The 102,135-nt window shown below is 35.1% G+C and carries 88 protein-coding genes, 1 tRNA gene, 1 pseudogene and 3 other annotated features; of the genes and pseudogenes, 46 read left to right on the forward strand and 44 right to left on the reverse strand.

From position 1 onward, the window contains the following. Positions 1-121: 121 nt before the first annotated feature. From HMPREF1864_RS02870 to HMPREF1864_RS02910, 10 genes are all read right to left on the reverse strand, one after another. A complete protein-coding gene (locus tag HMPREF1864_RS02870) occupies positions 122-1,498 on the reverse strand; it encodes an APC family permease (protein ID WP_062571342.1) in 1,377 nt (458 codons plus the stop codon). Between the two features lie 27 nt (positions 1,499-1,525). After that, the gene (locus tag HMPREF1864_RS02875) at positions 1,526-2,761 is read right to left on the reverse strand and encodes a MalY/PatB family protein (protein WP_231723495.1); all 1,236 of its coding nucleotides are present in this window, start codon (positions 2,759-2,761) and stop codon (positions 1,526-1,528) included. 98 nt (positions 2,762-2,859) lie between these two features. Continuing rightward, entirely contained in the window at positions 2,860-3,972 is a 1,113-nt protein-coding gene (locus HMPREF1864_RS02880) for a 5-methyltetrahydropteroyltriglutamate--homocysteine S-methyltransferase (protein ID WP_062571344.1), read from the reverse strand. A 70-nt stretch (positions 3,973-4,042) separates the two neighbouring features. Continuing rightward, positions 4,043-4,265, reverse strand: a binding site (T-box leader). A gap of 47 nt (positions 4,266-4,312) precedes the next feature. After that, positions 4,313-4,717 carry a hypothetical protein gene (locus tag HMPREF1864_RS02885; protein ID WP_062571345.1) on the reverse strand — a complete coding sequence of 135 codons (405 nt, stop codon included), beginning with the start codon at positions 4,715-4,717 and terminating at the stop codon, positions 4,313-4,315. A 24-nt stretch (positions 4,718-4,741) separates the two neighbouring features. Continuing rightward, positions 4,742-4,939 carry a TrkA C-terminal domain-containing protein gene (locus HMPREF1864_RS08360; protein ID WP_338091528.1) on the reverse strand — a complete coding sequence of 66 codons (198 nt, stop codon included), beginning with the start codon at positions 4,937-4,939 and terminating at the stop codon, positions 4,742-4,744. Positions 4,940-4,982: 43 nt separating this feature from the next. Then, positions 4,983-5,264, reverse strand: a complete 282-nt coding sequence (locus HMPREF1864_RS02890; RefSeq protein ID WP_062571346.1) for a hypothetical protein — start codon at positions 5,262-5,264, stop codon at positions 4,983-4,985. Then, positions 5,257-6,453, reverse strand: a complete 1,197-nt coding sequence (locus HMPREF1864_RS02895; RefSeq protein ID WP_062571347.1) for a pyridoxal phosphate-dependent aminotransferase — start codon at positions 6,451-6,453, stop codon at positions 5,257-5,259. The genes HMPREF1864_RS02890 and HMPREF1864_RS02895 overlap by 8 nt, the downstream gene beginning before the upstream one ends. Before the next feature lie 25 nt (positions 6,454-6,478). After that, the gene (locus tag HMPREF1864_RS02900; protein ID WP_062571348.1) at positions 6,479-7,435 is read right to left on the reverse strand and encodes an ATP-binding protein; all 957 of its coding nucleotides are present in this window, start codon (positions 7,433-7,435) and stop codon (positions 6,479-6,481) included. Continuing rightward, complete coding sequence (locus HMPREF1864_RS02905; protein WP_062571349.1) at positions 7,410-8,423, reverse strand: DnaD domain protein; 1,014 nt, start codon at positions 8,421-8,423, stop codon at positions 7,410-7,412. Before HMPREF1864_RS02905 ends, HMPREF1864_RS02900 begins: the two co-directional genes overlap by 26 nt. 3 nt (positions 8,424-8,426) lie before the next feature. Then, a complete protein-coding gene (locus HMPREF1864_RS02910) occupies positions 8,427-8,999 on the reverse strand; it encodes a GNAT family N-acetyltransferase (RefSeq protein ID WP_062571350.1) in 573 nt (190 codons plus the stop codon). 214 nt (positions 9,000-9,213) lie between these two features. Between HMPREF1864_RS02910 and HMPREF1864_RS02915 the strand changes: the two genes are divergently transcribed. From HMPREF1864_RS02915 to HMPREF1864_RS02950, 8 genes are all read left to right on the forward strand, one after another. Beyond that, a complete protein-coding gene (locus HMPREF1864_RS02915; protein ID WP_062571351.1) occupies positions 9,214-9,699 on the forward strand; it encodes an Lrp/AsnC family transcriptional regulator in 486 nt (161 codons plus the stop codon). Between the two features lie 18 nt (positions 9,700-9,717). Further along, positions 9,718-10,419, forward strand: a complete 702-nt coding sequence (locus HMPREF1864_RS02920; protein ID WP_062571352.1) for a response regulator transcription factor — start codon at positions 9,718-9,720, stop codon at positions 10,417-10,419. Further along, the gene (locus tag HMPREF1864_RS02925; protein WP_062571353.1) at positions 10,419-12,227 is read left to right on the forward strand and encodes a HAMP domain-containing sensor histidine kinase; all 1,809 of its coding nucleotides are present in this window, start codon (positions 10,419-10,421) and stop codon (positions 12,225-12,227) included. The genes HMPREF1864_RS02920 and HMPREF1864_RS02925 overlap by 1 nt, the downstream gene beginning before the upstream one ends. Next, positions 12,208-13,548, forward strand: a complete 1,341-nt coding sequence (locus HMPREF1864_RS02930; protein ID WP_062571354.1) for a hypothetical protein — start codon at positions 12,208-12,210, stop codon at positions 13,546-13,548. The genes HMPREF1864_RS02925 and HMPREF1864_RS02930 overlap by 20 nt, the downstream gene beginning before the upstream one ends. Positions 13,549-13,550: 2 nt before the next feature. Then, positions 13,551-14,399, forward strand: a complete 849-nt coding sequence (locus HMPREF1864_RS02935) for a two-component system regulatory protein YycI (RefSeq protein ID WP_062571355.1) — start codon at positions 13,551-13,553, stop codon at positions 14,397-14,399. A gap of 58 nt (positions 14,400-14,457) precedes the next feature. Beyond that, positions 14,458-15,243, forward strand: coding sequence for an MBL fold metallo-hydrolase (locus HMPREF1864_RS02940; RefSeq protein ID WP_062571356.1), 786 nt, complete (start codon positions 14,458-14,460; stop codon positions 15,241-15,243). A 19-nt stretch (positions 15,244-15,262) separates the two neighbouring features. Beyond that, positions 15,263-16,009 carry a 5'/3'-nucleotidase SurE gene (surE, locus tag HMPREF1864_RS02945; protein WP_062571357.1) on the forward strand — a complete coding sequence of 249 codons (747 nt, stop codon included), beginning with the start codon at positions 15,263-15,265 and terminating at the stop codon, positions 16,007-16,009. A gap of 167 nt (positions 16,010-16,176) precedes the next feature. Further along, positions 16,177-16,656, forward strand: coding sequence for a DUF4825 domain-containing protein (locus HMPREF1864_RS02950; RefSeq protein ID WP_062571358.1), 480 nt, complete (start codon positions 16,177-16,179; stop codon positions 16,654-16,656). A gap of 246 nt (positions 16,657-16,902) precedes the next feature. On the opposite strand, the gene HMPREF1864_RS08365 is transcribed toward HMPREF1864_RS02950, so the two are convergent. The 3 genes from HMPREF1864_RS08365 to HMPREF1864_RS02965 all read right to left on the reverse strand — a co-directional run bounded on the left by HMPREF1864_RS08365 (position 16,903) and on the right by HMPREF1864_RS02965 (position 28,513). Continuing rightward, positions 16,903-26,151: an InlB B-repeat-containing protein gene (locus HMPREF1864_RS08365; protein ID WP_231723496.1), complete on the reverse strand. Its 9,249-nt coding sequence runs from the start codon at positions 26,149-26,151 to the stop codon at positions 16,903-16,905. Between the two features lie 206 nt (positions 26,152-26,357). Beyond that, complete coding sequence (mgtE, locus tag HMPREF1864_RS02960) at positions 26,358-27,680, reverse strand: magnesium transporter (RefSeq protein ID WP_062571359.1); 1,323 nt, start codon at positions 27,678-27,680, stop codon at positions 26,358-26,360. Positions 27,681-27,940: 260 nt separating this feature from the next. Next, a complete protein-coding gene (locus tag HMPREF1864_RS02965) occupies positions 27,941-28,513 on the reverse strand; it encodes a helix-turn-helix domain-containing protein (RefSeq protein ID WP_062571360.1) in 573 nt (190 codons plus the stop codon). Positions 28,514-28,732: 219 nt separating this feature from the next. On the opposite strand from HMPREF1864_RS02965, the gene HMPREF1864_RS02970 reads away from it, so the two are divergent. After that, positions 28,733-29,629, forward strand: a complete 897-nt coding sequence (locus tag HMPREF1864_RS02970) for an alpha/beta hydrolase (protein ID WP_062571361.1) — start codon at positions 28,733-28,735, stop codon at positions 29,627-29,629. A 43-nt stretch (positions 29,630-29,672) separates the two neighbouring features. Here HMPREF1864_RS02970 and HMPREF1864_RS02975 read toward each other — a convergent pair whose 3' ends face one another. Then, entirely contained in the window at positions 29,673-30,872 is a 1,200-nt protein-coding gene (locus HMPREF1864_RS02975) for a helix-turn-helix domain-containing protein (protein WP_062571362.1), read from the reverse strand. A gap of 195 nt (positions 30,873-31,067) precedes the next feature. Here HMPREF1864_RS02975 and HMPREF1864_RS02980 point away from each other — a divergent pair, with 195 nt between their 5' ends. After that, positions 31,068-32,399 carry a YjiH family protein gene (locus HMPREF1864_RS02980; RefSeq protein ID WP_062571363.1) on the forward strand — a complete coding sequence of 444 codons (1,332 nt, stop codon included), beginning with the start codon at positions 31,068-31,070 and terminating at the stop codon, positions 32,397-32,399. 50 nt (positions 32,400-32,449) lie between these two features. Next, the gene (locus HMPREF1864_RS02985) at positions 32,450-33,121 is read left to right on the forward strand and encodes a flavin reductase family protein (protein WP_062571364.1); all 672 of its coding nucleotides are present in this window, start codon (positions 32,450-32,452) and stop codon (positions 33,119-33,121) included. A gap of 369 nt (positions 33,122-33,490) precedes the next feature. On the opposite strand, the gene msrB is transcribed toward HMPREF1864_RS02985, so the two are convergent. Continuing rightward, the gene (gene msrB, locus HMPREF1864_RS02990; RefSeq protein ID WP_062571365.1) at positions 33,491-34,432 is read right to left on the reverse strand and encodes a peptide-methionine (R)-S-oxide reductase MsrB; all 942 of its coding nucleotides are present in this window, start codon (positions 34,430-34,432) and stop codon (positions 33,491-33,493) included. Positions 34,433-34,829: 397 nt separating this feature from the next. Here msrB and HMPREF1864_RS02995 point away from each other — a divergent pair, with 397 nt between their 5' ends. The 5 genes from HMPREF1864_RS02995 to HMPREF1864_RS03015 all read left to right on the forward strand — a co-directional run bounded on the left by HMPREF1864_RS02995 (position 34,830) and on the right by HMPREF1864_RS03015 (position 40,481). Beyond that, entirely contained in the window at positions 34,830-35,465 is a 636-nt protein-coding gene (locus HMPREF1864_RS02995; RefSeq protein ID WP_062571366.1) for a ZinT/AdcA family metal-binding protein, read from the forward strand. Between the two features lie 64 nt (positions 35,466-35,529). Beyond that, positions 35,530-36,825, forward strand: a complete 1,296-nt coding sequence (locus HMPREF1864_RS03000) for a metal ABC transporter substrate-binding protein (protein ID WP_062571367.1) — start codon at positions 35,530-35,532, stop codon at positions 36,823-36,825. 3 nt (positions 36,826-36,828) lie between these two features. Beyond that, positions 36,829-37,503: a metal ABC transporter ATP-binding protein gene (locus tag HMPREF1864_RS03005; protein ID WP_062571368.1), complete on the forward strand. Its 675-nt coding sequence runs from the start codon at positions 36,829-36,831 to the stop codon at positions 37,501-37,503. After that, on the forward strand, positions 37,490-38,287 hold the full coding sequence (locus HMPREF1864_RS03010) for a metal ABC transporter permease (protein WP_062571369.1): 798 nt from the start codon (positions 37,490-37,492) through the stop codon (positions 38,285-38,287). Before HMPREF1864_RS03005 ends, HMPREF1864_RS03010 begins: the two co-directional genes overlap by 14 nt. Positions 38,288-38,477: 190 nt before the next feature. Next, complete coding sequence (locus HMPREF1864_RS03015; protein WP_062571370.1) at positions 38,478-40,481, forward strand: C69 family dipeptidase; 2,004 nt, start codon at positions 38,478-38,480, stop codon at positions 40,479-40,481. Positions 40,482-40,609: 128 nt separating this feature from the next. On the opposite strand, the gene HMPREF1864_RS08475 is transcribed toward HMPREF1864_RS03015, so the two are convergent. From HMPREF1864_RS08475 to folE, 11 genes are all read right to left on the reverse strand, one after another. Further along, entirely contained in the window at positions 40,610-40,747 is a 138-nt protein-coding gene (locus HMPREF1864_RS08475) for a hypothetical protein (protein WP_156435948.1), read from the reverse strand. A 116-nt stretch (positions 40,748-40,863) separates the two neighbouring features. Further along, positions 40,864-42,696 (reverse strand): ATP-dependent zinc metalloprotease FtsH, encoded by a 1,833-nt coding sequence (gene ftsH, locus HMPREF1864_RS03020; RefSeq protein WP_062571371.1) that lies wholly within the window; start codon positions 42,694-42,696, stop codon positions 40,864-40,866. Positions 42,697-42,771: 75 nt separating this feature from the next. Beyond that, a complete protein-coding gene (locus HMPREF1864_RS03025) occupies positions 42,772-43,812 on the reverse strand; it encodes a ribonucleotide-diphosphate reductase subunit beta (protein ID WP_062571372.1) in 1,041 nt (346 codons plus the stop codon). Between the two features lie 131 nt (positions 43,813-43,943). Continuing rightward, positions 43,944-46,472 carry a ribonucleoside-diphosphate reductase subunit alpha gene (locus tag HMPREF1864_RS03030; RefSeq protein ID WP_062571373.1) on the reverse strand — a complete coding sequence of 843 codons (2,529 nt, stop codon included), beginning with the start codon at positions 46,470-46,472 and terminating at the stop codon, positions 43,944-43,946. A gap of 414 nt (positions 46,473-46,886) precedes the next feature. Further along, the gene (locus HMPREF1864_RS03035) at positions 46,887-48,647 is read right to left on the reverse strand and encodes a copper amine oxidase N-terminal domain-containing protein (protein WP_062571374.1); all 1,761 of its coding nucleotides are present in this window, start codon (positions 48,645-48,647) and stop codon (positions 46,887-46,889) included. A gap of 1,005 nt (positions 48,648-49,652) precedes the next feature. After that, the gene (locus tag HMPREF1864_RS03040; protein ID WP_062571375.1) at positions 49,653-50,360 is read right to left on the reverse strand and encodes a hypothetical protein; all 708 of its coding nucleotides are present in this window, start codon (positions 50,358-50,360) and stop codon (positions 49,653-49,655) included. Positions 50,361-50,373: 13 nt separating this feature from the next. Then, positions 50,374-50,871: a hypothetical protein gene (locus HMPREF1864_RS03045; RefSeq protein ID WP_062571376.1), complete on the reverse strand. Its 498-nt coding sequence runs from the start codon at positions 50,869-50,871 to the stop codon at positions 50,374-50,376. A 2-nt stretch (positions 50,872-50,873) separates the two neighbouring features. Continuing rightward, positions 50,874-51,446 (reverse strand): glycoside hydrolase family 73 protein, encoded by a 573-nt coding sequence (locus HMPREF1864_RS03050; protein WP_062571377.1) that lies wholly within the window; start codon positions 51,444-51,446, stop codon positions 50,874-50,876. Further along, positions 51,436-52,254 carry a 2-amino-4-hydroxy-6-hydroxymethyldihydropteridine diphosphokinase gene (folK, locus tag HMPREF1864_RS03055; RefSeq protein ID WP_062571378.1) on the reverse strand — a complete coding sequence of 273 codons (819 nt, stop codon included), beginning with the start codon at positions 52,252-52,254 and terminating at the stop codon, positions 51,436-51,438. Before folK ends, HMPREF1864_RS03050 begins: the two co-directional genes overlap by 11 nt. 10 nt (positions 52,255-52,264) lie before the next feature. Continuing rightward, positions 52,265-52,744, reverse strand: a complete 480-nt coding sequence (locus HMPREF1864_RS03060) for an HD domain-containing protein (protein WP_062571379.1) — start codon at positions 52,742-52,744, stop codon at positions 52,265-52,267. Further along, entirely contained in the window at positions 52,744-53,298 is a 555-nt protein-coding gene (gene folE, locus HMPREF1864_RS03065) for a GTP cyclohydrolase I FolE (RefSeq protein WP_062571380.1), read from the reverse strand. Before folE ends, HMPREF1864_RS03060 begins: the two co-directional genes overlap by 1 nt. 165 nt (positions 53,299-53,463) lie before the next feature. On the opposite strand from folE, the gene HMPREF1864_RS03070 reads away from it, so the two are divergent. Both HMPREF1864_RS03070 and HMPREF1864_RS03075 read left to right on the forward strand, forming a co-directional pair. Further along, positions 53,464-54,834, forward strand: a complete 1,371-nt coding sequence (locus HMPREF1864_RS03070; protein ID WP_062571381.1) for a D-alanyl-D-alanine carboxypeptidase family protein — start codon at positions 53,464-53,466, stop codon at positions 54,832-54,834. A gap of 77 nt (positions 54,835-54,911) precedes the next feature. Continuing rightward, positions 54,912-54,988 (forward strand) — tRNA-Arg (locus HMPREF1864_RS03075). A 168-nt stretch (positions 54,989-55,156) separates the two neighbouring features. Here HMPREF1864_RS03075 and cutA read toward each other — a convergent pair. After that, on the reverse strand, positions 55,157-55,477 hold the full coding sequence (cutA, locus tag HMPREF1864_RS03080; protein WP_062571382.1) for a divalent cation tolerance protein CutA: 321 nt from the start codon (positions 55,475-55,477) through the stop codon (positions 55,157-55,159). Between the two features lie 101 nt (positions 55,478-55,578). On the opposite strand from cutA, the gene HMPREF1864_RS03085 reads away from it, so the two are divergent. After that, entirely contained in the window at positions 55,579-55,911 is a 333-nt protein-coding gene (locus HMPREF1864_RS03085) for a phage holin family protein (RefSeq protein WP_062571383.1), read from the forward strand. Between the two features lie 287 nt (positions 55,912-56,198). On the opposite strand, the gene HMPREF1864_RS03090 is transcribed toward HMPREF1864_RS03085, so the two are convergent. From HMPREF1864_RS03090 to rpmH, 12 genes are all read right to left on the reverse strand, one after another. Continuing rightward, positions 56,199-56,615 (reverse strand): hypothetical protein, encoded by a 417-nt coding sequence (locus HMPREF1864_RS03090; protein WP_062571384.1) that lies wholly within the window; start codon positions 56,613-56,615, stop codon positions 56,199-56,201. After that, positions 56,615-57,505 carry a PhzF family phenazine biosynthesis protein gene (locus HMPREF1864_RS03095; RefSeq protein WP_062571385.1) on the reverse strand — a complete coding sequence of 297 codons (891 nt, stop codon included), beginning with the start codon at positions 57,503-57,505 and terminating at the stop codon, positions 56,615-56,617. Before HMPREF1864_RS03095 ends, HMPREF1864_RS03090 begins: the two co-directional genes overlap by 1 nt. A gap of 1 nt (position 57,506) precedes the next feature. After that, positions 57,507-58,358: a ParB/RepB/Spo0J family partition protein gene (locus tag HMPREF1864_RS03100; protein WP_062571386.1), complete on the reverse strand. Its 852-nt coding sequence runs from the start codon at positions 58,356-58,358 to the stop codon at positions 57,507-57,509. Next, positions 58,351-59,106 (reverse strand): ParA family protein, encoded by a 756-nt coding sequence (locus HMPREF1864_RS03105; RefSeq protein WP_062571387.1) that lies wholly within the window; start codon positions 59,104-59,106, stop codon positions 58,351-58,353. The genes HMPREF1864_RS03100 and HMPREF1864_RS03105 overlap by 8 nt, the downstream gene beginning before the upstream one ends. A gap of 273 nt (positions 59,107-59,379) precedes the next feature. Continuing rightward, positions 59,380-60,072 (reverse strand): 16S rRNA (guanine(527)-N(7))-methyltransferase RsmG, encoded by a 693-nt coding sequence (gene rsmG, locus HMPREF1864_RS03110; protein ID WP_062571388.1) that lies wholly within the window; start codon positions 60,070-60,072, stop codon positions 59,380-59,382. Beyond that, on the reverse strand, positions 60,062-61,966 hold the full coding sequence (mnmG, locus tag HMPREF1864_RS03115) for a tRNA uridine-5-carboxymethylaminomethyl(34) synthesis enzyme MnmG (RefSeq protein WP_062571389.1): 1,905 nt from the start codon (positions 61,964-61,966) through the stop codon (positions 60,062-60,064). The genes rsmG and mnmG overlap by 11 nt, the downstream gene beginning before the upstream one ends. 6 nt (positions 61,967-61,972) lie before the next feature. Further along, on the reverse strand, positions 61,973-63,352 hold the full coding sequence (gene mnmE, locus HMPREF1864_RS03120; RefSeq protein WP_062571390.1) for a tRNA uridine-5-carboxymethylaminomethyl(34) synthesis GTPase MnmE: 1,380 nt from the start codon (positions 63,350-63,352) through the stop codon (positions 61,973-61,975). Positions 63,353-63,428: 76 nt separating this feature from the next. Then, positions 63,429-64,232 (reverse strand): RNA-binding cell elongation regulator Jag/EloR, encoded by an 804-nt coding sequence (gene jag / locus HMPREF1864_RS03125; RefSeq protein WP_062571391.1) that lies wholly within the window; start codon positions 64,230-64,232, stop codon positions 63,429-63,431. Further along, entirely contained in the window at positions 64,232-64,966 is a 735-nt protein-coding gene (locus HMPREF1864_RS03130) for a YidC/Oxa1 family membrane protein insertase (RefSeq protein WP_062571392.1), read from the reverse strand. Before HMPREF1864_RS03130 ends, jag begins: the two co-directional genes overlap by 1 nt. An 18-nt stretch (positions 64,967-64,984) precedes the next feature. Next, complete coding sequence (gene yidD / locus HMPREF1864_RS03135; protein ID WP_062571393.1) at positions 64,985-65,200, reverse strand: membrane protein insertion efficiency factor YidD; 216 nt, start codon at positions 65,198-65,200, stop codon at positions 64,985-64,987. Further along, entirely contained in the window at positions 65,197-65,532 is a 336-nt protein-coding gene (gene rnpA, locus HMPREF1864_RS03140) for a ribonuclease P protein component (RefSeq protein ID WP_197415051.1), read from the reverse strand. Before rnpA ends, yidD begins: the two co-directional genes overlap by 4 nt. 8 nt (positions 65,533-65,540) lie before the next feature. Beyond that, complete coding sequence (gene rpmH, locus HMPREF1864_RS03145; protein WP_197407889.1) at positions 65,541-65,678, reverse strand: 50S ribosomal protein L34; 138 nt, start codon at positions 65,676-65,678, stop codon at positions 65,541-65,543. Between the two features lie 429 nt (positions 65,679-66,107). On the opposite strand from rpmH, the gene dnaA reads away from it, so the two are divergent. The 14 genes from dnaA (at position 66,108) to HMPREF1864_RS03215 (ending at position 82,589) form a co-directional block, all read left to right on the forward strand. Next, positions 66,108-67,457, forward strand: a complete 1,350-nt coding sequence (gene dnaA / locus HMPREF1864_RS03150; RefSeq protein ID WP_062571395.1) for a chromosomal replication initiator protein DnaA — start codon at positions 66,108-66,110, stop codon at positions 67,455-67,457. A 149-nt stretch (positions 67,458-67,606) separates the two neighbouring features. Further along, positions 67,607-68,701, forward strand: a complete 1,095-nt coding sequence (gene dnaN / locus HMPREF1864_RS03155) for a DNA polymerase III subunit beta (protein WP_062571396.1) — start codon at positions 67,607-67,609, stop codon at positions 68,699-68,701. Positions 68,702-68,703: 2 nt separating this feature from the next. Further along, entirely contained in the window at positions 68,704-68,916 is a 213-nt protein-coding gene (gene yaaA / locus HMPREF1864_RS03160; protein ID WP_062571397.1) for a S4 domain-containing protein YaaA, read from the forward strand. Next, a complete protein-coding gene (gene recF / locus HMPREF1864_RS03165; protein ID WP_062571398.1) occupies positions 68,913-69,986 on the forward strand; it encodes a DNA replication/repair protein RecF in 1,074 nt (357 codons plus the stop codon). The genes yaaA and recF overlap by 4 nt, the downstream gene beginning before the upstream one ends. Before the next feature lie 16 nt (positions 69,987-70,002). Continuing rightward, the gene (gene gyrB / locus HMPREF1864_RS03170; RefSeq protein WP_062571399.1) at positions 70,003-71,916 is read left to right on the forward strand and encodes a DNA topoisomerase (ATP-hydrolyzing) subunit B; all 1,914 of its coding nucleotides are present in this window, start codon (positions 70,003-70,005) and stop codon (positions 71,914-71,916) included. A gap of 9 nt (positions 71,917-71,925) precedes the next feature. Next, on the forward strand, positions 71,926-74,355 hold the full coding sequence (gene gyrA / locus HMPREF1864_RS03175) for a DNA gyrase subunit A (protein ID WP_062571400.1): 2,430 nt from the start codon (positions 71,926-71,928) through the stop codon (positions 74,353-74,355). An 8-nt stretch (positions 74,356-74,363) separates the two neighbouring features. Further along, positions 74,364-74,675 (forward strand): STAS domain-containing protein, encoded by a 312-nt coding sequence (locus tag HMPREF1864_RS03180; RefSeq protein WP_062571401.1) that lies wholly within the window; start codon positions 74,364-74,366, stop codon positions 74,673-74,675. 1 nt (position 74,676) lies between these two features. Then, on the forward strand, positions 74,677-75,027 hold the full coding sequence (locus HMPREF1864_RS03185; protein WP_062571402.1) for an ATP-binding protein: 351 nt from the start codon (positions 74,677-74,679) through the stop codon (positions 75,025-75,027). Between the two features lie 9 nt (positions 75,028-75,036). Beyond that, on the forward strand, positions 75,037-75,822 hold the full coding sequence (locus HMPREF1864_RS03190; RefSeq protein WP_062571403.1) for a SigB/SigF/SigG family RNA polymerase sigma factor: 786 nt from the start codon (positions 75,037-75,039) through the stop codon (positions 75,820-75,822). Then, entirely contained in the window at positions 75,822-76,499 is a 678-nt protein-coding gene (locus tag HMPREF1864_RS03195) for a transporter associated domain-containing protein (protein ID WP_062571404.1), read from the forward strand. Before HMPREF1864_RS03190 ends, HMPREF1864_RS03195 begins: the two co-directional genes overlap by 1 nt. A 186-nt stretch (positions 76,500-76,685) precedes the next feature. Beyond that, positions 76,686-78,176, forward strand: a complete 1,491-nt coding sequence (gene glpK / locus HMPREF1864_RS03200; RefSeq protein WP_369817838.1) for a glycerol kinase GlpK — start codon at positions 76,686-76,688, stop codon at positions 78,174-78,176. A gap of 255 nt (positions 78,177-78,431) precedes the next feature. Next, positions 78,432-78,661, forward strand: a binding site (T-box leader). 50 nt (positions 78,662-78,711) lie between these two features. Then, the gene (locus tag HMPREF1864_RS03205; RefSeq protein WP_062571406.1) at positions 78,712-79,875 is read left to right on the forward strand and encodes a YkvI family membrane protein; all 1,164 of its coding nucleotides are present in this window, start codon (positions 78,712-78,714) and stop codon (positions 79,873-79,875) included. A gap of 184 nt (positions 79,876-80,059) precedes the next feature. Further along, positions 80,060-80,284, forward strand: a binding site (T-box leader). Between the two features lie 45 nt (positions 80,285-80,329). Continuing rightward, positions 80,330-81,481, forward strand: coding sequence for a YkvI family membrane protein (locus HMPREF1864_RS03210; protein WP_062571407.1), 1,152 nt, complete (start codon positions 80,330-80,332; stop codon positions 81,479-81,481). 16 nt (positions 81,482-81,497) lie between these two features. Next, the gene (locus HMPREF1864_RS03215) at positions 81,498-82,589 is read left to right on the forward strand and encodes an iron-containing alcohol dehydrogenase family protein (RefSeq protein ID WP_062571408.1); all 1,092 of its coding nucleotides are present in this window, start codon (positions 81,498-81,500) and stop codon (positions 82,587-82,589) included. Positions 82,590-82,665: 76 nt separating this feature from the next. Here HMPREF1864_RS03215 and HMPREF1864_RS03220 read toward each other — a convergent pair whose 3' ends face one another. From HMPREF1864_RS03220 to HMPREF1864_RS03230, 3 genes are read right to left on the reverse strand one after another with little or no spacing between them, the layout of a single operon-like run. After that, positions 82,666-83,658 (reverse strand): DUF4234 domain-containing protein, encoded by a 993-nt coding sequence (locus HMPREF1864_RS03220; protein ID WP_062571409.1) that lies wholly within the window; start codon positions 83,656-83,658, stop codon positions 82,666-82,668. Next, positions 83,655-84,320, reverse strand: coding sequence for a zinc ribbon domain-containing protein (locus HMPREF1864_RS03225; RefSeq protein WP_062571410.1), 666 nt, complete (start codon positions 84,318-84,320; stop codon positions 83,655-83,657). Before HMPREF1864_RS03225 ends, HMPREF1864_RS03220 begins: the two co-directional genes overlap by 4 nt. A gap of 3 nt (positions 84,321-84,323) precedes the next feature. Next, positions 84,324-84,731: a DUF2752 domain-containing protein gene (locus HMPREF1864_RS03230; RefSeq protein WP_062571411.1), complete on the reverse strand. Its 408-nt coding sequence runs from the start codon at positions 84,729-84,731 to the stop codon at positions 84,324-84,326. Positions 84,732-84,901: 170 nt separating this feature from the next. Between HMPREF1864_RS03230 and HMPREF1864_RS03235 the strand changes: the two genes are divergently transcribed. Beyond that, entirely contained in the window at positions 84,902-86,146 is a 1,245-nt protein-coding gene (locus HMPREF1864_RS03235; RefSeq protein WP_062571412.1) for an L-cysteine desulfidase family protein, read from the forward strand. An 83-nt stretch (positions 86,147-86,229) separates the two neighbouring features. Here HMPREF1864_RS03235 and HMPREF1864_RS03240 read toward each other — a convergent pair whose 3' ends face one another. Then, positions 86,230-87,663, reverse strand: coding sequence for a TraB/GumN family protein (locus HMPREF1864_RS03240; RefSeq protein ID WP_062571413.1), 1,434 nt, complete (start codon positions 87,661-87,663; stop codon positions 86,230-86,232). Continuing rightward, positions 87,664-88,743 carry a pyridoxal phosphate-dependent aminotransferase gene (locus tag HMPREF1864_RS03245; protein WP_082718902.1) on the reverse strand — a complete coding sequence of 360 codons (1,080 nt, stop codon included), beginning with the start codon at positions 88,741-88,743 and terminating at the stop codon, positions 87,664-87,666. A gap of 87 nt (positions 88,744-88,830) precedes the next feature. Here HMPREF1864_RS03245 and HMPREF1864_RS03250 point away from each other — a divergent pair, with 87 nt between their 5' ends. The 12 genes and pseudogenes from HMPREF1864_RS03250 to HMPREF1864_RS03300 all read left to right on the forward strand — a co-directional run bounded on the left by HMPREF1864_RS03250 (position 88,831) and on the right by HMPREF1864_RS03300 (position 102,070). Next, the gene (locus tag HMPREF1864_RS03250) at positions 88,831-89,829 is read left to right on the forward strand and encodes a threonine aldolase family protein (protein ID WP_062571415.1); all 999 of its coding nucleotides are present in this window, start codon (positions 88,831-88,833) and stop codon (positions 89,827-89,829) included. Positions 89,830-89,837: 8 nt separating this feature from the next. Then, a complete protein-coding gene (locus tag HMPREF1864_RS03255) occupies positions 89,838-90,473 on the forward strand; it encodes a hemerythrin domain-containing protein (RefSeq protein ID WP_062571416.1) in 636 nt (211 codons plus the stop codon). 489 nt (positions 90,474-90,962) lie between these two features. Beyond that, a pseudogene (locus HMPREF1864_RS08810) lies at positions 90,963-91,148 on the forward strand (hypothetical protein); the annotation flags it as partial. 118 nt (positions 91,149-91,266) lie between these two features. Further along, entirely contained in the window at positions 91,267-91,908 is a 642-nt protein-coding gene (locus HMPREF1864_RS03260; RefSeq protein ID WP_062571417.1) for a TetR/AcrR family transcriptional regulator, read from the forward strand. Between the two features lie 57 nt (positions 91,909-91,965). Beyond that, positions 91,966-93,717, forward strand: a complete 1,752-nt coding sequence (locus tag HMPREF1864_RS03265; protein ID WP_062571418.1) for an ABC transporter ATP-binding protein — start codon at positions 91,966-91,968, stop codon at positions 93,715-93,717. Next, complete coding sequence (locus HMPREF1864_RS03270) at positions 93,718-95,442, forward strand: ABC transporter ATP-binding protein (RefSeq protein WP_062571419.1); 1,725 nt, start codon at positions 93,718-93,720, stop codon at positions 95,440-95,442. 8 nt (positions 95,443-95,450) lie between these two features. Continuing rightward, complete coding sequence (locus HMPREF1864_RS03275) at positions 95,451-96,995, forward strand: ABC transporter ATP-binding protein (RefSeq protein WP_062571420.1); 1,545 nt, start codon at positions 95,451-95,453, stop codon at positions 96,993-96,995. Then, complete coding sequence (locus tag HMPREF1864_RS03280; RefSeq protein WP_062571421.1) at positions 96,965-97,666, forward strand: energy-coupling factor transporter transmembrane component T family protein; 702 nt, start codon at positions 96,965-96,967, stop codon at positions 97,664-97,666. Before HMPREF1864_RS03275 ends, HMPREF1864_RS03280 begins: the two co-directional genes overlap by 31 nt. Positions 97,667-97,682: 16 nt before the next feature. Beyond that, complete coding sequence (locus tag HMPREF1864_RS03285; RefSeq protein ID WP_062571422.1) at positions 97,683-98,264, forward strand: MptD family putative ECF transporter S component; 582 nt, start codon at positions 97,683-97,685, stop codon at positions 98,262-98,264. Between the two features lie 317 nt (positions 98,265-98,581). Next, positions 98,582-101,335 (forward strand): heavy metal translocating P-type ATPase, encoded by a 2,754-nt coding sequence (locus tag HMPREF1864_RS03290; protein ID WP_062571423.1) that lies wholly within the window; start codon positions 98,582-98,584, stop codon positions 101,333-101,335. Next, entirely contained in the window at positions 101,332-101,601 is a 270-nt protein-coding gene (locus HMPREF1864_RS03295) for a metal-sensing transcriptional repressor (RefSeq protein WP_005955077.1), read from the forward strand. The genes HMPREF1864_RS03290 and HMPREF1864_RS03295 overlap by 4 nt, the downstream gene beginning before the upstream one ends. A 7-nt stretch (positions 101,602-101,608) precedes the next feature. Continuing rightward, on the forward strand, positions 101,609-102,070 hold the full coding sequence (locus tag HMPREF1864_RS03300) for a hypothetical protein (RefSeq protein ID WP_062571424.1): 462 nt from the start codon (positions 101,609-101,611) through the stop codon (positions 102,068-102,070). The last annotated feature ends 65 nt before the right edge of the window (positions 102,071-102,135 follow it).

A 102,135-nucleotide genomic window follows, 5' to 3' on the forward strand; every position in this document is an offset into this window, starting at 1 on the left:
TTATTTGTGTCGCATTTAATTTTACAACTTATTTATTATTAAAAAATTAGGGGGCTTTTCCATCAGGAAAATATTTTTATATTTTCCTTGCATATAGATTTTAAAACTTAAATTAATTTTCTCAATTATTAGCTAGGGCTTGCTCAACAATCAATTTTTTTTGATTTTCTAATTTGTTTTCATTTACTGATTTAGTTCTTAATGCAAGATATGAGAAAAACATAGGAATAATTACTACGCAGGCAGCAATTATTGCGTTGTTAAGATTTAAATCTTTGAATAAAGTTATCGCTATTACAGCAGCACATATTCCACCCAATACACTTGATGAAATAAATAGAAGTTTTGGAATTCTAAATCCTCTGTTTTCAAATTGGTCTGGATATTTTTTTGGTATATACATGCATTTTATATTTAAATAAGCATTAATAACCATTGTTGGAATCATAAGCATTGATATTGCATTGTCTACATTCATACCTGTAAGGATTGGTATAAGCGCAAGAACATAGACCAACAAATAACAGTAATAGGGATAGCCATCACTGGACTTGTTTTTAAAAATTTCTGGTAACCATCCATCATCTGCCATTTGCGCCAAGGGGTTTCGTATCATAACAAGGACTGATAAAAAAGAAGATATGATTGCACATATTCCTCCCCCAATCACAAAGAAAGCAAAAAGTCCCGGTGTCAAAATTGCTTTTGCTGTAACACTTAAATTATTACCGGCATATTGATCAAAGTTTAGTACACCTGATGCAACAAAGGACATAAATCCATAAATTATAGATACAAGAATACAAGTCAATAAAATTCCAACAGGTATATTTCTCTTTGGTTTTTTTGTTATTGGAATTACTCCTACTGGTCCCATGGTTGTTCCTTGGCAAGCCCATCCCATTACTGCTATGGCTCCTATAACTCCTGAAAAACCATTTCGGAAAAATCCACCATCGTAGCTCATGTTAAAATAGTTACCAAGATTAACTTTTGGAATTCCTAAAAACACAAAAATAACTAAAGCCAGAATTAATAAGCCTGTAACTATATTTTGAAATATGGTTACAAAGCGATTGCCTTTTATTGTTAATAAAAAGAAAATAGTTAGGATTATGGAGCTTGAAATTTTTAAATTATCTGTAAATATTGGCCATAAATCTCCTAAATATTGACTAAGGGCCAAGGCATATCCTGTAAAGCCAAATGCCCAGATAATGTTAGTCCAACCGCCAAATCCTGTTAATATAGGAGGAAGAAGCATGCCCTTCATGCTGTAATCTCCGCCTTCTATAACAAATACTCCCGAAATCGCCATGTTGTACCAGTAGGCTAAGAGCATATAAAATACACTTATCACTGTTATAGGCAATATAGACCTGCCAGTCCTAGACATAGCTGATCCTAAAGTAACAAAAATTCCTGATCCAATGGCTCCACCTATGCCCAGTCCAATAATATTAATTATACCAAGTTGTTTTTTATTTTTATTTGTCATGCTGAATACTCCTTAATGATGTCTATTTTATTCTCCATAGTATTTTTCCTTGTGCTTATTTTTTACTGCATAAATAATCCTGTCTAATCCTTCTTTTAAATAAGATCTTGGACAAGCTAAATTAAGTCTTACAAAACTTCCTGAGTTTTGCACAAACATATTTCCTGCTTCTAATAAAACACCAGATTTATATGCAAAAAACATTGTTATCTCTTCATCTTCATCAAAATATTCGCCAAAGTCTGCCCAGGCTAAATAAGTTGCTTCAGAAATGTTAATCCTAACCTTTGGTAAGTTTGTTTCTAAGTAATCCTTGGTAAATTTAAAATTTTCATCCAAATACTTGCTCATTTCTTTTAGCCAATCTTCACCTTCTTCATAAGCTGCTTGACTAGCTGCTATGCTAAGAGGATTGTCAAAGTTATAATGATTTTTGTTCCAAACTTTTCTCAAATTTTTGTTTCTAATTATGATACTTGAAAACATTAGACCAGCTATGTTAAAGGATTTACTTGCAGCCATACACGTTACTAGCTTGTCATAATCACCTAAGATCTTACCTAGGGGTATGTGTTTTTGTCCTTCTCTTAAAATATCACAGTGAATTTCATCAGAAATTACCCACAAATCATTTTCTTCTATTATCTTTGCTACTTTTTTTAGCTCTTCTTCTTTCCAAACCCTTCCTGTAGGGTTGTGAGGATTGCAAAAAATAAACAACTTTGTTTTTGGATCCCTTGCCTTTTCTTCTAAATCTTTAAAATCAATTGTATAGTAACCATTTTCAAGTTTTAAATCTGAACAAACTGATTCTTTATTAGAAGAATCTGCTGCATATTTAAAATATGCATAGGAAGGTGTAAGGAAGAGTACTTTTTCATCTTCTTTTAAAATGTAGTCTACCAATTCAAACAAGGCTGGAATAATTCCATTGCTTGTAACAAGTTCTTCTCTTGCAAAACTCCATCCATATCTTCTTTGACACCAAGATAATAAGGCTTCATAAAAGTCATCTGTAAACACTCTTGTATAACCCAATATTTTTTTATCTAATCTTTTTTTAATTCCCTCAATAACTACATCAGGTGTTGCGAATTCCATATCAGCTACCCACATATGAATAAATTCATCATCAGCGTAGGGAAACTTCATACTATCATCAGCATGAAATATATAATCTCTAAATCCATCTATCTTTAGTGCGTTAGTGTTTTTTCTGTCAATTCTTTCATCAAAATTATACATTGAACTATCCTTTCTCAATTTATCTCTTATATAAATTTAATTTAGTAAGTAACTTAATAAAGTGTTACTTCTAAATCATTAATAAATAAAACTTAAAAGCTTTAAGACTTTTATTTTTAAATTAAAACTTCTTCAGCTACTTCTCTCAATAACTTTATCTTCTTCCATTGGTCTTCTTCTGTCACTGCGTTGCCTTCTTCTGTTGATGAAAAACCGCATTGAGGTGAGATACAAATATTTTCAAGAGGAATGTAGTTTGCTGCATCTTTTATTCTCTTGATGAGCTCTTCCTTATCTTCAAGCTCTGGTCTCTTACTTGTCACGATTCCAAGGACAACTTTCTTGCCATCTGGAATTTTGGCAAGGGCCTTGAAGTCACCAGATCTTTCGTCGTCGTATTCAAGATAGAAGGCATTCACCTTTTCTCTTGCAAGGACATAATCTGCTACTGGGTCGTAGGCTCCCTTGAAGTGGAAGGAGGACTTGTAGTTACCCTTGCAGATGTGACTTGTAATATTTAGTCCTTCTGGTGCGTAGGCTATGGCCTTGTTGTTTAATTCTAGGTAAGTTTCCTTTAGGTCATCAATGTTTTTGCCATCTTTTTCATAAAGTCTTGTGGCATCTTCGTCTACTAGGGCACCCCAAGTGCAATCATCTAGTTGAAGATTTCTGCAGCCTAGATCATAAATTTCTTGGAAGAATTCGCCATAGGCTCTTGCAAGGTCGTCCACAAACTTGCCTTCGTCTTCGTAAGGGTTGCCAGCTTTGATTTGATTGTAAACTCCTCTTAGGAGTTGGGCTGGTGCAGGTATTGTTTGTTTTGCCACTGTGTTTTCGTCTTCAAAGTTTTTTACAAATTTGTAGTGGTCTAAGAAGGGATGGTTTTTACCTCCAAGCTTGCCCACAATTTTTACCCCGTCAGGTCTTAGGGTTTCTCCATGGAAGTGGATGAGCTCATCTTGACTTAGGGTGTATTTTTCTATTCCTTCAAGTCCCCAGAAGAAGTCGTAGTGCCACCAGGACCTTCTGAACTCTCCATCAGAAATAATTTTTAAGCCAGCTTCCTTTTGCTTCTTAACGAGTTTTTCTATTTCTCTATCTTCAACTTTTTTAAGTTCTTCTCCTGAAATTTCACCCTTAGAAAACTTTTCTCTTGCGATTTTTAAATCTCTTGGTCTTAAAAAAGATCCAACTACGTCAAACTTACTTGGTGCTAAAATTTTTGTCATTTACTTTCTCCTTTTTCTTAAATCCGTCTTGAGAATGTATAAAAAAAAGTCCTTACTGTTTATAAAAAACAATAAGGACGAATTATTTCCGCGTTACCACCTATTTTGCATATGGAATGCCACTCTCAAGTACCAACATACTCTATCTCTATAACGGGAGCTCCCGGAAAAGTCTAATATCGACTAATCCCATCAGAGGCCATGTTCACCCAAATCTTCCTTTGACCCTCTCAGCTAAACGGGCTTCTCTGTAAAATTCCAAAATGGATTACTCTTCTCTTCGAATGGTTTAAATTTTATTTTATGGTAGCATCATTAATTTTACCTGTCAAGAAAATTTTTAATTTATTTTTCTCAAAAGTTCATCAACCCTGTCTCCAAGGTCTTCTAATTTTTCTCTAATTTCTTTTATTTCCCTGTTTACACGAAGGTCTGTAAAGATGTTGTCGAAGATTACATCTACAAAAAAATCGTAAGTTGAGTCAGGGATTTCTACATCAAGATCAATCCTAATATCATTTAGTTCTCTTTTTGCAAGTTCTAATTTATCCCTAACTATCTCTAAGTTACTATTGATGTCTTTTATCTTTCCTCTCTTTATAAATCCAACTAGGCCAGAGTCTGCGAAGAGATCAAAAAGTCCCCACCTTGATGCACTTTCTGTGAGTTTAATGGTTTTGTCAATTTCATTTTTAAGGTCAACCAATGCTTGACGCGCTTCTTTTAATTCTTTTTCTTGTGACATAAAATTCTCCTTTTTATTTTATCTTTACTTGGCTGGGTCTTCTATTTCCTTTGTTTCCCTAGAGATTATTGCCCTGTCCCCAGACTTTAAAAGTGTGTTGCCCCTTGGGACAATTATTTCTCCATCAGGTCTTTGAACCATTATTATAAGTTCATCTTTTCTTATGTAGAGGTCCTTTACCCTCTTGCCTGCCCAAGGACAGTCCCCATTTAAAGTGATTATAACATTTTTATCTAGTTAAAGCGTCAAATAATCTCAACCTTTTTTAAATTCTGTTTGCTGATTTAAAAACATAAAAGAGCAAGCCAGTTAAAATATAAAAGCCAACTAATACAAAGAAAAGACTCTTGTTCTTATTTAGACCTGCCATAATAAGAGTTAGGACAACTATAGCTATTGATAGGACGATTTGTGCCATCCTAAGGCCGTCATTTATTGCCCCCTCGCTTACCCTTATATAGTTGTTGGCAAGGACAGAAATCATTATTAGGGTGACTAAAAAGATTATTATTTTTTCTAAAATTTTTAAAATTTTGTCCTTATTCATTTTCCCTCGCATAGGCTTCCATGCCTTCTCTTAAAATCCTCATGCTCTTTCTTATATCACTGACATTTAGTACAAATGCAAGTCTTACCATTTGCCTTCCTTCTTCCTTGTTCTTAAAGAAACCTGCAGCAGGTGCAAACATCAAAGTTTCTCCATCAATTTGAAAGTTTTCAATTAACCAAATTGCAAATTTTTCTGTATCGTCAACGGGAAGCTTTGGCATAACATAAAAGGCTCCCTTTGGTTTTTCTACTGTAACTCCAGGAATTTTAATAAGTTCTTCGTAAATTACATCACGTCTCTTTTGGTATTCCTTGTTGACTTCTTCAAGGTAAGACTTATCTATCCCATATAATTTTGCTGCTGCCTCTTGTTCGAGACTTGGTGCAGCAAGTCTGCAGTTGCAAAGTCTATTTATGGCATCCTTGATTTGCGGATTTTTTGTTGCAATGGAACCAATCCTTGCCCCACAAGCTCCAAACCTCTTGGAGATGGAGTCAAGTAAAATTAAGTTATCTTCAATTCCTTCCACTTCTCCAAAGGACTTATAGGAGTTGCCATCGTAGACAAATTCCCTATAAACTTCGTCTGCAACAATATATAAATCGTGTTTTTTTGCAAGCTCAACTATTCTCATAACTTCATCTTCTGAATAAAGAGCTCCCGTTGGATTAGTTGGGTTTGAAAGTAGGATTGCTACAGTCTTGTCATTTATATGTTTTTCAATTTCTCCAATTTCTGGAAGGGCAAAGCCTTCCTTTGGATCAGTCTTAAAGGCCTCAACTTCAATCCCAAGTTGCTCAAAAACTGTCCTGTAGTTTGTGTAGAAGGGGTCAGTTGTGAGAACTTGGTCGCCTTCATCGCAAATTGTTTGGAAGGTAAATAGAAGGCCTTCGCTGGCACCATCAGTGATGTAGATGTCCTTGGCATCAAAATTTATTCCCCTGTTTTTATAATACTTGGCAGTTGCCTCCCTAAGTTCTAGAAGCCCTTGGGCATGAGCATAAGGAAGGGGTCCCTTTTTTAAATTCTTAAAGGTGTCAAAATAAACATCTGGCACATCAATGTCTGGTGCCCCAATGTTTAATTCGTAAATCTTTATCCCCTTTGCCTTTGCTGCATCTGCATAAGGTGTCAACTTCCTAACTGCTGAATATTCTACTTTTTGTATTCTCTTTGATAATTTCATATTTCCTCCCCACAATCCCTCTGACTTATTGCCATCTTAGGTCTGGTCCAAAAAATTTAATTGGGACAAATTTTTGGAAAACTCTTGAAAAGACCCTGTCCGTGTAGGTCTCTGACAATTCCTTTGGCGATAAGTTTGTAGAAATCAATGTCTTCTTGCCACGCAAAAGTCTCGTGTTTATAATGTTAAAAATCTCTGAAGTTGTAAAGGAATTTACAAACTCAATCCCCAAGTCATCAACTATTAAGAGGTCTGCCTCAAAATAGAGATTGTACTTGTCATCTTCTATATTTTTAAACTTCCTATCTTCTATGGTCTTTAAAATTTCATAGGCTGTTTGATAAATTACTATGACATCCCTCTTTATAAGTTCTGCCGCAATGCAGTTTAACAAAAAGGTCTTGCCTTGACCTGTTGGTCCCCAAAGAAGGAGGTTTAAATCATTTTCTTCCTTGAAGTCCCTGATGTAACTTTTGGAAATCGCCAAAATGTTTTTCATATTTTCTCTTGGCGACATTTCATACTTTTCATAAACTTTTTCAGAAAAAACATTTAAGTCAAACTTGTCAAAGTTCTCCTTGTCCAACATATAAGAAATTGAGGACATATCGTATAATTCTGATACAATTAATTTCTTTAGGCAGTGGCACTTCTCATCGTCTTCATTTATGCCTGTGTCGTGACAGTCCTTACAAGTATAAATTTCTTCAAGATAGTCTCTTGGGTAGCCATTTTTTTCAAGATAGTCCATCTTCTGCAACTTTAAATTGTAAATTTTTTCTGATACCTCAAGAGACTTGTCAGCATCTGGATTTTTTATCTGCTCCATAGATGCCCTAAGGGCAAGGTCCCTTATTAGTCCATCAATTTGCATAACTTCAGGGATTTTCTTGTAAATTTCCTCTAGCCTCTTCTCATGAATTTCGGAATTTTTTCTCCTCAAATTTTCATAATAATTACTTATCTTGGTTGTCAGTTCCATAATCAACACCTAGCTTTTTAAAACCCTCTTTTTGTTTTCTCATAGCAATATCAAAGAGGTCATCTTCTGAATAATTATCTGTTATTTGCTTAAAGTTGTGAAAGGCTGTGGGCTTTCTCTTCTTTTTCTTTTGGTCCTTCTCCTCAACATCTTCTGGGGACTTAATATCCAAGTCCTTCCACTTCATGAGGATGGCATCCACATAATTTACATTGGGCTTAGAAATCTTTGAAGTCCTCTTGCAGGCCTCCAAGATCAAATCATTAGAAAAGTTAAACTCATCAAACCAAGAGTTGATAATGTTAAAGTCAACTTGACTAAACTGCTTGTCCACGCCAATGTATCTCATAATTTTCTTGTACCTGTAATATTTTACGTCATGCTCAATGTAGGACTGCTCAACATCTTCCATAGTCCTAATGTTATCTCTTGACCAATTTCTCACAACTTGCTCTACGTAAGAAATATTGTAAATTCCCTTGATCTCTGTTGTGTAGAAAAAGGCCTCCTCAATTAAATCAGCAGGCATATTGTAGGCTATAATCCAATTTATTATGTCCAGTTTCTTCATTGGAGCAATAGGTTCTCTCATGAGAAACTCTGCCCTAGTAAGTAGGTTGGCATAGGTTGGGTTTGCCACAACTTCTGAATAGCCCTTGTCTTTTTTCTTTTCCTCTGCCCTTAAGTTATAAACATTTTTGATGTAGAGTTCCTTTAGGTTTACAAACTTGAGCTTGTCCTCTTCTATTTCAACTATGCCCATCTTCTCCCAATATGCCCAAGCCCTATTGACATCAGACTCAAGAATCCCAAGATAGTCGGCGAGCTTTTCGTTAGTAATATCAGTCCTGTTTTCCTTGGCAAACTTATAAGCCAAGAGATAAACTTTTACAAACTCGCCATTGGCTCCTGGCATAAAATCATTTATAAAAATATTCTCAATGGAAGTTTCTCCAAGGTCATATTTATTATTTTCAAGTAAAAACATATTTCACCAATCTCTTTCCAGATCTAAGTCCATCTTTATAGCGTAATTAAAAGTCTTGTTTAAAATAATCTTAAAGGAAGACTTGTTTTCATAAAAGTCAGGAAGGCTTTCATCATAGTTTCCATTGGGAAACTTCATGAGAAAGCTGTATCTTTTTTTAAAGCCAAGCTCTTCATAACATCTTTGTGCCCTCTTGTTGTAGTGGGCTGCAAATAAAATAATTTTTTTGAAGCCTCTTTCCTTTAAGTAAGTTAGAAAAAGTCCAAGTGCTCTTTTGCCAATCCCCCTGTCTATATAGTTGGGGTCTAATACAATACCAAGCTCTGCCCTCTTAAAAATTTTATTTATATTTCTAAGAGACAAGTAGCCAATAATTTTTCCATCACTTTCGATTACAAAGTATTCTGATAGGGGTCTTCTCGTCTTCCACTTAAACCACTCTATTATATCTTCTTCAGACTCTTCAATAAAATTATATTCCAAAAAAAGTGGCGATTTATGACGTCCCCAATTTCTAAAAGTAAAGACATCTCTTAAGTTCATCTTTCTAAAACTAAGGTCTGGATAATTTTCCATAAAGAGCCTCCTCTGATTATTATATACTATTTTAACAAGTCTATAAAGGAGTATAAGCTTTTTCAGATTTATGAATAATATTGGTTCTCGTTGTGCAAAAAGATAAACTTTTATTTTTACATTGTTTAATTTTCTTTAATTTTTGATGTTTTATGATAAAATAAAGTAAGGTTAATAAATAAATTTATACAATTCGTAACAGGAGAGATTTTTTATGAGAAAAAATGACAATTTAGATGAAATTGATGTTGAGATTCTTGAACTCTTGAGAAAAAACGGACGTATGAGTCACGAAGACATTTCAAAAAAATTGAATCTAACAAGGCCTGCTATCCATAGAAGAATATATAAGATGGAAGACGCTGGTTACATTAAGGGCTACAAGGTCCTAGTTGATTGGCAAAAAATTGGTTATAACGTAGATACCTATGTCCTTTGCAAGGTCAATACAAATGACTTCAAGAATCTTATCTCCAAGATAATGGAGATACAAGACGAGAAGTTTAAAATATTTGAATGTTACAGGGTTACAGGTGAACACTGTATAATGCTTAGGATTAAAACTATAAATACTTCAGACCTAACAAGGTTTTATGATATGATATTAAAAATCGATGGAATACTTGATACTAAAACCCTTCTTATTCTTTACTCTGAAAAGATAAATGACGAAATTTTTACAAGGGTTGATACTGAATAGTTAACAAAGGATGATTTTATGGAAGAAAAAATACTAGTTGTAGACGATGAGTCTGCAATCTCTGATATTATAAAGTTTAATTTTGAGAAGGAAGGCTACCTTGTTGAGACGGGTTGCAATGGAAAAGAAGCTATTGCCCTTGCAAAAGAAAATAATTATGACCTAATCCTTCTCGACATAATGATGCCAAAGCTAAATGGCTTTGAAGCTCTAAGGGAAATAAGAAAAACTTCTGATGTGCCTGTCATCATGTTAACAGCAAGAGAAGAAGAAGTTGATAAGGTCTTGGGTCTTGAGCTTGGGGCAGACGATTACGTTGTAAAACCCTTCTCCATGAGGGAGCTCCTTGCAAGAGTTAAGGCTGTCCTTAGAAGGTTTGATAGCCCTGACAAGAAGGATGATTCATCTATCCTAAAGGTCATGGATCTTGAAATTGATTTAAAGAAGTACCAAGTCCTAAGAGGCAACGAGGTAATTGAACTTACCCTACGTGAGTTTGAACTCTTAAAGTTCTTGGCTTCCTACCCAGGAAGGGTCTTCTCTAGGGAAGAGCTCCTTGAAGAAGTATGGGAGTATGAATATTATGGCGACATAAGAACAGTTGATGTTACTGTTAGAAGACTCCGTGAAAAAATTGAAGACGAGAAAAAGGGCTTTAAATACATCAAGACTAAAAGAGGAGTTGGCTATTTCTTTGCATCAGAAAATGGTGAAGCCTAATGAACCACTCCATTAAGTCTAGATTTATTTTAATTTATGTGGTCCTAGTTCTCATTTCCATGTTTATCGCATCTACTTTTATTATTGATAGGCTGGAAAGCGTGCAAATAGAAACGGCAACTTCCTCTATGGTTAAGACCATGGACACACTTGCCACAACAACATCGGCATTTTTTAAAGATAATAATTATAAGACTCTACCCCAGCTTGATGCAACGCTAAAAGACTGGGGTATTTCCAGTGAAGAAACTGCCTATGTAATTTCACCAGATAAGGCTCCAAAGATTCTTGCAAGTACGCAAAATATTTCTCCCAAGGAGGCTGAGGATGCCTACTCAGTAAAATTTATTGAGCCAAAGCTTGTTATGGATGCAGCAGCAGGCAAGACTCGTGAGAAAATTGTTGAGTACAAAAACCTAGGCGATGTGGAAAAACATATTGCAAGGCCAATCCTATCTGGCGATGGAGACATACTTGCCATTATTTATATGACGAGAAACCTAAATTCTATTTACTCTGTAATAGATGACTCCAAGGTAATTATTACTTACGCAACTTTGATTTCCCTTTTAACAACTTCTATACTTGGATACTTTATTGCCAACTCCATCACCGGCCCCATCCGTACCCTTACTAAGAAGGCAAAAGCCCTCGCAAAGGGTAACTTTAACCAAAGCATTGAGGTCAAGAGCAACGATGAAATTGGTGAACTTGGAATGATGTTTAACTTCTTGACCAAGGAGCTCCGTGAGTCCATAGAGAAGATGGACCTTGAAAGGTCAAAACTCGACACCATCTTTAACTATATGGCAGAAGGGGTTATTGCCATTGACAGGAGCAACAGGCTTATCCATGCCAACTCAATCGCCAAGAAGATTTTAAATATTTCAGAAAAAGACTTTAAGAGGGTTATCAACTTAAAGTCTATTAACCTCAACAATATTGACTACAAAAATGAAGAGAGCCTCAGAGGGGAAGAGCTGACAAAAATTGCCAACTCCTTCTACAAGATTAAGTATGCACCCTACAAGTCCGATGCCTTGATAAACTCAGGTCTAATTATAGTTTTGCAAGACGTGGACAAGGAACACACCCTCGACAGTATGCGTAAAGAATTTGTTGCTAATGTTTCTCACGAGTTAAAGACTCCTATCACAACTATAAAGTCCTACACAGAAACCCTACTTGATAGCGACCTTGATAAGAAATCACAAAGAAACTTCTTAAAGATTATTGATAGGGAAAACTCTAGGATGTCTAGGATTGTTACAGACCTCTTGTGCCTTTCTAACATTGACTACAACAGGGACAACATAAGCTTGTCAGATATTGACACCTATGAGTTTATTGCTGAGGCAATAGAGTCTCAATCAATCCTAATTGTTCAAAAAAATCACAAGATCGAATTAAATATTGATATGGATATTAGAGATATTTACGCCGAGAGAAGTGGGGCAGACCAAATCCTTACAAATATTATTTCCAATGCCTGCAAGTACACTCCTGAAAATGGAAAAATCATTATTGATGCCTCAAATGTTGGTGACTTTGTAGAGATTAAGGTTACTGACAATGGTATTGGAATACCTAAGGAAGACCTGCCAAGGATAACCGAAAGATTTTACAGGGTTGAAAAGGGCAGGAGCAGGCAAATGGGTGGAACAGGTCTTGGCCTTTCCATTGCCAATGAAATGATTAAGTCCTTTGGTGGTAGCCTAAAGGTAGATTCTGTCTTTGGAGAGGGAACTACTATTACCCTCCTCTTTAAGGCAAGTGAAGGTGATGACAATGACAAAGAAATTGCCTAAAGCAACGTCAACCTATATCCTCATAGGTCTAATCCTCCTCTTGGTCTTTCAATCAAAGAACCTCTGGCTATCCTTTGACACAAAGCCTGAGGACAAGGTTAAGATTGGCGAGGTAGATGAGTTCTTGCAAGAGATTTTGACTCCCCAAAGACTTATTGCCAACTTTGGAGAGAGAGAACACTATATGACTACAGACTTGAGTTCCTACTGGAAGATGACTGGAGAAAATATTTCTGAAAAACTTCAAAAGGCAACTTCAGAAAACCTACAGCTAATTGACATAGAAGATTACTTAAAACTTCAAAAGCAAAAGTCCTTAGTTTTTAAATTTAACTCCCCCCTATCAGGTTCAGTTTTTGTGAACCTAATTGGTGACAAGAGAAACTCCAACGACATCAACCTAAGCGTGGACTCCATTTACATCTCAGAACTTGGCGATATTTATATTTCTGGTAGCAAGAGTTTTTACAAGCTTGCCGACATCAAAGTTGACTTTGATATAGATGAGATTTTAAAAGAAGTAAAAACCAAGGGGATACGTGCAGTTAACTTCTACGAGGCCTATGGGATAAAGAAGGACATCTACATCCCTGATGAGGACTATCTGTCCCTCCAAAAAGTTGCCTATGTATCTGGCTTGGGTAAGCTTGAAGAAGGTATGAAGGCCAACTTGGCTGAGAGGTTTTTGGGCATCCCCATTGACTACATCAGGGAAATGTCTGTAGATGGAAAATACACCTACGTTTATGAAAATGAATACCTATCCCTTTCCAACAACGGCATAATCGAGTACTCCCTTGAGTCCCTCTTTGATGTCAAGTCAAGAGACCTCAACAAGTCCCTTGATAGGGCAGTGGAATTTATTGCCCAAAAGACTGGTATAAGCTCTGGAATCTATCTTGAAAAGATTGAGCCTTGCGACTACAACGAAAGTCGTGGCTACAGATTTTTCTTCAACTTAAAGGACGGTCAGATTCCCCTAGTTCTTCCTTCCAAGGACCACAGCTTTATTGAAATTGACGTCTACTCTGAATATGTAAAAAATTATAGGGAGTTCTACATCCGTAAGGACGACGACCCAATTTATAAAAAGGACAAAATTTCTATTGAAGGCATCCACAAGATCTTAAGGAAGAATAGGAGACACTTTAACAACAAGTCAGTCATGGAAATCCTATCTTCCATAGACAACTTAAACCTTGTTTATTTGATTTTCAGCAGCGAAGAAGCAGAAGAACCTACCCTAGTCTATGAAATGACCTACATGGGTAACTTCTATTACTTTAATGTTGAAAACGGAAGTCTAATGATGGTGAGGTAATTATGGATTGGAAAAGAATTAAAAAAATTTTAATAATTGCCCTTGTGATTGCCAACGTAGTATTATTTTGCTACACCAACTACAACAAGTTTAAAATGAGAAACGAGTCCACAAGAACTGACTTTGTAAGAGAAGTAACTGCTCTCTTAAAAGAAAAAAATATTAGCCTTGACACAAAGATACCAAGAAGGAGAAGAAAGCTTCCCTCAGTCCTTGTTGCCTTTGAGACCTCGACAGAAGAAGACATAAAGGAAAGATACTTTGGAGGCAAGGGAAGGGTGATAAGACCAAGCACTGACTTGGCAGAAATTTCTCTATGCGATGAATATATAAACCTCGTTAACGGTCGCAGGGTCTACTACGAAAACAGGAAGGCGGAAGATAAATACGAGGTCAAGAGCCTAGATGAAGCCCAAAAAATTGCCAAAAAGTTTTTGTTGGATAAGAAGTACGACACAAGAGACATCTACCTAAGCTATTACGAAGAAAATAACGGCAAGTACATCTTAAACTACACCAAGGTCTTTGAAGACATACCTGTAGAGTCCTCTTACACCAACTTTATCATCGACAAGAGGGGAGTTATGTCTATGGATAGGCTTTGGCTCAACGTCTTAGACAAGTCAGACCAAAAGATATACTTGTCACCTGCCCCAAGGGCCCTTCTCTCTTTGTTAAACAAGACAGACTACTATGACAAGACCATAGAAAAAATCACTCCTTGCTTTTACTTTAACCCAGAAGACCAAGGCTACATCGAAGACATCACCCGTGCAGTAAATGGCCGTGCCATACCAGGCTGGAAGGTTAAGTTCTCTGATGGTGAATACACTGTTCTCTCCAACTACTAAGGACCTCTAAGCTTAACAATTTCACATCCCTATGTTACAATAAAGTTTGGAGGTTTTTATGAAATTTTGCTCTTTGGCAAGTGGCTCCAGTGGCAACTGCCAATACATTGAATATAAAAATACAAAAATTATTATAGATGCCGGACTTTCTGGCAAAAAAATCGAAGAGAACTTAAAAAAGATAGGCGTAAACCCATCTGATATTGATGCAGTCTTTGTAACTCATGAACACATAGACCACATCAAGGGAGTTGGAGTCCTATCAAGAAGGCACAACTTAAAGGTATTCTCCAATATGATGACCCTAGATGCCATGCTCCCAACTGTGAAGAAGCTAGACCCAAAGAATACCTTTATCTTTGAGAATGGCAAGGGCTTCACCTTTAAAGACCTAGACATCCTGCCCATCTCTACCTTCCACGACTGTGCAAGTGGCTGCGGCTTTGTGATTAAGGGAGACAAAAAACTTTCTCTTCTCACAGATACAGGCTGGGTCAACCAAGAAGCCATGGAAAAAATGGATGGGTCAGGCTTAATTTATCTTGAGTCCAACCACGATGTCGACATGCTAATAAATGGGACCTACCCCTATCCAACAAAACAGAGGATCCTTTCTACTAAGGGCCACCTCTCCAATGAAAATGCAGGCGAAGTTCTTGCAATGATCTTAAAAAAGAAGCAAGAGCAAGTAGTCCTAGGCCACTTGTCTACAGACAACAACTTGCCAGAACTTGCCCTAAAGACAATAAACGACTTGCTTGCATCCGAACATAAAAAAGAAAACACAGACTACACCATAGATGTTGCTCCAAGATACGAACCATCAAAAGTCTTTGAACTTTAATAATCAAGGGAGGAAAAATTTGAACATACTACTAACAAATGATGACGGAATAAATGCCGAAGGCATAGAAGTCCTTGCCAAGGCTCTCCTAAAGGAAGGCCACAAGGTGACAATCGCAGCACCAAATGTAGAGAACTCTGGCAAGTCACACGCCATTACTTTTAAGAGTCCACTTATGGTCCAAGAAACAAAACTAGAAGGCCTAGAAGATGTAAAAAGTCTTTGCGTCTACGGAACACCTGCTGACTGCGTAAGGGCAGCAGTCCACCTACTAGATGAAAAATTCGACTTCTGCTTCTCAGGAATAAACTCTGGCTTTAACGCAGCTACAAATGTCCTCTACTCAGGAACAGTATCAGCAGCCATCGAAGCCAACCTATTTAACATACCTGCCATAGCAGTATCATCTCAATGGGTAAAGGGTCACTCAAAGTTTGACACAGGAGCAAGAGTCGCAGTAGAAGTCTTCAACAAACTAGATGACTTAAAAAGACTCCAAGTCCTAAATATAAATGTCCCTTACCTTGATTATGAAGACTTAAAGGGCATAGAGGTTTGCAAGGTTGGAGCCGACGTAATGTCTATCTACGACATCTCCGAAGAGGGAGAAGGCTACAATATGAGACTAAAGGGCTTCCCAAAGGACAACAACGAAAAAGATTCAGACATCCACTACTTAGGTCAAGGCTACGCAACAGTGAGTCCGCTCTTGTACGATGTAACTAACCTAACTCTCATAAAAGAGTTAAGCCAAATGTTAAAGTAAGAATCTGAGAGGAAAAAACGTGAATTATAAATTTACCCTACTATTTTTAATCCTATTAATCTTTGGAATATTTTTTAGAACAATCATGTAAATTGTAAATAAAGAATTTAAAAAGTCCTCGTGACTTTTTATTTTTTTTGATATAATACGCTAAAGAGGTGATGAATTTGAAAAGCTTATATATTTTTTTTAGCCTAGTCCTAATCCTTTGTGGCTGTCAAAATAAAAAAGTTGATAGCTTGTACGAGTACAAGACAGACTTCGTTGGCGACAACTCAAAAGTTTCACATATAATTACAAACCAAGACTACCCCAAAGACTTCCAAGTAGGCACCATAGAAATACTTTCAAGTAAATCACCCTATGGACTTAAGGTATTCGTGAAGGACACGACTAACATCAATCGAGAAGACCTCTTTATCAATGCCATCGAGAGCTTTGCCCTTATAGGTAACCTCGACAGGATCTATTATCTAGCAAGTGGCAGGGACTTAGAGACAGACAACAATAAAGACCCTAAGGACAAGATCTTCATCTTCTACAGGAAGGAAATAGAAGAAATCTTAAAAGAAAAAAACACAAGCCTAGAAGAAATTTCAAAGGACAGAGAAAGCTTTGAGGACTTTGTAAATAATTGGAATAAATAAAAGAGAAGACTTTGTGCTAACCACATAAAGCCTTCTCTTTTTAGTGCTCCTTTTCCCTTGATTTACTTTCTTATTTTTTATTAAGTATATCTTTTTTCATCTAAACCTATTCCTCGTCTAATAATTTTTTATTTGTCATCAATACTTTTTTAATAATCTTATTCAACAAAACTTTTAAACCTATAGCAATTAAAAATTTTTCATAATAAATTCAAAAAAGAGAAGGACCCGGCCTTCTCTCTTTCTTTATCTAGGATTTCTTTGGAAGTTCTTTTGAACAATCTTAAGATCGCTAGTGTCAATATTAAATTGATTCTTATCTTCCTTAACCCAATGAGCTCTGTAAAGATCCTTCTTGTCTAAGAAAGTATTACTTGCACAAAGGATGTCTTCGTATGCCCACATAGATGTATTAACATCCTTGTAAGTCACAAGACTTAAATTATTTCTAGCAATGTAAGTCTTGTCCACCATTCTCTTAAAGGCCTTGTTAGATACAGCTGCAACTTCTTGTCTTGGGATAAACTCATCCCCCTTGTAAGTTGCAAGTCCATCAGTGTAAATCTTTAGCCAGCCTTCATTGAAAGCAGCTTGGATTTCTGACTTAGCCCAGTGGTTATCACTTAACTTCATATTGTTGCCACTAGCATCGCCAAGTTCTTGGAACCTCTTTAGGGTTGCAATCCATTCGTTTCTTGTGATCTTAGCTTGTGGTTTGAAGTTGCCATCATCATAACCAGCAAATACATTCGCTTCAGTTACAATCTTAACAGCCCTAGTGTACCAAGCTTCTCCAACATCCTTGTAAGAAATCTTGAAGTTAGGATTGTACTTGTAGCCGTCCTCAACAAGAGCATTAGCAAGAATTTGTGCAGCCTCAGCACGAGTAAGCCCATCATTAGGTCTGAAGTAACCATTAAAGCCTTGCATGTATCTTACTTCTTTGAAGTAGTTATCGGAAACAGGTACAGGAACCTTAACAATCTTTTCTTGAATAATAGTTTCACGCCTTACTTCAGGATATATAGGTACAGGTCTGCCTGGATATTCTGGTGTTGGTGGAGTAGGTACCTCAACCTTCCTATATTGTGCTGTGATAGTTGTAGCCTCGCTAAATATATTTGTTAAATACTTATCCCACGCACTGTAGCCTCTTTCTAGTTCATAGCCTGAGTTGGCTTTTACTTGTGGTGGAGTTAAAGTTACAAGAGCTTTAGGATTTACCCAGTACTTTGTAGTTTCTGTGCTAGCTATTGTTCCATGTTCACCTTGATTAAATCCTACTAAAACAAAATCTGTTGGTACATTATTTGGTTTATCGATACCTTTTTGTGGTATAACATCTTTTCCATTGTAAACATATTGTGCAGTGTGAATTGTATCACTTGAGTATGATGTTGCTAATTTTGGTGACCAAGCATCATCATTAGCCTTTTGTGAATACCCTTCTTTTGCAGTAACAGTTGGAGCTGTAAGTGATACTGCCTCATTCTTTAGCACCCAATAAGTTTTTGTTTCAGTGTCAGCAATAGTTCCGTGTTCGCCTTCTTTAAATTCTACCTTTACATACTTTTCTGCATTTTCTGTAGGTTCTTCTGTTAAAACCTTCTTTAAATATTGAGCTGTAACTTCTAATGCAGATTTAATTTCTGTATCTTCAGCCTTATCCCAACCTGTATGCTTCCATCCTTCTGTTGCTGTTACTGTTGGATGAACTATATCAGATAGTTTCTTTCCTGCTGCTGGGTTAACCCAGTATTTTGTAGTTCCTGTAAGATTACCATTAGTTCCTTCTTTAAATTCTACTGAAACAAAACTCTTAGGTACTCCTTCAGGCTTATCTGTTCCTGTTTGAGGAATAATATCTTTTGAATATTGAGCTACAAGAGTAATGTCTTTTGTAACTACATCTGTCTCTGGCTTAAATGGCTGTCCATCTAATGTCCATCCTGTAAAGAAATATCCATTTTTTTGTGGGTTAGTAACTTCTGCAATTTTTTCGCCATGTTTTACTTGTTGTAAAGGAATGTGTCCTGCACCATCTGTATAAAACTCTACAGTGTGTAGACCAGCTTCCCAAACTGCTTCTGCTGTTGTGTTTTCATTAATAGTGAATATAGCACCTGGCTTATAAACTTTTCCATCAATCTTCCAACCAGTTAATGAATAATTATCTTTCTTTAAGTCATTTCTACCAGCTAAAGTAATTTCTGTGCCTATATCATAAGATAGCTCTTTTGGAACTGTTCCTGACGTTTTATCATCTGCCACATAAGTTAAAGTTGCCTTAGATAGTTTAAATTGTGCAATATATGTCCTATCACTTGTAACAGGATTTGTTTGGTCAATACCTGTAAACCATTTGTCAAACTCATAGTTCTTGTTTGGATTAGTGTCAGGAATTGCTAGTTCATTTGAACCTACTGTGATATTTTTATTAGGATTTACATAGTAAGTCTTATTACCACCAACAATTTGACCATTTTCTCCCGCTATAAATTCGACTTTAACATACCCTGGGTGATTTGTTGTATCAACACCTTTTAATTCTTTGAAATTATATTTAAAACTTGTACCTTGTGAAAAAGTATCTTTTAAATTTTTATTATTATCGTTTGACCACTTTCCACCTATTTCTGTATAACCTACATTAGGATTCTTGAAAATAGCATCTGCTTTAGATGTTAAGTCAACATTTTTATTCGGATTTACATAATAAGATCTATTACCTATAAGCTTACCATTTCCATAGCTTACAAATTCTACTTTTACATAACCATTAGGTCTAATTTTGTCACATTCAATTATATCTTCTAAAGCTTTGTATTCAGCCTTTATTGTATAAGTTGGTGAATTTGCAGGTAAGTTAACAGATAATGAATGTGTCCAATTATTAAACTCATATCCTGTATTTGGATTTACTGTTGGCGCTGGCACTGTAACATCAACACCTGGTTTAACCCAGTAAGTTTGTGTACCAGCTAAATCACCATTGTCTCCTTTATCAAATACAACTTTTACAAAGTCTTTGACTTCTGTAACGCTAATAATAGTCTTGTCATAATATTGTGCTGTAATTTTATCCCCATCTTTGAAAAATGTTTCTTTTGTCAAGTTTACATCCCAACGAGCAAAGACATTGTTGGTTGTTGGTGTAATTTTTGGTTCATGACTCTTTAATACAACTGGTTTTTTTGGATTTACATATACAATTTTTTCTGTTTTACTTGTTCCTTCAATATGTCCCTTGCTTGTTGTATCAAAAGTAACTTTTACATATCCCGGAAGTTGTGCATCAGAAACCAAAGGAAGTTCCTTATATGTTGCTGTAACAGTCTTGTCAGCTTTTATTTGGAAACTATTTTCAGTGTCCCACTTGTCAAATGTATATCCTGTGTCAGGACTTACCTTCGGCTTTGTAATATCAGCTAAAGTTTTAGCTGTGTTTGCCTTTGGATTTACATAGTAAATAGTTTTACCTGTTATAGTTTTTCCACCATTACCTTTTTCAAAGGTTAAAGTTACATAGCCTTCTGGTTTAGCATTCTCCTTACCTTGATCATCAGTTGCTGGAATTATATCATCAAGTTTTTTGAAGGTTCCTTCAATAATTGTTGCTTGTGCATATTTTTTCTCTGCCGCTGGATCTTGCGACCAGGAAGCAAATTCATAACCTACATCTGCACTTGTTACAGGTGCATTTAGAGTTACTTTTCTGTTTGGATCAACATAGTAAGTCGCAGTTTGTCCAGTTAATATTGAACCACCTTTGCCTTTAATTACGAAGTCAACCTTTACATAACCAGGTTTTTCTACCAATGACACTTCACCTATTTGATTAAATGTAGCTGTAATTTTTGTATCTTTCGTATAATTTGTATTTTGTGCAGAATTTTGTGACCATGATGCAAATTCATATCCAGTGTTCCCAATTGTTTTTGGTGGATTAAATGCAATATATTTTGTTGGATTTACATAGTACTTTTGAACACCATCAAGGCTACCATTATCTCCTGCTACAAAAGTAACTGTTACATAGCCATCAGGCTTTGTATTTCCATCTGCAGGTATAAATGAGTCGAGTTCTTTTGATTTTGCTTTTACTACAACATCCGTGTCTTTTATTTCAGTTGTATCTTCAGGATCCCATTTAACAAATTCATAACCCGTTTCAGCTTTTACTTTTGGTTTTACAAGTTTAGTATCATTAAGTTTTATTCCTGCATTTTTCTTTACATAGTAGTGTATTACATTCTCTAAGTTTAATCCTTTTTCTGCTACAAATGTTACCCTTACATATCCATCTGGTCTTGTTGTTGGATCTTTAACAGGATCATAAGGGATAATATTTTGTACTTCAGTATACTCCGCTATAATAGTTGTTGCTTTTGTAAATTTTCCCTTTATTCCACTTGTCCAAGTTCTTGAAGTTGTTTCATCTGACTTCCAATCTTTGAAAGTATAAGCCTTGGCTGCTTCTGTAGCTGTTTTGTCTACAGTTTTTCCAACTGGATTATCTACTGGAATAGTAACTTCCTTCTCTGGGTTAACCCAGAATGTTTTTTCAAATGCAGTTGTAGCCTTATCTGTTGTCTTCACTATAACTTTTACATAGCTATCTGGTACAGGTGGTTTTTTATTTGGATCTTCTTGTTCTACTACTTCATTTGTAAAGCCTGGAGTAATTACTGTATCTTCTGTAAACTTGTGTCGCTTAGTAAAATCAAATTTGCCATTTTCATTTTGAGCATCTTTATCTGCAGTCCACTTTGTAAAACCTAAATTAGGTGCATCCTTACTAATATCAACTTTTGATATCTCTACCCAAGCCTTTGGATTTACATAATAGATCTTGGCATCTTTATTTGAAGGTTTGTTTGTTGGTTGAACTGTAACTTTTACATAATTACCACTTACATCTTTTAGTCCGCCGTCTTTAGCTTCTTTTCCTTCTGCTTCTGTTAAGAATAGTGGTTTGTCGCCTTCCTTGTTAAGGGCTTCGTAAACATTCTTGTAAACTGTTATTGGGATAGTCAATTCTTGAGCTTTCTTTCCTTCTTCAAAAGTAACCTTAGCTACAATATTAACTACACGAACTACTTCGTCCTTATCTTCCTTGCCCATTTCTTTTACAAGATTAAATACATCTTCATCTGTATTTATTTTTGTTTCTTTTCCAGCATCATCTTTGTAGACGAATTCAATTTTTGTTCCAGCTGGAATAGATTTAACTTTATCTTTTTCTTTCCATACTAATTGTTTCTTTAAGTCTTCAATCTTTGGAGCGAAGTCATTAGTCCATTTACTATCAGGATCTTTAAAGGCTTCAGTTCTTACTAGACCAGTTGAACTTGTTGATAGTCCTGACCAATCAAAGTAGGCTGTGAATACATAGAAATTATTATCAGCAGTTTGTAGGATTGTTTCCTTGTTTAAAAGTGGCTTATTATCCCATTTTACAAAATTTTTACCATAATCAGGAGTGATATAGTATTTATCCTTATCCTTTAGATTATCTAGTCCTTCCCATTTTTGTGGAACCGGAAGTAAATCTGACTTAAGTCCTTTTATTACATCATAATAAAGTACCTTGATGTCATCACCTTTGGCATCCTTTCCAAAAGATCCACCCTTGTCTGCCTTAAAAGTTACTCTTACATAACCATCTGGAACTTTGTCCTCAGGATTTTTAACTTCTATAACTCTGGCATCTTGATAGAAGAAGAAAATTTCTCCAAGTCCTGTTCCGTTGATTCCCAAGAATTCATTTGTACTTTCGTCTACATCAAAGAAAAGTTGTTGTTGTGGACTTTCATTTTCTGCCAAAGTCCAACCTGGTATGTGCCTATAGTTTCTAGCATCATAATGTCTCTTTCCATTTATAACTGTTTCTGGTGCAATAATTGAATATTTGGAAACAATCCTTTCAAAATATTCTTCATTAACTTTTATTAAATTTCTATAAGCTTCTTTTTTCTGATCTTCTGTCTTATTACTATCGTTTTTTATAGCTTCGTAATTCTTTTTAAATTTATCTTTAGCTTCTGCTATGAATTTTTCTACATCTGCCTTACATCTCTCATCAAGGTAGTTAACCTTGTACTCTCTCTTTCTATAAGGCATATAGAAGAAATGGAAGTCATTTTCCGAGTTGTTTTTCTCTATATCTGGTCCATCTTGTTGTTTTTCTTCAATAGGTCCTTTTATCTCGTGAACTTGGAAATAGTTGTTTGTTCTACCAGTTTCTTCATTGTAATAATTTTTAAAGGTATCATTACTTTGTTTTAAAGCTTCCCATTGAGCCTTTGGAACTAGGGTAAGTTCAGACCCTTGCTTGCTACCTAGTGCAGCCGCAAAGTAGCCTTTCCTTCTCTTAGGTAATTCTTGGGACTCAGGTGATCCAGGTACTTCCTTTAAGTCCTTATCAAGTATATGGTGGTATGCCATTACTGTTTGTAGGTCATTTTTAACCCAGATAGCTTTTAGATATACATTTGATACAATGTCATTTCCAAAGGAGTATAGTTCTGGAACCTTATATTCTTTAGAATATGTTTTGTTTTCTGTTCCATCTTCATTGAACTTAACCCATTCCCAGCCTATGAAGTCATATCCCAAACGTTGAGGTTCCTCTAGTTTATTTAATTTTTGCCTTTGTACAAACGTGAAGACTTGGTGACCCGCTGCCTTTTCAGCCTTTTCTCTCTTTTCATTTTCTTCTTTTGATAATGATAGATTTTTATATCCTGCTACAGGATAAGTCTTTTCTTCTTCTTGACCTATATCGCCCTCTTTAATTGTCTTCATTTCCTTTATCAAGTCTTCAGCTTTTATTGGAGATAGATAACCTCCATTAGGGTCTATAGTTACCTTCCATTTAGAGTCTGGTTCGCCCCACTTAGCGTATAAGTTTACTGGGTGAGAAGGCATCTTCTCGCTTCCGTTATCCCTGACAAGCTTAGTGCCAGCAGGGTCTAGTGCCCAACCCTTAAATACCATGTCCTCTGAAAGGCCTTCTGGACGCTTAACTTTTAACTTGCCATCTTTAGGATCTGTGAAAACAAGGTCTGTAAGGCCTAATTCTTTTAACTTTTCCGGATTATCCAATATGTTTTTCGGATTCCCTGTTTTGTAGCTTTTTTCCGTATCCGCTTCAGGACTTAGAGCCTTTAGTGGAAATTCGTAGAAGGTGTCTAATTGATTTTTATCATTAAAATAACTGTCATCTCTAATTATTGATGGGTCGTAGTTAAATCTTAGTGGATACTTGTTACGAGAATACTCGTATTTCAAGTAACCATTTTGATCAAATTCTTTATCATCACCAGGAAAATGCCTCATAAAGTATAACTTGCCCTTTTGTTTAGGATCTCCATTTTCATCTAATTCTTTATAATATACCTCAGGAAAAGGTGTTATTTCCTCACGTTCATCATTAAGGTCATCTAAATCACTATCCTCCTTAAACTCTGAACCTCTTCCTCCTGAATTCTTTGGTGTAAAACCTTGGAGGTCTGGTGGAAGAAAATCATGATAATTACTATTATCGGTATCCGATTTTATGGTGTAGAGGTCATAATCTATAACTGGCTCGCCGTCAAAACCATCCAACCAAAAGTCTATCTGGTGGGGCATTGTTCTCTCATTTTGATCAATACCAAAGGAAAGGTCTGTAATACTAGCTGGCTTTTTTCCTCCATTGCCTAGGTCTATTTCACTAGCATAGCCATCTTGATCTTTTAATTCAGGAAAATCTATAAAGAGATTGGCGGAGAGTCTATAAGGCGGTGTGTCTCTATAAAAATGTTTTGGTTTTTTTAAATTTGGTAACCATCCTAAACTATTATTACCTTCAGTAAATCCCCTTACTTCCTTTACATCGTCTGGCCACAAACCAACCATACTTTGGTTAAAGCGTGCCTTAAAGTGGTAGGGATTACCCTCTTTACCTACTTCTTTACCGTCTTTGCTTATTTCTGGGTAAAAAGCGGATCCAGCCACGTTAGATTTTGTAAAGTAAAGGTTGTAGACTTGTCTATCGTAGTAGATGTTGTAGACAGTCTTACCTGTTGAATCAACAGACTTAACTAGGTTTACATTTTTAGGGTCCTTGTTTTGGTCATGAGTTAATTCTTGGTTGTAGACATAGAACTTGTTTAGATAAGGAACTTCGCCACCCCATATCTTGTCTAGACGAGCTTGGTCTAGGTCTGGGAAGACTATGTCTTTTACAGACACGTTATCTATGTCCGGTATAGAGCCTGTGGTTTGGTCTTTATAGACACGAGTGCCTATATAGTCGTATTTTTCTAGTCCTGCATTATCAGCATGGTCTGCCTTTTCTGCCCAGAATTGTACAGCGTAGTCAGCCTTTTCCTTGTCCTTCCATACGGCTGTAAAAGTCACATTATCTGCTGGCATAATTAAGTTTGCATCTAATGTTTTTATTGGATTTCCGCTTTTGTCTTTAATTATTTTATCTTTCTCAAATTTTTTTCCATCTTTTGTTTTTAATTCAATAGAAGGTTTCCATCCTTGGAAAATACTCCCCACTTTATATGTCGGATCTGCGCTTGTATCTGTAGTTATTTTTCCTTTTTTATCTAGTAAAGGTATTGTAGGGATTCGTTGACCATAGTAAATTGTTCTAGTTGCTATTGGTGAGCCACCTTGTGTGTCATAATGAACGTCAAAGTGTTTTCTATTATATCTGTATTCTACAACATAGTTCTTAGTATGTTCTGGCATTTGTGTTTCTATAACGTTAGTTTCTGGTTCGTAGCCTTTTATTTTATCTCTTTCAAGGGGGCTTATTGTAACTATTGAACCTGTTAGTCCTGTTTCAATAGTTTCTATTTCTTTAGTTTGGCCATCCATAGGTCCATATTTATTTTGATCTTCTAAACTCTGGAAAACATGTTTAACTTTTAATGTGTTTTTCTTTCCAATATATATATATGGCAAAAGGCCCTTGTGTTCTGTCCAAGATTTTGGCCCTTCCTTTTTTTCTATTTTTTTTCCTTCATTTGCTTTGTTCACAATGCTAGCATGTGTTACGTCAAAGCTTGGTGTTGGTGTAGTATAACCATCAAAGTCAGGAAGCTTTATTGTTTGTTTTATTTTTTCCTTATCTTCTTCTTTAATACTTTGTCCAACTGATACTTCGTAGGGTTGATAATTATTTATCTGGTTATCACCACGCTGGATTTTGTATTCTGCCTTCATTGTGTAGATGTCTGGAATGTCTGGCCCTTCTATAAATTTTTGACTTCCATCTTTAGGTTTTGCAACTTTAACATCTATATCCTTGTTGTTTATGTAGCCTTCTTTAAAGCCACTATCACTTATAGAATTTTCGTCATAATTAATTTTCTTCTCCACTTTAGGAGTTTCTTGTCCTCCTTGGCCTACCTCGGCAAAGGCTTGTAGTGGGACTGACAATAGCATTAGTAATGCTAAGAAAAATGTCGTTGTCCTCTTCAAATAATTTTTCATATCTTCTTCCATCTCCTTTATAAATTCACTTGCTTAAAATTTTGTATGTTTTATCTTTGGTTATTTAAGTTTTTATATTTCTATTGTACTACATTTGTTAACTTTTTTATATAGATTACGTATTGATTTGTTAATATATTTTACCTCAAATTGAAAGAGGGGCAGAATTGCCATCCCCCCTATTTTTTTCTTACTTTATGGACTTCTTAAACACCTAATAAAATTGTTGCTACTTCGAAATAAACGAATAGTACCAAGGTGTCTACTATTGTTGTGATAAGTGGGCCTGCCATTATTGTTGGGTCTACGTGTGTTTTTTCTGCAATTAGGGGTAGAATCCCTCCAATAATTTTTGATAGGACTATTGTTGTAAGAAGTGTAATTGATACTGTGAGTGTAACACCAATGCTCACACTATCAAGGATTGACATCCTAATAATATTTACAATTACAAGGATGGCTCCTACTATTATGCCTATGAGAAGTTCCTTAAACATTACTTGGGCAAATTCTTTAAATTCAATTTCGCCTGTGTAAATTCCACGAATAACAGTTGTTGATGACTGTGTACCTGCGTTTCCACCTGAGTCCATTAGCATAGGGATATAGGCTGCAAGAGCAACCGATGATGCCAAGAGGGTTTCGTATCTCTTTATAATAAAGCTTGTGAAGGTTGCTGTCACAAGACAAATGATGAGCCACATTGTCCTGTCCTTGGCAAGTTTAATTACAGACTTGTCCCAGTAGTGTTCTGGTGATGATTCACTAATACCGTGGATGTTACCCAAGTCTTCTTCGTACTCTTCGTGCATAACGTCGATTGCCCATTCTGCTGGGACAATACCCACAAGTCTGCCTTCAGAATCTGTTACAGGGATTTCTGATAAGTCGTACTTAACCGCCAACTTAGCAACAACTTCTTGGTCATCTGTTGCGTAAACGCTGGCGTTAATTGGATGCATAAATTCTTCGATGTCCTTGTTCTTATTACGAAGAAGGTCGGCTAGGTTTGCATAGCCTATTAGGACTAGGGACTGGTTTGTAACCCAAACTTGTTCTAGTCTATCTGCATCTAGGTCTGAGTGAATGATTTTTTCTAAGGCTTGTGTTGGTGTAGCTGTTGACTTAACAAAGATGAAACCAACAGACATAATGGAACCAACGGAGTCCTTAGGGAAGCCTAGAAGTTCATTAATAATTGGTCTTCTATCCTCTTCAATGTATTGGTTCATAAACTTTCTAACCATATTGGCAGGAAGTTCTTGCAAGGTATCTACTACCTCGTCTTCTTCAAGCTCTTTCATAAGGCTTATTATTCTTTCTTCAGAAAGTGAGCCTATCATTTCTATTTTTTTCTCCCTTGGCAAAAGTGAAAAGGCATCTGCCAAGAGGTCTTTATTTAGAAGTTTTATCCAAATCGCTGTGTCCTCTTTGGATAGGTCTTCTAGTCTTTCTGCTATATCAACAGGGTCCATCTTGTTGATCTCATCTTGCAAGATTTTTAATCTTTCTCTATCTAATTTGTTCATGTAACCTCCTAATTTTTGCAAATATCATAAATTTTTGCATAAAAATTCGCTGCCTAGCGGTAAAGATACATGAACTTAAGACTCTACTTTTAAATCACAAGACTTTCTTTATCGCGTAGGCACATACATTTTTTCCAGGGTCCACTGGTATCCATGTAAACACCTCCATATAAAATGATTTTAACATATATTGACTTTTTAGACTATTTTTATTTCCCAAAGAAAAATCCACCGGCTAGGGTGGACTTAGTTTTTGTTTTTTAATTTTTATTTTTTATTATGTGATAGAAGACTATTAAGGGAGAGAGAAGGTAGACAAGGGGTAGGACTACTTTGGAGAACAAGTTGTATTCAAGGTCATCTAGTTTGTCACCTATATCTTTGTAGGCTTGAGGGAAGGCTATTAGGGCTACAATCATATAGATTGTAAGGATGAGGTAGGGCATGTCTTTCGGGTCCTTACCCAGGTAACTTTCCACAAAGAGGAAGTAGTAAACTGCGAAAAAGAAAATCCCTAGCCCACAAAGGCAGGCGTAGATGAAGATGTCCCAGAGTCCATCTCCAATAATTTTTTTCGTACTTCTTTTATCTTCACTTCTTTCTTCAACGCCCTCTTTTGTTACTTCTTTCTTTTCTTCCTCAGCTTTACCAATAAAGTATGCCATATCAACTCCAAATATTTCAGAGAGTTCTCTCAAGTTGGTCATTGTTGGTGTGGCCTTATCATTTTCCCATTTTGAAATTGCCTGCCTTGTTACAAAAAGTTTGTCGGCAAGGTCTTCTTGGGAGAGATTTAGTTCTCTTCTCTTTGCTTTTATTTTTTCTCCGTACATAATTTTCACTCGCCTTTTATTATCTCATAATTTCATTTTATGTAAGAAATGATAACAAAAATATCCTGGTCTAACAAGCAAATGGGGCGCAACTTTTGGTTGCGGAGGAGTTTTCCTTAATTTTTATAAAAAATTTTATTTTAAAGGGTCTTTTTCTTAAAATTTTTAATCTTTTTCTTGTTAAAGTGATAATATGCTATTAGATATAGGAGGTTTGTTATGAGCATTTCTTATAAGATTTTAGCAGGTCTAGTAAGGGCAATTAGAATTAAAAAAATTTTTCTCTTGCCAAAGGATAAGATTTTAAATTATGCCAGTAGGCAAAATCAAAAGCCAAGCTTCAAGCTTAAAGATGAAGCCGACATTTATTATGATGATAGGACTTTTTTGTCCCAAAGATTGATTGTAATACATTCAAAAAATAAAAATCCCGGTGCAATCTTATACCTCTTTGGCGGTGGCTACATAACAAATCCCGACAAGAGGGACTTAAGCTTTGCCAAGAAGATTTGTCGCACCACTGGTAAAGATGTCTGGTTCTACTTTTATCCCCTTTGCATTGACAAGACCATAGTGAAAGCTTACGATGCCACTGTAGGAGTCTATGAAGAGATGACAAAAACCTATGGGGAAGAGTCCCTTTCCATTTTAGGTTTTTCATCTGGAGCCTCACTTGCCCTTGGACTTGGTCTCTACATAAATGAAAATAAATTGCCTTTAAAGATGCCAAGAGAAATCATCGCATCTTCTGCTGGTGGATGTCTATCTAATGATCTCGATATGGATAGGCTGAAGGAATTAAACAATAAGGACATAATGGTTGACTACAAGTATTTTGACACTGCAAAAGAAATTATGACTAATGGAGAAAGTGTCCCTGAATATATGCTCTATCCCTACAGGGGAGACTTTAGTAACTTTCCAATGACCTACCTCTACTATGGGTCTTATGAAGTGATCTATGCCTTTGCACCTCTTTTTGAGGAAGCCCTAAAAAAATACAAGGTTAATTACAAAATAATAGTGGGAAATGGACTTTGCCACTGCTATCCACTCTTGTCAATCTTCCCAGAAGGCAAGGAAGCCCAAGAAGAAATTATAAAAATTTTGAAATAAAAGATGCCAGAGACATAACCCCCTCTGGCATTTTCTATATAATTTAATTTTTATTTTTATTTCTATAATCCCTGGGACTAAGTCCATAAACATCCTTAAAGGCCTTGGAAAAATAGGAGTAGTCGTTAAAGCCAACTTCAAGGGAGATGTCGAAAATTGATTGATCAGATGACCTTATTAACTTTTCAGCATTTTCTATCCTCACCCTTATTAGGTATTTTGAAAAGTTTATCCCCATTCTTTCCTTAAAGGTCCTGGAGAAGTGACTCTTACTGTAACCTGCCACCATAGATATTTCATCAAGGCTAATGTCCCTCGTATAATATTTTTCAATATAGGCCCTGGCGTTATTCATGGCAAGGTCATGTTGGTCTTCTATTTCAAGTCCAGAACTTATTAGGTCAAGGGTCCTATTTATTGCTGCCCTGGTATCGTCAATATTGTTAGAGCCAACAATGGTTTCAATGCTCTTTACAGTTATAAGTGACAGGTCGGACTTTAGACTTCCCCTGGAAAAATAATTTATAACTTCCACAAGTAGCCTAATGAGGTTGGACTTAATGTATTCTTCGCTTACGTTTCTCTCCACCATATCCTGAACAATTTCATCAACTATGTCGTAGGAGCCTTCCCTATCTTGAAAGCCAATTTTTATTAGGAGTTCATAGATTTTTTTATCAATCTTAGACTTGTAGTCTTGGTCAATTTTTACATCAATAAGGCTGGGTCTTAAAATTTTTCCTCGTCCCTTGTTAAAAATATTTTCCAGACAGTTAAAGGATTCTTCATATCCCTTAGCTAGGTCCTTGTTAGATTTGCAGTAAGAGCTTATCCCAATGCTCACTGTGTGAGTCATCTCATTCTTTAGATCATCAATAATTTTTTCTGCTAACTCCTGGCTTAGGTCAAAGGCCTCTTCCTCAGTCCTTCCTTGGCAATCCAAAAAAATTATTATCTTGTCAGTCCCCGTTAGGGTAGTGGAGATGGTCTTATAGTCCTTAATTATTTCTCTAGTGTATTCAAGCAGTTTTCTCTTTAAAATATACCTGTAGTGGTTGTCACGATTTTTGCAGACTTTCCAAAAGTCGTCATACATAATAGTGATTATGTAGTTGGTGTCAAGGTCAAGTTGGTATTGGCTAAAGGTGGACTGAAAGAGTCTTGCTCTTGATAAGTCTCCATATATTAGGTTGTGTATGTAGTCCTTTGTTATTATGTCGTATAAAAGTAACTTGTCTCCCAATTTTTTCCTCTCTCTTTTCTTAAATTCTTTTTTATTCTATCCTTAATCAAATAAATTCTAAAATTCTATTACCTCAAAAGTCTAAATACTTTATCGTGATTATATTATAAAGCAAAAACTTTAAAATCTAAAGCAATATATTCCATATTTTTGTGTTTAGGAAAAGGTTATTATCATATCAAAAGGAGGAAATAAATGAAAGAAAAAATAATACATAGGGAAGAAAAGCTTTACAAAGACCCGAAATTACTTGCTAAGTTTATAATTCTCAGTGCAATTGGAATATTTGCCTTTTTCGTGCCTATCAAGGTGGATGACAAATCGACAATCCCATTAGAATATGTAATTTCACTTTTTATTAACAGCTTACCAAAAGTTGCAACAGCTTATGCCTTTATCATCATTATGATAGGTGCCTTTAGACCTTTTGTGAAGGGAACTTGGAAGGCTGATAAAGTCACTATAATATTCTCTTTCACAAAATTAATTGGGGCATTCTTCACACTCTATTTATTCTCTGGTTACGCACCAGAAGCAGTTGCAAGAGATGACCACGGTCCATTCTTGTTTAACTCACTGGCAATACAAGTAGGTACATTAATTCCAATTTCAGCAATTTTTATAACTTTCTTAATGGACTACGGATTTATTGATTTTATAGGAAACTTTTTGAGACCAATAATGAGAGCAATCTGGAAGACTCCTGGTAGGACAGCAGTAATTGCAGTAGCAGCCTTTATGGGATCAACTGCAGTTGGGGTAATGATGACTGACGACCTATACAGGGAGAGAAAGTATACACAAAGAGAAGCTGTGGCAGTAGTAACAGGCTTTACTACAGTTGCAATATCCTTTTTAATAGTAATTGCGAACACAACTGATCTAATGGAATATTGGGGCGAATATGTTTTCGTTTCACTATTTGTTACCTTTGCACTTAGTGCCATAACAGTTAGAATTCCACCAATTTCAACAACATCAGATAGATACTACAAGGACATGGAAGGTTACCCAGAAGAAAAACTTGAAGGCAATCTATTTATGGCATCACTTAATGAAGGACTTACACTTTGCAAGGAAGCAGGACCTGTTGTTCCAAGAACCACTAAGAATGTCTTAGATTCCTTTAACCTAGTATTTGAAGTTCTGCCAAACTTTATGTCAATCGGTCTAGTTGCACTTATAATTGCAAACTACACACAAGTATTCGACTACTTCGGATATATTTTATATCCACTTACACTTTTACTTAGAATACCTGAGCCACTACTAGCAGCAAAGGCTGCCATGTTAGGACTTGCTGAAATGTTCCTACCAGTAATGGTGGTAACAAAGGCTCCTCTAGTTACAAGATTTATAATCTCTGTAATGAGTGTTGCTCAAGTAATTATGTTCTCAACTACAATCCCTACAATTGTAGCATCTGAGATTGATGTTTCCATTAAGGACCTAGTAATAATATGGTTTGAAAGAACTATATTCTGTTTCTTAATCACTACGCCTATAGCATTTTTGTTAATTAAATAATTTAGAAAGTTTATTGTTTTAAAATTTTTACAGAAAAAAAGGAGATAATTATGTTTTACGAACCAAAGAAAAATAACCACGGACTAAAAAAGAACCCATTTAAATCATGTTCAGTACCAAGAGTAATTGGCTGGATTTCAACTAAGAACCCAGATGGAACAGACGACATTGCACCATACTCACAATTCACAAACCTAACATTTGACCCACCACTAGTTTTATTCTCAGCTAACCAAAACGTATTTGGTGACAGAAAAAACACTGTTAAAAATATCGAAAGAACTGGAGAATTTGTTTACAACATGGTAACTGAAGATCTTGCACAAGCAATGAACGAATCTTCAATTGCAAGTGAAGACTTTATGGACAAATTCGAACACTGCGGTCTTGAAAAAGAAGAATCCAAGCTTGTAGATGTTGCAAGAGTTAAGGGTTCACCTATCCAATACGAGATAAAATACGTTCAAACAATTAGACTTCCAGGTGTTGACACACTTAACACAATCGATATCATTATCGGTGAAGTTATTGGAATCCACATTGACGACAAGTTCATAACTGACGAAGACAAGATTGATATCTGCAGCATTAAACCAGTTGCAAGACTTGGATACTTCGACTTCACAGTTGTTAATAACTCCTTCACAATGGACACTCCAAAGATTGACCCAGAAAAACAAGCTCTTGTTGACAAGGGACTTGAGGGTATAGCTGGCAAATAAGGGTTACTAGGGAATAAAAATTAACAAAAATATTAAATAACAACAGCTTAATATAATTTACGTGCCTCACGCTCCCTTATTTATAGTCTTATTAGATTTTTGTAAATTCATAAAATTTTATGAGTCCATAATTTTCTTATGAGTCTATAAACTTTTACTGACTTATATTTTTTTACTATCTCATAAAATTTTACTAACTCATACTTTCTTAATATTCAAATGTGTTTTAAAAACCAAAGCTTAAATTATCTAATAAAATAAAGTTATCCTAATTTTTATGCTTAAGTCAAAATAATAACTAGGTTTGTACACAAAAAGAAGAACTTGGGAATATGGTTAATCCATAAAGTCCTAGGTTCTTTTCTTTTTTTATTTTACAAAAATCTTATAGTCTGCATAGCCTTCTTTATCCATATCTTCGTAGGGGATGAAGTCAAGAGCTGCTCCGTTGATGCAGTACCTAAGTCCGCCCATGTCTATTGGTCCATCATGAAAGACGTGACCAAGGTGGGAGTTTGATGACTTAGACCTCACTTCTGTCCTTACCATTCCATAAGAAGTGTCCACTTCTTCATCGAGATAGGTTGAAAGGATTGGTCTTGAGAAGGATGGCCAGCCACAACCTGCGTCAAACTTGTCTGATGAAACAAAGAGGGGTTTTCTCGAAAGCTTGTCTACATAAATTCCCTTCCTATGTTCAGCATTTAAGTCACTTGTGAAGGGCCTTTCTGTTCCAGAGTTTGCCATAACTTCGTAGGAAAGATCATCAAGGGCTTCTCGCTTAGACTTATTTAAAAATTCTCTTTCGTCATCAATTATTGGTTCATCTGCCAAGCTCAAGTTGATGTGGCAGTAGCCCATGGGATTCTTGTCAAGATAAGCTTGGTGGTAGTCCTCTGCCTTTACAAAATTTTTGATGGGAGAGATTTCCACTGCAAGCTTGCCAAGTTTTTCTTCTTCATAGGCTATGAAGTCCTTAACAATTTCTTCTGACCTTGTGTCTCCTTCTTCCCAATATATTCCTGTCCTGTATTGTCGCCCTATGTCATTGCCCTGCCTGTTAATAGACTTGGGATCAATGATCCTAAAGTAGTGGAGGAGGATCTCTGTTAGGGAGATGTGAGAGAAGTCGTAATAAATTTTTACTGTTTCTGCGTGGTCTGTCCTTGCCACAGATTCATAATTTGTTTCGTCGCTAATGCCATTGGCGTACCCAACTAGGGTCTTCTTTATTCCCTTTATTCTTTTGAAGTAGCCTTCAGTTCCCCAAAAGCATCCACCTGCAAGATAAATAGTTTTTATATTCTTCATATTATCACCTAGGTTACCTTTACCCAAAATTTGCAAATAAATATAGGGCTTGCTGAACTCCTAATAGGGGACAACTTCACAATTAATTATTTTTTTCTAAGCTTCGACTCTCGCTTAAATAACTTTTTATTTTTTTTATAAAGGCGAAGAATCAAATCAATTAGATCTTAAAAGCAAAATAATTTTCTAAGTAATAATCTTTTATACTAATTAAGTAAATTTGAGTAAGTTCTTTAAAATAAAATTTTTGAACTTGTTATACTAGGTTTATAAAAATGATAATGCGTATCATTTACAAGTTGCTAATATTTTGTCTATTCTCTAATATAAGAAATTTTTCTGCTAATTTCTTTAAATTCTTCACAAAATATTAGCTAACTTATAATAAGGAGGAATTATGAATAAAAAATTTAGACTATCGCTAGGTGTCTTGGCTTTATCTGCAACTCTTCTTGTTGCTTGTAACAAGGAAGAGTCTAAGAATGAGCCTAAGGAGAACAAGGCTAAGGTCGAACAAAATGTAGCAACTAAGGCTGATGATAAGTCTGCTGATGAAGTTACTCTTTCTGACTGGGACGGCGAATGGAATAACATTTCCAACTATCTTGATGATCCTGGCCTAAAGGGTGCTTACGAAGAAGTTGCTAAGAGAGATAATATCACTGAAGATCAAGCTAAAAAGAACTTTGCTGATCACGTTGCAGTTGATTTTGGAGCTATAAAGGTTGATGGAAATAGCATAACTTTCTTAAAAGGACCTGAAGGGGAAGAAATTGACAAGGCTGACTACAAACTAGTAGACAAGCACCCAATAGAACACGGTGGAAAAACTCTTTATTGGTACGAGTTTACTTCTAATGGAAAATATCCAACAATTTTATTGATGCCAGTTCACGGCGAAGACCACATGCCACACTTCCACTTAAGAGTTGGAGGAAGTGCTCAAGAAATGTTAGCTAAAGATGACTGGTACCCAACATTTGTTAGTCCAACAGTAACTATCGATCAAGTTTACGAAGAAGTTGCTGAATAATATTTCTATTTATCCCATCCTCGATGCTTCATCGAGGATATTTTTTTAAGAGAAAGGAGACTTTATGTCAAAAATAATAAAAATTATGACTGTATTTCTCTTGGCTTTTTCTCTAGTTGCTTGCAAGGCAGAAAAAAGTAAAGACGCAAAACCTGTCGTCTACACTTCCTTTTATCCAGTTTACAGCTTAACTAAAAGCGTAGTTGGTGACACTGTGGACCTAAGGATCCTGATGCCAAAAAACCAGGACCCCCACCTCTGGGAGCCAACTCCAAGAAAGATAAAGGACCTGTCAAATTCTGACTTGTTAATTATAAATGGGGCCAATATGGAACACTGGGCAGACACAATTGCCAATACTCTTCCAAATTTGGACATCCTAAATCTTGCCAGTGGGGTTAATTTAATTTCCTACAAGGGGGCTGCTGCTATTGGAGACTTCCAATACATGGTGGCTGGCGACTTTGATAAGGAAACCTACTCCTTTGAATTTGGTCACACACACGAAGATAATATGAGGATTGCCTTCCTCTATTGTGACAAGGACTACTCTGAAAAGGACCTTATTAAGATGGGTCGAAAGATCATGGAGGACCCTGGCGAAGATGTTCCACAAAAGTCCCTAATAAAGGTTGAGGACAGGAAGACTTATAAGCTTGAGATGGGCCATGAGCATGGAGAAATTTATTACAAGCTTCCTAAGAAGGGCAAGTGGATTATGTTTAGCGACAGAATTTCCACAGACCTACTTTCTTATAAGATGCTTGATTCCCATGGAGATGATATGAAACTAGATGTCCTTCGTGATACTTCAACTACTAACGAGGACAAGATAACCTACGATCCTCACTCTTGGATGAGTATTAGAAATGCCAAGAGATATGTAAATGATATTGAATACAAGATGTCCAAGCTCTATCCTGAAAACAAAAATATCTACAGGAAGAATGCTTCCAAGACTTTGAGAAAGCTTACAGCACTGGACTACAAGTACAGGGACCTCTTTAAGAAAACTAAGAGGAAGGAATTTATTGTTAGTCACTTTGCCTTTGCCTACCTAGCCAAGGACTTTGACCTCATCCAATATCCTCTCCAAGGTCTCACAAGTACAGATTCTCCAAGTATAAAGAAGATCACAAAGGCCATAGATGACGCAAGAAAAAGACATATCAACACAATCTTTTACGAATATGGGATGCCAGAAAATGGGGCAGACATAATCGCAGAGGAAATTGGTGCTGACCTAAAAGGCCTAATATCCATGGAGTATATTAACAGGGATATTGAAAGGAACGTTGGAGATGACTTTATAGATATGATGGAATACAATTTGAAAAATATATACGAATCATTGAGGTGATATATGAAGGCTATTGAAATAAAAAATGCCAACTTTGCCTACGATAGGGATACAGTCCTTAAGGACTTAAACCTGACCCTGATGAACAAGGAGAAAATCACTATCATCGGTGGCAACGGAGTTGGCAAGACAACTTTAATAAAAATAATTATTGGGGAGCTCAAGCTAAGGTCTGGGGAAATAAAAATATTTGAAGAAGACCTAACCCTTGATTCACTTAAAAAGATTGGCTACGTTCCTCAATCACAAAAGGAAAATTTATATACCTTCCCAATTTCTGTCAAGGAGCTTGTAACCCTACAGCTCTACGAAAGTATGGGGATGATAAAAATTCCAAGAAAGGTCCACTACGACAAAACTATGGAACTTTTAAAGAAGATGAACCTAGAGAAGTACGCAGACTATCCCCTAAGGGACTTGTCTGGTGGTTTGAGACAAAGGGTTGTTATCACAAGGGCCCTTATGAACAATCCAGAAATTTTAATTTTTGACGAGCCAACATCAGGCGTCGACGAAAATTCAAAGAGGCAATTTGCCAAAACCCTTGAAGACTTAAACAAAAATTTTGACGTATCCATAATTTTAATAACTCACGAACTAGACTGGGTTAAAAATAATCTACAAATGGATAAGTTTTACGAACTAAAGAAGGGAGGTCTTGAACTTGTTACAGTATAGCTTTATGATTAGGACCCTCTTAGTTTCCTTTATGATATCCATAATAATTCCCCTCATTGGGATTGTTATAGTTAATCGTGGGACTTCTATGATGGGGGATGCCCTATCTCACGTTTCGCTAGCTGGGGTTGCCTTGGGACTAATCCTTTCCATCAATCCCCTAATTGGTGCCATCTTTGCCTGCGTCATTGGAGCCTTCTCCATTGAAAAAATCAGGAAGAAGTTCCCCCAATTTGGTGATATGGCAACTGCCATAATAACCTCTATGGGACTAGGACTTGCTGCCCTCTTGTCAGACTTTTCACCAGGAGGAAGTAGCTTTGATGCCTATCTCTTTGGAAGTATTGCATCAGTATCAAAGCTTGACGTAGTAATCGTCCTCATTACCTTTATACTTGTTGTTGCAATTTCTTTAATTTATTATTTTGGTCTCCTCTCCATCGCAATTGATCCTCAACTTGCCAAGATGAGCGGGGTTAATGTGGCGAGAATTAATTCAATCTTCACACTTTTATCTGCCCTTACAATTGCCCTTTCAGCCAAAATAATTGGTGCCCTCATGGTGACATCACTTATAGTTTTGCCCGTGGCATCATCACTATTAATAAGTAAATCCTACAAGGCAACTTTCCTTAACACCTTGGTCCTTGGACTTATTTACACCCTAAGTGGTGTCATCCTGTCCTACTACTTCGACCTAAAACCAGGTGGAGCAATAGTTGTTATTGCATCCCTAGGAATGCTAGTATGCCTCTTGATTTCAAAATTAAAAAACAAGAATTAAGTGAAATCTGCAAGTTATCTTGCAGATTTTTCTTTTGTGGTTTTAAGTGCTACATCGACAAAATTTAGTACAAAATTAAAACATTGACTTATTATATTCTGAGGTGTTAATTTATATTTATAAAAACGCTTCCATCATCTTTATTTAGATAAAGAAAACATTTTTATAAAAGGGAGCCAAGGAGGTAATTATGAAAAATAGAAAGAAGAGATTATTGATTGCAGGTCTTGTATCTAGCATGGTTCTATCCATGGCAGTTCCAACTTTTGCCTGCACAGGTATCATTGTTGGTAAAGACTTAACTACTGATGGTTCTTTTATCTTTGGAAGGACTGAGGACTACCAAAGAAATAGGACTATGAGACTTGTAACTCACCCACGTGGAGAAATTAAAAAGGGCGACAAGTTAGTTGATGTCAACAATGGATTTACATACATACACAAGGAAGACTCTTTGAAGTTTTTCTCAACTCCAGACTCTTCCAAGAAGCCAAAAGAAATGGAACAAGGTGTCTACGATGCTGCTGGCTACAACGAAGCAGGCGTAGGTATCTTCTGTACAGTTTCAGCTAGCCCATCAGACGAAGTCTTGAAGGTCGATCCTTTTGTAAAAGATGGTGTTAACGAAGCTAGCATGACAACTTTCTTACTTGCACACGCAAGATCAGCTAAGGGAGCCATTGAACTTTTGGCAAAAACTATTGACGAACAAGGCGCATCCATGGGCGACATTGTTGCCTTTGGCGACCAAGATGAAGTTTGGTACATGGAAATTTACACTGGCCACCAATATGTTGCCATTAAGTATCCTGCTGATAAGTTTAGTATCTTCCCTAACGATTTTTGGCTAGGTGGCGTTGACCTTAAAGACAAAGAAAATGTAATTGCATCAAAAGACATAGTTGAAGTTGCAAAGAAGGCTAAGACTTATAAGGAAAATGCTGATGGTCTAATGGATATGGCTGGATCCTATGGTCCTAAGGAAATTAGAGATACATCTCGTTCAAGAGTTTGGTCTGGTATCCACGACCTTGACCCTAACTCAAAAGTTCCTTACGATGCAAAGAGATTTGACTTATTAAATGACCTATCAGAAGGAAGCGAAAAAATAGACATCACTCATGCTTTAAATGTATTTAGAAATAGACTTGATGGAACTGAATTTATTCCATCAGACAACAAGGCTGAAAGAAAAGCAAACCCTAAGACTCACAAGAGACCAATTGGTTCTATTAACACAATGCAAGCCCACATCTTCCAAATCAAGAAAGGTTATCCTAAAGAAGCTCCAGGTCTTATGTGGATGACTCTAGGAAGTCCACTTAACATTCCTTGGATTCCAATTTTCCCTGACATCAATGACTCCACAGCTGAAGCAAAAAATGATTCACCAGTTTATGATGCAAACTCTTACTACTGGGTTGGCTCATCTGTTAATGATTTAGTTTCTGGCAACAGGGAAGCTCTTGGCGAATCAACAAGAAAAACTGTAACAGACTTTGAAGCTAAAATCATGAAGGATCTTCCTCAAGTTGAAAAGGAATGGATTGAACTTTATTCTAAAGACAAGGCAAAGGCAGCAGAATTCTCAACTACTAAGACAATGGAATGGGAAAAAGAAGTATTTGACCTAGAAAAGGGACTACAAAAAGAACTTTCACAAGTTTCTAAGGCTGACTTAATTGACCACTGGGCAAGAAAACCTATTATTGATGCCATCAACAAGAAATTAATGGTGGGCACAAGTGACCTTAGCTTCTCTCCAAATGAAAAAATTACTCGTGGAGAATTTATCACTATCCTTGGAAGACTTGGCAAGGTTGACACAAAGAAATACGCTGAAGTTAAGGACAAGGACATAGAAGCTGGCAAGTTCTACACTGAATATATGAACTGGGCTGTTGAAAAGAAACTTCTTCCAAAGACTTCTAAGGCAATGGCTAATGAAGCCATCACTCGTGAAGAAATGGCATACACTTTGGCAGCTTATCTAAAATTAATGGGCGATGACACTTCAACTCTTAAGATGGTAGTCTTTGATGACCAAAAGGAAATCTCTGATTGGGCCCTTGGCGAAATTGAATTCCTAGTTAACAAGGGAATCCTAAGTGGAACTACTAACAACAAGTTCTCACCTAAGACAAACTTAACAAGGGCAGAAGTAGCACAAATAATTTCAAAGCTTGATAAGTAACTTGCTAAATAAAAATTAAAAATGCACAGCAAAAAATCCTAGGCATGAAACCCTAGGATTTTTTTGTTGCTAACTTATAAAGTTTTACTTAAAGCGAGAAGTCTATCTCTGGGCCTATTGGCACTATCTTATTTGGATTTATCAAATCGTGGGACATATAGTAGTGGGTCTTGATGTGGTCTAAGTCCACTGTCTATGCCACTCCCTCCAGTTGATTCTGTGTCATACCACTGGTCAACCCATTTAGCTTCTACTAATAATCCCATATTCATCTCCTTTTCTTTCTCTAAATTTTTATCTAACTATATTTATACTTTACACCTGGGAAATTTTTGAAAACAAAAAAGGCAGCTTCAAGCCACCTTCTTCATAATTCATATTTTTATTCTTCTTCATCAAAGTTCTTATACTTTGATAAAATTTCCATAAATTGTTTGCCAGTTATAGTTTCTTCTTCTAACAAAAATTCAGAAAGTTCTTTCATAGCATCCCTGTTGTCTGCAATTAATTTTCTCGCCTTGTCCTGAGCTGACTTCACAATCTTAACCATGAGGTCATCAATTTCTTTCCTAGTTTCTTCAGAGCAATTCATATTTCCATTGTCGCCCATGTATCTTGACCCAGAGTCTTGGAACTTCACCATGCCAAACTCGTCAGCCATACCATATTGGGTAATCATGGACCTGGCAGTTTCTGTTGCCTTCTCAATGTCGTTGGCTGCACCAGTAGAAACTTCATTAAAGATAACTTCTTCTGCTGCACGTCCTCCGCAAAGAGTTGTGATGTGATTAATAAGGTCTTCTCTTGTGTAGAGATTCTTTTCATCCTTAGGCACCTGCATAGTGTAACCTAGGGCTCCTGAAGTCCTTGGGATAATTGTAATTTTTTCCACAGGTTCTGACCCAGTTTGTAAGGCTGCAACAAGGGCGTGACCAATTTCGTGGTAGGCAACCCTCTTCTTTTCTTCTGGAGAAAGGATGTCTTGCTTTCTTTGAGCACCTGCAATTACAACTTCAATAGACTCTTGGATGTCCTCTTGATGAACCTTGTCGTGACCCATCCTAACTGCACGAAGGGCAGCTTCGTTTAAGATATTTGCAAGTTGGGCACCTGATGCACCAGCAGTTGACCTTGCAATAAGTGAATAATCAAGGTCATCTTCCATCTTGTAGGACCTTGCGTGAACCTTTAAGATTTCAATCCTGTCCTTTAGAGTTGGAAGCTCAACCCTGATTTGCCTGTCAAACCTTCCTGGTCTTAAAAGGGCTGGGTCAAGGATCTCTGGCCTGTTAGTTGCAGCAAGCATAACAATACCAATGTTGCCATCAAAACCATCCATCTCAGTTAAAAGTTGGTTGAGGGTTTGTTCTCTTTCATCGTTGCCAGAAATTCCTGCTGAATCTCTTTTCTTACCAATAGTATCAATTTCGTCAATAAAAATAATACATGGGGCATTCTTTTTTGCCTCTTCAAAGAGTTCTCTCACTCTTGCTGCTCCACGACCTACAAACATTTCCACAAATTCAGAACCTGCTATGGAGAAGAAGGGAACGTGACTTTCCCCAGCTACTGCCCTGGCAAGTAGAGTCTTACCAGTTCCTGGAGGGCCAACAAGTAGGGCTCCCTTAGGACACTTGGCACCAATGTCTGTATATTTTTTTGGATTTTTTAAGTAGTCCACGATTTCCACCAGAGACTCTTCAGCTTCCTCTTGACCTGCGACATCATCAAAGTTTACAGTTTCGCCACTTGGTTCGTACTTTTGGATTTTCTTTCCACCACCAAAGATGCCGCCGCCGAAACTTTCCATCCTCTTAGTCATTGCCCTTTGTAGAAAGAAGAATAATAGGATTGGAAATCCCCAAGTCATGACAAAGTTCATAAATAAACTTGGCTTTTCTGGAATTTCAGAAGAGTAGTCAACATTTTTCTCTTCAAGGTCCCTAACTATGTCTGGGTCTTCCATCCTTCCAGTCTTGTAGATTTTTTTATCCCCCTTAAGCTTGTAGAGGATTTGGTCTGGTTTAAAGTTTACCTCTGCAATTTTATCTTGACTCAAGTTCCTCCTAAAGTCTGAATAAGAAGAACCTTCTATGCTGTTTTGTGTCACCATTGGCAAAATTAACCAGTTTAAGGCAAAGACTGCCAAGATGGAAATCAAATAATATCTAAGTAAATTGTACTTGGGTCTCTTGTTGTTGTCCTTATCTTCCATATTATAAACCTCCTTAGGGATGAAATTTTTTAAAAATAAAAACCGGATAAAAATCCGGCTTAAATATCTTTCTTATTAAAGGTCATCTTCAATTACAGAAGATTTGGAATATGCAGATGGTCTTGCTTCAAAGAAGTCTGTCTTGATTTGGTTAGGATCAGAGTATTCGCTAACCCACTTCATTGATTCTGGCTCATCGATATTTTCATCAAAGAGGTTGCCAAAACCAAGATTTCTGGAACGCAAGTTGCCAAGGTACATGATGTAATCTTCAATCATCTTTTCATTGAGACCCTTAATTTCATCGCCTATGACATACTTACCCCAAGCAATCTCTTCCTCAACACCCTTTTTAAGCATTTCTTTGTATGCCTCAATATTTTCATCTGTAAATATCTCTGGCTCTTCCTTTTTCATTTCAAGGATGATGCTTCTGAATAACCAAAGGTGAGTGTTCTCGTCCCTATTGATGTATCTGATTTCAGAAACTGTGCCAGGCATCTTGCCCATTCTTCCAAGATTGTAGAAGAAGGAGAAACCTGAGTAGAAGTAAATTCCTTCTAAGATGTAGTTGGCTATTAGGGCCTTCATAAAGTTGTCCAAGTTTTCATCTTCGTAGAAGTCTTGGTATTGGTCCCCAATAAATTTGTTTCTCTTTAATAGGACTTCGTCATCCTTGTATTGGTAGAGGATTTCTTCCCTCTCTTCTGGAGAACAAATTGTGTCCAAGATGTAGGAATAAGATTGAGAGTGGATGGACTCTTGATAACCTTGGATTGAAAGGCAAAGATTGATTTCATTTGCTGTTACATAGGATTGTAACTTTGGTATCTGAGCAGTTTGTAGCGAGTCAAGATAAATCAAAAAAGATAAAATCTTGTCATAAGCAGTTTTTTCAGCCTTGTCAAGTTCCCTGTAGTCCTTCACATCTTGGGAAAGATTAATTTCCTCTGGTATCCAAAAGTTGTTCATAGCTTGGCGGTACCAATCACTTGTCCAGCTATACTTCAAGTTGTTGAAGTCATTTAGGTTTGTTGTATTGCCATTGATGACCCTTCTCTTGGAAGTTTCAATGTCTCCCTCTTCATTAAAGAGACCTCTTTTTGAAAGTTGCATATTTCCTCCTTAATAATAATTTGTAACGATTTTCTAAATTTTTATGACTTTATAAAAAATTACGACTTCATAAAAATTTACGACTTTATAAAAATTTACGACTTTATAAAAAATTGTAGCTTTATAATAATTTATGATGCACAGTAGTCGCAGTCTTCAACTTCTAAAGACTTACTTCTCACATAATAAACAGACTTTAACTTTTCCTTGGCTGCCTTGATATAAAGGTTGAGGATCTTTCTCATTGTGAAGTCAGTTGTTATATAGAAGTTAATGGACTGAGCCTGGTCAATGTGCCTTTGCCTAATAGCTGCAGCTTCGATTACAAAGTTTTGATCAAGTTCGTGGGCATTTTCATAGAGCCAGAAGCTTTGTGGTGTCAAGTCTGGTGCCACCCTTGGAAGGATTGAACCCTTCTTTTCTTCCAAGAAGTACCTGTTCATAATTGGGTCAACACCTGCACTTGTTGCAGCGATAATTGAGGTTGAACCTGTTGGAGCAATTGCCATGATGTAACCATTTCTAAGTCCGTTTGTCTTTACATCTTCTCTTAATTTATTCCACTTAGCATCCTTGTAGCCACGAAGGTCGAAGTAGTTGCCGTTTTCCCAATCGGAGCCTTGGAAGAAGTCATAAAATCCCTTTTCCTTGGCAATCTCCATAGAAGCAGTAACTGCGTGGAAGTTTATCCTTTCATAAAGGTCGTCTGCCCACTTCAAGTGGTCTTCTATATCAGAAAATGCCATTCCAGCCTTTACAAGGGCATGGTGGTAACCAGAAGTTCCAAGACCTATGGACCTGTACTTCCTATTTGTCACCTTGGCATAAGGGATTGGGTAGTAGTTAAGGTCAATAACATTGTCAAGGGCCCTTACAGTTGTTGCAACAATGTCCTTTAACTCCTTGTCGTCTTCAAGATTTATATTTCCAAGGACAAGGGAAGCAAGGTTACAAACTACAAAGTCACCAGGCTTAGTCTTTGTCACAATTACTTCGTCCCCATCTTCAGTTTCTATTGTAGTATCTAGGGTTTCAATGGCAGACATATTTTGCATAATTTCTGTACATAGGTTTGAAGAATAAATCATGCCCATGTGCTTGTTTGGATTCATCTCATTTACATTGTCCCTGTAGAAGGCAAAAGGTGTTCCAGTTTCTGTAAGGGACTTGATAATAAGCCTAACAAGGTCCTTGACAGACATTTCACGACGGGAGATAGATTCATCTTCAATACATTCCCTGTACTTTTCTTCCCATTCCTTGCCGTAGAAGTCCTCAAGAGAATAGCCCTTCTTTTCAAGAACTTCGTGGGGATCAAACATATACCATGGGGCATTGATGTCCTTCTCTGCCAATTCAAAGAATAAATTTGGATAAGAAATAGCAGGGAAGATGTCGTGAGCCTTCATCCTGTCATCACCATTATTTGTACGAAGTTGTAGAAATTCTGGAATGTCCTTGTGCCATACATCAAGATAGCAGGCAACAGAACCTTGACGAACTCCCAATTGGTCAACAGCAACAGCAGTGTCATTGGCAAGCTTTATCCATCTAATTACGCCGCCAGCAACTCCCTTGAAGCCCCTGATGTCAGATCCAGTTGCACGAACCTTTCCAAAGTAAAGTCCCATTCCACCGCCATGCTTAGAAATTTGGGCGAAGTTGTCAATGGAACGATAAATTCCCTTTAGAGTATCTGGCACTGTGTCAATAAAACAGGAAGAAAGTTGGTTGTATGGCTTTCTAGAATTAGACATAGTTGGTGTTGCAACAGTAACCTTTAGGCTAGAGTAAATGTCGTAGAACTTCTTAGCCCAGTAAATCCTATTTTTCTCAGGGATGGCAAGGTGCATGGCAATTCCCATAAACATCTCTTGGATAGATTCCACAAACCTACCATCGTGGCTCCTGATGACATACCTCTTGATTAAAAGGTCAAGTCCAGAATAATTTAAGAGCCTGTTTCTTGAATTATCAATATATGCTTCCAGCTCAAGAATATCTTCCTTAGAATAATTTTCTAGGATGTATTTGCCGTAAAGACCCTTCTCAGTTAAGAAGATAATCTTTTCGTAGAAATTGTTGATCTTAAATTCTTCTAGGTTAGCCTTAATTTTCTTTTCAAGGTCATAGTTTAAGAAAAGGGCTGCGATAAATTCCCACCTAGGGGCATCCTTGTCTGTTAACTCACTTGCCGCCTTGATAATTTCAGAAAGATAGGCATCTTGACTTTGGTCCTTCTTCACAAAGGATTCAAACTTCTTGTACAAGTTCTCAAGCTCGTACTTCTTTGGATCGTAAGTCTTTCTCACAAACTTCAAAATCTTTAGGACCTTGCCGTCAGTGATGTAGTTGGCGAACTTGTCTAAGATTTGTCTTTCTTCAGAATGTCTATTCCTGTAAAGGATGTAAGCCTTTACAACTTCGATTTCCTTCTCATCAATTAGCTTTAGCTCAACTAAGTCCTGAATTTCTTCCACAGTAGGTGGCTTCTTTGGGTCATAGTTTTTTAATAAGGTCTCCTTGATGTCAAGGGCATAGGCGTTGATGACAGAATCAACATAGGCTTTTCCAACAGAGTCAAAGGCTTTTTCGATGGCATTCTTTATCTTTAAGTGATCGAAGTCCACCTCTCTCTTATCTCTTTTTAATATCTTCATAAATCCCCCATATAGTAGACTTTTTATTTATAAGTTTTCAAATACTACTATATAGTACCATAAACAAAATTTAATAAATAGCTTTAAAGTAGATAAAAAATAATCTTAGCAATTTGTTCCTTACTTATAAGGCTATAACTTTTTTATTTTAATAATATTAATATTCGAGTGCACTAGGTGGTTATCAAATAATGGGCACTAAACAGTTTGAATTCGATCAATACAGGATGAGTGGATGTAAGAGATAAGAATTATCTTTACTATTAAATAGGAAAATTGCAATTCTTGAATAAAAAATCCACACCAAGATAGACTCGAAAAAAAAAGAAGCCTGACTTGGCTTCCTAATAAAATATCTATGTTATTTAAAATCAAAAAAATCCCAAGAGACTTGCTCCTGGGATAAATTTTTACTTATTTTACTACTGAGAAAAGAACTTTTGCTACTTTTTCGGCAGATTTTTCTGTCTTTTCAGCAACTTTTTCTTCCTTAACTTCTTTAGTTTCTTTCTTGTCAGCTTTTTCTTCTTTAACTTCTTCCTTATCTTCTTTTAAGAATGCTGCCATTTCTTTTTTGTTTTCTTCTTGGTATTTCTTTAGAAGTTCAGGGTTCTTGTCAAGGTCAGCCTTTGCTGCAAGTAATTTATTTAATTCTTCGCCTTCATAAAGGTCTTTTAAATTTTTAACAACTTCTTCGTCTTTAAGGTCAGTTTTCATTGAAGCGATTATCTTGTAGTTTTCTTCTTTTTCAATTTCTGCAAGCTTAGCTTCTAATTCCTTTTCTGTCATGTTATAGATGTCAACTATTGGCATTCCATCGTTCTTATCGTATTTAACCTTATAACCAAAGGCTTCTGATACGAATCTTACAGGGATGTAAGTCTTATCTTTTACAATAACTGCTGGAGAGTCAAGTGCAACTTCTTTTCCATTTACAAGGGCCTTGTTAGAATCAATCTTTAAGACGATTTTGTTCTTGTCCTTTGTAACTGTTACACTTCTGTCTTTTCCATTCCAATCAACTTTTGCACCGATTTTTTCATAGAAGGCACGAGCTGCTAACATAGTTCTGTCATTCATGATCTTTGGAAGAGCTTCAGGGTCTTCAAAAGTTATGTCTTCGCCATTTACTCTTACTGTTACAAGAGTCACATTTGGCATAATTAACTTCATGTATTCATCTGTAGTTAATTTTTTAACTGAAGTTGGGAAGTTGATTTTTACATTTTCATCTTTTACTGTGTTAACTTTTCCCTTAACAGAAACTTTTATAAAGTCTGCAAAGTTAAATTGCATTGCTAGATCTTGGATAACTTTGTTTTCTTCAAAAGTTGTCTTTTGAGAAATGTTTGATCCCTTAATCATTTCTTTTATGCCCTTAGCAGCTTCTTTTAAGTCTTCTGCCTTGTATTCTTTGTTAAGTTCTTTGAAGTCTTTTCTTTCTTCTTCAGTCATTGGAAGTCCAGCCTTGTCAACAATTGCTAAGGCAGATGTTGAAACTGCGTCCCAATTTTTCATAACGCCGTCAGCTGACTTGATGAACTGGTCAATTATAGCGTCACTACTTGCGTTTAATGTGTATGTGTTGCCTTCAACTTTGAAGTCAATTTCTTGTTTAATGCCCTTTGATGCAAGGTCCATTAACTTGATTAGGTCTGTCTTAAATTCTTCGGAGTTAAAGTATTGTGCAGCTTTTGGTGAAAGACCATTTCTTTCATCTGCAATTGAGATGTAGCCTTCCTTGATGTTCTTGAAGGATTCATTTCCAAGTGCAAAGATATCTTTTGACATGATAACTTCATTGCCCTTTACATAAAAGTCCATCTTGATCTTGTCTGGCACATCTTTATTAAGGCCAGCGATTTCTTTTTGGCTCTTAGAAACTTTTGCAATTTCTTTTTTTAAGTTTGTGAAGTCCATATTCATTAAAACATGAGCCTTATCTTTTCCAACTTGTTCACCAGTAAGGCTTACAGGGAATTTCATTTTTACGACTTCTTTAGTTTCAGGATTTTTTACTTCAACATTGTATTCAAGTTGTCCAGAAACCTTTGAGCCCTTCCAGTTTGCAACCTTTTGAGATGCATCTAGATATGCTGTTGTGTTTGCACTACAAGCGCCAAGAGTTATGGCTGCAATAAGTACAAGAAAAATAGTTAAAATTTTCTTTTTCATAGTATACCTCCTATTTGCTTTGATTTTATCAAACCCAGAGAAGCCTTTCAAATTAAAACAATATTACATAAAATAAATTAAATTAAACTAACTTATTAATAAGAAATTCTTATAAATTTTCATAATATTTTATTCGCCTTGCTTGGATTTGATTTTGTTTTGGCTTACTTTTGCTTAGACCAGCCCTGCATCATCTATCCAGGACTTTTTTTTAGCTTACACATAAAATACTTGTACTTTTGTATCAACTCCTTAATACAATAATCATTATATCTGCTGTCTTTTTAATTTGCAAGATAAAATTTATGTAATAAAAATTTTTAACTGTATATACTTTATATCTACACTATAATCTTGGCAATTCTTTTTGTCAAGAAATTTTATAAATTTTTTGCTTTATCTTAATAAGCTGTGAAAAATTTTTAACTCCCTTAATTCAAGTTTTATTTTTTATCCACAATTTTTCTTCCTTATCTACATTTGTGGACTCTTGGATTTTTATCAAGAGAAATAAATTTTATTTCATATAATAAATTAACGTCTAATAAAATCTTATCTTTATAGGGTTTTAGCCTGCAAAGTTATTAAGTAAATTTGAAATTCCAAAATCAATATAACAAAAGAAAAACTTCATAACAAGAAAATATACCGCAACTTTTGGTTGCGTCGTGGCTTATCTAAAAAAATCCTTTTTAATATTTTTATCAAAAACAAAAATGAAATTTCCTCTAACCCTGTAAAACAAAAAGAGACCCATCTGGATCTCTTGATTTTAAAATTTTCAATTGTTATGTAACTATAGCTCTATACCTCGTAAATTAAGCATTCAACCTTTAGCAATAAGCTACTTTCAAATGAGATACTTTGCTACCTTTCCCTTGCGGGATAAATTAAAACTTGTCATTGGAATCACCTTTTCTTAGTTACCAATTTGTTTTCTCTAGCTAGCTTATCTATAGTATAGAGCACTAAAGTTATTTTGTCAATGTTTTCCTAAAAGTTTTTTTATTTTTTTAAATTTATTTTTTTCTCGTCGATTTTACCATCGTTAAGGGCCTTGTTAATTTCAATAATTGCTTGATTTGCTGAGTTTTTGGACCCAATATTTACTATATAGTTCCTAAATCCCTCCTTACCTTTTATAACAATTTCATCGTTCTTTGACTTGGAAATAGATTTCATATCTTCGTAGGGAAAATAATCATTTCCAAGTACAAGTCCTTTACCATAGGATCCCACAAGAGTTCCAAGTTTGTCCCTGCCATCTCTAAAGGATGACTTTAGGGGTATGTCATAAATTATTGTATCCTTGTCTTCTCTGCTAGGGAATTTTCCATTTTGGAGGTTAAATAAAAATAGGAGTAATAGCCCTATTAAAAATAATGGATTTGCAAATATATTGATGATCTTGTTATCTCTCATATACATTTGTTGGAAAAAGTAAATATTTACAAAAAGCAAAAAGCCTATATAAATAAAGACGTTTAAGTTGTAGGTCCTCTTTTTTATATTTAGGTCCTCAAGTTTTAGAATTTTCTTGTACTTTGATATGAATTCCACTGCTGTCATCAAAAATAGGTAGTTTACTAAAGCCCACATGATTGAGTACATAATTGACCCATTGCCAAGCACTGTTTTTATGCCAGATAACTGAAGTCCAAAGGGAATTATTGCTGATATTATAAGGACTATGTTAGATGTTTTCTTATTCATTGTTTCCTCTTTCTTATTTTTTCTTCTTTTTCTTTTTTTTACTCTTTATGTTTTTCAAATTCTTATTTGCTTCTTCTTTTTCTTGTTCTAGTTCTTCGGCAACCTTATCGTTTTTAGTTAGCATTAACATGGTTCCAAAGAAGACAAACATATAGATTCCAAAATTTATAAACATTTTTTTTAGATCAGTTTCTATGACTGATAAGTCATTTTGGCTAAGTCCTGTTAAATTTTTGTACCTATAATAGGATATGCCTGAGAATAAAATTACTAAGATTATCATATAAATAAAAACTGATTTTGTGTCCTTGTATCTTTTTTCATCTACAAAGAAGAAAACTGCCAGGGTTGATATGGATATTATCCCCAATAGGATTGCCAAAGTCTTGTAATTAAAAACCTGGGCAAAGTTATTTGTATCTAGCTTGTTGTACTTAAATACAAGGAAAGCTATTGAAAGAATTATGATTATTAGGCTGGTTTTTAGCCACTCTTTCTTATTTTTTGTCAATTTTACACCTCGTCGTATTTATTTAAGCCATATTTTTCTATGACTGATATTATTTTGTCTGCGTAGGCAGGGTCTGTTGCGTAGCCAGCTTCTTTTATAAACTGGGCAGCTTCCCTATAATTCTTGGTAGTCTTTACCTTTTTGTATCTCTTGGCTGTGGAAAGGAGCTTGCCATAGTGGTCAAAGGATTCCTTCTTGGAAGAGTATTTTTTGAAATTCTCCATATAGCTTCCACTTTGACCATCAACATATTCTTCGGTCTCGAATACTATGCCTTCATTCTTTTTCACTGCCTTGATTCCAAAATAATTATTGTATTCTTGTGAAAGCTGAGATCTTCCCCAATTACTCTCAAGGATTGACTGGGCAATCATAACTGATGGTAGCAGGTCATATTTTTTTGCCACCTTAACTGCTAATTTTTCTGTCTCTGCAATATAAGCCTGTCTGTAATTTTGCTCTTCCTGGGCCCTTCTTTCTGCTACAGAATTTATTAAAAGTCCCATAAAAAAGACAATCCCAAGGAAAGCCATAATAATACCAAGACAGTCACAGCCCAGCTTCTTAATATTCATCTTTCACTTCTTTATAAAGCCTGCTTATTTTTTTATTTAGGATTGGATGAAAATAATTCGGCATAAGTTCATTTAGGGATTCTAATACGAACTCCCTCTCTGCAATATAGGGATGGGGCACTATTAACTCATCTGTGTAGTGGATTTCTCTATCTATAAAGAGAATATCTAAGTCAATTGTCCTTGCTCCCCATTTTTCATGCCTAACCCTGTCTAGGTCAATCTCAATTTTTTGCAAGATGTGGAGGAGGTCATGGGGATCTTCAAAGGAGGACACCCTTACAACTGTATTTAAAAAGTCTCCTTGATCAGTCTTGCCCCAGGCCTTGGTTTCAATTATAGGTGCCTTTTCTAAGACTCTAAGCCCAGCTTCTTCCATCTTTTCTAAGGCTGATTTAATATAGTTTTCCCTGTCTCCAAGATTTGTCCCAATCCCAATATAATAGTTCCTTCTCTTTTTTTTGCAGCGAACTGATGCTGTGTCTAGGGGAAGATTAATTGGTGCCCAAGGCTTTTTTATTGTAAGATCCACAGTTTCTGCTATTTCATAATTGTCAAAGATGAATTTTGTCATCTTGTAGGCAAGAGTTTCAATTAAGTCCTCTGTTTCATTTTTAAAAAGATTGTAGAGGTCATGGGACAACTTTCCATAGTCTATGGACCTGTCCAAGTTTTTTTCTATGGCACAGTCCCTAAAACTCATCCCAATTTCTGCACTAATTAAAAATTTTTGTCCAAGTTTATTCTCTTCTTCAAAAAGCCCATGGTTGGCATAGACTTCTAGATCTTTTATCTTAATAAAATCCATAATACTCCCATCAATAAATTATTGTGTGATTTTTCTTGTTGAAGTCCCAATTGCACCCCTCGTAGGCAGGACACCTAAAGCAAGACCTTGACAACTTGTCTGCCCTGTAAAATATATTAAAAAACTCGTCCTCTTTCTGGTCCTTGCTTCTGTGAGCTCCAATGCAATCTAGGATTCTTTTCTTTTCTTCTTCTGAAAAATCAGTAAGCTTTAAAATTTTTCTTGCAAGGTCAACTGAGGCAATGGCGTGATTTATTCCCTCTTTTATCTCAATGAGCCTCCCTATGTCGTGGAGGAGGGCTGTTGAATAAATCATATCCTTGTCAACATCTACATCTTCTTCTAGTTTCAAGATGTAACAAATCCTTGCAACAGACACAAAGTGTTCATAGTTGTGCCTGCAAAAAAACCTGTCCCTCTCTAGGTATTCAAGTTCATTTAAATAGTCATTGTAGATTTTACTCTTAAGAATTATGTCTGTATTTTTCATTAAAATTCAATAAGTCTAAAGGCTTCTTGTTTTTGCTTTTCGTCAGTTTCTAAAACACCTCTAGCTACTGATGTTACAGTCTTTGAGCCAGGCTTTTTAACACCTCTCATATTCATGCACATATGCTCTGCTTCTATAACTACAAGAACTCCCTTTGGTTCAAGGTACTTCATCATGGCATCTGCAATTTCAATGCTTAATCTCTCTTGAAGTTGTGGTTTTTTTGCATAAGTTTCCACTGTTCTCGCAAGTTTTGAAAGACCTGCCACCTTTTCATTTGGTATATAGGCGATGTGGGCCTTTCCATAAAATGGTAGGAAGTGGTGTTCGCACATAGAATAAAAATCAATGTCCTTTACAACAACTATATTGTCCTCTGTTATTTCAAAAGTCTTTGAAAGATGTTCTTCGGCTGTTTTTCCAAGTCCTGCAAAAATTTCTTCATACATTCTTGCAACTCTTGCTGGAGTTTCTAATAGACCTTCTCTGTTTTTGTCTTCTCCAATCGCCTCGATAATCATCTCAACAGCTTTTTCTATTTTTTGTTTATCCATTATAGTCTCCTCGTAGGTTTAATTTTTAATTTACAAGCTTCATTATAACATATTACCCCTAGAATGGTAACAATTTCCCATAATTTAGAACTTTATAAGTCCTAATAATTCCCACTTAATTTACAATTTATTTATAATTTGATACAATACTTTCCGAGGTGCAAGATGAAAAAATTACTTCTATATTTATCTCTTGGACTTATAATTTTTTCTGCCCCAGGAAGTGTCTTGGCAGCAGAGTCTAAAGCCCAAAGTGATAATATTAAGGCAGCTAGTTCAAATGTCCAAGATGCCACAGCTACAAAGGCTGAAGAAAAAGAAATAGATCCAAAAACAATTAGAAATCAAGATTTTCTAGTCCCAACAAAGGACGGTGTCCAAAAGGCCAACCTTTATGAGGCTGAAAAAATTAAAAAGTTAGAAGAAGTTCCACTAGAAGGACTCACTAAGTCCTACTTATTGGGAGACTACAAGTCTGGTAAAATCCTAGAAGGCTACAACCTTGACGAGGTTCGTGCCATGGCATCAACTTCAAAATTGGTTTCTATTTTTGTTGTTTTAGATAAAATTCAAGAGGGTAAAATCTCTCTTAATGACGAAGTTGAAATCGACAAGGAGGCTGCAGCCCTAACTGGATCTTCCTTTAAATTAAAAGAAGGTGACAAGGTCACAGTGGAAAAGCTAATCGAAGCTTCTATGGTTGTATCAGGAAACGATGCAATTACAGCTCTTGGCAAGCACGTGGCAGGGTCTACTGATGCCTTCGTAAAGATGATGAACGACAAGTGCAAGGACCTGGGACTTAAAAATGCCCTAATGGTAAACCCAACAGGACTTACTAATTATGAAATTTTGGACTACAACAAGATGACTACTAGGGAAATGTTCAAGTTAGCATCAGAACTTATTAAGTTTCATCCAGAAATTTTAAAATACACTTCCATCCCTAAGTTGGAAGACCCTGGAAGAAACTTTATAGAATACAGCACCAACCCTGTCCTTGGCATTGTCCCAGAAGTTGATGGACTAAAGACAGGTTATACCAATGCAGCTGGCAGGTGTGTAATCTTAACTGGTCTTGAAAAGGGAGTAGATGAAAAGTCTAAGGACATGAGGCTTATTGGGATAACAACAGGTTCCAACTCTGACTTTGAGAGGTTTGTTGCCTGCAAAAGACTTATTACTAGGGGCTTTGAAGACTACGGCTACAATGCAATAGGAGACACTGAAAAGGAAGTAAGGACCATAGAAGTCCTACACTCTCAAGATGAAAATATACCTGTTTATCAAAAGGAAATTGGCTACATACTTTCCAAGTCAAATGATAAATACAAGGAGATTGTGGAAATAGATGATGACCTAAAGGCTCCAATCGAGGCGGGTTCATCTGTTGGAAAGATTTCCTTTTACAAGGGTGACAAGCTAGTTTTTGAAAGTGACTTAATTGTAAAGGACAAGGTCTATGAAAAGGGCATAATCAATAAATTCAAAAGAGTCTTTGAAGAAATTTTTGTAAATATTGAAAAAGCTGCCTAAGACTATAGGGTTAAAAATAAAAGAAGTGTCATTAAATATTGACACTTCTTCCTTATTTATATACAATTATTTTATGAGTCTACGTAGCTCAGTAGGATAGAGCACACGCCTCCTAAGCGTGGGGCCGGAGGTTCGACTCCTCTCGTAGACGCCAAATTATTTAAACTCCAAAATCTCTAAGCTAGAGGCTTTGGAGTTATTTGTTTATTATAGAAAATTTCTTAATTTATATCTTTATATTCCTTCCAATTTTAGCTCCTATTATAGGACAATTTAGTCACAAAATATTTTAAATCAAAAATCCTTGATAGCTTAATTATTTTTAATCTAAATCTATAAGCTCAATAATATTAATAACAGGGACCTCATATGGGTGATTTTCCTTAATTATCTTCATGACTTCTCCCAGATTTTCTTTTCTTATCCTAAATTCTAACTTTGATTCTTGAACCTCTTCTATCTTGTTTAGGCTTCCAATATAGGGATTGGCGCCTTCAATGGGTCTAAAATGCCCTAGCACATATGTTTCTGCATAGCAGTAGTCATAATTTTCTTCTTTTAAAAATCCACCTTCATTTATCTTGTCTATTAACTTTCTACTGTCCTCTCTTGGGATAAATATCTCTATTTTTACGTGTTTCATATCTACCTCCTCCCTTATTTATACCACATATTTTTACATAGGGGTAAAATTGTTTAATTTTTTGCAATTTTGGTTATAGATAAATTAAGGAGGAATAATGTATGATTAAATTAATTATAAAAGTCTTGGTTAGTGGATTAGCTATTTTAATAACTTCTGCATTTTCAATAGGAATTAAAACAGACGGTTATTCTGCTGCTATTATGGCGGCAATTGTAATAGGAATTTTGGACTGGGCAGTTAACAAGTTCACAGGCATTGATGCTTCACCTTTCGGTAGAGGTGCAGTTGGATTTATTGCTGCAGCAATAATTTTATTCATTACGGGTAAATATGTTAATGGATTTGATGTATCTATTGTTGGTGCTTTTGTGGGCGCCTTTATTCTTGGTATTGTGGATTCATTCCTACCAGCTGACAAAAAGACCATGTAATATAAATTGGACTCGACTTAGGTCGGGTCTTTTTTGTGGATAAGTTGAGTTTTTCCTTCTTTTTTTATGTCTTTTTTTATTTTTTCTAAGTTTTTTATCCACAATTCTTCTATCTTATCTACAATTGTTGATATTATCTAATTTTTCACTCCTTTTTCTTAATCGTTTTGAATTTTTTATAAACATATAAATTTTCCTTTTTAATTTATACTTATCAACAAGGTTTATTAATTTTTATCAAGGAAACAATGCAAATAAAAAACTCAGTGAGCCTCAGCTCACCAGGTTTATCTTCCATATTTTTTTATTATTTCATCAATCATTCTTGAATTTCTAGAATTAATATTGTAATAAATATTATTGACCCTAATTGTTAGTCCTGTCTTAACAAATGAAATCTTGTTGCCACTTGTGAAGTAAACATTGATGTAATTGGCAATTTCTCCATTTGTATCCTTGTTTGCTTGTTTCCCTCTTAGACTGTTTAAGTCCTTTGAAATCTTTGTAACTATTTTTCTGTCCTTAATAGTCTTCATGTTATCAGTCTTAAAACCTATTATTTCAATATAGTCAATGTCTCTAGGATTAATATCTACAATCTTGTTTCTAGAAGATACTAGACTACCTCCAAAAAAGACAAGGACTGCAAAAAATATTACCAGAACTAGCTTTGATCTCTTTGATTTTTTCTGTCTTCTTCCCATTATAAATATATAACTCCATTCATAAATACATAGGCCCTGCCTCCGACCCTAACCTTATTTTCACTTTCACCAAGGCTAGTTAAAACCTTTGAGACTCTTCCAATATAATCTCCTTGAGTGGCATAAATTGAGTCACTACTTGCAATGTTATTTGCCTTTAAGTAGTGCATAGTGGCTGCTGTTGATGTTCCACTTCCAAATTCTTCATCAACACCAATAATTGGGGAGAAAGTCCTTTGTTTGACTTCTTTTCCATCTTCTGTAGTAAAGGTATGAATTGAAATTATCTTTTCTTCTCTTGAAATCCTTAATGCCTCATCCCTATTTAAATTTATGGATGATAAGACTCTCTCATTTTTTACTGGAACAAGGATGTCACAAGTTCCCATTGATATTCTTTCCATATTTAAGTTTTCTTTTATATCTAGACCTATATCATCAGGTCTTAAATTTAAAGCTCTTAAAACACCTTCTGGAGCATCATATTTTTCTCTCAATTCAACATTTAAATTCATATGAACATTTTGAATTTTAAAACCCTTGTATTCAAGGTCTACTGGAATTCTACCAATTTTTGTATGCTGAATAATCTTTTTTATTCCTTCTTCCTTGGACATAATGTATTCATTTTCAGCAAGGGCATAAAAAGTTGCAATAGTTGCATGACCACAAAGATTTATTTCCCCTTCTGGTGTGAAAAATCTTGTTAAGTACCTATCCCTATCAAGCCCTCTTACAAAAACTACAACGGATTGGTTTATATCCCTTGCAATGTTTTTCATTTCAAGATCTGTAAGCTTTCCATCATCGATGACTACCCCTGTAGAATTCCCCATAAAGGCCCTGTCTGAAAAGGCAGATACTAGATAGGTTGTATAAAATCTCTTCATATTAATTCAAATCTCCAGCTAATATTAAATCAAGAATCCTGGATAGGTCTTCTTCTCCATAGTATTCTATTTCTATTTTACCTACCTTGCCTCTTTTTTTGAAATTTACCTTAGTTCCAAGAGTTCTTTCCACCTTGTTTCTCATATCTACTAAGTAAATATCTTCTTTTTCTTGGACGCTAGGTTTTTTCACTGCCTTGTTGTTGTCATTAACAGGCAAGGAATCCTTGATAATCCTCATTGCTTCCTTATATTGTTTGTCACCATCTTTTATAGAAAGAAGTTTTTTCCCATGTGATGTGCTTATTTTCTCTTCTTCAAGAAGTTTTAAAACTCTTGGGTCAAGATTTAAAAGCCTAATGGTGTTGCCAACATATTGTCTAGATTTTCCTATTTCATCAGCAAGTTCTTTTTGAGTTAATTCTTGTGAATCCAATAGGTGTTTATAACTCATGGCTTCTTCAACCGGATTTAGGTCCTTTCTTTGAATGTTTTCTATAATCGCTATCCTTGAGGATTCGTCATCAGAAATATCCTTTACTATAGCAGGAACCCTTTCAAGACCAGCAAGTTTTGCAGCTCTAAATCTTCTTTCACCGGCTACAATCTCGTACTTTTCATCTTTTTTCTTCAATAGAAGAGGCTGAATAATACCATACTTCTTTATAGAAGATGCCAAGTCCTTTAATTCTTCTTGATCAAAGTTTTTTCTTGGTTGACCTTCATTTGCAAATATATCTTCAATATTTATTTCCATTAGCTTGGAGCGTTCTTCTTCTATAACTTCTCTTATCTTTTCACTAGAATTAAGAAAGTTTCCAATGCCCCTTCCAAGCCCTTTTTTCTTAGTCATTTATCTCACCTATTACTTCCTTGGCAAGGTCTGAGTAAGCCTTGGCCCCCTTAGAACTGCTGTCATAGTCGTATATATTCATACCATAGCTTGGAGCTTCTGCCAACCTTACATTCCTTGGTATAAAACTCTTAAATACCTTGTTATCAAAATGCTTTTGGATTTCTTCTACCACTTGGTTTGAAAGATTAGTCCTTCCATCGAACATACACATGACAACTCCTAATAAGCTTAGGTCTGGATTAAAGTTTTCCCTAACAAGGGTCATTGTATCCATAAGTTGAGTTACACCTTCAAGGGCATAGTATTCACATTGGACTGGAACCAAAATTTTGTCACTTGCTACAAGGGACATCAGGGATAAAATTCCAAGAGAAGGTGGTGAATCAATAATTACAAAATCATAGTTATCCTTTACCTTATCTATCATCTTTTTTAGTTTAAACTGCCAGTCTTTGTGGATTGCTAACTCTATTTCAACTCCTGCAAATTCTGAATTTGATGGGATTATATCGAGTTTTGAAAAACCTGTTGGATATATTGAACCTTCTTCTTCATTTATTAGAAAGTCATATATCATGTTGTCAAATTCATATAGTCCAAGGCCCGATGTGGCATTTCCTTGTGGATCCATATCCACTATAAGAGTTTTTTTGCCTCTTAGTGCCAATGCTGAACTTAAATTTATAACTGTGGTGCTCTTTCCCACGCCACCTTTTTGATTAAAAACTGTAATTACAAGAGACATATTCTTACCTCATTTCTATACTATCAATAGTATCACGTTTAAGTTTTAATTTAAAGATGAAGTCTTATAAGAGATAATTTTTTTTAATATAATTTTTTATCAAAACTTTTTATATACCATGCTCTACGTGGAGCATCTTATTATGGAAATTTTTGTGCTCTACGTAGAGCATTTGTAATTTATTTCAAGTAAAAAATCTCACAAAAAAGGCTCCACGTGGAGCCTCATAATTTTGAAAAACTGTATATCTATTAAATTGTGTATTTTACAAGCTTATAGAGGAGACTTCCTTGGTTTACCTCCACCTCTTGGGTACTTCTCATCAGTAGATTTTACTTTTTTTATCATTATTATATAGTGGTCGATGTCATTGGGGAGGGGTGTGTGAATTATATTTTCAACTTCTCCACCCATAACCTCAATTGCCCTCTTGGCATTTTTTATTTCTTCCTTATACTCTGGACCCTTTTGAGATATAAAGTATCCTCCAACTTTTACAAAACCCATTGCATATTCCGCAAGAGTGGATAGGTTAGCGACAGCCCTTGATACCGCTACTTCGAATTGTTCTCTGTATTCATCTGTCCTTGCAATTTCTTCTGCTCTTGCATGGATTGCCCTTATGCCTTCAAGTTCCAAGTTCTCAATAACTCCATCTAAAAAGTCAATCCTTTTTCTTAATGAATCTAGTAGGGTAACATCAAGTTCTTCATTGTAGAGTTTTAAAGGAAGTCCAGGAAATCCTGCACCTGTTCCAATGTCTATTATCTTTTCACTGCCACTAAACTTCGCAGTCTTTAGTAGGCTTAAGCAATCCAAGAAGTGCTTTACATTGAATTCATCATCTTCAGTTATCCTAGTTAGATTTGTGTGTTGGTTATAGTCTAGGATTAGTTTTTTGTATCTCTCGTACTTGTCAATATTTTTTGTATCAAGACCGTATTCTTTGAAATAATCAACTAACATTTTTTCTCCTCATTTGTTCTAGGTGGATAAGTAAGACATTTATATCAGCTGGTGAAACTCCAGTGATTCTTGATGCTTGACCAATTGATTCTGGTCTAATATCAGATAGCTTTTCTTTTGCCTCTATTCTTAAACCCTCTATAGACTTGTAGTCTATATCTTTAGCAAGCTTTTTATTTTCAAGCTTCTTAAACTGTTTAATTTGAAGTTCTTGCTTCTTAATATATCCTTCGTATTTTATTTCAATTTCAATATTTCTTATTACATCATCACGAACAGGTGGCCTATCTGGGTCAAATACTGCTAATTTTTTATAATCAAGCTCTGGTCTCTTTATCATTTCATAAAGGCTAAAGGAATTTTGAGTTTCAGTGGATCCAAGAGATTCTAAGATTTTGTTGTTTTCAACTGTTGGGTTGATTTGTATTTTCTTGATTCTCTTCATTTCATCCTCAATAGCCTTCTTCCTATAAAGATATCCTTGGTATCTTTCATCGTCAACAAGTCCAATTTGTCTTCCTCTTTCTGTCAACCTAAGATCGGCGTTATCTTGCCTTAGAGTTAGCCTGTATTCAGCCCTTGAAGTCATCATCCTATAGGGTTCACGAGTTCCCTTAGTTACTAAGTCGTCAATGAGAACTCCAATATAAGCCTCTGACCTATCTAGGATAAAAGGATCCTTTCCTTGAACCTTTAGGGCAGCATTAATGCCTGCAACAATACCTTGGGCTCCCGCTTCTTCATATCCACTAGATCCATTGATTTGACCTGCAAAGAAGAGACCTTCATAGTCCATATGCTCAAGACTTCTCTTTAAAAGCGTTGCATCAATTGCATCATATTCTATTGCATAGGCTGGTCTTAGAATCTTGCAATTTTCCATCCCAATAATTTCCTTATAAAACTCGTGTTGAACTTCAACAGGTAGGGAGGATGAAACACCTTGAATATACATTTCATCAGTAGTAAGGCCCTCTGGCTCAATGAAAACTTGGTGAGAATCCCTGTCTGCAAACCTCATAACCTTGTCTTCAATTGATGGACAATATCTTGGACCTTTTCCTTCAATATCTCCAAGGGCTAGGGCAGATCTTTTTATGTTATTTCTTATAATTTCGTGACACTTCTTAGTTGTGTAGGTCAAATAGCAGAGTTCTTGGTGTACATCATATTTCTTGTCAATATTTAAGAAAGAAAATGGGATAATTTCTTCATCTCCAGTTTGCTCAGTCATTACTGAAAAGTCTATAGACTTTCTTAGGACCCTTGCTGGTGTACCAGTTTTAAGCCTTTGAAGTTTCATACCAAAGTCTTCTTCCAAACTTGAAGATAGGTGGTTGGCAGGTCCAAAACCTGAAGGACCTGATGAAAAGTTAACTTCTCCCATAAAAATCCTTGCCCTAAGGTAGGTCCCACTACAAATTACAACAGCCTTAGCCTTGTATTTTGAGCCGTTTCTTGTGAGAACTCCTGTTACCTTATTACCTTCTTTTAAGATTTTTATAGCCTCATCTTCCACAAGATAGAGGTTTTCTTCATTTTCAAGAACCCTCTTCATCTCATCGTGATATTTTCTCTTATCAGCCTGAACCCTAAGTGAATGGACTGCAGGTCCCTTGGAAGTGTTGAGCATCTTGGATTGGATAAAGGCCTTGTCAATATTTTTTGCCATTTCTCCGCCAAGGGCGTCAATCTCACGAACCAGGTGACCCTTTCCAGTGCCCCCAATATTTGGGTTGCAACTAAGTTGTGCAACTGAATCTAAATTTATACATAATAGGAGGGTCTTTGCACCAAGTCTTGCAGAGGCAAGGGCAGCTTCACTGCCAGCATGGCCTGCTCCAATGACTACTGTGTCAAAGTCTCCTGCTTCATAATATCTAACTTCTGACATCTTTACCTACTTTCCTATACAAAAATCAGAAAATACCCTGTCTAAAATATCTTCTGTTGTAATTGTTCCTGTTATTTCAGAAATGTGTCCTATGACATTTTCTAGGTCAACTTCAATTAAATCTAAAAAGACCCTTTCCTTTAGGCTCTCATTTACCTCTAGAAGAGCTTTTTTTGCTTCCTTTAAGGCATTTATATGTCTTATGTTAGAAAGTATTGAATCTGAAGAGATTTGAAGTTCTCCATCAAAGAAGAGGTCTATAATTAAGTTTTCTATCTTTTTAACTGACTTATTCTCCATCACTGAAAGTCTTAAATAATCATCTTTGAAATATTTTTCAATTTCTTCATCAGAAATTTTTTGATCAAGGTCATCCTTATTTAAAATAGTGATATGCTTCTTTCCCTTTATAAGTTTTAAGATTTCTTCATCGTCCTTATCAAAGTCACGAGAAATATCAAAGATAGCAATAACAAGGTCAGCTTCCTTTAGCTTTTCTCTTGCAATATTAACACCTATCTTTTCAACTTCGTCATCAGTTTCTCTAATTCCTGCTGTATCAGTGATCTTTAATAGGACCCCATCAAGGTTAATATAGTCTTCAATAATATCCCTAGTTGTTCCAGCTATATCTGTAACTATGGCCCTGTCATATTTTAAGAGCCCATTTAATAGGGAAGACTTGCCAACATTTGGCTTTCCAAGAATTACTGTGTTGATTCCATCTCTTAGGAGCCTTGAGTTCTTTGAATTATCCAAGAGATTATCCATCTTTTCTAAGATTTTGCCTGACCTTTCCATTAGGTCATGGTAGGCAGCATCCTCTATGTCCTCATCAGGAAAATCGATGTTAGCAACTATAAGGGCCTGCATAGACACAAGCTCGTCCTTTAGTTTATTTAAAACTTCACTTAAGGCACCACTCAATTGATTTAGACCCATATCGAAGGATATATCAGTCTTTGCCTTAATCATATCAATTACAGCTTCAGCTTGAGTTAAGTCAATCCTTCCATTTAAGAAGCCTCTCTTAGTAAACTCACCCTTTTCTGCAAGTCTTGCTCCCTTGGATAAGATTAGACTTAAAATCCTTTTAACGGATACTACACCACCATGGCAGTGTACTTCAATGATGTCCTCTGCAGTATAGGAGTGAGGTCCCTTCATCTTAACAACTAAAACCTCATCGATTAACTTGTCGCCATCTACTATGTGACCATATAAAAATTTCCTATTCTCTGCCTCTGCCATCTTTTTTCCAATGGCAGAAACAAAAATTTTATCTATTATATTAACTGAATCATCGCCACTCATTCTTACTATTGCAATGCCGGCCTCACCGATTGCAGTAGAAATAGCGGCTATAGTATCATTTAAATTTGCCATTTTATCATTCCTTTTAGATTATATTACTACAATTATTTCAAATAAAAAAGAAGGCTTTTAAATAAAGCCCTCTTCATTAATATTTTCTCTCTTTTTGAATTACTACTTTTCTAAAAGGATCCTTTCCTTCTGAATGAGTAAGTACTCCTTCAAAATCTTGTAAAGCTGTGTGGATAATCTTTCTTTCATAAGAATTCATAGGTTCAAGCTTAATTGACCTACCAGTCTTTAATACCTTGTTGGCCATTTTGCCAGCAAGACTTTCTAGAGTCTTCTTCCTCTTATCCCTGTAGCCACTAGAGTCAAGATTAACTCTAATGTATCTTGAAGATTTTTTATTAACAATTAAGTTTAAAATATATTGGATGGAATCAAGAGTTACACCCCTTTTTCCAATTAAAATTCCAAGTCTATTTTCATCTCCATTGATATTTACGTTTAGAGTATTATCTTCTAATTCCATTTCCACAATATTATCAAGTTCAAGAGTTTCAAGAATTTTTTCTAAGAATTCTCTTGCAGCACTTATGATTCCTTCATTTTCTTCATCAAGTGTCTTTATGACTTCTTCCATATTAAATTCATCTGTGGAAACTTCTTCTTTTTCGAATTCAAGTTCATCATCAGTGTTATGAACTACTTCTTGGCTCGTCTCTGGTTCAATTTCTTCATTAAATATTTCATTTAAGATACTTTTTGTTTCATCTACCTTAGGCCAAACTTTAACAGTGGCATCCTTAGAACCAATAAGTCCCAAGAAACCCTTTTGACCTTCATCAAGGACTTCAATCTCAGCATTTTCTATTGTAATATTTAATTCACTTAGAGCCTCTCTTACTGCTTCATCTACGGTTTTACCCGTTTTAATTACATAATTCATTACTTGTCCTTAACCTCAACTTCTTCAATTTCATCTTCTACAATCTTATTAGTTATGAGCTGTTGACCTATTGAAAAAATATTGGAAACAGTCCAATAAATTACAAGTCCTGCTGCATATTTTCTTGCCATTGAAAAAATTAAAATTGGCATTACAACCATCATAGTAGACATCATTGACTTAGCTTGATCAGCTCCTGCTCCTTGAGTTGCAGGGTTCTTAGTAGTAATAAAAGATACTAAGAAAGTCGTAGCCGCTGCTATAATAGGTAAAATTAAAGTTTTATCAGCATGATCAATATTTTTTATATAAAAGAAATTCTTGTTCATGGCTTCGTAAAAACCTGGATCTGTAAAAGCGAAGGTTTGTGGGTTCAAAAAGACCCTGTAAAAAGCAATTAACACAACCATAGTGATGACCATTGGAAGACATCCTCCAGCCATATTATAGTTGTTATCCTTATAAAGTTTTTGTTGCTTTGCAGCCAAAGTTTGTGGGTCATTTTTGTACTTCGTTTGAATTTTTTTAAGCTCTGGTTGAAGTTTTGCCATCTTCTTTTGATTTTTCATTTGAGAAACATTTAGTGGCAAAATTAAAAGCTTAATAATAATAGTTGCAATTATAATTGAAAGTGCAAAAAATGAAATTGCAGTAGGTTCTTGTGGCATAATCGCTGCTAGCCCATCATAGATGAACTTAACAAAAGTACCTAGTATAGTACTAATTAATCGCATTAATAATTTCCTCCAAATTTAAATGAGAGGATCGTATCCGCCCTTATGGAAGGGATTACACTTTAAGATTCTTCTTATAGTTAAATAAGTTCCCTTAAAAAATCCATACTTCTTATAGGCTTCATAGCTGTATTGTGAACAAGTGGGTTCGAACCTACAGTGTCTTCCTGGAAGAATATAGGTTGAGATAAACCTTTGATAAAATCTTATTAAAAGCATACAAATTTTACTCATTTAACCATCTTCTTTTGTCTTTTTAAAACAGAAAAAAAAGAATTCTTAAAGTCTTTAAAGTCTGAATCACATGCATCCTTTTTTGCAACGAATACATAATCATATCCAGGCTCTATATTATGAGAATTCTCTCTTAAAAGGTGTTTTAATCTTCTTCTAACAAAATTTCTATTTACTGCATTGCCAATTTTCTTTGTGGCAGTTATACCAAACCTGGAATAGTCCCTGTTGTTATTGGCAGTAAAAAGAGTAATGTATCTAGATCCAGAAATCTTCTTATTAGAATAAACCCTTTGAAATTCACTATTCTTTTTTAAATAACAATCCTTCATTATAAAACCTAAGCTGAAAGTTTCTTTCTGCCCTTTCTTCTTCTTGCTTTAATTACGGCTCTACCTGCTCTAGTTCTCATTCTTGCACGAAAACCGTGTTCCCTTTTTCTTTGTTTATTTTTTGGTTGATAAGTTCTTTTCAAAATTCTCACCTCTTTCTATCCTTATCATTTTATTTACAAATGCAGATCTTGTCAAGTAATATAGACAATTAAATGAAATTTTAAGCTATAAAATCTAAAAAAGAAAAATTTAGCAAAAAGTCCTCCAAAGCCTTCTTGTTGATAAGTCCCCTGGTATTTGTTAAAATATATGTGGATAATTGTGGCTTATATGTAGATAATAATAAGGCTGTTTATAAATAAAGTTATTAACAATCTGTTGATAAGATGTTGATAGTTTTATTTTTATTTTCTAAAAAATTGTCATTTACACTTTTTTAAAGCTTAACTATCAACATTATCACTAAATTCATAGTGTTTATATCTACTTATCCACAAACTTAATCACAATTGTAAATATAATTATGAACTGTTATTTATCAACAATAAAAAAATTGTTAATAAGGAGGAAATATGGACAAGGAACTTTCCACTATGTGGGAGTCTTTCTTAAAAGAACTTGAAAAGAAATCTATGTCTCAAGTTACATACTCCACTTGGTTTTCCAGAATGCTTCCAAAATCAATTGATTATGATGAAAAGAAAATCATCATAACAGTTCCTTCACCCTTCATTAGGGACTATCTCGTAAATAACAAGAGGCACTTCGACCTAGTAGGTGAAGCTCTAAAAGAAATTACGGGAATTGATTTTGATATCAGCATAATTTCAGAAGACGAAGCAACTGATCAGAACCCAGCAGGCCTTGTAAATAAGAATTTTTTAAGCGTGTCAAGGCTAAATCCAAAGTATACCTTTGAAACCTTTGTAGTGGGTAAGAGCAACGAATTTGCCCATGCAGCAGCTCTGGCAGTCTCTGAAAACTATGAAAATCCGCAAAATGCCTTTTCAAATCCCCTCTTCATCTATGGAGGCGTTGGACTTGGAAAAACCCATTTAATGCATGCAATTGGACATTTTGTACTAGAACAAGATCCTACTAAGAAGATTTTATACGTGACAAGTGAGCAATTTACCAACGAGCTCATAAATTCAATCCAAACTAATAAAAATGAAGAATTTAGAAACAAATACAGGAAGGTTGACCTTCTACTAATTGACGATATCCAGTTTATAGCTGATAAGGACAGGACTCAGGAAGAGTTTTTCCATACCTTTAATGAGCTCCATGAGCAAAATAAGCAAATTGTCCTAACATCTGATAAACCACCAAAGGAAATTAAGAGTCTTGAAGAAAGGCTTATTTCCAGGTTTGCCTGGGGTCTTGTAGTAGATATTGGGCCTCCAGACCTTGAAACTAGAATTGCAATTTTGAGAAAAAAGGCAGATTCTGAAGGATTTGAGGTATCTCAAGAGGTAATGACCTTTATTGCTGAAAATGTAAGAAGTAATATTAGGGAGCTAGAAGGGGCATTATCACGAGTTATGGCCTATTCTAAGCTTACAGATTCAGATATTTCCGTTGAATCTGCTGCTATAGTCCTTAGGGATATCTACGAAACTAAGGCAAAAAAACAAATTACTGCAGAATACATTAAGGCAGAAGTTGCAAAAAAATACGGACTAAATCTTGATGATTTTAATTCTAGAAAAAGGACCAAGGCTATAGCCTATCCAAGACAAATAGCCATGTATATAACAAGAGAATTAACAGATCTTAGCCTTCCCAAGATAGGAGATGTCTTTGGTGGCCGTGACCACTCCACTGTTATTCATGCCTACGATAAAATAAGTAAGGATTTAGAAGATGATCCCATATTTAAAATTGAGATTACTAATTTAATAAAAGAGATTAAATCTTAGTTGTTGATAAGTTTTTTTTTAGTGGCAATCTTATCCACAACTTATCAAGAATAAATTTTATTGAAAGTTATAAGTTTAGGGAACTTATTAACAAATCCACAAGCCCTACTACTATTACTAATTAATATACTATTTTCTAGGAGGAAAAAATGCTAATAAAGGTTAACAGAAAAGAACTGACAAAACACATTTCCATAGTTCAAAAAGCAATTTCTCAAAGAACAACTATGCAAATACTTGAAGGTATAAAAATATCAGCTAAGAATAATACCCTAACTCTTACTGCAACTGACACAGAAATAAGTATAAAAACTGAACTTAATGCCATTGTTGAAAGAGAAGGCGAAATAGTAATAAATTCAAGACTATTTGGTGACATTATAAGAAAACTTGAAAATGACATAATAAATATAAATGTAGAAAATTACATGATGAACCTTAAATGTGGGGATTCAATATTTAATTTATCAACACAAAAGGCTGATGAATATCCTGACCTACCAAAGGTAGAAGAAAATATTTCTATAGATATATCTGCCAAGGACTTAAAAAACATTGTAAAGAAAACTACTTTTGCAGTTTCCAACGACGAATCTAGAATTGTCTTTACAGGTGTCCTAATGGATATAAAGAAAAACTACATTAATTTTGTTGCCCTAGATGGTTTTAGGATGGCAATCCAAAGACTTGAAAAGGAAACTGGAATAGAAAATTCTATTATTATCCCTTCAAGGTCTTTAAATGAACTTGTAAAGATTATTGATGATGAAGAAGATCTTAAGTTAAATATATCAAGAAATAATATTGTCTTTAACTTTAATAACACTGTATTTTATTCAACTTTACTAAGTGGAGATTTCTTTAGCTACAGTGCTCTTTTAAGAGATGAACACAAGATTTCTACATCTGTATCAAAAAGAGAATTTCAACTTGCAGTGGAAAGGGCATCTCTTCTTGCAAGAGAAGACAGGGCCAACCTAATAAAGTTAAATGTTAAGGAAAATTATATCGATATAAAGAGTAATTCTGAAATTGGAGATGTTTTCGAAAAAGTTAAGACATCAGAACATGAAGAAAGTTTAGATATTGCTTTTAATTCAAGATATATTTTAGATGGGGTTAAGATTCTAGAATCAGAAGAAATTGTCCTTAATTTTACTGATTCAGTAAACCCTCTAATAATTACAGAAAAAGAAGATGATTCCTATATATATCTTGTCTTACCAGTAAGACTTGCGGGGTAATTATGGAAACTATAAAAATAAACACTGAGTTTATAAAACTAGACTCCTTCCTTAAGCTAACAAACCTTTGTGAATTAGGTGGTCTTGCCAAGACCCTAATTCAAGAAGGAGAAGTTATGGTTAATGGAGAAGTTGAAACTAGGAGAGGAAAAAAATTATATAAGGGAGATAAAATTTCTTTCCAAGGAAATGATTTTATAATTGGTGAAAAATGAAACTCAAGTATCTAAGACTTTTTAATTTTAGAAATTACAAGGGTTTAGATTTTGTTCCAGGTGAAAATATAAATGTCCTCTACGGTCTAAATGCTTCGGGAAAGACCAACTTGTTAGAATCTATCTACATGTCTATAAGGGCGACTTCCTTTAGAAGCTTAAAAGATTATGACCTTATTAATATAGGTGAAAATTCATCAAGTATCATTACAAGATATATTACTGAAGACTACAAGGACGACTACAGGATTGAAATTTCAAAATTTGAAAACAAAAAACTTTTTATAAACGACGACAAGGTAAATACTAAGGAATACAGAAAATCAAGATTTGTTGTACTTTTTAATCCTGAAGATCTAAATATAATAAAATATTCACCTAAGGAAAGAAGAAAATTCTTAGACGATTTGCTTTCAAATATTGACCTGAATTACGATTTTTATATGTACAAGTACAGGAGGCTCTTGTTTGAGAGAAACAAGCTCCTCAAGATGAATATGGACAGAAATCTATTAGATGTCTATGACAGAGAAATCGTAAGAAATGGGACAAAGATAATTATAATGAGGCTAAAGACTATTAAAAAGTTAAATGAAATTGCCAAAAAACATTATAAAAATTTATCGGGAGACGACCTAAATATAACTTATCTATCCACAGTTCCTGTCTTTGTTGACGAGGGAGAACTCATGGAAAATTATTTTAGGATATTAAAAGAAGCTCTCCCAAAGGATCTTGAGAAGAGATACACAACAATTGGACCCCACAGAGATGACTTGGACTTCAAGATAAATAAATTTTCATCTAAATCTTATGGGTCTCAAGGGGAACAAAGATCTATAGTCTTGAGTTTAAAATTAGCTGAAGCAGATCTCATAAGAGATTTATATAAAACAAAACCTCTACTTTTACTTGACGATGTCTTTTCAGAAATCGACTTCAAGAGAAGTAGATACTTATTACATTCACTAAAAGATTTACAGACCTTCATCACCACAACCGAGGCAGACGAATTTTTAAAATCTGTTGATGCTAATTTTTATAGGGTGAGCCAAGGTAGAATTTTGTAAAAGAATAGGAGAAAAAATGGCAAAGGATAAAAGACACTATGACGCGTCGGATATACAGGTCTTAGAAGGATTAGAACCCGTTAGAAAAAGACCGGGTATGTATATTGGATCTACTGGCCCAAGAGGTCTACACCACTTAGTTTATGAGATTGTAGATAACTCTATTGATGAGGCTCTTGCCGGTATATGTGATCATATTATTATTAAAATAAATAAAAATGGAAGCGTTGAAATAACTGATAATGGTTCAGGTATACCAGTTGATATCCATCCACAAACAGGTAAGTCTACAGTAGAAACTGTTCTTACTATACTTCACGCAGGTGGTAAGTTTGACAACTCTGCCTACAAGGTTTCTGGTGGACTTCATGGGGTTGGTGTATCTGTAGTTAACGCCCTTTCCAATAAATTAGTTGCAACTGTAAAAAGAAATGGAAAAATCTACAGACAAGAATTCTCTAAGGGTATTAGAAAAAGTGAACTTGAAGTTATTGGAGAAACTAAGAAAGAGGATACTGGTACAACAATTTACTTCGAACCAGACGATACAATATTTGAAACAGTAGAATTTTCTGATGAAGTTTTAGCTAAGAGATTTAGGGAAATGGCCTTCCTAAATAAGGGAATAAAAATTGAATTTATAGATGAAAGAAAAGACCTAAAGGAAGTATTCCATTATGAAGGTGGAATTAAGTCCTTTGTTGAATTTATAAATGCAAAGAAAAAGCCAGTTCATGATGAAATCATCTACATAGATGAAATTAGGGAAGAAACAGCAATTGAAATTGCTATCCAATACACAGATTCCTATTCAGAAGTTGTGCTTTCTTTTGCAAATAATATTAACACTGAAGAGGGTGGAACCCACCTATCAGGTTTTAGGTCAGCCCTAACAAGGACCCTAAATGATTATGGTAGAAAAAATAATATTATAAAGGAAAAGGAAGAGAACCTATCTGGTGAAGATGTAAGAGAAGGTATTTCTGCAGTTATAAGTGTAAAGCTACCTGATCCACAATTTGAAGGACAAACTAAGGCGAAACTAGGAAATTCAGAAACTAGGGGAGTTGTAGATTCAGTTTTATCTGAAGACTTAGCAGTTTTCTTGGAAGAAAATCCAAAAGTTGGAAAGCAAATCCTAGACAAGGCCCTATCAGCAAGACGTGCAAGAGAAGCAGCTAGAAAGGCAAGAGACCTTACAAGAAAGAAAAATAATCTTGAGTCCATGACTCTTCCTGGTAAACTTGCAGACTGTCAAAATGATGATCCAAAGAGAAATGAAATCTTCCTAGTCGAAGGTAATTCCGCTGGTGGTTCTGCAAAAGATGGCAGGGACTCAGCCTACCAAGCAATCCTTCCTCTAAGAGGTAAGATTATGAACGTTGAAAAGGCAAGACTTGATAAGATGCTTAACTCTTCAGAAATTCGTGCCATGATAACAGCCTTTGGAACAGGAATTGGAGAAGAATTCGATTTAGAAAAATTAAGATACGACAAGATCATAATTATGACCGATGCCGATGTTGACGGTGCCCACATTATGACTCTTTTACTCACATTTTTCTTTAGATATATGAAGCCACTTATTGAAGAAGGTCACGTTTATGTTGCCCAAGCTCCACTTTATGGAATTGAAAAGGGAACTAAGATTTTAAGATATTGCCACAATGAAAAGGAACTTAGACTTGCCCTAAAGGAATACAAGGACTCTAAGGTAAATATAAAGAGGTACAAGGGTCTTGGTGAAATGGACCCAGAACAACTTTGGGAAACTACAATGAACCCAGACAACAGACTTCTTTTAAAGGTAAATATCGACGACTTAACAGAAGCTGATGATACTTTCTCAATTTTAATGGGAACAGAAGTTGAACCAAGAAGAGACTTTATAACAGAAAATGCAGTTTACGCTGATTATATAGATGCATAGGAGTAAACCATGAGTGAAAATAATATTATAGAATCAGGAATACTTGATGTAGATATTAATAAAAAGATGAGGTCTTCTTATCTTGATTATTCAATGTCTGTAATTGTTGCAAGAGCACTTCCTGATGTACGTGATGGACTAAAACCAGTCCACAGAAGAATTTTATATGGAATGCAGGGACTTAATCTTGCATCCAATGGACCTTATAGAAAGTCAGCAAGACTTGTTGGGGATGTAATGGGTAAGTATCACCCTCATGGTGACTCATCTATTTACGAAGCAACAGTTAGACTTGCACAAGACTTTAATACTAGATACACCCTAGTTGATGGTCAAGGTAACTTTGGTAACATCGACGGTGACGGGGCTGCAGCTATGCGTTACACAGAAGTTAGGATGACCAAGCTTGCAGAAGAAATGCTAAGGGATATTAATAAGGAAACTGTTGATTTTGTTCCAAATTTTGATGAAAACGAAAAGGAACCTACAATACTTCCAGCAAGATTTCCAAATCTATTGGTAAATGGATCCAGTGGTATTGCCGTAGGTATGGCTACAAATATGCCTCCTCACAATATGAATGAGTCCATTGACGGAATTATAGCCTACATTGACAATGATGAAATTTCTATTGCCGAACTTAATCAAATTATAAAGGGACCAGACTTTCCTACAGGTGCTCAAATTATGGGAACTGATGGGATTAAAGAAGCCTACGAAACTGGAAGAGGAAAGATAACTGTAAGGGCAGTTGCTGAAATTAAATCCTTTAAGAACAATCGTGAAAAAATTGTAATAACAGAACTTCCTTATCAAGTTAACAAGTCTGCACTTATTATGAAGATTGCAGACCTTGCAAAGAACAAGGTTATTGATGGAATTTCAAATATCACTGATGCCTCAAATAGAAAGGGCATCAATATAATTGTTGAACTAAAAAGAGATGCTAATGCAGAAGTTGTTTTAAATAAGCTTTACAAAAACACTCAAATGCAAACAACTTTTGGGATTATAAATCTTGCCTTAGTAAATGGAAGACCAGAAATCTTAAACCTTAAACAAATTATTAGATACTATGTAGACCACCAAGTTGAAGTTGTAACTAGAAGGACAAAGTTTGACCTAGACAAAGCAGAAAAGAGAGCCCACATTGTTGAAGGTCTTTTTATAGCTCTTGACAATATTGATAGGATTATAAAAATTGTTAGGGGATCTAAGGATGACAAGGAAGCAAAGGAAAAGTTCTACGAAGAATTTAAATTAACAGATGAACAATCCCAAGCTATCTTGGACATGAGGATTAGAAGACTTACAGGACTTGAAAGAGATAGACTTGAAGCTGAATATGAAAAACTTCAAGCTGACATCAAGTGGTTTAAGGAAATCTTAGAAAATAATGACGTTCTTATGAATCTTATCAAGGATGAACTTCTTGAAATAAAAGAAAAATATGGCGATTTAAGAAGAACTGTAATCTCACATGGTAGAACTGATATAGAAATTGAAGACATTATAAAGAAAGAGGATGTTGTTATAACTCTTACTCAATTTGGCTATATCAAGAGGATGAGCGAGGGAACTTATAAGCCACAAAAAAGAGGTGGCAGGGGAGTTTCTTCTGGCAATATGAGGGACAAGGACTTTGTTAAAGAATTATTTGTAACTTCTACTCATGATATGATTTTATTCTTCACATCTCTTGGAAATGTCTTTAAATTAAAGGCTTATGAAATTCCAGAAGACTCTAGGACATCAAGGGGTACTGCCATAATTAACCTACTTGACCTAAGTGAAGATGAAAGGGTAACTTCAATAATACCTGTTAAAGAATATGACCCAGATCTTAACTTCTTAATGGTAACTGAAAAGGGACTTATTAAGAGGACTCCATTTAAGGATTATAAAAATATTAGAAAATCTGGTATCATTGCTATAAAATTAAATGAAGGTGACAAATTAATTGACGTTCATTTGACTAAAGATGATGAAGATGTAATACTTGTAACTAAAAAGGGTCTATCAATTAGATTTAATGAAGAACAAGTTAGAAAATCTGGTAGAAACTCCATGGGAGTTAAGTCCATTGACCTTGATAAGGATGACATTGTAGTTTCATCTGATCTTGTAGTAGATGACAAGTACCTTCTTGTTATATCAGAAAATGGTTATGGAAAATTAACTGAAATAAATAAATACAGACCACAAAACAGGGGTGGTAAGGGACTTCTAACTTACAAGATTACAAATAAAACAGGATATGTAGCTTCAGCTGCTGTAGTAGAAAAAGAAGATGATGTTATGATAATTGCAAATTCTGGAATTATTATAAGAATCCTAACTGAAGACATCTCTGTCCAAGGAAGAAACACATCTGGTGTTAAACTTATGAATTTAACAGATGCAAAAGTTGTAGCTGTTGCAAATTATATTGGAGACTAGGAGGCCTTATGGAATTTAAATTAGAGGCAAAAAATACTGACGAATTTTTGGTAATGTATCCAAAGGGAGAACTTGACGTTTATAATACAAAAAATTTCAAGGAAAAATCTATGAAGTTTTATGAAAAGGATAAAAAGGACATTTTGTTTGACTGTAAAGAGCTAGAATACCTAGACTCTACAGGTCTTGGTTCTCTTATCTACATCTTAAAGGAAGTGGAAAAGGAAGGCCATAAAATTGTAATTGAAAACCTAAATCCTTCAATAATGAAACTCTTTAAGATAACAAAACTTGAAGATATGTTTGAAATCAGGGGGTAGTATGGATACTTTAAAATATCAAATACCCAATGATGCCAAATATTTTTCTACAGTTAGACTTATGCTTTCAGGTATCTTAAACATCCTAAATAGAGATATTGAAGAAATAGAAGATATAAAAATGGCTGTGACAGAAAGTTTAAATATTTGTCACGAGTTAACTAAAGATAACCACATAGACTTGGTTTTTGAAATAGAAGAAGATAAAAATATAAAAATTTGTGTAAGTGAAATTAGCGAGGAAAAATTAGAAGCATCTGATGACCTATCTCTTGCAAAGACTATTATAGATTGTCTTGTAGATGAATCTTATTTTGATGGAAGTAAATTTATTTTATCTAAAAAATTATAAGGGTCTGCTATGAATTTAAAAGAATACAACAATTTAGATAGAAGACTAACAAAGGAAGAGAGAAAGGACCTATTTAAGGAATATCACGAGACAAAAGATCAAGAAATCAGGGATATCCTTATAGAAGAACATCTTTACATTGCAGAAATCCTATCTAAAAAATACACAGGCAGGGGAATAGATTATGACGACATCTATCAGGTGGCATCAATTGGTCTAATCTATGCCATTGAGAGATATGACCCTGAAAAGGGATTTGAATTTTCTTCCTTTGCCACTCCAACAATAATTGGAGAAATAAAAAAATATTTTAGGGATAATGGTTGGACTATTAGGGTCCCAAGGAGAATCCAAGAACTTTCAAAGAAAATCTCCAATGCAACTGTGAGCCTTTCACAAAAGTATCAAAAGACTCCAACTATAGACGAAATTGCAGAATATTTGGACTCAACTCCAGAAGAAGTCATGGAGGCCATGGAGGCATCTAAGGTTTATACACCACAATCTCTTGATGTCACTTATGAATCAGGAGATGAAAGTGAAGTCAATCTATCTGACTTAATTGGAGTCGAAGAAGAATACTTTGACAAGATAGAGTCTAACGACTTCTTTAAGAAGGCCATGGAGAACTTAGACGAAGTTGAGAGGACAATTCTAATTGACAGATACTTTAACAAGAAGACCCAAGTTGTAATTGCAAAGAAATTAAACATTTCTCAAATGACAGTGTCAAGAATCGAGAAGAAGGTCTTGGAAAAGATGAGAAAAGAAGTCGCTAAGACTATGGAGGTATAATGAATAGAAATAGATACCTGGTTACACTTTTAAAATTAGTGAATATTTTTGAAATAGTTGTCTCAGTTCTGCTAATAGCTGGAGTAATTGTTTCAGTGCCAGATATTATGAAGTATTATTTTAAGATAATTACAAGTGATGCTGGGTCATCCTATGAAATATTTCAAAATTTTCTATCCCACGTCCTCTTGCTAGTAATAGCTATAGAGTTTGTGGTACTTATGATTGCACATACAGATACTAACATCATTCACTTGATTTTACTTGTAATTTCTAGAAAGATGCTAGTTTACTCTGATAATATGCTTGACTTACTTGTAGCAACTATAGCCATAGCAGTCCTCTTTGCTGTTAGAAAATTCTTATTAACAGGAGTAAATATGGTTACAGATGGCGAAGGCAACGAATACTCTGCATCAATCCCTATGAAGGTCCTAAACAAGAGGTATGGGTTTGATATTGAGGCAGGTGAAACTACAACAATTGGTGGTTACGTAGCTAGCCTTCTTATTAAGAATGCAGAAGAAGCAGAAGTTGGGGTTATTGTCGAAGACGGTGACTACATCTTCCAAATTGTCAAGATGGCAAGTGGTGGTGTTATAGAAACAGTTTCTGTAGAAAGAATCGATGAGAAAATTAAAAAAGAAGAAGAGAATAAAAATATAAATAAAGATTAAAGGTGTCGGCTAGGCCGACATTTTTTTGTTGTTGATTTTAAAATTTTAATAAGGAAAAATAAATAATAATTTATTTGTTATTGATTTTTAAGTAAGCAAGAATAAAAAAATGCAAGCTTATAAGACTCACTTAATTTGTAAAAATAAAGAAAAAAATATTAAAAATGTTATAATTAAATTGGTGATATGATGAAATACATAATGGCATTTGATGCAGGTACAACATCTGCTAGAACTATAATTTTTGATAAAAAGGGAAATCCAGTTTCTGTTGCTCAAAAGGATTTGATTAAGCACTTCCCAAAGCCTGGCTACGTTGAAGAAGAGCCAGATGACTTGTGGTCCAAGCAAATTGGTACAGCAGTGGAAGCTATGTCTAGGAAGGAAATCGACCCCGAGGACATAGCTGCAATTGGCATAACAAACCAAAGGGAAACAACAATTGTCTGGAACAAGAAAACCATGGAGCCAGTTTACAATGCAATTGTCTGGCAGTGTAAGAGGACTTCAAAATATTGTGAAGAACTAAAGGAAAGAGGCCTGGAAGAAACTATAAGGGAAAAGACAGGTCTTGTTATTGACCCCTATTTTTCTGCTACAAAAATCAGGTGGATTTTGGAAAATGTTGAAGGAGCAAGAGAGATGGCAGAGAGGGGTGACCTTCTCTTTGGTACAGTTGAGACCTACCTCATTTATAAATTGACAGATGGAGAAGTCCACATAACTGACTACACCAATGCATCAAGAACTATGCTCTTTAACATAAAAGAGAAGAAGTGGGACGATGAACTCCTTGAAATTTTTGACATTCCAAGATCTATGCTTCCAGAGATAAAAAATTCGAGCGAAGTTTATGGCAAGTGCAAGTCCAAATATCTTGGCTGTGAAATTCCTATAGCAGGTGCAATTGGCGACCAACAATCATCCCTTTTTGGGACAGCATCCTTTGAAAAGGGAATGGCAAAGTCTACATTTGGAACAGGTGCCTTCATCTTAATGAATACAGGAGATGAACTAATTAGGTCACAAAATGGTCTTGTGACTACTGTAGCCTGGGCAATGAATGGACAAATTAAGTATGCCCTTGAAGGATCTATCTTTGAAGCAGGTTCATGCATAGACTTTATGCGTGACAACTTGAGGATAATTGATCAAGCAGATGATTCTGAATACATGGCAAATAAGGTGGAGGATACCAATGACTGCTACTTTATACCAGCCTTCACAGGTCTAGGTGCACCCTACTGGGATCAATATGCAAGGGGATCTATAGTTGGTCTCACAGGGTCTGTAAATAAATATCACATAGTAAGAGCTGCCTTAGAAGCAATAGCCTATTTATCCTGCGATGTAATAAAGGCAATGCAGGAGGACTCAAATACGAAAATCAGGTCCCTAACAGTTGATGGTGGAGTCAGCAAGAACAACTTCTTGATGAAATTTTTGTCTGACATAGTTGATGTCCACATTGAAAGGCCAAAGGTTGTAGAATTAACTGCCCTAGGAGCTTGTTATATGGCAGGACTTGCTGTAGGATTTTGGAAGAATATCGACGAAATAAGAGAAAACAACGCCGTAGATAAGTGCTTCGATCCAGAAATGAATGAGTATGAGAGAAATAAAAAGATGGCAAGATGGCACGAAGCTGTAAAATATTCTATGAATTGGGCAAAATAGTTTTGTAATTTTTTTAAATTAATGTTTAAGTACAAGCCAGATTTATTTAAAAAGTAGATCTGGTTTTTATTTTTTTATAAAATTAGGACTTTATTGATTTTATGGACTTTTAAGAAGTAAATTTGTATTTATTTTAAACAATTTTTTAGGATATTAAAATTTTTTTTGAAAATACTGTTGACATTTTAATTTAAATTATTTAAAATACCACTTAAATTAAAAAAATTCTTTTGGATGAAGAATTTAATTTTTATTTCAAATGTTTTGAAGTGGAAAAGTAGGTAGAGAAATTTTTTACAGAGAATTGCCATTAGCTGAGAGGCAAATTAAGGAATTTACTGAACACTAGCCACGGAACAGGAAGGCTGAACAGAAATAAGTAGGTTTTTTCGGGATCTCCCGTTACAGAGAAGTTCATTATTGGATAAGTGCATCATTAAGATGAATTAGAGTGGTACCGCGAGTTTATTAACCTCGTCTCTTTGTATATAAAGAGACGGGGTTTTTTTTATTAGGTGCCCAAGGAGGAAAAAAGATGAAAAAATTATTTGCAAGAATGTCGGGCGTGTTTTCAATTGCTTTTTTAGTGTTTTCCACTCATGCTGGTGGAGGCTTTGCTTCTGGAAATCAAACTAATACATACTTTATTAGGTTTGGTTGGTCAGGAATTATTGGAGCAGTCCTTGCCATGATTTTACTTAATTGGACCTTTAAGGAAGCTATAGTTATGTACAACTCAAGAGGTCTAAAGTCCTACAAGGAGTTATTTGAAACACTTTACCATCCCTTTGATAGGTTAGAAATTGTATTTGAGTTTTTCTACTACATCATGATTATTATGGCTATTGCATCTTCAATTTCAGGATCAGCTTCAGCTATGTATGAATTTTTTGGATGGAGCTATGGCATATCTGTAGTAGCTGTCAGCTCTTTTATCTTGGTAATAAGTATTTTTGGAGAAAAACTTGTTAGAAGAATGGGAAGCTTTATGGGAATCATTATTCTTTTTACTTCAATTTTGATTTTTATAGTTGGAAGTATAAAGGGAGATTTTATTCATCAAATTAGCTTAAATTTTTACACAGAAGGATTTAAAAATTTAAGACCGGCTCTTGTAAGTGGATTTATTTATGCAGGCTTCCAATGTGTTCAAATCCCATCAGTTATATCTTGCTCGGGAGTGTTAAAGGATGAAAGAGAAGCAAGTATGTCTATGAAAATTTCATTTATTATTAACACAGTGGCTCTTGTACTTTCCTGTGTCATGCTTTTATCTTGGAGCAAGTACTACAATTCAGTAGAAGGTGGAGCAGTCATACCAACTCTTACATCTACAAGGGCTATAGGCATTGGATGGATGAGCAAATTTTATGTTGCTTCTTTAATAATTTGTTTGATATCAACAGGACTTTCAATAATTTTTGGATTTGTATCAAGATTTGAAAATTCAAAAAAACTTTCTAGAATTGAATCTATTGGTATTAGGAGATTTGGACTTGCTCTTTTTGTAATAATCCTATCAATGTTTATTTCAATGGCAGGTTTTACAAATATAATAAAATACGGCTATGGCTATTGCGGCTATATCGCTATAAGTTTCATAGTCCTTCCTTTTATTACAGTAGGTTATTACAAGAACAAAAAGTATTTACAAGCAGATTTTCAACCTAAATTACTTTTAGTTAAGATCAAAAATTAAAAATTAAGATAAAAAATAAAAAAATAAAGAGACAGAAACACTTTTAGATATGAAAGTTTTGAGCTTTTAATAAACAATATTTTAAATTATTAAAAATAATTTAAAAAAAACTATTGACATATTAAAAAAATTTCATTAATATATGTTCAACGATTTAAAAAAGCTATAAATTTTCATAGTGATTTAAAAAGTCATGAAGTGGAAAAGTAAGTAAAGAATGTTTTTACAGAGAATTGCCATTAGCTGAGAGGCAAGAAATTGAATTTACCGAAAAATCCCCACTGAACTAAAATACTGAAATAAGTAAGTATTTTCGGGATCTCCCGTTACAGAGAAGTTCATTATTGGATAAGTGCATCATTAAGATGAATTAGAGTGGTACCGCGAGCTTATTAGCCTCGTCTCTTTGTATTAGAGACGAGGTTTTTTTTATTAGGTGCCAGGGAGGAAAAAAATGAAAAAGAAGTTAGTAAGAATGTCGCCCGCTATGTCAATAGCATTTGTACTTTTTGCATCACACGCTGGTGGTGGTTTTGCAACAGGTAATCAAGCAAATACATATTTTGTAAAGCTTGGTTGGAGTGGACTTGTGTCAGCTGTGATTGCAATGGTCCTTTTAACTTGGACCCTCAAAGAAGCAATTGTAATGTATAACTCAAGAGGTCTAAAGTCCTACAAGGAACTTTTTGAAACCCTCTACCATCCCTTTGACAAGTTAGAACTTGTTTTTGAAGGATTTTACTACATCATGGTAGTGATGGTAATAGCAAGTACAATATCAGGATCAGCTTCAGCCCTAAAGGAATTTTTTAATTTCAACTATGGCTTGTCTGTCCTTGGAGTTAGTGTATTAACTCTTATGTTAGCAATTTTTGGCGAAAAACTTGTTAGAAATGTGGGAACACTAATGGGAATTGTGATCCTTGTTACTTCAGTTTTAATCTATCTAGTTGGATCATTTCAGGGAGACCTAGTAGGAGTTGTCACAAGTAACTTCGAAAAAACTGGTTTTTCAAACTTAGACAAGGCGATATTTAACGGATTTATCTATGCAGGATTTCAATGTGTGCAGATACCTTCAATGATTTCCTGTTCAAGAGTTTTAAATAGCGAGAGGGAAGTTTCAAAATCAATGAAACTATCTTGCCTAATAAACTCCTTGGCACTTGGACTTTCAGTCCTTATGCTCCTAGTTTGGAGAGGTTACTACACAGGCCTAGAAGGAGGCGAAGTTATACCAACACTTACATCTACAAATGCCATGGGCTATAAGTGGATGACTGTATTTTATGTGATATCCCTTGTACTTTGCCTATTGTCTTCTGGAGTTTCAATAATCTTTGGCTTTGTTTCAAGATTTGAAAATTCAAAAGCTCTAAGAAAAGTTGAATCCCTAGAACTTAGAAGATTTGGACTAGCAGTGGGAATACTTGTCCTATCAATGGCAATATCAATGGCAGGTCTTACAAATATAATAAAATACGGTTACGGTTATTGTGGCTATATAGCAATATTATTTGTAGTCCTTCCTTTTACAACAGTAGGACTTTATAAAAATAAAAAATATTTACAACCAGAAGTTAGAAAAGAATTTGTATTAGATTAATCAGAGGAGAAAAAAGATGAGAACAGTTAAGATGACAAATTACAGTGTATCACAAAGAGGATATGAAGGACTAGGCAAGTTAGTTGAAGAATACGGCTTCAAGAAAGTTGTCCTAGTTGGAGGTAAGAGAGCCCTTGCAGCAGTTTCACAAAAAATCAGAGATGGCCTAAATGGATCAAGCGTAGAAGTCCTTGGCGAATTCGTTTATGGACATGAATGTACCCTAAACAACGTTAATGCCCTAATGGAAAAGGAAGAAGTCCAAAAGGCAGATGTTATTTTTGCAGTAGGAGGAGGAAAGGCACTAGACACAGGAAAAGTTCTTGCAGGTTTCTTAAATAAACCAGCTATGTCCTTCCCAACAATTTGCTCCAACTGTGCAGGTGGTACAGCAATTGCAGTAGTTTATAACGATGACGGATCCTTCCTAAGATATGAGTTAATCCCAGCTCCAGTCCATATGTTTGTTGAAGTAGAAACAATAGCTGAAGCACCTGAAAAATATTTCTGGGCAGGCATTGGCGATGGACTTAGCAAACAACCAGAAGTTCTCTTTGCAACAAAGGGACTAAAGGACCTAGACTTCGTAGCCAATATGGGAGTAAGCATTGCCAAGACTTGTCAAGAACCCTTCCTAAAATATGGAGAAGAAGGACTTAAGGACGTAAGAGAAAACAAGGCATCAAAGGCAGTAGAAGAAGTTGCTACAGATATCCTAGTTAACACTGGCTATGTATCAAACCTAACAAATGGAGATAAGTATTATTACAATTCATCTCTTGCCCATGTATTTTACAACGTATCAACATCAGTAAAGAGAGATGGAGAATACCTTCACGGAGTCCTAGTATCCTATGGCGTTTTAGTTCTTCATGCCTACGACAAAAACTATGAAGAATTTGAAAAACTTGCAAGATTTAACAAGAAGCTCGGCTTGCCAGTAACCCTAGAAGAAATTGGTTTGACAAGAGAAGACGTAAGAGAAATGGCAAAGAAAGTTTACGACACAACAGAATGGCAAAAATCAGAAAAAGCTCTAAGTGAAGAAAAATTTGTAGAAGCTGCCTTCTACGCAGATGATTATGGAAAAAAATTATTAGCAGAATAATAATTTTTCAAAAAGAAAAGATGATGAAAATAGACCTAGAATTTAATCTAGGTCTAATTTTTTGTTAACTTATAAATTAATTAGCATTGGCATATTCCATGTTGTAGGCTTTACAAATTAGATTTAAATTTTTGATGAAAATATACCATGCAAAAAAGATTCCTAAACCGCAGAAGATTGATCCAATGATAAGCCATAACAAGAAGGAAGATCCATTGTCTTGGGTGTACCTATTGTATCTTGGAGCATTGGATTGAATCCTATTCATTACATTAAATTCCCAGAATAAACAATAGATGTTACAAGTTATTATTCCCAAGAAAAAGAATTTCATAAGGCCACTTGTTTCTTCTCCGTCACCATCACAAACTATATTTATGCTATCTGAAATCTTGTAGACAAAATACAATTGATAAAATCCACAAGTTATAAAGCATAAAAGTACATATAATAGAAAAGACCAGTCGTCTTTTACATAGCCCCTAAAGGGAGCTGGACCAAGATTTCCTCCATAATTGTTGTAAGTATTGTAGGAGCCTGCCTTATTATAGTCGTTATTATAATTGTTGTTATAGTTGTTATTATTGTTATAAGTATTTTGATTTTTATAACTTTCAAACTTTTGAGCCTTTTTGGCTTCAGATTTTTCTTGGAAATCACTCTTGCTCTTGTCAAACACTGAGATAAAAACATTAATAGTATTATTAAGTTCTCTTTTTAAAAATTCTACATCAGAGATATTTGAAAAGTAATTATCAGGATAAATTTTTTCCTTGCTGTTTCCAATAAAGTATATAAGGGCTATAACTATAAGTGCAACAATAACTAAGTAAAAATTACCATAGAAGCCACCGTAAAAAATCTTGGAAATTATGAATAAAAATATATTTGTAATTAATAAAAATATACCTGATATTAAAAGACCATTAAATAATTCCTTGTTCTTGCCAGTGTTCCAATTTTTAAAAATTGAAAATAGGGAGAAGGTCATAAAAACCAAGGATATAGCCATACCTCCTAGGAAGGGCAGACTAATTAAAAAATATAAAAAATTTGTAAATCCCATCATAATAAACCTCCTATAAATGAGAAGAAAAATCCAAAGAAAGCAAGGACTGTTGCTATAGAGGCAATGCCTGTCACAATCATAAAGACTAGAGCGATTATTTTTACAGGACTTAAACTAGTCTTTCCATTATAGTTTTCTCTTTTATCGTAAGAGGAGTCTTCCTTGTAAGTCTTTTCTTCATTTACTTTTTGACCTTGTGAAGAGTTTTCTTTTAAATCTTTCTCTGGTCTTATTATTTCCTTATGAACTTCAAGCTTTGGAGTCGCCTTGTCCTCTTCTATATCTAGGATCTCTGGAGCTTTTACTCTTTCATCAAGAGGTTCATCTAAAATTTTTGGAGCCTCAACTATTTCTACTTTTTCTACTTTTTCTACTTTTTCTTCTTTAAACAAGTTTTCTTTTTGTGATTCTCTTGAAAGATTTAAGTCTTCCTTAATCTCTTCAGCAATTTCTTCTTTAACTTTTTCACTTTCAGAAGGCTTTTCTTCAAATTCTTCAGGCACTAGGTCCATGGGATCCTCATTAATTATTGGAGGCTTAAAATCTTTTAAATTTTCTTTTTTGGCCTCAACTTCATCAGGATCTACTGGAACAGGAGCGCCACATTGGTCGCAAAACTTCATGTGCTCGCCTAGCCTGTTGCCACACTTAATACAAAACATAAGTCACCTCATCAATTCTTTCAAAAATATAAAAATCTTGTAGAAGATGGATTCATAGGGTCTGAAAACAACGATGGTGTCTTTTGGGTCCATCATCCTAAAAACATATACAATTAAAAATACAAGAACAAAGGAAACTTCTATGCCCCTTAAAAATTTTTTTGAAAACTTGTCCCTAAAGATATAAATAATAAGTCCAAGGGCTGGGAGTACAAATAGGGGATGATAATAATAGGCTGACTTGAAGTCCAATCTTAGTAGACTAAGATAGGCCCTAGTCATCCCACAACTTGGGCAAGATATGCCAGTCATAAATTTAATGGGGCAAGTTATGCCAAAAAATTGTAGAATTCCATATATTATACTTACCATTACTATGAAAACAAGTAAGCTCTTTCTATCTTTTTTCACTGCGATATTTCCTTTGTAAAAATGTTTTCCTATTTATTATTATACACAAATAAAATTATAAAATCTATTTCTTAATAAAGAGATATAAATTTATAATAATAAATTTAATAATGAGAAAAGCTTATCTCCTTTTGTTATAATGAATATAGAGAATAAATAAGGAGAATTTTATGGACTACAATAAATATTTAAGGGGAAAAATGGTGCCGGCCTTTGGATGTACTGAGCCCATAGCCTTGGCTTTTGCAGCTAGCCGTGCAAGATGCATCTTAGGAGAAGACCCTCATAAAATAAAGGCAAGCTTATCGGGCAATATTATTAAAAATGTTAATAGCGTTAAGGTGCCAGGAACTGATGGAAGAAAGGGAATAGAAATTTCTCTTGCGGCAGGAGCTTTTTTAGGAGACTACACAAAAGAACTTGAAGTCCTATCTGATGTTGATAAAAGTAAACTAGAAATATTAGATGATTTGATAAAAAAAGGACTTGTGGATATAGAACTTGTACATGAAATCAAAGGGCTATATATTGATGTAGTTTTGGAGAAAGCTAGTAAGAAATCTCGTGTAGTGATAAAGGACTTCCATACAAATATTATTTTTGAAAGTTTAAATGACCAAGTTCTCTTTGAGAAAAAGGAAGATCGTGAGGAAGAAGAGGGCAAGGTTGATCTGACCTTTGATAAAATTTATGACTTTGCAAAAAATGGAAATTATGATGACATAGTGGACGTCTTGGATAAGGAAATTGAATACAACTACGCCATTGCCAAGGAGGGGATTGAAAATCCTTGGGGAGCAAATATTGGTAAGATGGTCCTAGAAGAAGCAGGAGTTAAGTACTCTGAAAAGCTTGTGGCTTATGCAGCTGCAGGGTCAGATGCCCGTATGTCTGGCTGCGAGAAACCTGTTGTCATAAACTCTGGATCAGGCAACCAAGGGATCACAGTTTCAGTACCAATAATTATTTATGCCAAGGACCATAACATTGGAAAAGACAAACTTTATAGGGGCCTAATTTTTGCCAACTTAATTGGACTTTATATAAAAGAGGGGATTGGGGAGCTGTCAGCCTACTGCGGAGTTGTGTCTGCAGGTTGTGCTTCAGTTTGCGGTCTTGCCTTTATGGAAGATGAAGATGAGAATTTAATCAAGGAAACTTTAACCAATGCCCTTGCAACAAACTCTGGTCTAATTTGTGATGGTGCAAAAGAATCCTGTGCCATTAAAATTGCATCAAGCCTAAAGATGGGATTCTTAGCATACAAGCAAGCCAAGTCAGGTAATTCTTTTAAGGCAGGCGACGGAATTGTCAAGGGTGACATAGACGAGATGATAAAAACTGTGGGTCACATAGCAATGGAAGGCATGAGAGAGACAGACGAAGTCATCTTGAGAGAAATGATTGGCAAATAATTTATTTTAGATAATTTAAAAGTTTATAAAAACCCACATAAAAAGACGAAGTCGTATGACCTCGTCTTATTTTTTAGAAATTTTTACTTTTCAATTACCTTATAGCCCATATTTTTCAAAATTCCTGTTACAGAATTTTCTGGTACAAGGTGGGCTGATCCAACTAGGATGAAGTAGGTGTTTTTTCCATCTTTCTTTAACATGGCGTCAATTTTTTCTGCCATCTTCTTGTCCCTTTCACTTAAGAGGACCTCGTTAAATTTTTCTGAGGCTTCATCTCCAGGTCTTGAAAGAATTTTTTTCATCTTATCCCTGTCGCCTGCTGACCAAACAGTGAGCATCTTGTCTACTCCATCATTTATATTCTTGTAACCATTTCGCTCAATCTCGCTAGTTATAGATTCAATCATCTTTATATAGGCATCTTGGTCAAAGTTTGCAAGGAGATTTGCTTGAAACTCCATAGACTCGAGCTCTCCAATTTCAATTTTATTTAAGAGACTCATGGAAACAAAGTAGGACTCGACTCCAAAGGATGCTTTAGGAGCATCAAGCCTTGGGTCAACAGATAGGGTGTTGTAAACTGCCCATGGCTTAAGCTTAATTAGTTTGTCTTCAGTTAAGCCAAAGCCCTTGAAGATCCTTAGGACTCTTGCATAGAGTTCATCGCCAAGGTCATCTTTTAAGGTTCTTCCATTCTTGTAATAAAGTTTTTCTTCCATCTTCTTAGCTTCTTTTTTATTTGTGGTGTCAATTTCCATAAAAATTTTGTCAGAGGACTTTAGGGCATTTAAAATTCCTTCGTCAATGGGGTAGAGCCAGTCTCTGCCTACGTGGATAGATCCTAGCATGTAAATTTTATTTCCCTTGTTGTTGACTTCATAGAAGAAGCCCTTAGAAGTCTTGCCACTATCTTGGAGGGTCTTATTAACAGCCCTTCTGTAGAGGCAAACCATCTCTTGGAAGGGGATTTTTTCCTTTAAGTATTTTTCATCAGATGAACCCAAAAATATTTTTGAATCTCTTAGGTCCTTTATGTCAAAGACCTTTTTGTTTAAAAGTTTTGAAATTGAATTTAAGGCTTCAAGACGACTTAGGTCCTTGAAGGCAAAGTCGCCTCCAGTTTTAATTCCATAGGATTGGATTTTTTCTTTAGAAAGCTTGTAAGTTTCTCTCGCATCTTCAAGAGTTACAGGTTTTTTAAAGTCTTTTCCTTCATAAAAGGTCTTGGCTGGGAGGATTCCCATAAATTGGGCATCGCTAAGGTCCCTTACAGCCCAAGATGAGTAGGAAGGAGATGGACTTTTCTTGGAATCAGGTTTTGATTTGACCTCGTGGGCCTCTTCGATTTTTTTGTCCAAGGTATTTTGTGGATTTTTATCTTCTGACCTTGCCTTAACTTCTTCAACCCTTATCTCAGTCACCTGAGGTGTGACTTTCTCATTAGCCGCTAGGGTTGGACTTATCAAAAGTGGTATAAGACCAAGGCTTAAAAGTAGATTTTTTATTTTTTTCATTTATTTCACCTCTTGGTAAATTTCCCTTAGGTTTTCTATTAGTCTTTCGTTGGCATCGTCATCTAAGATGCAAAATCTAAAATATGATTTGTCTAAATTTTTAAAAGTGTCGCAGTTTCTTACTACAAGACCCTTCTTCATTAATCTTCCACGAAGTTTTCTTGCATCAGGTCCCCTTAAAATCTTTACCAAAACAAAGTTGCCATAGGATTCAAAGGCTCTTAGATTTTTGATTTTTGCAAGTTTCTTGTAAAGACCTACTCTGCGAGTTCTTACAAAGTCGTGGACTTCCTTTATATAAGCCTCATCAGAGAACATGACCTTGCCGCAGATTTCTGCCACAGAATTAATCTGCCATAGGACTTCCTTGTCCTTAAAAAATTTCAAAAGTTCATGATTTGATGTTAGTCCATAGCCAAGTCTTATGCCAGGAAGGGCAAAGAACTTAGAAGTCCCCCTTACGACAATTAACTTGTCATAGGACTTTGTCAAGGATGAAGAGGAGAAAGTCTCCATGTCTGTGAACTCAATATAGGTTTCGTCCACCAAGACCCTTGCATTAGTTTCCTTCAAAATTCTTTCTATTTCATATCTTGTTAAAATTGTTCCTGTAGGGTTATTGGGATTTGCAAAAATTAAAAACTCAACATTTTTTTCATTTATAATTTTTATAAGCTCATCAAGATTTACTTTAAAATCATTTTTTTCTTCTAAATTATATTGGATTATGTAGGAAGAAATTTTCCTTAACTCCCTCTCATACTCAGAGTAACAAGGCGATAGGATCATAGAAGTTTTTGGAGCAAAATAGTGGATTGCATCCTTTAAAATCTCTGTAGACCCAAGTCCCAGTACAATATTTTTAACATCACAAGATGCGTAAGAAGATATAGCTTTTTTTAAGTCCACGTAGTCCACGTCGGGATAGGTTGAAAGTAAGTTTAAATTTTCCTTAAGACTTTCAAGAGCCCTCTTAGATGGTCCCAGTGGATTTATGTTGGAAGAAAAATCCCTAATGTCTTCAATTTTTATGCCTTCATCTTTCGCAATTTCAAAAACATTTGCGCCGTGACTGTTCATTATAACACCTCATTTCCTATTGTACCCTATTTGGTAAAAAATTACATATATTATATAATAAGGGGTAATAAAAGGGTGAGGTGGCTTATGAATAATTTTAGAAATGATTACAGTGATTTTGGATCCAAGGAAATCTATCAAGAGATAGAGAAGATTTTTGATAAAAAGCTTTCTGGTTATGGGACTGATGAAATTTCCAAGGAAGCTAGAGATTTAATTTTAAGAGAAATTGAAAGGGAAGCAGATATTGAATTTGTGTCTGGGGGGACTGCAACAAATATTTTGGCGACGACCTTTGGTCTTAGACCCTATGAAGGAGTTTTATCTGCATCAACAGGCCACATAACCCACCATGAGACTGGGTCTATCGAAGCCACAGGCCACAAGGTTGTGACTCTAGAGACATCTGATGGCAAGTTAAGAGCTGATGAAATTAGACAATTTATAGATGACCAGCCAGGAGAAATTGACGTAAAGATAAAAGTTGTCTACATTTCTCAAACTACTGAAGTGGGAACAGTCTATTCCATAGATGAAATCAGAGAAATTTTTGAAGTTTGTCAGGAAAAGAATTTATATCTTTATATTGACGGAGCGAGAATTGCCCATGCCATGGCTGCAAATTCTAGTAGCTTAGCTGACTACGCCAAGTATTCTCACATCTTTTCCATTGGTGGAACAAAAAACGGGGCAATCTTCGGTGAAGCCCTGGTAATTTTAGATGAAAATTTGAAAAGGGATTTTAGATATTACTTAAAACAAAGGGGAGCCATGATGGCAAAGTCCTTCTTAATTGGTCTATCCTTCAAGGTCTTATTCCAAGATGGACTTTATTATGAAAATGCCAAGAGGGCCTATGACATGTCAAGAATGCTTGTTGACGGTCTAAGAGATCTGGGAAGGGACCCAGTCTTTGGCGAGTCCAATCAAGTTTTTATAAAATCAAACCCAGAAGAAATTGAAAAATTGAAAAAAGAAAATATTTTTGAAATAGAAAATGCCAAGGAGTCCATTATTAGGCTTGTGACAAATTACAGGACAAGTGAAGAGGAAGTAAGAGGTTTTTTAAACTCTATAAATAATTAGGAGGAAGTATGTTAGAAAGAAATATGACAGTTGAAGCTGCGGTAATGGAAAACCCAAAAGTCTTAAAGGAAATTCAAAAGCTTGGAGGAGAATACGACTTTATAGCTATGGAAAGCCTTGAAGATGCCTTAAAGTCTCTAGGGGAAGACTACGACCTATTTATAAAAAAAGTTGAAGGTCAAGCTGACTTCAAGGATATGGATAGGCTTAGAAAGATGTCTAAGGAAGAGATAATCCATTACATTGTAGAAGAAATTCACCCAAAAGAGCTTGCTACAACAGAAAAAATCGACGAAATCTTTAGGGGAGCAATCAAAAAATATTACAGGGAAAGAGGAGAACAACTCTTTGTAATCTATGAAGTCCTTCTTCTTATCAAGGCAGAACTTATTTCTCACTTTGCCAGTGAAGAAGAATATGAATTCAAGGATGCACTTGCAGGCAAGAAGGTTGACTTTGAAAACCTACTTGCAGAACACGAAAAGACTATTGGACTCTTTGACAGGATCAAATACCTAACTCGTGACTACAAGATGAATGCAGAAGAGCCAGAAATCAAGGAACTCAACAAGCTTATGGGAGAACTTGACGAGGATATGAGAAGACATATCTATATAGAAAACGAAATTCTATTTAAGATGTAAGGTCTTGGGATTTATAAATTTTTAAAATTTAATAATAAGAAGTGAAATGGTTTAGCTTTTGCTAGGCCATTTTTTATTGTTCCGAAACCGACTTTATATTATTCCTTTTTTCCATAGCTAGGATCTCATCTAGATAGTCATCAAGATCCTTTGTATATTTAACTTTCTTACTGTTAGAAGAATTGTAGGAAGGAGCCTTTGCTATTTTTCTTGGATCGAGGCCCTATCTAAGTTAGGATTATCTAATTTTTTTACATTATCCTTGTACTCATTCCAATATTTAACCACTGTCTTTCTGTTAATCTTAAGAATCTTCGCAGCCTCTCTATTTGAATATACTTGTTTTTAAGTCTTATTATTGCATGCTTGTCCATTAAATTAATCACCTCACATACCTCTCGTATCTATATTTTACATACGGAGAATAAACTAAAACAAGTGGACCATTTTTCGATTAGAATTAATCGATTATTGGACCACTTTTAGTTTATCATTTACAACTTTATCGAAAATTATGAACTGTCAAAGGAAGAATTAACTGAAGAAGAACGATTAAGACAAGAACTAAAAATCAATGAGAAAAAAGACAGACTTCATCAAAATCATTTGAAACGTAAAGCAAGCGGCAAACAACAGGAGAAATCAAATTTTTTGAAAAGGGTGGGGTACTTGTAAAGGGTTCAGATGATAATTTATAGAAGTGGTGATATATTGACAAAAAATCAAAAAAAATGATAATATAATTATCGAAGATAAAACATTTATCAAAAAGAAAATAAGAGGTGAAAGTTAGATGTCTTATTGCTCGGATATAACAAGAAATAGAATTCTAGAATGTGCTAAAAGGGAATTTTTAAGCAAAGGATTTGAAAATGCACAGGTAGTTGAAATTGCTAAATTAGCGAAAGTAACTACAGGAGCTATTTATCGTCATTTCAAAAATAAGGAAGCCTTATTTTTTGCTCTAATTGAAGAGGTATATAATCACACATTAGATGTTGTTTCTGATGTTGAAAAAAGGAGCGAACATAAAACTATTATGACAGACTCTGATTTAGTCGATGATGAAGCTATTATAGAAAATTTATTTTTAGAAACAATGCAATTTGTTGATTATATGTATGCACACTTTGATAACTTTAAGCTGATTTTTGAGTGTAGCAAAGGTACGCAAGTAGAAAACTTTATTGAGGATATTACTGAAAGATATACAGCTAAAAATATCAAGTTGATTCTTTTCAACGCTAAACAAGAGCAAATTAACACAGAAATTAAAGAGTTTGAAGTACATGTCATTACAAAAGGCTATATTACATCTCTATGCGAGTGTGTTCTTCATGATATACCATATGATAATGTTAGCGAATATATTAGAAGCATTGTTGTTTTTCAATATTATGGTTGGCAAGGCTTATTGAGGAAAAACAACAAATAAATTTTTTCAAAGGGTTAGTTATAACTAATTGATCATCTGTTTGTAGGGGGTATTTTCTTGAAAGGTAACAATAAAAATGCCATTTCAGAGTTGCTTAAATACGCTGATGGCGAGAAAAAACAATTATACAAATCAATTTTGTTAGCGACCATAGGTGAAGTGTTTGGAATGATTCCTTTTTTAGCAATAGCAAAATTGATAGAAAAAATATATCAATCTGAAGTGTCATTTAGAACTGTATTGTGTTTAACACTTATAGCTTTGTGTGGACAAATTTTAAAAGGTATTTTTACTTTATATTCAACAATAACCTCACACAAAGCAACATTTCATATTTTAAAAAATATACGAAGTTTAGTAGCTGAAAAAATGCTAAGAGTACCTATGGGTGTAATGATAGATACTCCTATAGGTAAATTTAAAAATTTAATTGTAGATACAGTGTCTAAGCTGGAAGATTCAATGGCTCATTTTATGCCGGAGATAACATCAAGTATAGTATCTCCTATTTTATTTTTGGTTTTGATTTTTGCTTTGGACTATAGGATGGGATTGGCTTCGCTACTTACAATTCCTTTAGGAATGCTTGGATATATAGGTATGATGAAGGATTTTGAGTTTAGAAGCAAAACATATACCACAGCTCAAAATAATATGAATAGTACTTTGGTTGAATATATTAATGGGATTGAGGTCATAAAAGCTTTTAACCACAGTGCTTCTTCTTATGAAAAATTTACGAACGCAATTAACTTCTTTCGTGATAGTACACTTGCCTGGTGGAAGCAAAGTTGGTTATGGTCAGCATTTGTTCAAGCAGTTATGCCATCCACACTTTTAGGAACTTTGCCGATTGGTGCATATCTGTATATGAATTCAAAAATATCGTTATCAAGCTTTATTGTGTGCATTATACTGCCTATTGGTTTTATTGCACATTTAATGAAAATCGGTAAATATTCTGAGCAATTCAACATGGTTAAGGCAAGTTTAGACGCAATAGAGGAATTTCTATCTAAAGAGGAACTTAAAAGACCAAAAGAGAAGGTAATCTTTGATGACACTCTCTATCGTTTTGAAAATGTTTCATTTGCATATGATAAGGAACTTGTGCTAAAAAATATAAACTTTGAATTAAAACCAAATACAGTAACCGCATTGGTAGGAAATTCAGGTTCTGGAAAATCTACAATAGCAAAACTTATGGCTGGTTTTTGGGATCCGTCCAATGGAAGTATCTATTACGGTGGAAAGAAAATACCCGAAATTCCATTTGAACAGCTAACAAATGAGATAAGCTATGTTGCTCAAGACAATTTCTTGTTTAATACAAGTATAAAAGAAAATATAAAAATGGGGAAACCAACTGCAAGTGATGATGAGGTTATTGAGGCTGCTAAAGCTGCATCTTGCCATGACTTTATTATGGAACTTGAAAATGGATATAACACAAAAGTCGGTGATGCAGGAGGTTCTTTGTCTGGTGGGGAAAGGCAAAGAATTACGATTGCAAGAGCAATGTTAAAACAATCTAAGGTAATAATTTTAGATGAAGCAACTGCATTTGCAGATCCAGAAAATGAATATCTCATTCAAAGTGCAATCAACAAACTCATTGAGGGAAAGACTCTGATAGTGGTTGCTCACAGACTCTCTACTATTACAAATGCTGATACAATCCTTGTTATGAAAGATGGGGAAATTGTAGAGAATGGAACTCATGAAAATCTTGTGAAAAAAGATGGAGTATATGCTTCCTTGTGGAAAAATTATGTAGGCGGATTAGATAACGAAAAGGAGGCGTTGTAAATGATTAGCATTGTAAAACGTATATTAAAAATATCAGGAAAGTATAAAAAAAATGTAATTCTTGGTCTTATATTTAGTGGATTAAAATCATTATTCGTTTCCTTGATGCTGTTGGCGGTTTTACTGATTATGATTAATCTTGAACAGCTGAATATGACTATTATTATGCAGGCGACAGCGATTGTAGCTGTGAGTATATTCGGCAGATTTATTTTTCAATATCTTTGTGATAGAAAATTAAGTGCATCAGGTTATGAAATTTTCAAGGATAAAAGAATTGAGATAGGGGAAAAATTAAAAAAAGCTCCCATGGGATATTTTTCAGAAAAAAACTTAGGGACAATTCAAGCTGTTCTAACGACAACTATTTCCGACTTAGAAGCTATGGCGATGCTTGCGATGAACTTTATTGTTGGTGGATTTTTCCAAGCTCTAACTATGACAATCATGTTATTAATCTTTTGTTTCCCGGTAGGGATGGTGTCTTTAATTGCGATAATCCTTGGAATAGTTGTTCTTAAATTAATCGCAAAGAAAACCGAAAAATATTCTCCTATAATGCAAGACTCACAAGAAATGCTTGTTACTGATGCAATTGAGTATATTAGAGGAATTTCAGTACTTCGTTCTTTTAAAAAAGGAACTGATGGAAAAAATAAAGTTGAAAAAGCTTTTATGAGGAAATGCGAAGTTGATATAGAGGTCAATGAAGGTTCAGCTTATTTAATGAAATTATATGAAATGATTTTCAAGGTAGCAAGTTGTGCCTTAGTGTTTGTTGCTACGGTTTTATATATGAATTCACAAATTCCACTTTCATATGCACTGATGTTTATAGTATCTGCCTTTCTGATTTTTTTGGAATTGGAGTTGGTCAGTGATGGAGCTTTTTTAAGTAGGATGCTTGCAACACAACTTAATAGGCTGGAATATGTTTCAGATATACCTTCGCTTGATGAGGGCGGAAAAGAAATTGCCTTGAATTCCTATGATATTGAATTGAAAGATGTTTGTTTTGGATATGGCAAAAAAGAGATTTTGAAGAATATAAATTTGAAGATAAAGTCGAATAGCAGTTTGGCTATTGTGGGTGCTTCAGGTTCTGGAAAGACAACCCTTTGTAATATTATAGCAAGATTTTGGGATGTTAATAAAGGTGAAGTATTTATTGGAGGACATAATGTTAAGGACTTTACTTCTGAAAGTCTATTACAAAATATCAGCATGGTATTTCAGAAGGTTTATTTATTCAATGATACTATTGAAAACAATATAAAATTCGGGAATCCAAACGCAACACATGATGAGGTGGTTGAGGCTTGTAAGAAAGCTTGTTGCCACGATTTTATAACAAGTCTTAGTGATGGGTACGATACTGTTGTTGGTGAAGGCGGATCAACATTATCCGGAGGAGAAAAACAGAGAATTTCAATTGCACGAGCAATTCTTAAGGATGCTCCAATTATTATACTTGATGAGGCAACATCAAGCGTAGATCCTGAAAACGAGTATATGTTAATTAGTGCAATTAATGAGTTAACAAAAAATAAAACTCTCATTAGCATTGCACATAGATTATCTACGGTAAGAGGAGCAGATCAAATTATTGTTATTGATAAAGGGGAAATTGTACAAGAAGGGAATCATAAGGAACTAATTAGTCAAGATGGAGTATATAAACATTTCATCGAAATTAGAAAAAAATCTATTGGTTGGCAAATATAGGTGATGAAATGAGAGATGTAGTTATTGAGTTTGACAATGTAAGTTTCAATTACGGGACACAAACAGAAGGGTGTCTAAAGAATATAAATCTTAAAATTAAAGAAGGAGAATTTGTATTGCTTACTGGTCAATCTGGTTCAGGGAAAACAACTGTTACAAGATTGATAAATGGCTTGATTCCTCATTTCTTTGAAGGGAGTTTAACTGGAAGTGTAAAAGTAATAGGAAATAATATAAAAACCATCACTCCCGGAGAGCTGGGTAAAAATATTGCATCTATATTTCAAAATCCACGAAGTCAATTTTTTACAACGAATAGTACCAATGAAGTGGCATTTGCTCTTGAAAATTATGGGATAGATAGAAATGAAATGATAGATAGAGTGAATTGTGCATTTCACGATTTTGAAGCAGAAAGTCTTATGGATAGGGATATGTTTTCTTTATCTAGTGGTGAAAAACAGAAGATAGCTATTATAGCTGCAAAAGCTTTGAATCCAAAGATTTATGTTTTTGACGAGCCATCTGCAAATTTAGATATTTCTTCAATTCTTAACTTAAAGAAAATGATGGAAAGCTTAAAGAAACAGGGATATACAGTAATTGTTTCAGAGCATAGATTGTTCTACTTAAAAAATTTGGTAGATAAATGCTTGATAATGAAGGATGGAAAAATTCATAGAGAATTAGAGAAAAATGATATTGAAAACCTGCATGATTCAGATATTAGGGCATTAAAACTTCGAACATTTAAGTTAAGTAATATTAAATATGAACTAAAGGATAATCTTATTGTTAATAAGCAAAGCGCAGATTTTAAAGTGGAAAATTTATCTTTTTCCTATGATGTAAATCATTCTGTTTTGAGCAATTGTAATTTAGAAGGGAATTTTGGTGAAACAGTAGCTATAGTTGGACACAACGGAAGTGGCAAAACGACATTAGGAAAAATAATGTCAGGATTATTAAAAGCAAGAAGTGGACAATTTTTTATTGAAGGTAAACTTACGAAGCAAAAGGAGTTATATAAAAGTGTATATTTTGTGATGCAAGATGCAGACTATCAACTGTACTCCGATTCTGTTGTTTCTGAGTTAATGCTCAGTTCTATGGATAGCATTAAGAGTATTAAGAAAAATGATGAGAAAATAGAAAATGCGATGAGTTTGTTGAATATCTCATCATTCAGAAATAGACATCCGCAAAGTTTATCAGGAGGGCAAAAGCAGCGAGTTACTATTGCGGCTGCAATAGCTTCAAATAAAAAAATTATGATTTTTGATGAGCCGACTAGTGGACTAGATTATGAGAATATGAAAATCGTATCTGAAGCCATGAACACTCTTCGTAAAAAAGGAATACTGATTTTTGTTATTTCTCATGATTTAGAGTTTTTAAGTAGAGTAGCAACTAAAGCAGTTTTTATAGAAAACAATACTGTTAGCAAAGGGAACAGTTTAAAGAAAAGTGGTGAGTTTGAAACAATAAAAAGATTTTTACTACAGAGTGAGGGATATGAAGAATGCACAAATCTTGCAAACAAAATGGAGTAAGATATGATCCAAGAATTAAGTTGTTACAAGTTTTAATTATAGGAGTTTTAGTATTTACTTTGACTGGTAAAAAGTATGAGATTCTACTTTTTTTGTCAGTATTTGCATATGGAATGATAAGCGGCATATACAAAACTTGTTTTAAATTTTTAGCTTTATATACAGTGTTGTTTTTGGCAGCGGATATAAGTCCATTATTTATTTCAACTACAATACACTATTTTGTCCTATGTTTTATAACATTGGCACTTGCAGCTATAAATATGATTAGAACAAGTGAAATATCTGAAGTATTAGCCTCCTTGCAAAATATGAAAATCCCATATTATATAAACATTCCATTAGCTGTTATATTAAGATTTTTTCCCACTCTAAAACAGGATATTATTTATATAAAGCAGGGAATTAAGACGAGAGGAATTGATATTTCTTTCTTTGGATTTTTAAAACACCCCTTTAAAGTTTATGAAATGATGTTGATTCCTATGTTAATGCGAATGTTATGTACTGCAACTGAGTTGTCGGCATCTGTTGAGACACGAGGACTTGGAGTTTCGTGTAAAAAAACTAGTTATACAGAAGTCAAATTTCGTATGCTTGATACGTTATTGTTAGTAATAATGGTGGCATTTTATCTAACTATTATCATTATGAAAATAAAAAATATTTAAAAAAAGGAGAATGATTATGGAGGAAAAAAAGAAATTTCAAATTAAAGATTTAATTATTACAGCACTAATGGTCTTATGCTCACAGGTTTTATACAGAGTATTATCTTTTCTGTTTGTATCGCCATATACAATGTTATTAGCTGTTCCAATCTGGTCAATTATTGGAGCAATTGCTTATTTTTTAGTTCCAGCAAAAACGAAAAATCCATGGATGATTTTATTATTTTGTACATTGACAAGCATTATAGGCTTTTATCCGCCATATATAATCAGTTGTATAGTTGCTGGAATCATAGCCACCTTGATTGCGAGAACAAAGGGAACTGGTAATTATAAAGGATTAACAATTGGATATATGATATTTTGTGTCCTTTCTGGTTTTGGTGGAATGTATGTACCCTTTCTTTTCTATGCAGATCAAACACTTAAAGCTTATGAAAAAATGTTTGGGAGTGAATATTTAGGAACATTAACTAAAATTATTTCTCCTATGACTACAGTAATAATGCTTATTGTAATAGCCATTTGCGGATTGATTGGAGCAGTAGTTTCTAAGAAACTATTGAAGAAACATTTTGAAAAAGCAGGAATGATTTAGTATTTTTCGCAAGGTTAATAATTCCAATGACTTATCTCTGGGAGAGAAAAAACTAAGTCAAACAAGAAAGACCATAACAAAGGTGCAAAGAGATAAATATCGGGGCTTATGTTGCAGAGTAGAATCATCTATTCTGCAACATAAGCTTTTTTATTTATCAAAATTTTTCCCGTAAAAAATTATTAATACGCATAAAATTTATAAAAATTATGCGATTTTTTAAAGATATTAAGAGGTCTTATCAAAAACTTGTAAAAAATTTCTACCAGTGTTAAGATAAAATCAAAGTACACCCCTAGGGGGGTATGGGAGGTAATATGGAAAAGAAATTTGATGTCAGGGGGATGACTTGTTCTACCTGTGTTGCCAATGTAACCAAGGCTGTTGAAAGGCTTGATGGCGTAAGCACTGCCAACGTCAACCTCATGACCAACTCAATGAAGGTAAATTTCGATGAAAATAAAATAAATGACGATGAAATTATAAGAGCTGTGGAAAAAATTGGCTATGGAGCAAGCCCAGCTGGAGAGAAAACGAAATCTCAAGACAAGCCAGTGGATGACAGGGAGAGAGCTCTTAAGAATAGGCTAATATCTTCTAGCATCTTTATGCTGATCCTAATGTATATTGCCATGGGTCACATGGTCCACCTGCCAACTCCAGGGATCTTTCATAGAAGGGAAGGGGCAATAATTTTTGCCTTCTCGCAATTTCTCTTGGCTCTTCCAGTTGTCTACATCAACAGAGCTTTTTACATCTCTGGCTTCAAGGGTCTCAAGAACAGGGCGCCTAACATGGACAGCCTTGTTGCCATTGGGTCTTTGGCAGCTCTTGTCTACGGAATCTTTGCCATCTACATGATGGCTTATGGCTTTGGTCATGGTGACATGGGACTTGTAGATGCCTACAAAGACAACCTCTACTTTGAGTCCTCAGCTATGATTTTGACCCTTATAACTGTGGGGAAATACTTGGAAGAAAAGTCCAAGAACAAGACCAGGTCATCTCTTGAAAAGTTAATGGACCTTGCCCCAAAGATGGCAACTGTCCTTGAAGACGGCAAGGAAGTCGTAAAAAACATAGAAGATGTAAGAGTGGGAGATATTTTACTTGTAAGGCCTGGCGAGTCTGTGGCAGTTGACGGCAAGGTTATTGAAGGTGCATCATCCCTTGATGAATCGGCAGTAACTGGCGAGTCTATTCCAGTTCAAAAGTCTGTGGGCGACAGGGTAATCTCGGCTTCCATTAACACAACGGGATCTTTTAAGTTTCAGGCAGAAAAGGTCGGCGAAGACACAACTATCTCACAAATTATAAAGTTGGTTGACGAGGCCAACCAGTCCAAGGCTCCTATTGCTAAGCTTGCAGATAAAATTGCCGGTATCTTTGTGCCAACAGTTTTAATTATTGCTGCAGCAACTTTTGGCATTTGGATGGCTCTTGGTTATGGATTTGAAAATGCCCTTAACTTTGCCATCTCAGTCCTAGTTATTTCTTGTCCTTGTGCCTTAGGACTTGCAACACCAGTTTCAATAATGGTGGCAACAGGAAAGTCTGCCGACTTTGGACTTCTCTTTAAGAATGCAGAAGTCTTGGAAAACCTCCACAAGATTGATGTCATCGTAATGGATAAGACTGGGACTATTACGGAAGGAAAGCCAATCCTAACAGATATTGTGACAGACCTAGACCAAGATGAGTTTTTAAAAATTGCTGGGTCACTAGAAAAAAATTCTCAACACCCACTGGCTTTTGCAATATTAAATTACGCAGAAGAAAAAAACATAAACTTAGGAGAAATCACTAACTTTAATTCAGTTAGTGGCAGGGGCCTAAATGGAGAGGTCGCTGGTAAGAAGTATCTTGCTGGAAATCTTGAATACATGCTTGAAGAAAAAATTGACCTAAAGAACTTTAGGACCAAGGCAGAGGAACTTGCTCGTCAAGGCAAGACTTCTATGTACTTTGCCAATGACAGGGAAGTAATGGGAATAATCTCTGTCAAGGACTTGCCTAAGAAGTCATCAAAGGATGCAATTAAGCTTCTAAGGGACATGGGCAAGAAAATCATTATGCTAACTGGAGATAATGAAAAAACTGCAGAAGCAATCGCTGGGGAAATTGGAGTTGACGAAACCCTTGCAGGTCTTTTACCTCAAGATAAAAATAAGGAAATTGACAAGATTCAAAAATCTGGCAAGAAGGTCCTTATGATTGGTGACGGAATCAACGATGCCCCATCCCTTGCCAAGGCAGACATAGGCATGGCAATAGGTCATGGGACAGATGTGGCAATTGAATCATCAGACGTGGTCCTCATGAGGTCTGACCTCTTAGATGTTGTTTCTGCCCTTGAACTTTCTAAGGCAACAATAAAGAACATCAAGGAAAATTTATTCTGGGCATTTTTCTACAACACAATTGGAATTCCCATAGCTGCAGGACTCTTGTTCCCAGCTTTTGGGATTAAACTTTCCCCAATGTTTGCAGCCTTTGCCATGAGTATGTCATCGGTCTTTGTTGTCAACAATGCCTTGAGGTTAAGAAGATTTAAACCAAGGGGCGTGAAAAGATCCTTGGAAGAATCAAATTCTGCAAGAGAAAAAGAAAAGGTAGATAAGCAAAAAGATTTGGAAAAAAGTGAAAAAATTACTAGAATAGAAGTAGAAGGCATGATGTGTGGCCACTGCGAAAAGAGAGTTGCTGATGCCCTAGAAAAAACTGGCAAAGCAAAAAATGCAGTGGCAAACCACGAAAACTCTTCTGTAGAATTTATAGACCAAGGTCTAAGCCCAGAAGAAATAAAAAATGCCATTGAAGAAGCAGGTTATAAAATTGTTAAAAATAAAGGAGAAGATAATATGGAAAAGATTTTAAATGTTGAAGGAATGTCTTGTAACCACTGCAAGGCATCAGTAAGGAAGGCTCTTGAAGATCTTGACGGAGTGAGAGAAGCTGACGTAAGCCTAGAAGACAAGAAGGCAAGGGTAGAACTTGACAAGGACCTTGCAGACCAAGTCCTTGTTAAGGCAGTTGAAGATGCTGGCTTTTCTGCAAAAATAGAAAAATGAGAGCAGACAAGGAAGTCCAACTTAGGAAGTTAAAAACTGTCAGAGGACAAATTGATGGCTTGATAAAAATGGTTGAAGAGGACAGGTATTGCCTAGACGTCTCCAACCAACTCATGGCATCAATCTCCATCCTTAAAAACATCAATAAGGATGTCCTGACAGCCCACCTAAGGGGGTGCGTCAAGGATTCCTACTCCAAGAGCCAGGAAGAAATTGACGAGAAAATCGAAGAGATCAACACCATAATAAACAAGTTGTCAAAGTAGGTGTGATATGAAATTTAAAAAAATATTTTATTTGTTTCTAGTCTTAATTTTTCTCACAGCTTGTAAGAAGGACCAAAGTCATGAGATAAAATTTTCCACTGGAGAAACTTATAAGTTTCAAGACCTATCTGTGGAAGTAGTTACTGACGAAGAAAAGATGACTACTAGAGAAATTTTTTCTTCTAAGGATAATGAAGAAAAGTTAGGGGAAATAATAAGTCTCTTGGAAAATTTACAAGTAGTGGACCAGGGATATTCCTATGCTTCAATCCCAGGTTATAAAAGTTTATTAATTAAGTTTCACAAAAAAGACGGGGAAGATGCAATTTATATGTACAACTCAGAAAGAGATAGGGACACAAATAAATTTCACTATACCTTCTATGGAAAGCTTGGCGACCAAGAAAGTCTTGCACTCTTATCCGATGATGATTTAATTTCAGAGATAAAGTATATTGTAGACAAATAAAAAAAGATCACGGTAGAAATATTTTACCGTGATTTTTAGTACCATAAATAGTGTAAGAAAGGAAG

The organism is Peptoniphilus sp. DNF00840 (assembly GCF_001553125.1).
Lineage (GTDB): Bacteria > Bacillota > Clostridia > Tissierellales > Peptoniphilaceae > Peptoniphilus_A > Peptoniphilus_A vaginalis.

What these genes read in the sequence shown, in the direction of transcription:
- HMPREF1864_RS02870 (WP_062571342.1), bottom strand. Translation starts at nt 1,498, where the DNA reads ATGACAAATAAAAATAAAAAACAACTTGGTATAATTAATATTATTGGA.
- HMPREF1864_RS02880 (WP_062571344.1), bottom strand. Translation starts at nt 3,972, where the DNA reads ATGACAAAAATTTTAGCACCAAGTAAGTTTGACGTAGTTGGATCTTTT.
- HMPREF1864_RS02885 (WP_062571345.1), bottom strand. Translation starts at nt 4,717, where the DNA reads ATGTCACAAGAAAAAGAATTAAAAGAAGCGCGTCAAGCATTGGTTGAC.
- HMPREF1864_RS02890 (WP_062571346.1), bottom strand. Translation starts at nt 5,264, where the DNA reads ATGAATAAGGACAAAATTTTAAAAATTTTAGAAAAAATAATAATCTTT.
- HMPREF1864_RS02895 (WP_062571347.1), bottom strand. Translation starts at nt 6,453, where the DNA reads ATGAAATTATCAAAGAGAATACAAAAAGTAGAATATTCAGCAGTTAGG.
- HMPREF1864_RS02900 (WP_062571348.1), bottom strand. Translation starts at nt 7,435, where the DNA reads ATGGAACTGACAACCAAGATAAGTAATTATTATGAAAATTTGAGGAGA.
- HMPREF1864_RS02905 (WP_062571349.1), bottom strand. Translation starts at nt 8,423, where the DNA reads ATGTTTTTACTTGAAAATAATAAATATGACCTTGGAGAAACTTCCATT.
- HMPREF1864_RS02910 (WP_062571350.1), bottom strand. Translation starts at nt 8,999, where the DNA reads ATGGAAAATTATCCAGACCTTAGTTTTAGAAAGATGAACTTAAGAGAT.
- HMPREF1864_RS02915 (WP_062571351.1), top strand. Translation starts at nt 9,214, where the DNA reads ATGAGAAAAAATGACAATTTAGATGAAATTGATGTTGAGATTCTTGAA.
- HMPREF1864_RS02920 (WP_062571352.1), top strand. Translation starts at nt 9,718, where the DNA reads ATGGAAGAAAAAATACTAGTTGTAGACGATGAGTCTGCAATCTCTGAT.
- HMPREF1864_RS02925 (WP_062571353.1), top strand. Translation starts at nt 10,419, where the DNA reads ATGAACCACTCCATTAAGTCTAGATTTATTTTAATTTATGTGGTCCTA.
- HMPREF1864_RS02930 (WP_062571354.1), top strand. Translation starts at nt 12,208, where the DNA reads ATGACAAAGAAATTGCCTAAAGCAACGTCAACCTATATCCTCATAGGT.
- HMPREF1864_RS02935 (WP_062571355.1), top strand. Translation starts at nt 13,551, where the DNA reads ATGGATTGGAAAAGAATTAAAAAAATTTTAATAATTGCCCTTGTGATT.
- HMPREF1864_RS02940 (WP_062571356.1), top strand. Translation starts at nt 14,458, where the DNA reads ATGAAATTTTGCTCTTTGGCAAGTGGCTCCAGTGGCAACTGCCAATAC.
- HMPREF1864_RS08365 (WP_231723496.1), bottom strand. Translation starts at nt 26,151, where the DNA reads ATGAAAAATTATTTGAAGAGGACAACGACATTTTTCTTAGCATTACTA.
- mgtE (WP_062571359.1), bottom strand. Translation starts at nt 27,680, where the DNA reads ATGAACAAATTAGATAGAGAAAGATTAAAAATCTTGCAAGATGAGATC.
- HMPREF1864_RS02965 (WP_062571360.1), bottom strand. Translation starts at nt 28,513, where the DNA reads ATGTACGGAGAAAAAATAAAAGCAAAGAGAAGAGAACTAAATCTCTCC.
- HMPREF1864_RS02970 (WP_062571361.1), top strand. Translation starts at nt 28,733, where the DNA reads ATGAGCATTTCTTATAAGATTTTAGCAGGTCTAGTAAGGGCAATTAGA.
- HMPREF1864_RS02980 (WP_062571363.1), top strand. Translation starts at nt 31,068, where the DNA reads ATGAAAGAAAAAATAATACATAGGGAAGAAAAGCTTTACAAAGACCCG.
- HMPREF1864_RS02985 (WP_062571364.1), top strand. Translation starts at nt 32,450, where the DNA reads ATGTTTTACGAACCAAAGAAAAATAACCACGGACTAAAAAAGAACCCA.
- msrB (WP_062571365.1), bottom strand. Translation starts at nt 34,432, where the DNA reads ATGAAGAATATAAAAACTATTTATCTTGCAGGTGGATGCTTTTGGGGA.
- HMPREF1864_RS02995 (WP_062571366.1), top strand. Translation starts at nt 34,830, where the DNA reads ATGAATAAAAAATTTAGACTATCGCTAGGTGTCTTGGCTTTATCTGCA.
- HMPREF1864_RS03000 (WP_062571367.1), top strand. Translation starts at nt 35,530, where the DNA reads ATGTCAAAAATAATAAAAATTATGACTGTATTTCTCTTGGCTTTTTCT.
- HMPREF1864_RS03005 (WP_062571368.1), top strand. Translation starts at nt 36,829, where the DNA reads ATGAAGGCTATTGAAATAAAAAATGCCAACTTTGCCTACGATAGGGAT.
- HMPREF1864_RS03015 (WP_062571370.1), top strand. Translation starts at nt 38,478, where the DNA reads ATGAAAAATAGAAAGAAGAGATTATTGATTGCAGGTCTTGTATCTAGC.
- HMPREF1864_RS08475 (WP_156435948.1), bottom strand. Translation starts at nt 40,747, where the DNA reads ATGGGATTATTAGTAGAAGCTAAATGGGTTGACCAGTGGTATGACACA.
- ftsH (WP_062571371.1), bottom strand. Translation starts at nt 42,696, where the DNA reads ATGGAAGATAAGGACAACAACAAGAGACCCAAGTACAATTTACTTAGA.
- HMPREF1864_RS03025 (WP_062571372.1), bottom strand. Translation starts at nt 43,812, where the DNA reads ATGCAACTTTCAAAAAGAGGTCTCTTTAATGAAGAGGGAGACATTGAA.
- HMPREF1864_RS03030 (WP_062571373.1), bottom strand. Translation starts at nt 46,472, where the DNA reads ATGAAGATATTAAAAAGAGATAAGAGAGAGGTGGACTTCGATCACTTA.
- HMPREF1864_RS03035 (WP_062571374.1), bottom strand. Translation starts at nt 48,647, where the DNA reads ATGAAAAAGAAAATTTTAACTATTTTTCTTGTACTTATTGCAGCCATA.
- HMPREF1864_RS03040 (WP_062571375.1), bottom strand. Translation starts at nt 50,360, where the DNA reads ATGAATAAGAAAACATCTAACATAGTCCTTATAATATCAGCAATAATT.
- HMPREF1864_RS03050 (WP_062571377.1), bottom strand. Translation starts at nt 51,446, where the DNA reads ATGAATATTAAGAAGCTGGGCTGTGACTGTCTTGGTATTATTATGGCT.
- folK (WP_062571378.1), bottom strand. Translation starts at nt 52,254, where the DNA reads ATGGATTTTATTAAGATAAAAGATCTAGAAGTCTATGCCAACCATGGG.
- HMPREF1864_RS03060 (WP_062571379.1), bottom strand. Translation starts at nt 52,744, where the DNA reads ATGAAAAATACAGACATAATTCTTAAGAGTAAAATCTACAATGACTAT.
- folE (WP_062571380.1), bottom strand. Translation starts at nt 53,298, where the DNA reads ATGGATAAACAAAAAATAGAAAAAGCTGTTGAGATGATTATCGAGGCG.
- HMPREF1864_RS03070 (WP_062571381.1), top strand. Translation starts at nt 53,464, where the DNA reads ATGAAAAAATTACTTCTATATTTATCTCTTGGACTTATAATTTTTTCT.
- cutA (WP_062571382.1), bottom strand. Translation starts at nt 55,477, where the DNA reads ATGAAACACGTAAAAATAGAGATATTTATCCCAAGAGAGGACAGTAGA.
- HMPREF1864_RS03085 (WP_062571383.1), top strand. Translation starts at nt 55,579, where the DNA reads ATGATTAAATTAATTATAAAAGTCTTGGTTAGTGGATTAGCTATTTTA.
- HMPREF1864_RS03090 (WP_062571384.1), bottom strand. Translation starts at nt 56,615, where the DNA reads ATGGGAAGAAGACAGAAAAAATCAAAGAGATCAAAGCTAGTTCTGGTA.
- HMPREF1864_RS03095 (WP_062571385.1), bottom strand. Translation starts at nt 57,505, where the DNA reads ATGAAGAGATTTTATACAACCTATCTAGTATCTGCCTTTTCAGACAGG.
- HMPREF1864_RS03100 (WP_062571386.1), bottom strand. Translation starts at nt 58,358, where the DNA reads ATGACTAAGAAAAAAGGGCTTGGAAGGGGCATTGGAAACTTTCTTAAT.
- HMPREF1864_RS03105 (WP_062571387.1), bottom strand. Translation starts at nt 59,106, where the DNA reads ATGTCTCTTGTAATTACAGTTTTTAATCAAAAAGGTGGCGTGGGAAAG.
- rsmG (WP_062571388.1), bottom strand. Translation starts at nt 60,072, where the DNA reads ATGTTAGTTGATTATTTCAAAGAATACGGTCTTGATACAAAAAATATT.
- mnmG (WP_062571389.1), bottom strand. Translation starts at nt 61,966, where the DNA reads ATGTCAGAAGTTAGATATTATGAAGCAGGAGACTTTGACACAGTAGTC.
- mnmE (WP_062571390.1), bottom strand. Translation starts at nt 63,352, where the DNA reads ATGGCAAATTTAAATGATACTATAGCCGCTATTTCTACTGCAATCGGT.
- jag (WP_062571391.1), bottom strand. Translation starts at nt 64,232, where the DNA reads ATGAATTATGTAATTAAAACGGGTAAAACCGTAGATGAAGCAGTAAGA.
- HMPREF1864_RS03130 (WP_062571392.1), bottom strand. Translation starts at nt 64,966, where the DNA reads ATGCGATTAATTAGTACTATACTAGGTACTTTTGTTAAGTTCATCTAT.
- yidD (WP_062571393.1), bottom strand. Translation starts at nt 65,200, where the DNA reads ATGAGTAAAATTTGTATGCTTTTAATAAGATTTTATCAAAGGTTTATC.
- rnpA (WP_197415051.1), bottom strand. Translation starts at nt 65,532, where the DNA reads ATGAAGGATTGTTATTTAAAAAAGAATAGTGAATTTCAAAGGGTTTAT.
- dnaA (WP_062571395.1), top strand. Translation starts at nt 66,108, where the DNA reads ATGGACAAGGAACTTTCCACTATGTGGGAGTCTTTCTTAAAAGAACTT.
- dnaN (WP_062571396.1), top strand. Translation starts at nt 67,607, where the DNA reads ATGCTAATAAAGGTTAACAGAAAAGAACTGACAAAACACATTTCCATA.
- yaaA (WP_062571397.1), top strand. Translation starts at nt 68,704, where the DNA reads ATGGAAACTATAAAAATAAACACTGAGTTTATAAAACTAGACTCCTTC.
- recF (WP_062571398.1), top strand. Translation starts at nt 68,913, where the DNA reads ATGAAACTCAAGTATCTAAGACTTTTTAATTTTAGAAATTACAAGGGT.
- gyrB (WP_062571399.1), top strand. Translation starts at nt 70,003, where the DNA reads ATGGCAAAGGATAAAAGACACTATGACGCGTCGGATATACAGGTCTTA.
- gyrA (WP_062571400.1), top strand. Translation starts at nt 71,926, where the DNA reads ATGAGTGAAAATAATATTATAGAATCAGGAATACTTGATGTAGATATT.
- HMPREF1864_RS03180 (WP_062571401.1), top strand. Translation starts at nt 74,364, where the DNA reads ATGGAATTTAAATTAGAGGCAAAAAATACTGACGAATTTTTGGTAATG.
- HMPREF1864_RS03185 (WP_062571402.1), top strand. Translation starts at nt 74,677, where the DNA reads ATGGATACTTTAAAATATCAAATACCCAATGATGCCAAATATTTTTCT.
- HMPREF1864_RS03190 (WP_062571403.1), top strand. Translation starts at nt 75,037, where the DNA reads ATGAATTTAAAAGAATACAACAATTTAGATAGAAGACTAACAAAGGAA.
- HMPREF1864_RS03195 (WP_062571404.1), top strand. Translation starts at nt 75,822, where the DNA reads ATGAATAGAAATAGATACCTGGTTACACTTTTAAAATTAGTGAATATT.
- glpK (WP_369817838.1), top strand. Translation starts at nt 76,686, where the DNA reads ATGATGAAATACATAATGGCATTTGATGCAGGTACAACATCTGCTAGA.
- HMPREF1864_RS03205 (WP_062571406.1), top strand. Translation starts at nt 78,712, where the DNA reads ATGAAAAAATTATTTGCAAGAATGTCGGGCGTGTTTTCAATTGCTTTT.
- HMPREF1864_RS03210 (WP_062571407.1), top strand. Translation starts at nt 80,330, where the DNA reads ATGAAAAAGAAGTTAGTAAGAATGTCGCCCGCTATGTCAATAGCATTT.
- HMPREF1864_RS03215 (WP_062571408.1), top strand. Translation starts at nt 81,498, where the DNA reads ATGAGAACAGTTAAGATGACAAATTACAGTGTATCACAAAGAGGATAT.
- HMPREF1864_RS03220 (WP_062571409.1), bottom strand. Translation starts at nt 83,658, where the DNA reads ATGATGGGATTTACAAATTTTTTATATTTTTTAATTAGTCTGCCCTTC.
- HMPREF1864_RS03225 (WP_062571410.1), bottom strand. Translation starts at nt 84,320, where the DNA reads ATGTTTTGTATTAAGTGTGGCAACAGGCTAGGCGAGCACATGAAGTTT.
- HMPREF1864_RS03235 (WP_062571412.1), top strand. Translation starts at nt 84,902, where the DNA reads ATGGACTACAATAAATATTTAAGGGGAAAAATGGTGCCGGCCTTTGGA.
- HMPREF1864_RS03240 (WP_062571413.1), bottom strand. Translation starts at nt 87,663, where the DNA reads ATGAAAAAAATAAAAAATCTACTTTTAAGCCTTGGTCTTATACCACTT.
- HMPREF1864_RS03245 (WP_082718902.1), bottom strand. Translation starts at nt 88,743, where the DNA reads ATGAACAGTCACGGCGCAAATGTTTTTGAAATTGCGAAAGATGAAGGC.
- HMPREF1864_RS03250 (WP_062571415.1), top strand. Translation starts at nt 88,831, where the DNA reads ATGAATAATTTTAGAAATGATTACAGTGATTTTGGATCCAAGGAAATC.
- HMPREF1864_RS03255 (WP_062571416.1), top strand. Translation starts at nt 89,838, where the DNA reads ATGTTAGAAAGAAATATGACAGTTGAAGCTGCGGTAATGGAAAACCCA.
- HMPREF1864_RS03260 (WP_062571417.1), top strand. Translation starts at nt 91,267, where the DNA reads ATGTCTTATTGCTCGGATATAACAAGAAATAGAATTCTAGAATGTGCT.
- HMPREF1864_RS03270 (WP_062571419.1), top strand. Translation starts at nt 93,718, where the DNA reads ATGATTAGCATTGTAAAACGTATATTAAAAATATCAGGAAAGTATAAA.
- HMPREF1864_RS03275 (WP_062571420.1), top strand. Translation starts at nt 95,451, where the DNA reads ATGAGAGATGTAGTTATTGAGTTTGACAATGTAAGTTTCAATTACGGG.
- HMPREF1864_RS03280 (WP_062571421.1), top strand. Translation starts at nt 96,965, where the DNA reads ATGCACAAATCTTGCAAACAAAATGGAGTAAGATATGATCCAAGAATT.
- HMPREF1864_RS03285 (WP_062571422.1), top strand. Translation starts at nt 97,683, where the DNA reads ATGGAGGAAAAAAAGAAATTTCAAATTAAAGATTTAATTATTACAGCA.
- HMPREF1864_RS03290 (WP_062571423.1), top strand. Translation starts at nt 98,582, where the DNA reads ATGGAAAAGAAATTTGATGTCAGGGGGATGACTTGTTCTACCTGTGTT.
- HMPREF1864_RS03295 (WP_005955077.1), top strand. Translation starts at nt 101,332, where the DNA reads ATGAGAGCAGACAAGGAAGTCCAACTTAGGAAGTTAAAAACTGTCAGA.
- HMPREF1864_RS03300 (WP_062571424.1), top strand. Translation starts at nt 101,609, where the DNA reads ATGAAATTTAAAAAAATATTTTATTTGTTTCTAGTCTTAATTTTTCTC.